The following is a 115343-nucleotide window of genomic DNA, read 5'->3' as shown; positions in this document are numbered from 1 at the left end:
GAGGCGATGAATAATCAGCGCCTCGCTTTTTTATGTCTGGTCAAGCGTAAATATTAACTGTTGGCTTTATGCTCAGCAGCTTCGCAAGCCGCTGCAGTGAACACCACATCAGTCGAGCTATTTAACGCGGTTTCGGCGGAGTCTTGGATAACGCCAATAATGAAGCCTACTGCCACTACTTGCATAGCGATATCATTGGAAATACCAAACAAGCTACACGCCAATGGGATAAGCAATAGTGAGCCACCAGCAACACCTGAGGCTCCACAAGCAGATACTGCCGATACTACGCTAAGTAATAAAGCAGTACCGAAATCAACCTGAATACCTAAAGTATGCGCCGCCGCTAAGGTTAATACGGTAATGGTAATTGCAGCGCCGCCCATGTTAATGGTCGCGCCTAATGGAATAGACACTGAGTAAGTATCTTCATCAAGCTTTAGCTTTTCACACAACGCCATGTTTACCGGAATATTTGCTGCGCTTGAGCGAGTGAAAAATGCGGTAACACCACTTTCACGAATACATTGTAGCACTAGCGGGTATGGGTTACGGCGAGTCTTGTAAAATACGATTGCCGGATTAACTACAAACGCGATAAACGCCATAGAGCCAACAAGCACAAACAATAACTGCGCATAACCAGCTAGTGCTTCAAAACCTGTTTCAGCAAAGGTTGAAGCAACCAGACCAAAAATACCGATTGGCGCAAAACGAATCACAAAACGCACTATGTTGGACACACCATGGCTCACATCAGCTAGCACAGTCTTTGTTGAGTCTGATGCACTACGCAACACAAAACCAAGACCTGCACCCCAGGCTAAAATACCGATGTAGTTACTGTTAGCAATGGCATTAATTGGGTTATCTACAATCTTAAACAATAAGGTGTTTAACACCTCTAAAATGCCTTGAGGCGGGTTACTTCCTTCAACTCCAGCAGCAAGCAGTAAGGTCGTTGGGAACATGAAGCTAAACACCACTGCGGTAAGTGAAGCAGCAAAGGTGCCAAATAAATATAAGCCGATAATTGGGCGCATATTCGATGGACTATTTGGGTTTTGGTTAGCAATCGATGCGGTAACTAACACCAATACCAATACAGGTGCAATCGCTTTTAAGGCATTGACAAATAACGAACCTAAAAACGCGACATTTTTGGCGTATTCAGCAGATACCGAAGCCAGTAGCACACCAAGAACGATACCACCGATAATTTGTAAGACGAGACTACCACTAGCAATACGAGCTAGTAGCGAGTTATTTTGATTCATTGATTGACCTTCGATTTATTATATTTTTTGGTGGAGCAAATTTTATTAAACAGACAAACACTAGTTTATCTAGACCTGATCTATATCAGGTTGCAACAACCTAAGTCTAGGTATTCACCACAATGACTATTGAAAATAACCTCAATGTTGCAACCAAGGTACATTACACCAACATTGTGGCAGCAGGGAATAATTTATAAGTGAGATCAGTCAGTAGATTGGAAACTCTGTGCGCCACGTAACATGGCATCGATCAGTTCACGGGCATCAAACTTAGTTAACGCCTCATTAGCACCGACCTGGGTTGCCTGACTTACACTAATTTCACTTGAAAGAGAGGTGTGCAAAATAATGTAAGCCTTAGCAATGGCAGCATCGTTTTTCACCTCAAAGGCTAACTCGTAACCATCAAGCCCAGGCATTTCAATATCGCTCACTAAAATATCAATGGCTTTATTGTCAGCGGCGCTTTGCTTCATCATTGCGAGCGCCTCATGGCCATCTGAGGTCACCTGATAGGGAATATTGAAGGAATCAAGCGCATCAGACAGTTGCTTACGCGCAACCATAGAATCATCAACCAGCAAAATATTCAGAGGTTTAAGCTGCTCTCGTTGCACATCAGTCAAAATAGGACGGTTAGCCGTAGGATCGTCAGGGAATATTTTCGACAGCAATAACTCAACATCAAGCAACTGCACAATACGCTCGTCCACACGAGTTACGCCAGTGAGGTATGCGTTTGATCCTAATGTGCTCGATGGCGGCATAATATCGCGCCAATTACATTCAATGATTTTTTCAATACTGCGCACAATAAAGCCAATTAGCATTCGCTGACAGTCAGTGATGATGATGTAACACTTGTCTAACTCGTTGTCATCTACGCCTTTAAAACCAATGGCCTGCGCCATATCGATAACAGGAATAGTGCTACCACGCACTGTCGCTGTACCTTTAATTGCACTGTGAGAATTAGGCAGTTTGGTTAGAGGAATAAATGGTACTAACTCGCGAATTTTAAGGGTGCCGAGTGCAAAGAGTTGAGTGTGATTTAGTTTAAATAGCAGCAAACCTTGAGACTGGCTCGCCTTATTAGCGGGTTTATTTGAAGCTCTGCTACCAGAAGCGGCACTCACATCGGCTAAACTTGTCATTCGCTGCCCTTTTGTTCATCGTACCGTTTAACTATAGCACTGCCTGCTGCCTAATTGCTGCGAGCTACAACGCAAGTTTGCTAGGTTACTTATATAAGGACTAATACAAGAACTAATGCAAAGACAAACTACAAATGAGATTCAATCGGCAGCCAGGATAAAAAGCTTGCCATAAAGCGCTGCCAAAGACTTGTATTGGGTTCCTTGTAATGACGCTCGCCTGATACAAGGTCAAGCCAAACCAACTTATTGTCTTCAACTTTTACCTGATAAACCTTTGACGGCAAATCATGATAGAACCCTGTCAAAAACTTCTTGCTAAATGGCTTGTCGTAAATAATTACGCCCATTTCCGTATTAAGCCATGCCGAGCGTGGATCGTAATTAAATGAGCCAATAAATATCGCCTCATCATCCACTACAAATGACTTGGCGTGTAAACTCGAGCGCGAGCTTCCCTGGAACATTTTGGCTTCAGCTTGCTTGTACTTACGGGTTAAATCTGCCTTTAACTCATAGAGCTTAATTCCGCCTTCAATCAGTTGCTGCCGATATTGCTGATAGCCTGAGTGCACCGCCAATACATCGGTTGCCGCTAAACTATTGGTCACCACGGTAATATCCACGCCCGATTTGGCCCAAGAGACGAGCTCATCAGCACCAGATTGAGTCGGCACAAAATAGGGCGAGATAATGAGTACCTGCTCCTCTGCCGCACTGAAAAAAGTCGCCAGATCGTCGACTAATATCCCCTGATTAAGATGAGTGTGAAGTTTATTTGGCGGGTCAAAAATAACCTCAGCATCTACTGCATACCAGTTAACTCTTTGATTTAATAATTTCTCCAGCATGGGCGTCGTCACTAAACGTCGTACATACAGATTTTCCGGCAAACTTTGCTGAAAGGCTTGCAGCGCAGCATGGGTCTCGAACAGTTCAACGGCATCAATAGACTTTTCTTCAAGTTGCTCGACGGGGCGAACTTGCGATGAGTTCCAATACAAATCAAATTGATCGCTCACTTCATCTACTGCAGCGCCCATCATAAACACATCAAGATCACCAAACTCCACAGCTTCATTAGCCGAGAAATATTCATCGCCAATATTACGTCCGCCAACAATGCTCAGCATATTGTCAACAGTAAGCGATTTGTTATGCATACGATGATTCATGCGCCCAAAGTCGGTCACAAATGACCAGGTTCGACGTTCACGATAGTGCGCAGGGTTAAATACTCGAATGGAAATATTGGGATGACGCACCAGGGCAGCTAAGCCATTGCCAAGTGCACCTGTAGTCATGTCATCAAGCAAAATCCGCACGCGAACGCCGCGCTCAGCAGCCTTGTACAAATACCAGGTTAATAATGTGCCAGTTTCGTCATTACGATAAATATAATACTGCACATCAATCGAAACCTGTGCCGCCTCAATGCTCACAAGACGAGCAGTAAACGCATCTAATCCATCAGACAAGGGGTAAATTGCAGTATTTGATTCAGTTAGCTCAGTGGTGGCTAACACGCGATTATAATAGTCAACTAGCCGCGAGCTTGTCGGTTTGGCTAGTTTATATTCTAAAGGCGCGGTGGGATAAACATGGTGTGTTTGGCAGGCAGATAACCAAGACAAAGCAACAACTGCGACCAACAAACGACTTGAGTGAATAAGGCACCTGCAAGTTTTTACTAAGCCGAGCATTCCTTTCCCTTGGTTGTAGATGTTTTAATATTACCTATTACTGTAGCGCGTAAAGCACGTCATAAACAAATTGATCCCAACCATCTGCGTCAAATGCCAGCCCACTAGCAACGCGAGTTTGGCTGACAGCATGCACGGGAGCGGCTCCGTTTCTCATCAAATAGTAAGCCATAACTAACTCAGTGCGGTTGATACCCGAACGGCAGTGTAACAGCACAGTTTTACCCTGCTGGCGTTGCTCATCGATAAATGCAATGACTTTCGGTAATAACTCAACGCAAACCGCTAAATCTTCAGGCTTAGGTGGGATATTATCAGGTAGATTAAAAATCTGATGGGCAATATCGAGCGTTTTTAGCTGCTGGCTATCACACGCCGCACCGTCATTGAGGGAAGCAATTGCTGCAAAACCTTCCTGCTTTAACTGCTGCAGATCCCATGGGTGTTTATTTGGTCCACTGCGACCAGCCAGTTGACCTTCTTCTAACCAAAATACATGTTCCATAACGACGACTTCTTTGGCAACTTGGTTAAACATCACAAGCAAGCGATTGCTTGCTCATATATGACTAAAACTTAACTAATCTGAACGACAGATAACTAGACTATCAACTAAGACTTAGGCTTAGCTTGAGACCAGATATTTTCATTGGCTTGAGGCACTTTCTTGCGCTTCTTTTTACCTGTACCAGCAGGTTTTGCCATAGGCTTATCTACTGGCTCAACTTCGAGGTTTTCATCGGCCTCAAAACCCGCGACTTGCTCTCGTTCTAAGCGAATTTTATTTTTCTTTTCAATCACTTTAAAGTGATGATATTCATCATGACTAATCAGTGACACCGCAAGCCCTACCTCCCCTGCACGGCCGCTGCGACCGATGCGGTGCATATAATCCGCTGGGCTACGGGGCAGCTCGAAGTTAATTACTACTGGCAGCTTTTCAATATCAATACCGCGAGCCGCAATATCGGTGGCGATAAGCACATCTATCTCACCTTGCTTAAAGCCATCAAGTACGCGAGTTCGTGCGCCCTGGGCCTGATCGCCATGAAAAACCTGCGCTGTAATACCGCGCTTAGCCAGCTTTTGTGCCAGGTTATTACAAGTCTTCTTAGCACTGGCAAAGATTAACACCTGACGCCAGCTATTTTCTTTGATCAAGTGCGCTAAAAGCGCGGTTTTTTTATCTTTGTTCACCGTCATTACACGTTGAACCAAAGTGCTTTGCTCAGCGCTTTGTAAAAACAGTGTGGTAGGCTCATTAAGTAAGCTATTGGCAAGAGCTATCACTTCATCAGGGAAGGTTGCTGAAAACAAACCAGTTTGCTTGGTTTTAGGTAGCAACTTAAGAATATTACCGAGCTCATCAGTAAAACCTAAGCTCAATAGCCGGTCAGCTTCATCAAGTATTAAGTGTTTCACCTTGTCGAGCTTTAGCGCATTAGATGAAACTAAATCGAGTAAACGCCCAGGTGTTGCCACCACTACATCTGCGCCGCCTCTTAATGCGAGCATTTGCGGATTGGCTGATACGCCGCCAAATACGCACACGACTTTAATTTTGCGTTCTAAGTTTTGGGCATAAGCGACAAAGTTATCCGCCACTTGTTTAGCAAGCTCACGCGTCGGCACTAACACTAAAGTTGAGACAAGATTGCCTTTGCCCTGAGGTTGACACGATTTGCCGTTAGTTAGCTCACCTGTGATATGACGGGTGATGATAGGTAATGCGAAAGCTGCAGTTTTGCCAGAGCCAGTGTTGGCGCCGACCAATAGGTCTTTACCTGACAGCATGGCTGGAATCGCCTGTTGCTGCACCGGTGTTGGCGTTTTATATTCAAGTTGAGCTAAACGCTCAACTAGTGAAGAAGGTAATTGAAAGTCGGCAAAACAGTTCGCTGGCGCTGAAGTCATATAAGATCACATTATCAAAAGATTAACGCGTCATTTTACCTTAGATGACTGAGCAATGACTATTTATTTGCAATTGATGTTAACTGCAATAGTCAGATGTAAGCAGCTATACTCCTTCAAGATCCAACAAGTATTGCTTCATCGCCAAACCGTGGGCATAACCGGTCAATTTACCACTTTTACCTATCACCCGATGGCAAGGCACAATAATCGCTATCGGATTGGCCCCATTAGCCGCACCAACAGCTCGCACCGCTTTTGGTCTTGCTATCTGCTTAGCAATGTCTGAGTAACTACAAAAGCTTCCATACGGCATGTCGACTAAGGCTTGCCAAACCTGATGCTGAAATTCAGTACCTTTTGCAGCAAGCGGCAAGTCAAAACTCACCCGCTGACCAGCAAAATATTCCTGTAGTTGCTTAATGGCTTTTATTAAGTGTAAGCGGGTTAAAAACATGGCTTCTGCGCTGCCGCTGGCAATCGCTTCAACTTCAATCAACACAGTTTCTATGTTTACATCAGGCTCAGCTAACACGGATGCCATAGTAAGATGAGTCAGCCCGCGCTCGCTGGCGCGCACGATAATTTCGCCAACAGGGCTGGCAACCTGAGCTTGCAATGACGGCGCTTGATACTGCGCAGGGTTTAAATTCACAATCGTGTCGCTAATTTGCTGTTTAGCTGCATCAACTTTGCTCTCAAGTTGAGCTTCAGCCGAAGTTGTATTTGTTGATGTGGTTTTATTCACTTTTGACTCACTTGTTCATTGGGCTTACTTGTTTGTTGGGCTCCGCGGCTCGTGGGCTGGGGCACTCGTTTTGTCGCTGTTTAGCGTGGATTGATGCCATATTTGCAAGGTAAGGTAACTTCCCCAAGGGCTTACCTTGGCTGCAAGTTCATCTGCAAATTTTTGATACCGCTTAGCGCTTATCTCTGATTGCTGCTTTTTTACGTAGCACTTTAGACCATTTTTAATCACCAAGTCTGAACTCAGCAACACATCAGGTTGCTGCTCACCACGTAGCTGAGTATAGGCAATTGTCCACGGGCCAATACCTTTTACTTGTAGCCAATCTTCAACCTTAGCATCAGGATGTTCAGCGACAAATTGCGCAAGAGCGATTAACGCTTGCTTGCGGCTGTTAGGCATTTTAAACATCTTCAAAGACGCATTAGCTAGACGTTTAGCTGTTGGGAACAGCAAGTAGCTTTGCCCTTGAATCATCACCCGCTCGCCATAGTGCTCAACTAAGGTATTTAGCAATTTACAGGCCTGTGTCACGCTAACTTGCTGCCCAAGTACAGCGCGGCAAGCCGCTTCAAACGCAGTTGGAACACCTGGAATGCGGATCCCCTGAGTTACCTCAGCGCCGAGCGCCTGATAACTACTCAGCCCTAGTTCTATCTGCGCCATGTCAGCATCAACATCGAGCATACGGCGAATTCGGCTGACCAACATCATCAATTGACTGATCTCTTTAGGGTCATTTAGCTCGATTGACAACAATAACCGATGTTTAGCTGCATCATGACGCACAGTCATCACCCCTATCACACCGCTAATATTGAAGCTGCGGCGGTAACAGTCATCTGTGACTCTCTCCATCCCAGCGACCTGACGAACCCGATAAAAACCAATTAAGTAGTCCCAAGCAAACGGTGGGCGATAACTAAGTTTTAGGGTTATTTGACCAGATGATTCCTCTGCAATTGCTTGCCTACGCACATCGCTTGGCGCAAGTGTCAGGATGTTCCTAAATGCATCGTTAAAACGGCGAATACTGTTAAAGCCGCTAGCAAAAGCTATATCAGTAATCGCCAATTGCGACTCAACCAACAACTGCTTAGCAAATAAAACCTGACGATAAAGCGCATATTGCTTGGCCGAAGTACCGATATGGGTATTGAACAGCTTATTTAAATAACGCGGCGTTATGGCAAGCTGCTCAGCGAGCTGAGCAATCGATATTCCGTCATCGCCAGACATAACACCTTGATCAATGAATTCAACCGCTTGGTTAAAGGTCGCCTGGGTTCCAAGCCAGGCGCGAGAATTAGGCGCACTATCCGGTCTGCAGCGAAGGCAAGGCCTAAGCCCAGCATTTGCAGCTTGTACTGGCGAGTCGAAATAGCGTACGTTTTTCTCTAGTGGTGCAGGCGCGGGGCAAATTGGGCGACAATAAATACCTGTGCTAAACACTCCTGTAAAAAAACGGCCATCAAAACGCGCATCGCGACTTAACCTCGCTCGCTGGCAAATATCTGCTGCGATATGACACTGATGCTCTATGGAAGAAGAGGCTTCAGACATACAAGCTCCTGAAATACAAGCTACTGGAATAGTAGCTACTGAAATACTAGCTCAAAACATATCTGAGGCTAGCCGCGTTAAATGAATCAACTAGCTTTCATTCTACGAGATTTGCCATAATCTACTAGCCATAATCGGAACTCAATTAAATTCAGCTCTTAGATTGGCAAGCATCACGCAATCAAAGAGACTTCCCTACCAACTCACTGGTAACACTTGTGAATTAATCGTCACAATTTATTGGCGAGTACGGTAAGGTATATAGCCATTACTGCACGCTATCAATTTGAGTTGTCTATGTTTAAGTTTTTTGAGTCATTGACTCACCCCCTGCCAAGTGAAGAGCCCAGCCAGCCACCAAAAACTTTAATTGCGTTTTGCCGTCATTACACCAAAGGCTTTGGCAAGCTGTTAATTGTTATGTCGATTCTCACTTCCACTTTGGCGATTTTAGAGGTATCGCTTTTTGGGTTTATGGGACAACTGGTTGACTGGTTAGTTACAAAAGATCCGCAAACCCTGTGGCAAGATGAGTCCACAACCCTGATCACTATGTCGGTTACTGTTCTAGTGGTTATCCCAACACTAGTGTGGCTGCATGCATCGGTTGTGTATCAAGGACTATTAGGTAACTACCCGATGGCGATTCGTTGGCAAGCACATCGTTATCTACTTAAACAGAGTATTAGCTTTTATCAGGATGATTTTGCAGGTCGCGTGGCAACCAAGGTCATGCAAACTTCGCTCGCGGTGCGTGAGAGTGTGATGAAATTACTGGATGTGCTGATGTATATCCTAGTTTATTTCACTTCAATGTTGGTGATGATTGCCGCGGCAGACATTCGTTTAATGCTGCCTATGCTGGTTTGGCTATTCGCCTATATTGGTATTCAATATTTACTGGTGCCGAAGCTTAAGAAAGTATCAGCCGAGCAAGCTGATGCGCGCTCAACCATGACCGGCCGTATTGTGGACAGCTATACCAACATTTCAACCGTGAAGCTGTTCTCCCATACCAAGCAAGAAGCGGATTACGCCCAAGACAGCATGATGCTGTTTTTAAAAACCGTATATAAGCAGATGCGCCTGGTCACTGTGATTAACGTGTCTGTACAGGTAATTAACTATTTGCTGGCATTTACCATAGCTGCGATTTCAATCTACCTATGGGCAGATAACGCCATTACGGTAGGTGCTATTGCTATCGCTGTGAGCCTAGCATTAAGACTTAATGGTATGTCGCAGTGGATCATGTGGGAAATTAGCTCACTGTTTGAAAATATTGGTACAGTTACCGATGGTATGAATACCTTGTCTAAACCCATCGCGATTCAAGATAAAGTCGATGCTCCAGAGCTTAATGTCCAACAAGGTGAAATAGATTTTCGTCAGGTGAGTTTTCACTATGGTGAAAAAGGCGGCGTGATTGATAACCTAAACCTTAATATCAAGCCTGGCGAGAAAGTCGGTCTGGTTGGCCGTTCTGGCGCTGGTAAATCTACCTTGGTAAATCTCTTGATGCGTTTTCATGATGTTGAAGATGGCGCTATTAGTATTGATGGTCAAGGTTTAACTGACGTGACTCAAGACTCGCTGCGCGCCAATATCGGCATGGTGACCCAAGACACCTCTTTGCTGCACCGCTCAATTAGAGAAAACATTCTCTACGGCGATCCAAAGGCAAGCGAAGCTCAGCTTATGCAAGCGATTAAGCAAGCACAAGCCGCAGACTTTATCGATGGTCTCACTGATCCCCATGGGAACGTCGGGCTAGATGCTCAGGTAGGTGAGCGCGGCGTTAAGCTGTCTGGCGGGCAACGTCAGCGTATTGCAATTGCTCGTGTACTGCTAAAAAATGCCCCCATCCTCATCTTAGATGAAGCCACATCAGCGCTCGATAGTGAAGTCGAAGCAGCGATTCAAGAGTCCTTGTATCAGCTAATGGAAGGCAAAACGGTAATCGCCATCGCCCACCGTTTATCAACCATTGCAGCAATGGATAGGTTAATCGTGTTAGATAAAGGCGAAATTGTTGAGCAAGGCACGCATCAACAACTCATCGAATCAGGTGGAATTTACGCTCAGCTGTGGTCACATCAAACTGGTGGCTTTTTAGGCATAGATTAGCGCTCGCGATTCAAGCCAAATTAATTGGTGAGCTAGCTGATACTCATATGTATTAACTCATAGCTAGCTCACTTATATCCATAAAAACGCGCAATGAATTTCGTTGGCTCGCCCTGCCCTTTTGTGCCTGTGCCAGTTTAATTTCAGTTAGCTTATCTCTCTATAAGCTAACTCCCCATACTAGCTTACTTCCAAATGAGGTTGATTTAACTCACCTGTTTCAATCGAGTCTTGTGAATTGCCATCCTGTATCAACTCATCTTGGGCAAGTTGACTGATACGTTGCGCCATGTATTTGCCCCACAAATGGTACGCCTCTTTACCTGGATGGAAACCGTCAGCGGCCATGAGTTTTGCTTCAAATGGGAATGGAATCGACTCAAAGTGAACTTTACTATGCAGCTTACAATTGCGCTCAAGCAAATGATTGAGCTTAAAAGCACGCTGACCTAACCACCACCTAAGCGGATTAGGTAAGGCTGGAAATTGATGAATAGGCGGAATGGCAGTAAATAATATGTGTTTGGCTGAAAACTTGGTCTGTAGCAGTGAAATAATAGCTTCTAGATTAGCGAGCCATTGCTGTGAGCTAGTACGTTTAGTGACATCATTAACACCAATCGAGATCACCACGTAGTCCGCCTTGAACTCCTCAACTTGTTCAAGCCGTGCGACTAACTGAGTCGATGTATCGCCATCTTGAGCATGCAGTTGCCATTGTACTTGATGATGTTGAGATAACGCTTGGCTTAACTGCCCCGATAGAGCATCTTGCTGCTCAGCCACCCCAACACCAGCGCCTGCGGAGTCACCAATAATCATGACGCTTAATGGCTTACCACTACCAACAAGCCCGTGTCTTACACCATCAGGCTCTGGCAATTTGTTGGTTTTAAAGCGCACCCATTTGCCTTGCAACAAATACACAGGCACTAACAAAAGGGTTGTTAACTCCGCCAGTTTGCCACTGTCCATTGGCTGTTCCTCATAGCGATTCCATCAGTTTAGTCATTAACAATATAAGCTACATAGGTTAGAGATTAGAGTAAATAGTCTGCATGATTAAGCTCATGTTACCGCGGCTTGTAACATGAGTGGGCGGTGTCGTTACCCCTTAACTCACTTGAATTCAGGCACAAAAAAACCACCTCGCGGTGGCTTTAAGTTCTTTTTAAAAGAAAAGAGTTGGTATCCCATAGGGGATTCTCCCCTGTTACCGCGGCTTGTAAAATGAGTGGGCGATGTCTTTACCCCTGACCCAGAATTCAGGCACAAAAAAACCACCTCGCGGTGGTTTTAAGTTCTTCTCAAAAGAAAAGAATTGGTATCCCATAGGGATTCGTCCCCTGTTACAGCGGCTTGTAAAATGAGTGGGCGGTGTCCTTATCCCTGCCCCCCACAGAATTCAGGCACAAAAAAACCACCTCGCGGTGGCTTTAAGTTCTTTTCAAAAGAAAAGAATTGGTATCCCATAGGGGATTCGAACCCCTGTTACCGCCGTGAAAGGGCGGTGTCCTAGGCCTCTAGACGAATGGGACATACCGTTCTGTGTTTATACTCCACAGAGAGTGAATACTCATTGATACCTGTAGGCTAAATATCAACGCTATCGAATCGTTAACTTTGCAGTCAACCACTCAAGAATAAGTGGTATCCCATAGGGGATTCGAACCCCTGTTACCGCCGTGAAAGGGCGGTGTCCTAGGCCTCTAGACGAATGGGACATACCGTTCTGTGTTTATACTCCACAGAGAGTGAATACTCATTGATACCTGTAGGCTAAATATCAACGCTATCGAATCGTTAACTTTACAGTCAACCACTCAAGAATAAGTGGTATCCCATAGGGGATTCGAACCCCTGTTACCGCCGTGAAAGGGCGGTGTCCTAGGCCTCTAGACGAATGGGACATACCGTTCTGTGTTTATACTCCACAGAGAGTGAATACTCATTGATACCTGTAGGCTAAATATCAACGCTATCGAATCGTTAACTTTGCAGTCAACCACTCAAGAATAAGTGGTATCCCATAGGGGATTCGAACCCCTGTTACCGCCGTGAAAGGGCGGTGTCCTAGGCCTCTAGACGAATGGGACACTAATCTTCGTTTTAGACTCTTGAAGAGAGTGAATACTCATTGATACCTGTAGGCTAAATATCAACGCTATCGAATCGTTAACTTTGCAGTCAACCACTCAAGAATAAGTGGTATCCCATAGGGGATTCGAACCCCTGTTACCGCCGTGAAAGGGCGGTGTCCTAGGCCTCTAGACGAATGGGACATACCGTTCTGTGTTTATACTCCACAGAGAGTGAATACTCATTGATACCTGTAGGCTAAATATCAACGCTATCGAATCGTTAACTTTGCAGTCAACCACTCAAAAATAAGTGGTATCCCATAGGGGATTCGAACCCCTGTTACCGCCGTGAAAGGGCGGTGTCCTAGGCCTCTAGACGAATGGGACACTAATCTTCGTTTTAGACTCTTGAAGAGAGTGAATACTCATTGATACCTGTAGGCTAAATATCAACGCTATCGAATCGTTAACTTTGCAGTCAACCACTCAAAAATAAGTGGTATCCCATAGGGGATTCGAACCCCTGTTACCGCCGTGAAAGGGCGGTGTCCTAGGCCTCTAGACGAATGGGACATACCGTTCTGTGCTTATACTCCACAGAGAGTGAATACTCGAAAAATCCTGTAGGCTAAGATTTGACGCTACCTCGGAGAGGATTTAGTGGTGGAGCCTAGCGGGATCGAACCGCTGACCTCAACACTGCCAGTGTTGCGCTCTCCCAGCTGAGCTAAGGCCCCACATTTACTAAATCAGTTTGGATACGCTGCGAGATGTTTCTCACGATGTGTCTCAACTGCGAGGCGCATTCTATGCAGCCTACCCAAAACTGTCAATACGTTTTTTAAGAATTTATTCTGTCTGCTACAAATTCAATCGCTTTGGAGATTCTTTGTTCAGAACGGGCCTTTCCAACCAAGAATATGGTCAAATCTACCGCTGGAGACATACCTGCGCCTGTTACAGCGACACGTAGCGGCATACCCACTTTACCCATACCCACTTCTAATTCAGCAGCAGTATCTTGAATCGCCTGATGAATAGCTTCAACAGTCCACTCTGGTAACTCAGCTAATTTCTTCTGCATCACTTGTAGCGGCTCAAGTGCGACACCACGTAAATGCTTCTTAGCGGCAGTTGCATCGAACTCAGCAAAGTCTTCATAGAAGTAACGGCTAGAAGCGGCTAACTCTTTTAGTGTTTTCGCACGCTCTGAAAGTGCGGTCACAATCTCAGTTAATGCAGGACCATTTGCTGTATCGATGTTTTGATCTTGCATGTGCCATTCTAGGTACTTAGCAACATGAGCTGGGTCAGACTCTTTAATATAGTGCTGATTTAACCAGTTTAACTTTTCAGTATTAAAAGCTGATGCTGCCTTATTAATATCTTCAAGCTTAAATAAGTTAGTCATTTCTTCAACAGAGAAGACTTCCTGATCGCCATGCGACCAACCTAAACGTACTAAATAGTTTAGTAGCGCTTCTGGCAGATAACCGTCATCACGGTATTGCATTACACCAACAGCGCCATGACGCTTAGAAAGCTTGGCACCATCGTCACCTAAAATCATAGATACATGGGCATACTCAGGTACTGGCGCACCTAGTGCTTTAAGAATGTTAATTTGGCGCGGGGTGTTGTTGATGTGGTCTTCACCACGAACAACACAAGTAATGCCCATATCCCAATCATCAACAACAACACAGAAGTTATAAGTAGGCGTACCGTCACTACGAGCAATGATTAAGTCATCTAAGGTGTCGTTAGCAAATTCAATACGACCACGTACATGGTCATCAAATACTACGCTACCTTCGGTTGGGTTTTTAAAACGGATAACATAAGGCTCGTCAGTATCGCGAGGTTCGAGATCGCGACAGTGACCGTCATACTTTTGCGCTTCACCATTAGCAGCTTGCTCTTCACGCATAGCTTCAATACGCTCTCGAGAACAGTAACACTTATATGCCGTGCCCTCTTCTAGCATTTGCGCGATGATCTCGTTGTAACGATCAAAACGTTTAGTTTGGTAGTATGGACCTTCATCCCAATTAAGGCCTAACCACTCCATCCCCTCAAGAATTGCAGCAACAGCTTCAGGAGTTGAACGCTCAATGTCGGTATCTTCTACACGTAAAACAAACTCACCTTGGTTTGCTTTTGCATATAGCCATGAATAAAGTGCAGTACGTGCACCACCTACGTGTAAAAAGCCGGTTGGGCTAGGAGCGAAACGCGTCTTGGTTGTCATAATTGAAAACTGACCCTAGTAGATAGCCTGTTTATCATGACTATTGTCATCAATAGTGATAAACAAGTTGATATGTGTAAAAAAGTAGCCGCTATTCTAGCAGCCTATAAAGGTGATGGAAAACGTAAAAGTACAAACTGCGTGCTCAAGCCAGGCAAAACTTGACTCAGTAAATTAATTTTCACTATCAATTGTTAGTTGATGCTAGCGCGCGCCATATCCACTGTCCGCGTTCACGCTTTACATCGCTCGAATATCCCCTTTCCACTCTCTAAGCATTTAACTTGAACATCACCAACGTAGTTGATGAGAGTAATGGTGACTTTCTATAATTACAGGCCAAATTTACAGCCAAACGTAAAATGAGTAAGCAAAGCGGCAGCTGAATAGATTTCAACTACCTCTATTACACTCTATTTCGAGACAGAACTAGGCTAGAACGAGCGAATAGCAACCGCCATTAAGGTGTTCGCCATCAACTCAAGATGTTGTTGTGACCATGTTTGCGCATTTTACCAACAGCAATGCCCAAGGATGCAGCAAGCTGCGCATTTTTAATTCGACTACACGCTTTTTTTAGAAAAGTCGTTGACAGCTTTTGCTTCATCCCTATAATACCGTCCCACACAGCGAGGTCGATTAGCTCAGCTGGGAGAGCACCTCCCTTACAAGGAGGGGGTCACTGGTTCGAGCCCAGTATCGACCACCATGATTTTTCATGGTAATTATTTCATCTTACGAGATGAGTAATATAGTATCGTTGTTGTATCCCAGGTCGCTTAGCTCAGCTGGGAGAGCACCTCCCTTACAAGGAGGGGGTCACTGGTTCGAGCCCAGTAGCGACCACCATCATTTCACTGATGAAATGATTTGCAGGATATCCCAGGTCGCTTAGCTCAGCTGGGAGAGCACCTCCCTTACAAGGAGGGGGTCACTGGTTCGAGCCCAGTAGCGACCACCATGTTCTGCACTATAAAAAGGTCCCAGGTCGATTAGCTCAGCTGGGAGAGCACCTCCCTTACAAGGAGGGGGTCACTGGTTCGAGCCCAGTATCGACCACCATTCTTTGATAAAAGATGGCATTAAAACCTTTTTGATAGATTAATATCCCAGGTCGCTTAGCTCAGCTGGGAGAGCACCTCCCTTACAAGGAGGGGGTCACTGGTTCGAGCCCAGTAGCGACCACCATATTAACTATCAGTGGACTAAACTTTTTAGTCGAATTTATCCCAGGTCGCTTAGCTCAGCTGGGAGAGCACCTCCCTTACAAGGAGGGGGTCACTGGTTCGAGCCCAGTAGCGACCACCATATCTTCTTGGTATGTTGCAGCGATGAATTTAAAAAATCTTACTATCACCCTTTGATAGATAAGTATCCCAGGTCGCTTAGCTCAGCTGGGAGAGCACCTCCCTTACAAGGAGGGGGTCACTGGTTCGAGCCCAGTAGCGACCACCATATTTCCCTTATCTCGTTATAGAATCTAATAAATGTCTTAGTACATTTATATCTATCGCTTTACTTCTCTTACGCTTAAATCCTTGCTCCAGTTGTACCTCTCACCTTACTAAGCGCTTGCTTGACTCATAGCCGCATTCTTACAATAGGATTTGATAAAGATTTTAATTAGGAGTTCGGCTAAGCCAGCAACCCCGAGCTATCATCTCCAACTTAATACCTCGCTGCAAAAACAAAAAAGCCAAGCCTAACTGCATAGGCCTGGCTTTACATAAGCGCTTAATTATCTCTTTTTTATCAGGGCACTCGCCCATATTTTCGATGTATTTAGCCAATAGTGAAATTTAGCTAGACTGAGCTTTAACTAGACGCTCTAAATAAGTTATTCGCGCAATGGCCACCAGCATCAAAGCTATCAGCACCATTGAACCTAGCACTACCCCATCCCATTTATTTTGTTGCCAAAAAACCATTAAATATGGACCGCCGAGCGCCGCACCTAAGTAATAGCTACATAAATATAATGATGTCGCTTTAGCTCGATGAGCCGTTGCCCTTACAGCAACAAAGCTATTGCAACAACTGTGAGCTAAAAAGAAACCACTGGCGGTCACTAAAAAGCCAACCACAATCCACAGCAAGGTGTCATGCAGCGTAATTAAACTACCGATGAGCATCAAGGCTAATGCAAGCTTAAACAGCTTGGTAGTACCGTACTTCATGATCAGTCGCGCCGACGAATAAGACGAAACTGAACCACTTAAATAGCACAGAAAAATCAAGGTTGCGGCGAAACGGCTAAGGGAATATGGCGACTCCATCAAATGCAGCTGAATAAAGCTAAATTGATTAACCATCATCATAAATGCGAGGCCACCAATCAGGTACACCAAGCGCATTTGTGAGTCAGACAAATGCAATACAAAGCCTTTTAAGTCGTAGCGCATTTTTTCAATAATGGGCAATTGCTGCTTTTCTGGTTTAACCTCACATCGCGGCAATAGATACGTCACGACAGCCACGCCAATCAAGGTAACAGTGAACATCAGTATCATTGACTGCTGCCAATCTAGGTGCTGCGCCATCAAGCCACCAAAAATCCGCCCAGAAATACCGCCAAAGCTATTAGCCATAATGTAAACTGCAGCGGCTTTTAGCATAAACTCAGCTGGCAATTGCTCTTTAAAATAAGCCATCGCGATCGCAGGCACGGCCGCTAAAAGCACACCTTGAACCAGTCGCACTAGCATCAAGGTTTCAAACTCATTGGCGCAGATCAATAACAAGTTTGACAGCACCAAAGCCCACAAGCTAACAACCATAGGTAATAGCCGCCCTACTCTGTCAGATAACACCGCATACATCAGCAGAGAAAATGCCAAACTAAAGCTGGTCACCGAAAGAATAAGTGTGGCATTGGCGCCTGTTACATCAAAATGCTCGGCGATCAAAGGCAACATGCCTTGCAAGGTATAAAGGTTGATATAAATAACGACAGAGGCTAAACAGAGTGCCCAAGTGAGACGTTTAGGATTAATTGATTGCGAAGGTGTGGTTGCGCCAGCCAAGGGGATGACCTAACAGATTAAAACAAGGGGCACACATTATCGTTCGCCAGCAAATATAATCAATGGCTAAACGATGAATGTGTGAACTAGCTCGAAGTGACTGTAAGGCGTTACTTTACAGGTTTCATCAATACTTCAGTGGTGAGCTTACCGTTGTTGATGACTTCAAATTTGTCGTAGGTTTGAAACAGTACGCGGCCGTTATAACTGATCATCGCCACCACGCCATAATTGACGCTTGAGTCAATCATCTCTTTCTTAAAGATAAACTTAAACGGCACTGGCGCCCGCACAATATCAAAATTCTTTTGCGCAATAATCGCGCCCGGAGTGTCGAAGTCGATTACCGCTATATTAATGGTGCTCCCCTGTGGCAAGGTGACATCTTCCAAATACCCAGCAAAACCATTCACCACCACAGGCTCTTCCGGCTTCACCGTGACGCAAGCAGTTAACCCTAATACTAACGCTAATAGTAAAATCGGCTTAAATAACTTCATTACAGTTCTCACGCTATTTTCCCCTGTTTGTCATTCGCATTAAACCTTCCTGGGTTGCCGAAGCTACCAGGTTACCTTGCTGGTCAAAGAACTGACCTTTTACAAAACCTCTACCGCCAGTCGCATTGGTACTCTCAATACTATAAAGCAACCAATCATCAAGATTAAATGGACGGTGGAACCACATAGCGTGATCGATTGTTGCCATCTTCATGCCTGGCGTTAAGAAGGATACACCATGAGGCTGAGCTGCAGTCACTAAGAAGTTAAAGTCAGACACATAGGACAATAATGACTCTTGAATTGAGTGATCACTAGGAATATTGCCATTGGCTCGCACCCACACATGACGCTCAGGTTTGGTTTGCTTTGGCATCACAATATCGGCAGGCTCAACTAAACGCATCTCAAACGGGCTATCTGCCACAAACTTTTCTAACACATGCGGCGGTATTTTATCTCGCAGCGTCATAGCAAGCTCTTGTTGATTTAACAAACCATCAGGCCCCGCCACTTGCGGCATCTCGCTTTGATGATCAAATCCTGCTTCTTCAGATTGAAACGAGCAAGACATAAAGAAAATCGGCACGCCTTTTTGAATAGCCTTTACTCGTCTTGCGCTAAAACTTCCACCATCACGCATGTTTTCAACTTCATAAACGATTGGTTGAGTCTCGTCACCTGCACGCAAAAAGTAAGAATGGAAAGAATGAATATTACGACTGGGATCGACAGTATTTTTAGCCGCGATCATCGCCTGCGCCATGATGTGCCCGCCAAACAAATGACCAAAACCTATATCCTCGGTTTGCCCGCGAAACAACCCAACTTCAATTTGCTCCAAATCAAGCATGGTTAATAAGTTATTGAGTACTTGGCTCATTTTTGATCCTATTAATATAGACTTATCCGCTAAGATTACCTTAATCATAGGGATATTCCCATTCTGATGCGGATATACCAATTAGGATAAATGTGTGAGCAGAGGTTACGCGGGAAAAATCGCTTAGAACAAGGCAGAAATTGCAGCTAGTTGCTCTACCTATAAAATTTTTAACGAAGTTATAAGCCTTCTTAATCAATAAGAAGTAACTAGTAAGAATGATCACATACTTGTACTGATTGGTATAGGATAAACCTCAATTAACAATTGGTGATAAAGCGCACTATTTCATCAAAGCAAACAAGACAATATTTTGTTATTATAACGACTAATATTCACTCATCTTTCTTATGCGTAAATGATTCAACCTTGGCTTCTTGCTATTCGCCCGCGCACTTTGCCTGCGGCGATTGGCCCTTTATTAATCGGTAACATGCTCGCAATTGAGCTTGAGCAATTTAGTTGGTTTATTGCCACCATATCTATGCTTTGTGGTGTGCTACTGCAAATATCAGTCAACCTCGCCAATGACTATTTTGACTTTAAAAACGGCATCGACACCGATGAGCGTCTTGGCCCAACCCGGGTAACTCAAAGCGGCATGTTGTCTCCAACAGCGGTGCGCAACGGTATGATTATTACCCTATTGCTCGCATTTGCTGTGGGTTTTTATCTTATTATTCATGGCGGCTGGCCGATTGCGATTTTGGCAGCAGCGTCCATGCTTGGTGCACTTTGCTACAGTGGCGGCCCTTACCCATTGGCATCACATGGCTTAGGCGAAGTCGCAGCATTTGTGTTTTTCGGTTTGGTTGCCGTGGTAGGCAGCTATTACTTGCAAGTAGGCACCACCAGCCTCAGCGCCTGGTTACTGGGTAGCGCTATTGGCTTTTTTAATGCCGCGATCATGCTGGTGAACAACACTCGCGACATTAATACTGATACTAAAGCAGGTAAAAACACGCTGGCCGTGAGAATTGGTGAAGCGCAAGCGAAAGTACTTTACCAAAGCCTAGTGTACCTGCCATTTGCCATTATCATTGGCGGCTTCTTTTTAGGTTATTTAAAAGGCTTACCCGTGCTGCTAGCCGGGGTTTCACTGATTATTGCCCGCAACCTAAGTCAGGCATTTCAAGATAATACTGGCGAAGCACTTAACCCAATACTTGGGCAAACAGCCAAACTCACTATGACGTTCAGCGCCTTATTTAGTGTAGGGTTAGCCTTCACTATTGGTCATTAACCGAAATTAGAATACCTATAAAAAACGCCTCGATTTTCGAGGCGTTTTTTATTTAAATATCATCTAATCGATTACAGCTTAGATAAGGTTCGTTGCGGCGCGCTCCAGTCTAGATGATACTTCTCACCCGCTGGCTTATCGGTACGCTCAAATGTATGAGCACCAAAGAAGTCACGTTGACCTTGAAGCAAGTTTGCAGGCAATGTTTCACAGCGGTAGCTGTCGTAATAAGCCAGCGCTGAACTAATACACGGCGCAGGAATACCTGCCATTACAGCTTGCGCAACGGTTTTACGCCAACCTAGGTGTTTTTCAGCAATGGTTTGATTGAACGAGTCAGCCATTAGCAAGTTAGCTAGTTGCGGGTCTTGTTGATAAGCCTTGGTAATAGACTGTAAGAAGGTTGCGCGGATAATACAGCCTGCACGCCAGATTTTTGCAATCTCAGCGAAGTTTAGCGTCCAGCCTTGCTCTTTGGCATTCATTGCCATTAGCTGGAACCCTTGTGCATAACAACTTACTTTGGCGCAATACAGTGCAGCTTCAAGGTTGTCGATAAACTCTGCTTTTTCACTATCTGTTAGCGATAGCTCTTGCGGGCCAGCAAGCTTATGTTGCAGTTGTACGCGTAAGTCTTTTTGAGTGCTCACAGCGCGCGCATATACAGCTTCAGCAATAGTTGGTGCAGGGCAGCCAATTTGTAAGCTGCTTACTGCAGTCCACAAGCCGGTGCCCTTTTGCCCTGCTTTATCAAGGATCATTTCCACCAGCGGCTTACCCGTTAGCGGGTCTTGCTGCTGCAATACTTCAGCACTAATTCCCATTAAGTAGCTATTTAAACTACCTTGGTTCCAACGCTTGAAGATATCACCTACCTGCTGGGCCGATAAGCCTATAGCTTCACTTAATAGCTGGTATGCTTCGCAGATAAGCTGCATGTCGGCGTACTCAATGCCATTGTGCACCATTTTCACATAATGGCCTGAACCTGCAGGTCCAATGTAGGCAGTACATGGCTCACCTTGAGTCACAGGGTTACCTGGCTCAAAACGCTCTATCGGTAAACCTGTTTCAGCATCGACCTTAGCTGCAATTGCACTCCAAACGGGTGCGACATATTTCCATGCTGATTCATCGCCACTTGGCATTAACGATGGACCAAAGCGTGCACCGACTTCCCCGCCCGATACCGCAGAGCTAAAGAACTTGAATTGGCTGCGATAGTTTTTCTCACGCTCAACCGTATCGGTCCATAAGCTGTTACCTGTATCAACCACAATATCTTGTGGCTCGATGCCTGCCTCAATTAAGCTTTGGCACACGCCATCAACCGGAGCACCAGCTGGTACAGACAGCACAATTACTCTCGGAGTAGCCAAATTATTGAGCATTTCTGAAATATTATTACAAGCTAACATGCGCGGCGCTTTGTCTGCCAAACGTTCGGCTTGTTCTTGCTCAACTGTGGCGATAACCTTTTGATGATCAAGGTCAAAAACTGCAACGTGGTAGCCGTTATCAGCGATATTAAGCGCGAGATTTTTTCCCATTACACCGAGGCCGATAACCCCGATATTTGACATTTGGGCGTGGGTATTCATTCGATTATTTTCCGCAGGTCAGAGGGTGATGCCTCTAGGGCACTCTATAATGGGGCGCAATTATAGCGATTTTGGTAACTAAATTACCAGCGATAATGCATCTCACTAACAATTGTAATCTGTAGCGATATATCTGTTTTACAAATGATGATAATAGCGTCAAATCGACTTGAGAAAGGTGTTTGAAATCGGTGTAAAAATCTCACACCAAATTAATACGATAGCGCATAGATAGAGCACCATCGCCTCTTGTACCCACTTAAAACTTTTTAAAAAGCCGTTGCAACAGTTAATGCAGCAACGGCTTTATATGCGCTACGCTTTGATTAACTTACCGCTTGAGTCAGCGCCTTGCTATACCCCATTCGCGTTAAGGTGTTTTGCACTATATCTAAGGTTTGCGGGTCTTCAATCGTCGCTGGCATTTTGTAGTCCTGATTGTCAGCTATCTTACGCATGGTGGCGCGTAAGATTTTGCCTGAGCGCGTTTTAGGCAGTTTAGGCACCGCGCTTACTAGTTTAAATGCAGCCACAGGGCCGATTTCAGAGCGAACCAAAGTTAATAGCTCTTTATATAAAACATCGTGATCGGCTCTTGCGCCTGCTTTTAACACCACTAAACCTAACGGCAGCTGCCCTTTCAATTTATCGCTTACGCCAATAACCGCAGCTTCAGCGACTGAATCATGCTGACACAAGACCTCTTCAAAGCGACCAGTAGACAGCCTATGCCCGGCGACATTAATGATGTCATCAATACGGCTCATAATATAAAGATAGCCATCTTCATCTATGTAGCCCGCATCACCAGTTAAGTAATAGCCGTCATACATGCTTAAATAGCTATCTTGATAACGTTGATCGTTTTGCCACAATGTTGGCAAAGTGCCCGGCGGCAATGGCAGTTTTATCACCACATTGCCAGTCTCATTTGCGCCAACTTGTTCACCCATAGCATCAAGTACCTCGACTTGATAACCCGGTACAGCTCGCGCCGGCGAGCCTGGCTTAACCGGCAAAGGCGCAACACCCATCAGATTTGCAGCAACAGGCCAACCGGTTTCGGTTTGCCACCAATGATCAATCACAGGTTTATCAAGCTTGCTTTGACACCACTCAAGCGTATCTGGATCGCAACGTTCTCCAGCTAAGAACACTTGCCCAAGGCAAGATAGGTCATACGGTTTAATCAACTCACCATCTGGATCTTCACGCTTAATTGCACGTATAGCCGTAGGCGCAGTAAAGAAGCTTTTGACCTTATACTTGGCAATGGTTTGCCAGAACGCACCTGCATCAGGCGTACCTACAGGTTTACCCTCATACAACAACGTGGTCGCCCCCACCAATAACGGCCCGTATACGATGTAAGAGTGACCCACAACCCAGCCAACATCAGACGCTGCCCAAAATACATCACCCGCTTCAATGTTATAGATATGGCTCATTGACCAGGCAAGCGCTACAGCGTGACCGCCATTATCGCGCACCACGCCTTTGGGTGTGCCAGTAGTACCTGAGGTATAAAGAATATATAACGGGTCTGTAGCGGCAATGACTTCACACTCTGCTTCGGGTGCGTCAGCAACAGCGCTATACCAATCAAGGTCACGCCCATCAGTTAACTCACACTGATATTGCGGCCGCGCCAAAATCACGCAGTTATCAACCTTGTGACTAGCTTGCGCTAGCGCATCATCCAATAATGGCTTGTAAGCCACTACGCCAGAAGGCTCAATGCCGCAAGAGGCACTTAACACAACTTTAGGTTTAGCATCATTTATCCGCGTAGCCAGCTCATTGGCAGCAAAACCGCCAAACACTACAGAGTGAATCGCACCGATACGAGCACAAGCCAACATAGCAAAGGCTGTTTCTGGCACCATAGGCATATAGATGACAACTCGGTCCCCCTTCTCCACACCCAATGATTTAAGCAATCCGGCCAGACGCGCCACTTGTTTTTGCAAGCTCAAGTAATTAATAGAGCGATTATGTCCAGTAACAGGACTCACATACTCAATTGCAATCTGTTCACCACGCCCTGCTTCTACGTGACGATCAACGGCGTTATAGCAAGTGTTTAAGGCTCCGCCGCTAAACCAGCGATATAACGGCGCAGCGGATGAATTCAGCACCTGCTCGGCATTGCGTTGCCAATCTATTAATTTGGCAGCTTCACCCCAAAACGCTTCTGGTTGCTCAATTGAGCGGGTATGTAACTCTAATCCTTGATCCATGCTCACCACCTAATCTACTGCAGAATTAATAAACTCATGACTTAACACTTTGAATTTTGACTTCGCTTAGTAACTGATTATGAGCAAATTTCAACCATTAACCCTATTAGACTTAGGGATAAGACAGTACACTATTGCCTGAATTCATACATCAGCAAGTACTAAATACCACTTAACTTCAATTTGAAATTAGCCGCAATATATTAATTAATAAGAGCTTTATCTTAGAGCACTGTTTAACTGGCAACTTGAATTAACACTTGCACAACACAAACTCCTGTGCAAACTTTACCTTTACGTAAACTTCATATATCTTGCATCAAAAGAAACATTTTTGGTGCCCTGATGAGTACAAGCATTTCCCAGCAATCGACCTATTCCATAAGTGACTTATCAAAAGAGTTTGATATCACCACTCGTAGTATTCGTTTCTACGAAGACCAAGGCTTGATCAAGCCAAAACGTCGCGGGCAAACGCGAATTTACAGTCTGAAAGATAGAGTACGTCTAAAACTCATTCTACGTGGTAAACGTCTTGGCTTCTCACTGGCTGAAACGCGCCGCTTGTTTGAACTTTACGATGCCGACAAGACCAGTACGACTCAGCTAAACACCATGCTCGAACTAGTACATGAAAAGAAAGCCGCGCTGCAGCAGCAAATGGACGACATTAAAGTGGTATTGATGGAGCTGAACTCAGCAGAGCAGCAATGTCGTGATGCCTTAGAGACTGCGAGTAAATAGACAGCAACAGCAAAAAGATAAAAACGGGTAGAAAAGTAACCAATAAAAGTGCTCATTAAAGACACCTTAGTAAGACCCTTAACACCAAATATTTAGACAACAAATAGCGTTAAAAGATAACAATAAAAAACAATGACAAAATAGGGCTAAACGCCACCAAAGAGCGAAGCCCTCAACTAAAACTACAAATAAATTAAGTACTAACAAAAGCAGTACACTTTCAACAGGACACAAGCAATGACATCACTATACTCAAGCCTAAACTTCGGTTTAGGTGAAGATATCGACATGCTGCGCGACGCCGTAGCCAGCTTTGCTAGCAACGAAATCGCGCCAATTGCAGAGCAAGTTGACCAGCAAAATGCCTTTCCGAATCACATGTGGCCAAAGCTAGGTGAAATGGGCTTGCTTGGTGTGACTGTCCCAGAAGAGTTTGGCGGAGCAGGCATGGGCTACTTAGCGCATGTTGTCGCTATGGAAGAAGTTTCACGGGCTTCTGCTTCTATCGGCCTAAGCTATGGCGCCCACTCAAATCTATGTGTAAACCAAATTAACCGCAACGGCAACGACGAGCAAAGAGCCAAGTACCTACCAAAACTTATTAGCGGTGAGCATATTGGCGCACTTGCGATGAGCGAGCCTAATGCGGGTTCTGATGTGGTATCAATGAAGTTATTTGCCCGCAAACAAGGCGACAAATACATTCTAAATGGCAACAAAATGTGGATCACTAACGGTCCTGATGCCGATACCCTGGTTGTTTACGCCAAAACCGACCTCGACAAAGGCCCACACGGCATAACCGCATTCATTATTGAGAAAACCTTTAAAGGCTTTAGCACAGCGCAAAAGCTAGACAAGCTCGGCATGCGCGGCTCAAACACCTGTGAGCTGGTATTTGAAGATTGTGAAGTACCAGAAGAGAACATTCTAGGCGGCCTAAACAATGGCGTTAAAGTGCTGATGAGCGGCTTAGATTATGAGCGCGTTGTGCTGTCTGGTGGTCCGCTAGGCATTATGAATGCTTGTATGGACATAGTCGTGCCATACATTCATGAGCGTGAGCAGTTCGGTAAATCTATTGGTCAATTCCAACTGGTACAAGGCAAACTCGCTGACATGTACACGGGTATGAATGCAGCTAAAGCCTATGTTTACAACGTAGCTCAAGCATGTGACCGCGGTGAAACCACCCGTAAAGACGCTGCTGGCGCCATTTTATACAGCGCAGAGCTAGCCACCAAAATGGCGCTCGATGCTATTCAGCTATTAGGCGGTAATGGCTACATCAATGAGTACGCTACAGGGCGCCTATTGCGTGATGCCAAGCTTTATGAAATTGGCGCAGGCACATCAGAAATTCGCCGTATGCTGATTGGCCGAGAGCTATTTAACGAATCTAAGTAAGCGCATAGAACCAGGCACTCGTTCACATGCACTTGTTAGGATGCACGTGAAATGAGTGCCCCAATTAGTACAAATAGAAGTACCAATACAAGTACTAATTCAAAACCAATAAATAGAAGCAGCGGTAACCGCTGCCACATACTGCATTAGCCACATATAAGTGCAATGCGGCGCGTGACTAGGACTTCCCCTTTCCACTTGGTCACGTGCTCGCAGCACTTGCTTCATAAAGGATATGAGTTGTGACGCAATTAACTAGCCGTATTAATGCCCGCAGTGATGAGTTTAAAGCCAAGTCTGATGGCATGGTTGCACTTGTCGATGACCTAAAACTAAAACTCAGCCAAATCGAACAAGGTGGTGGCCCCGTTGCCTGCGAGCGCCATTTGTCTCGTGGCAAGCTGCTACCACGCCAGCGCGTAGAAAAGCTGCTTGATGCTGGCTCGCCATTTTTAGAAATCTCACAATTCGCTGCATTTGAAGTGTACGACGAGGCAGTCCCAGCAGCAGGTGTAATTGCGGGTATCGGCCGTGTTAGCGGCGTTGAGTGCATGATTATCGCAAACGATGCGACCGTAAAAGGCGGCACCTACTATCCACTGACTGTGAAAAAACACCTGCGCGCGCAAGATATTGCGCATCGCTGTCATCTTCCTTGTATTTATCTGGTGGACTCAGGCGGCGCTAACTTGCCACGCCAAGATGAAGTATTCCCAGATAGAGATCATTTTGGTCGTATCTTCTTTAATCAGGCGCAAATGTCGGCTAAAGGTATTCCGCAGGTGGCTGTGGTTATGGGACTTTGCACCGCAGGTGGCGCATACGTACCAGCGATGGCAGACGAGTCAATTATTGTGAAAGAGCAAGGCACCATCTTCTTAGCTGGGCCGCCACTTGTTAAGGCTGCAACTGGTGAAGAAGTATCAGCAGAAGAGCTTGGCGGCGCAGAGGTACATACCAAGATTTCAGGTGTTGCCGATCACATGGCGCAAAATGACGAGCACGCACTTGAGCTTGCGCGTAAATCGATTGCCCGCCTAAATCATCAAAAACAAATTGCGGCGCAGCTTAGTGCAGTAAAACCACCAAAGTATGACATCAACGAGCTATACGGCATTGTTGGCACTGACTTAAAGAAACCGTTTGATGTTAAAGAAGTCATTGCCCGCCTAGTTGACGACTCAGACTTTGATGAGTTTAAAGCCAACTATGGCAACACTCTGGTTTGTGGGTTTGCACGTATTCATGGCTATCCAGTGGGTATTGTCGCTAACAATGGCATCTTGTTCTCAGAGTCGGCACAAAAAGGCGCTCACTTTATCGAGCTATGTTGTCAGCGCAAAGTGCCGCTATTGTTCTTGCAAAATATCACCGGTTTTATGGTGGGTAAAAAATACGAGCATGAAGGCATTGCCAAGCACGGCGCTAAGATGGTGACCGCAGTTTCTTGTGCCAGCGTGCCTAAATTTACCGTCATTATTGGTGGCAGTTATGGCGCAGGTAACTATGGTATGTGTGGCCGCGCATTCGACCCTACCATGATGTGGATGTGGCCAAATGCTCGAATCTCAGTCATGGGCGGCGAGCAAGCCGCTGGCGTACTTGCAACCGTACGCCGTGACGGTTTAGCACGCAAAGGTCAGGACTGGTCAAGCGAAGATGAAGCCAAATTCCGCGCGCCAATTGTTGAGCAATACGACAAAGAAGGCCACCCATATCATGCCAGCGCACGTTTGTGGGACGATGGCATCATCGACCCAGCACAAACCCGTGACGTTGTAGGTTTGGCTTTATCTGCCGCACTTAATGCCCCAATTGAAGACACCAAGTTTGGTGTGTTCCGCATGTAAGCTGAGGATGACAACTATGACAAAAATAAATCCAAGCTTTGAGCATATTGAGTGTCAGCTAAATCAAGGGGTTGGTGAGTTAATTCTCGACCGCGCTGAAAAGCACAACGCCTTTGATGAAGTCATGATCGCTGAGATGATTACAGCCATTGAAGCATTCGCCGCTGATGATGCCTGCCAAATGCTAATGCTAAAAGCTAATGGCAAAAACTTTAGCGCCGGGGCCGATCTCAACTGGATGCGCAAACAAGCGCAAATGGACTTTGAGCAAAATCTTAGCGATGCCAATCAGCTTGCTAAACTCATGCATGTACTAGATAAATTTCCCAAGCCAACAATTGCACTGGTTAACGGCGCCGCATTTGGCGGTGCACTAGGGCTTATTTGCTGCTGCGATATCGCTATTGCTAATAGCCGCGCCAGCTTTTGTTTAAGCGAAGTTAAACTCGGACTTATTCCCGCTGTGATCAGCCCTTACGTGGTGCGCGCCATGGGTAATCGTCAAGCTCGCCGCTATATGCTCACAGCTGAGCGCTTTGACGCACAAACCGCACTAAGCCATCAAGTTATCCATGAGATTAATGATGACCTAGAAGCGGCAGCTAAACCCTTTATCGACGCCTTTAAAGCAAATAGTCCACAAGGCATGGCGTGGGTGAAAACCCTGGTTGCCAAACTTGAAGATGGCGTTATCGACCAAAACACACTTAATTACACCAGTGAGCAAATCGCCAAAATCCGCGTCTCAGATGAAGGCCAGGAAGGTCTCAATGCATTCTTTGAAAAGCGTATGCCAAACTGGCAGCTATCAGGCAATAAGCCGCAAGGAGCCAAATAATGTTTACCAAAATCCTTATTGCTAACCGCGGTGAAATTGCCTGCCGTATTATTCAAACTGCCAACAAAATGGGCATTCGCACCGTTGCCCTATATTCAGATGCAGACCGAGATGCCCGCCATGTTGCCATGGCCGATGAATCATTTTATCTAGGTGGCAGTGCCCCAGCTGAGTCTTACCTCAAAGGCGACGTCATTATTGAAATCGCCAAACAGTCAGGCGCGCAAGCCATCCACCCGGGTTATGGTTTCTTGTCTGAAAATGCTGAGTTTGCCTCTCTGTGTGAGCAAAATGGCATCGAGTTTATTGGCCCAAGTAGCGATGCTATCGATGCAATGGGTAGCAAAAGTGCTGCTAAAGAAATCATGGGCAACGCCAATGTACCGCTAGTGCCTGGTTATCACGGTGATGACCAAAGCGATGCAGTATTACTCGCAGAGGCTGAAAAAGTTGGCTTCCCAATGCTGATTAAAGCGGCCTTTGGTGGCGGCGGTAAAGGCATGCGTATTGTCGAAAGCCAAGGTGAAGTGCTAGATGCAATTAACTCGGCTCGCCGTGAAGCTGCATCATCATTTGGTAACGATAAACTATTGATGGAGCGCTACCTGCGCCAGCCTCGCCATGTTGAAGTTCAAGTGTTTGCCGACAAAGCTGGCAATACCATTTATCTGTCTGATCGCGACTGCTCTATTCAGCGCCGTCACCAAAAGGTAGTTGAGGAAGCGCCTGCGCCAGGTTTAAGCGACGCACTGCGCAAGCAAATGGGTGAAGCTGCAGTCGCAGCTGCTAAAGCGATTAACTATGAAGGTGCAGGCACAGTCGAGTTCTTGTTAGATACTGACGATAGCTTCTACTTCATGGAAATGAACACCCGCCTGCAGGTAGAGCACCCGGTTACAGAGCTGGTCACAGGTCAAGATCTGGTTAAGTGGCAACTGGTTGTGGCTAGTGGCGGTGAGCTACCGCTAAAGCAAGATGAAGTCACCATTCATGGTCACTCATTTGAAGCTCGTATTTACGCTGAAGACCCTCATAACGAGTTCTTACCAGCTTCAGGTAAGCTCAACTATTTGCGCGAGCCTGATCAAAACCGCTATGTGCGCATCGACAGCGGCATTCGTGAAAACGATGTCATCAGTAACTTTTACGACCCGATGATCGCTAAATTGATCGTTTGGGATGAGTCGCGCCCGCGCGCATTACAGCGCCTAAGCCACTCACTAAGCGAATATCAAATCAGCGGCCTTAAACATAACATCGAGTTTCTGACTAACATCGCTGAGCATCAAGCATTTGTTGATGCAGACTTTAGCACCGACTTTATTGACCGTTACGGCGACACCTTGATTGGTCAAGTTCATAACGAAGCTGACAACGCGATTGCCCTAGCCGCCTTGTACCAGGTGTTAAAGCGCCAGCAAGTTGCCAAACTAAATGCGATAAATAGCCACGACCCATACTCACCTTGGAATCAAGTCAGTGGGTTTAGACTCAACAGCGCTGCAGTGCATTATGTGTCGTTACTTGATGCACAAGATAACCATAATCAGCACGATTTAGTGTTAACCGATCTCGGCCATGCCCTTCACCTTGGCTTAAATGGTCAAGCGTTGAAACTAAGCGGCGAGATTGTTGATGGCATGCTCCACGGCGAAATAAACGGTCACAAGATGAAAGTGGCAGTCTCTACTCAACAAAACGAGCAGATTGACGAGCTAACTCTGTTTTTAGCATCTGGCAGCTATCAGTTTAAATCTGTAGTAGCTGAGCTCACTCAAGATACCGTCGACAGCGCAGAAAAGCTCAAAGCGCCAATGAATGGCACTGTCGTCACCCATTTAGTTCAAGTGGGAGATAGCGTTACCGAAGGCCAAGGTCTGCTGGTAATGGAAGCCATGAAGATGGAATACACCATCGAAGCGCCCTACGACGGCACGGTAAGCGAGTTTTACTTTCAAAGTGGCGAGTTAGTCTCTGATGGTGCGCAGCTACTGGATGTGACACCAAACGCCGAGGAAAGCTAAATGTTGCCAAATAAAGTCAGTATCTTTGAAGTTGGCGCCCGTGACGGTCTGCAAAATGAAGTGCCCGTATCGAGTAACGCCAAAGTACAGCTGATTGAAAATCTAGCCGATGCTGGTATTAACCGCATCGAAGCCGGCAGCTTTGTGTCACCTAAATGGGTGCCACAAATGGCTGACTCTAGCGAGGTCATCAAGTCAATTACACGCAAACAAGGCGTGAAATACAGCGCCCTAACACCAAATTTAAAAGGTTTCGAGCTTGCCCTCGATGCAGGCGTTGATGAGGTGGCAATATTTGGTGCCGCTTCACAAAGCTTTAGCCAGAAGAATATTAACTGCTCGATTGAAGAATCAATCGAGCGCTTTATCCCTTTGATGGAAAAAGCAAAATCGCTAAATATTCCAGTGCGAGGTTATGTGTCTTGTGTGCTTGGCTGCCCGTACGAGGGCGACATAGATGTAGCTGAAGTGGCTCGCGTGTCTGCCATCCTTTACAACATGGGCTGTTACGAAATATCACTCGGCGACACCATAGGCGTTGGCACGCCAGTAAAGGCCCGTAGAATGGTGGAAACTGTGGCAAAACAGGTACCTGTAGATAAGCTTGCGCTGCACTTTCACGACACCTATGGTCAAGCGCTTGCCAATATTCTTGCTTGTTTAGAAACCGGTGTCAGCGTCATTGACGCATCGGTAGCAGGACTGGGTGGCTGCCCTTACGCTAAAGGGGCCTCAGGCAATCTTGCCACCGAAGATGTGGTTTATATGCTTAATGGCATGGGCATAGAAACAGGTATCGACCTGACAAAACTCGCTAAAGCAGGTCACGCTATTAGTCAGGTTCTTGGTAGAGCAAACGGCTCGAAAGTCGCTAACGCCCTACTCTAGATCTGAAAGCACAAACAATTTGCCGTTACTTGCCGTTTTTGCGAGTAATGAAAACAAAAGAAAAGGATAAACACATGGCTGGATTCAACAAGGTAGTCCACTCCTATGAGGAAGCCTTAGCAGGCTTAAGTAACGACATGACCATCATGGTAGGTGGATTTGGTTTATGCGGTATCCCAGAAGGCTTAATCAACCACATGGTGACCATGGGCGTAAGTGGACTAACCGCTATCTCAAACAATGCTGGTGTTGATGATTTTGGCTTAGGTTTGCTGCTACAACAGCGTCAGATCTCAACCATGATCGCCTCGTATGTAGGTGAGAACGCCACCTTTGAACAGCAAATGCTATCGGGTGAGCTCAACGTGATTTTAACGCCTCAAGGTACACTCGCTGAGAAAATCCGTGCTGGCGGCGCTGGTATTCCCGCCTTCTTCACCGCTACAGGCTACGGTACACCGGTCGCTGAAGGTAAAGAAACTCGCGAAATCAAAGGCCGTAACTATGTTCTTGAAGAGTCACTAACCGCTGATTTTGCGCTAGTCAGAGCCTGGAAAGCCGATACCATGGGTAATCTGGTATTTCGTAAAACCGCCGCCAACTTTAACCCTATGATGGCCACCGCCGGTAAAATCACAGTAGTTGAAGTGGAAGAAATTGTTCAGCCGGGTGAGTTAGACCCTAATCATATCCACACACCGGGCATTTACGTTGACCGTTTAATCAAAGCCAACTTTGAAAAACGCATCGAACAACGCACCGTAAAAGCAGCAGAATAAGGAGAGCAAGCACATGGCACTTACAAGAGAACAACTTGCTCAACGTGTAGCAAAAGAGCTGCAAGACGGTTACTACGTTAACCTAGGTATTGGTATTCCAACGCTTGTGGCTAACTATGTACCAGAGGGCATGAACGTTATGCTGCAATCAGAAAATGGTTTACTGGGTATGGGCGAATTCCCAACCGAAGACACCATTGATGCAGACCTCATTAATGCAGGTAAGCAAACCGTAACAGCGGTAGATGGCGCATCATTTTTCTCATCGGCAGAGAGCTTTGCCATGATCCGCGGCGGTCATGTTGATCTAACCGTGCTGGGCGCATTTGAAGTCGACGTAAATGGCTCAATCGCCTCATGGATGATCCCAGGCAAGCTAATTAAAGGCATGGGCGGTGCAATGGATTTGGTTGCGGGCGCAGACAACATCATTGTCACCATGATGCATGCCGACAAGAAAGGTAACTCTAAGCTACTGCCACAGTGTGAGTTACCACTCACAGGTTTCGGCTGTATCAAACGTGTGATGACAGACCTGGCGTTTTTAGAAATTAAAGACGGTGCATTCCATCTACTTGAGCGCGCACCAGGTGTGAGCGTTGAAGAAATCAAAGCCAAAACAGCAGGCAAGCTAGTAGTACCAGACAACGTACCTGAGATGGTGTTCTAGTCGAGTTTTGACAGCACGCCACTGTCAATTCAAACAAAAAATGCGAGCACTGCTCGCATTTTCTATATTCAGTCTCGTATATTTTTAGGTTATCTCACCTAACGCATCTTCACCAAATTACAGGCACAAATGTTAGTGCTCGGCAGAAAGTACAACAGTGCAAGATCTTGCTTATCCATGGTTTTTAATATTCTGATCGTTAGATTGTGCACGCCTTGTTTATCAATATTACGATTAGCAAAAGCCTGCAGATGATTAGCATGTTGCGGCAGCTCGATACTTGGATGATGACGCACTAGCTCACTATGAACCAGGTTAAGAACATACACATCTTTTGCCTTATGAGCGCTGAGTATGTCACCTTGTAAATGCAGGGTAGCAATCGGAAGTCCAGCATGAGTAAAGTAGCGATAGCTAATGCTTGCTGAGCGATTCTGCAGGGTAAAATCAGCGATTAAACCATGCTTTTGCAATAGCCCCGAATCTGGGTCACTTGCCACCAGCTCATTGCGACAAGACAGCACGATATAGACTTCGGTCGCTTTAAGGTGCTGGTATACTATCACGCCAATAACACACGCCAACGTAAGGACAATTGCTATCCACTGATTCTTACTAACCACAGAGCGATACCTCCTCTAGCCATAAGGATGATATGTAGGTCGGGGCAAGAGAGAAGTCGCTGGTTTTAATATTCCTTACGTGGGAATGTCCATCATCGTCGACACCTTCCATCGAAATATTGAGCACTTGCATATCATTAGAAATCGCTAGGTATACGTACCGCCATTGAACTTCAGCGCATTTATTCAATGCACTAAGAATACTGCGCTCCATATGGTCAATTTGATCGGAAGAAGCTTTTGGAGATGTTAACCAAACCAAATGTAGCAGCTCCTGACTCTCCAAGGTGACGTTACGACTTTGTTTTACCGGAGATTTTGCCTGCTCAAACCAGATGTACTTATGCATACCAGCAATACTCATCATCAGCACGATGAGTGATACGAGTATACCAACGCCGAGTACTAACAGGTGCTTCTTACGCTTTTGCAGCCACTCTGGAGACTGCTCACGCAGGTTTAAACGATACCCTTGCTTAGGTACGGTTTCGATGATGTTTTCATAATGCTCACCAAGGTGCTTTCGCAACGTAAAAACCGCCTTGGCCACGGCAGACTCACTCATTACAGGCTCGCCTGAGCCTGCACACGCTAACTGACCTTTAGTCATCACTTGATTGGCATGCAAAGCTAACTGCTCAAGCACTTGCAACTCGGTTCTTGTGAGGTGATATTGCTGCTGAGTTTGGCTATTGATCAGTAAGCTGTTACTCAGGTCTAATTCAAAATCATCTAACCTCATATTGCTCCAACCTACCTCAAGCTATTTACTACTTAGTCACTTCGCGGTTACAGATTAACACCTGCCAACTCAAGGGTTTGTGAGTTCAATCACACTAAAAATCATGTAAATTTTGCTGTAAAACCCAGTAATTGAGATTACATATCGCACAACAATAAATTATTGGAATTAAAAGCTAAAACCTAACAATTAAGTAGCACATTAATTCAACAGAAAAATCTAATAGAGCAGCTTTTTCAAGTGCAAAATTACTATGACCAAGATCCCATTTTGGTTTTCACAACCTGCCATCATCTAATTAACCCAGTAACAAAGCTGATTTATCAACCACTAGCCACACGCTGTAACGACAGCCAGTTAGTAGTGAAATCAGCTTAATAAAAATGATGACAAAAACAGTGGAGAGCGTACTTATGGACACCTTAAATAGAAGACAAGCACTTGGTCGTATTATTGGTATTTCGTCAGCGGCAGCAGGTGGCGCAATACTCGCCAATCCTGTTTTGGCCGCAGTAACTAACAACACAGGTGAGTGGAAACTCGAAGTAGGTACTCGCTTAGCCTACGCAAAACTTGATCCAATGGCAGTAGCAAAACGTGCTTACGAGACAGGTAATGGCTGTATGTTCCAGGTGTTCGACAGCATTATCGCAAGCCTTGCAGAGTCAAGCTCTGCTGATGCCGACAAATTTGCTCAAGTGCCTACCGCAATGGCGCACTATGGCTATGCAGGCATGCTAGGCGAAGGCACGGTTTGCGGTAATATTAACGCCACCGCTATGTTGATGAATTTGCTGTCAGTTAATGGCGAACCTGCTAATGTCTTGCTCGGACAAACCATGCGCTACTACGAAAATACAGCCTTGCCAATTCAAACTGATGAATTCCTAGCTGGTATTGGTGAAGATAAAGCAACAACGCTTGAACAAGTTGGTACGCCAACCAAAGCAAACAGTATTTTGTGTCACTCATCTATCAGCTTATGGGCGCGTGAGAATGGCAAATCATTCAGCGAGAAAGGCATGCGCTGTAAACAACTATCTGCTTCTGTAGTTTATGAAGTGGTTTCTATGCTCAACGATGCCTTTGACGGTCAAGCGGTTGATGCTCACCCAATCTCAAGCACTGTTGAAAGCTGTCAGAGCTGTCACACTTCAAGCTCGACCTTTGCACCTAGTGTGAAAACCAATATGGCATGTGACACCTGCCATGGCGGCCACTAACAAGGAGAAGACAAATGAAAAAGTTAATTTATTTGTTGCTGATCGGTGCATGCGTTAGCGGGATAACGGCCTGTAACAGTGATGATGATGTTATCGAAGAGCCAGAGGTGCCAACACCTGAGCCTGTCACCACAATTGCGATTGATGAAACCAACACTATCAAGGTTGGCCTGGTCACAAGCTTACCTAAACAAGGCGAAATTACGGTTAAGCTCACGGGCGATGACGACCTTGCGATAACCGGTGCAACTGAGTTCAACTTATTGTTAATGGGTTACCCAAATGACTCAGCGCATTCGGTTAAATATGAACTTGCCTGGCACCAAACCTATGAGGGTAAATGTATTGAGCAACAAGATTGCGAACTAAGCGTAAAAGAGCTGCAATCGGGGACTTACCTGCTAACACTGGATGATGTTGATTGGCAATCAGATGTAGAGAACTTTAAAGTCGCCATTGAGGTTCAAGGCGCTAAAGCTAACTTGGACTATGGATTTTTATAATAAGTACGTCCTGAAAAACCTGGTCTAGGGTCCATTCATCACCCATTGCCTCCAGGTATTAAAAAGCCGGTTTCACAGTTGAAACCGGCTTCTTTTTATTTGCTTAACGAATTCTCAATGAGAACCCAGCAGCGCAACCATTAACCCATAGCTTCAGTGCGAGCTAAACGGTTGATTTGATTCATTGACGTTAGGTGACCATAGATAGGTGCTAGTAGACCGCGCTTACGTAGCTCTAGGAAATCTTCGTCAGAAAGATCGTTTAGTTTAGCTTCATCAATGATGTATAAACCGTTGATATTGCGCTTTTCACCGTTTACTTCAACAGTGATAGCTTGGCTCTTCAGTAGCTCTTTTTCGCCTAGGAAACCAAGAATATTGCGAGTAGCTTGATCTTGCTCGAAGTGCTCAATTAGCGCTTTTTTACGTGCTTCTAAGAACGGCGTTTCTTTCTCGCCTTCAAATAGTGGCTGACCCTCGTCTTTGCTCACTTCTTTAGCTTCTTCACGAATACCAATCCAAACTTTGTCTTTCACTTCTGGGTTAAGTACTAGACCTAGTGGATAGTCACGAATAACAGCAGGTACGTAAAGGCCTTGCCACTTACCGTCTTTAACACTCAGGTTTTGACCTGGTTTTAGACCTAGCATAACCACAGACTGGAACTCACCAGACTCTGCATTTTTAACAAATACCACAGGATACTCAATGGCTGCACGAGAAATTTCATGTAGTGAAATAGGCACAATGTGTTGATCAGCTACGTGGGCGAAATCAGTGTTAGTAATTTTTAGTTCGCCATGTTTAGCATGGTCTAATAATGTAATTTGGTTAGCCATTTTTACTCCTGTAATAGCACTTAATCATCAAATGTAGGACATGTGCTTTTTGTAATGAATTTGAACATCCTTGAAACTACCAACTTACCTGCGAATTACAAGTGAATTTATCATTAACTGCTGACTAGAATGGGGTTCGGTCAAAAAAGCGCCAAACTAAACCGTTTGCAGCCCAAATTGGTGGATTTTGTTGATTAAATCTCGATGTTCGGGCAACTCAGCTAATAACTGATTAGCCATTGACTCGATAGCCAGGTTGCCTTTGCCTGCGCTTTTGTTTGATTGTGAAGAGGCAGCCACAAAGTCGCCCTTAAACTTCATTCCATTAAGGACGTATAAATAGTTGTCTAAATTGAACACTTCAAAGCGCGAGAAAAAATCATCCGTAATCGGCATAGCTGTTTGCCATAATGCTAACCTTTGCTTTAATCCATCAGGGATCGATTCAGCAGCGCGGTTATCAATCCAAAACTGACTATCAATTCTGTCTGACAGGCAATAATGCAGTTTGGCAAATTCCACTACCCGCTCCCATGCGTAAGTCATCGTATGATTGAAGCGCTCGCGCAATAAACTTATTTGTTCGGTTGAGCTTGGGAAACGCTTAGCGAGGTAATCTGCGCTAAAGTCGGTGAGCAAAATTGAGGTTGCTTCAATTGGTTCAAGAAACCCCTGCGTTAAGCCAAGTGCCACACAGTTTTGCTGCCAAAACTGCTTTCGATAACCTACCTTCATGGGTATTTGTCTAATGCTAGCTTGTGCAGCTGCCTCGCCTAAATATTTGGCAAACTTATCTTGTGCCTGCTCGCTTGAGATATGATTGTCTGAAAATACTAAACCGCAACCTCTGCGGCTCGGCAGTGCGATATCCCAAATCCACCCTGCTTGATGAGCTGTTGCTAGCGTATAAGGCGGCAAAGCTTGTGACTCATCGGTTGGCACCTGAGCAACCAGCGCTTGGTTAACAAACAACTGCGAGGATTTATCCACAAAATCACTTTTTAACACCTTGGCATGCAAAATCGACTCAAAACCACTGCAGTCAATATAAAAGTCGAACTCACGCTCAGGCTGCGCGCTATGCTTATCCAATATAAGCGATTTAATCGCGCCGTTGGCGTGCAGCTTGGCATCAAGTACATTCGCTTTAACATGCTCGACATTAAATTTGCCCTTGGCATTGTCACCTAGGAGCTGAGCAAACTTAGCTGCATTTAAGTGATAGGCATAGCCACAAACAGATTCATATTCTGGCGTTGTAATTTGCTTAGGGGCTAAATTGGCTTCACAGGCGGCAAACTGAGGTGAAACGGTTTGAGCATAAGCGCTATCTGTTTGACTACTTTGCCAATCTTGATACCACGCCTTTGAGTGTTGGTCGCCAAACCGAAATGGGTTGTCGAACAAGTGATGATAAAAGTTACCCTCGCCATGAAGCTGTTTATTAAGCCAATTTTGAAATTTAATCGATTGCTTGAACGACACATCGCAACTACGAATAAACTCGGTTTCACGGATCCCAAAGCGCTTTAAGGTCTGTCTAATAGACGGCACTGTACCCTCACCGACACCAATTGTTGGAATGTCGGGCGACTCTATAAGCGTTAGCTGAATAGCACGCCCAGCAAGGGCTAGCCCTAAGTGATTCGCAGCAAGCCAACCTGCTGTGCCGCCGCCAATAATAGCAACTTTAGATATTTGCACTTATCCATCCTCTAAAAAACAAAGCCAGCTACTGGGGTAACTGGCTTTGATGCTTTGCTTAGTTAAAGACTTTCAAATCAGAGATTAGAATCTTAACGTCATACCTAACTTGTAACGAGCCTCACCTTCAAAGCTCCATGCCGGGTAACCATCTTTAAGCTCAGGCTTCACCTCAGCACCAGATGGCGCGATACCTTTTTGAATGCTGTCTTCTTCAAGTAGGTTAACTACTTCAAAGGTCACACCTAGGTAGTCAGTGATTGCATAGCTAGCACTTAAATCAAGTGTACCGTATGCCTCATGCTCACGGTTGCCGTAGAAGTATGGCAGCTCGCGGATCATATACTCACTACGCCAGTTATAAGCTACGCGCGCTGCAAAATCATCCATCTCATAGAAACCAACTAGGTTAACAGTGTGCTTAGATGAATCTGAGAACACGCTGATTTCATCAGGGTAGTTCGATGCTGGGGCATCAGATTCTGCAAATGTATAGTTAGCCGAATAACCTAGGCCATTATCAAACGCATCTTGAAGTTGTAACTCGATACCTTTAATTGTGCCGCCGGTACCATTTGTTTTGGTTGATACAGTCCAGTTATCTACACCAGAATCTGGGTCAACAATACCCACTTGCTGATCAAGCAGCTGCTCTGTCGTAATGAATGAGCTAATGTCCTTGATAAAGTATGTAGCACTTACAAGTCCATCAGGGCTGAAGTACCACTCAACGCCTAAATCGGCTTGGGTAGCTTTGTAAGGGTTAAGGCCAACGTTACCCGTGTTAACCACTTCATTACCAGCAGTACCATCCGCATAACCCACTAACGCTGAAGATGCGAACATATCTGCATAGTTAGCACGCGAAATAACCTGCGCAGCCGATGCACGAATAATCACATCTTGGGTCACGTCAAACGCAACGTTGATGCTTGGTAACACGTCGCTGTAGCTAGCTTTGTCTTTGCTGAGGTTATCCGCATAAGTACCATCAGCTTGCAGGGCATAGTAGTCAGATTCAGCATCAGTCGAGATGTAACGTAAACCAAAGTTACCGCGGATACCTTCAGCTTCAAAATCAGCCATTAAGTAAAGCGCTAGGTTCTTCTCATTAATGGTACCGTAACCCGATTTGTATACTGCACCTTCACTTGAGAAACCTTCGATAGCTGCGTATGCATCGTTAATCATCGCATCAAGGTTTGGCTTAGGTAGTGTAAAACCGGCGCCTGAAGAAACTTGACCATTGTAATATGCTGAAGCGTCTTTAGCGGCAACATCAGCAGCGACAATTGCAGGTAGCGTTAGCTGCTTTACATCATGGTCTGCATAACGCACACCTGATTTAAACGAAGTAATCGCACCCAGCTCTACTGGGACTGTGACATCAAACTGAGCATAGGTTTCTTCATCTGAGTTTGGTTGCTTCTTAAGCGACCAACCTGCTGGTGATAATTGGCCACCAAAATCTTCTGCAGTGAAGTTCTTGTTTGCAATATCAATGTTGATCACATCGCCTGTTGCATCATAAGTACCAGCAAAGTCTGCAGGTGTACCTAACCAGAAACCATAGTTTGCAGTTAAGTCAGTACCACCTTCAGATTTGGTGTTACCCACACGACCTTCTAGGGTAAAGTTGTCAGCCTCATAAGCGAAGTCGAAGTCGACCGTTTTTGAGTCCATGCTCGCTTTACGTGCCCAGGTTTGTGCCCAGCCAGGGTTAGTATCGTTAGCGTCACGGCGATAGAAAGTACAAGTACCTGATGCGTTGCGCTGTTCACAAGCAGCATCTTTATCATCAGGGAACATAACGAACAACGAGGTATTAGCATTGTTTGCTTTCATGTCTAAAGACATTAAGTTCAAACCAAGAGAAAGCTGCTCAGTTGGTCGATATTGGAAAGCGGCATTCAGTGCAGTGCGCTCACGCTCTTGCTCAAATGTTGATGGAACAATATCACCCCAGCCAACAAGTGACTCAATACCATTGCGTTGATAGTTTGTCTCAGAACCTGCTGCAGATACTAAGAAACCAAATGTTTCGTCTTCATTCTTCCAGCTGTAAAGGCCTGATAATTCAGGGTCTGTCTCTTCAGAGATTGAGCCATAATCGCCTTTTGCGCTTAAGAACACGGTATTTGAATCTAAGTCTAGTGGCTTGCGAGTTTCAACAATCACAGTACCACCCACGCCACCTTCTGGCATATCGGCGCGAGAAGACTTATGAACCACAATCGAGCCAACCATTTCTGGTGGAAGTAGGCTGTAGTTGAAGCTGCGGTCAATATCTTGCTGATCATACCAACCAGTAGAAGCAACACTGTGGCCATTAAGTAGCGTACGAGTTAGGCGACTTGAAGCACCACGAATCGATACTTGCGAGCCTTGACCGAACTGACGGTTCACTGAAACGCCAGGAATTCGACCTAATGACTCACCGATATCACTATCGGGGAACTTACCAATGTCTTCTGCGGTAACCGCATCGACAACAGAGTTAGAAAAGCGCTTCTCGTTCACCGAAGCTTTCAAAGATGCGCGCATACCACGCACTTCAATCTTTTCAATATTCTCATCATTTACTGGCTCTGCTGCAGTCACTCCTGTTGAGATCATGCCGCCCATAAGCAGAGCAATAGTAGTTGCTAGTGGTGTTTTCTTTAAGGTAGATGGTCGCATCTTTGTTTCCCTTTCCATAACTTATTATCGTTTTATGTTCATAACCATTTCCGAAGAAATGACAACGCTGTCATGTCTAGGCTAAACATTACACAATAATTAACAGTTGCGCCACAACAAAATAAACAATTCGATCACAAAACCATAATTCAGCGTGACAAGCATCAAACTAGATTTAAACTATTCGTGATTTAAATCAATAGATTAGTAAGCATGGATTTATTGATGAAATTTACTCAGATTTTTTCGTTTATAAAACAACCAAGTTTGGCATAAGTAAATAAATTGCACTTTTTTCATCGAAAGTAGGCTTATTTGTAATACATTATTAAAAGACAAATTCGCCACTATATTCAGGTCAAATTAAGCGGAGAATCAACCTAGAGAGGTTTAATAGAAAGCAAATGATCATTGCCAAATCATCAAAAACTGCGCACTATGGATTTTTAACAATTACGCAAACTTGTGTAGAATAGCCACTTTAGAGCAAATACACTTAACTTGCCCTATTTTACCCGCGATTAACTAGGCGTGGTTCGATAAGAGCGCTTTGAGCATCAATATGAAAGTTACTATTAATGACGTTGCTAAACATGCTGGCGTGTCCATAAAAACCGTCTCGCGTGTGACCAACAAAGAGCCTTCGGTAAGACAGGCAACAATCGATAAGGTTAACAAAGCTATTGCAGAGTTGAACTATCAACCTAATGTTGCTGCGCGTAACCTTGCCAGCACCAGCTCTTACGTTATTGGTTTTATTTATGACAATTCAAATGCTTATTACGTAATTGATATGCAAAATGGTATTTTGTCGTCTTGCCGTGATAAAGGCTTTGAACTGCTGATTCATCCGTGTAACTCCCGCTCAGAAAATATCTGTCAAGAGCTCACCTCTATGGTCAAGCAGTCTAGACTAGCTGGATTAGTGCTCACGCCGCCTATGTCGGAAGACCCAAATATTCTAGCAGCGCTCGACTCAATAAACGCTAACTATGTGCGTATTATTGCTGGAGAAAACTCAGACAGCGAAGATGCGCTAACTGTGCTGGTTAACGACCAACATGGTGCGACAGCAATTACTGAACACCTCATTGAACTTGGCCACCAGCATATTGGATTTATTAGCGGTGATCAGCAGCATGAATCAACCATTGAGCGTTTTAATGGCTTTAAGCTAGCGCTAGAGAAGCATCAACTGGAAGTAAAACCCGAATGGATCCTACAAGGACAATATTCGTTTGAGTCAGGTGTCAACTGCGCCAATCAAATGCTAGAGCTAGCATATAAACCAACCGCAATCGTAGCCTGTAACGATGAAATAGCGGCTGGTGCATTGTTTGCAGCAAGGCTAGCTGGGCTCGATATTCCAAAGCAACTATCTATTGTGGGTTTTGAGGATAGCCCGTTTTCGCGTCAAACTCTGCCAAAACTAACAACGGTGCATCAACCGAATATTGAAATTGCTAAGGTCGCAACCGATTTACTCATTGATAAACACCGCAAAACACTTAAACACAATACTAAAGTGTTTACCCCAGAGCCGGTGATAAGGGATTCGACTCAGGCTCCTTGCTAGTGGTTCATTAAAACCAGAGTATTCGCGACAAGCTATAACCAATAGTCACCTATAAAAATAGCCTCATTAAGAGGCTATTTTTGATTGCAATGGCAAGATAAAAGCTTAAACCGCGTCTTCGTTCTCTTCGCCAGTACGGATACGAATAACGCGCTCTACATCAGTCACAAAGATTTTACCATCGCCAATCTTACCAGTGCGTGCAGTGTCAACAATCACATCAAGTGCTTGGTCTAGTACATCATCTTGAATAACAAGCTCAATTTTTACCTTAGGTAAAAAATCAACCATGTACTCAGCACCACGGTAAAGCTCAGTATGACCTTTTTGACGACCAAAACCTTTTACCTCAGAAACTGTCATTCCCGTAATTCCGATATCAGCCAAAGACTCTCGAACATCATCTAATTTAAACGGTTTAATGATCGCTTCGACCTTTTTCATTTACTCACTCCTTAAATTACGCGAATGCTCCTTTTGAATACCGTTAGCTTGGATTCAAAGGACGAATATTGCAATAGTCTACTGCATAAGCGCCAATTTACTCAATCATTTCAAATAGCAAGGCACAAACAAAAAAACTCGACTATACTCTCACTCCTGCCACAGGATTTGGCGGGCGCTTTTATTAAGCACAACATTCAAGGATGAAACATATGCATACGCGCACTCAGGGCTTTAGCCTAATTGAGCTAATGACGACTTTAGTTATTGCTAGCTCACTTACCCTCACAGCACTACCAAGCTTTTTGGCTTTAAAGCAAAAAATCCGCAGCCAAACCCATGTAAGTAAAGTTCAGAGCTTTATTCAATTAGGCCGTAATCATGCCCTCACTTATGGCAAACCCGTGACGATTTGCCATCTAGAAAATAATCGCTGTGACAATAACTGGCAATTAGGCATGACCGCTTTTTTTGACTCAGGAACGAGAAATCAGTTAGATGGGGATGACAAAATTATCAAGGTTTTCGAGGCTTTTCCCACGCAAGATATTGCCTATTACAACCGCAAAGCCATCCGTTTTAAAATCGACGGCTTTGCATCTGGCACCAATGGCACTTTTAGATATTGCCCAGATACTAACACTAGTCCCCACTCTAGGGCTGTGATCGTCAATCAAGCTGGCAGAGTGAGATTTTCTACAGCTAAGAAAATTGAATGTAAGAGTTAATTCTCAGCTCTGGCAAGTTCATCGCAATACTGTATTGACGCTGATTTTCCTTTATACTTATTCATATATAAGAAAAAGGAAAATCACATGAAACGGCAAAATGGATTCACTGTTGTAGAGTTGATGGTAACACTTATCGTCGCTGGTATCTTAATAGCAGTGGCAGTGCCTTCTCTGACTAATTTGTACTATGGCACACGCGCCAAATCAGCAATTAGTGGTATCGAGTCTGCGATTATGTTTGGCCGCAGCCAGGCGGTTAGTTTCAGCCGCAATGTGAGTATTTGCCCAGGTACGGGTGGTGGTTGCACTGGCGATTGGATTGATGGCTATAACGTTATTTTAGACTCTGCCTCAAACGGGACTAAAGATGCAAATACAGATGCTCTTCGCGTGCTAGATGGATTTAACGATAAAGACTTCATTAAAGTATCGACTAGCTCACCAATCTCATTTAATGCTGATGGCATGCTTAATGGTACATCGCAAATTACCATTAACTATTGTCCAGAGAGTAAAACCAGCGAATATTCTAAAGGTATCGTTGTTAGTGTTTCAGGTAAGATTAGCTCGGCAACGACTACGGTTAATTGCAGTTAAAGGCGTTACAACCAGCTAAGTGGATAACGATAGAAACTTGAAACCGCAATTTACAATTTTAAAACCAACACTAAAATGGGCCTTGCTAGGTAATTAGCAAGGCCCATTTTATATTGGTGTTAATACGTCTAACTTTTAGTATTTAATCTAGTTTGCCCAACAAGCCGCTGGTGATTTAACACCGTCAGAATCAAGTTGTATCTCTTTACATGCATCATCTCTAGTCTTTTGCACACCGATAGCTGCAGCAACCAGTACAAAGCGGCTGCTATTTGCGGTTGTTGCCTTTACCTCATACAAACCGTTTTCAACCTCATGGGTCTTATTGTTAGTAGGAGCATTCAAACCTAAACGTCGCATATTATTAGTGTACGTTTTGTGGTCTAAATAATACTGTTCCTGCCTGTTGGATGCATTCATCAGAGCAGCAAGTGCATCAGAACGAGCCCCTTTAGCAACAAACTGAGTATACGAAGGGTAAGCAATTGAGGCCAAAATACCAATAATAACTACAGTTATCATGGCCTCAATAAGAGTAAAACCGTGTTGATTATGTGACTTAATTGTCATTTCTAGTTCTCGTTCAAGTGGTAGTAAATTTGGTTAACCCCAAGGCCGCCACCAACACAAGCGTCGTCACCGGGAGGACAACCATCATCAAGTAACGCATCTTCCTTATCCATTTGGTTGGCGGCATCACCAATACCAATAAGGTACATATAGCTGTCGCTGGAACCATTCTTTGGAATAATCAATGTTGGCGTATCCGGCACTTGTTCACCTATATCAAAGTAGTCCTTAGAATGGCTGTATGCTCGAACACCTTTATGCAAGTCAAAGCCATATAGTCTACCCTGCCCTGGAACTAAACAAGAGTTGTCAGTTGCGCCTGTTTCTGGCACATAAGATGTAAAGAACACCCGCCCTTGAACAATAGTCGCAGCGGATAGCGACTTCTCACCCGCATCGGCAAAACTATAATACCAACCTCGTTTAGTGCCAAAAGTAATTAATTCACTCTCACTCGCTGGAGGCGTAGCTGTTACGTCATATAAATCGCTGATTGTAAGAGTATCAGGCGTATCATTACCCGCAGCGCTACTAAAAGACTTAGACACAATGTTCCGGTCCTGGAACAAGAAGAACTTGTCTTGACGAGTCTTATTCAATGGATGAGGTCGATGACCGGTACCAATAGCTATAGCGTCATACGGAATACTCTGATGTTGAGTCGTCACATGCTCTACGCCCTGAGTATCTGTATACGTATGCTCAGCAACATTACTAAATGCTGTTTGCGCGATAACAGGTTCCGCAAAGAAACGTCTATCTGACGATGTGGTATTCCCGCCCATACTTGCAAATTTGAAAGCGGACCAAGGGTTACTAGTATCAGTCGGTAACCCAGGTAAATCCAAACGCCAAACATTTGCACCAGTATCGGTCACATAGATTCTGTCTGTCAGTTGGTTGTTATCACTGTCTAATACAGCAACCTTATTTGGAACACTGTCAACTAGACCGGGCATTACAGTATCAGCACCAGTGGATGACTGGCCAAACATGTGTACCTTAGATCCAGAATTAGCATCTAGGATATAAACCCCGGCTCCCGTGGTATCATTTGAGCCTACTGAAGCACCGTCTTTTGTGGTCGGGTTATATCCTGAACCAACAATTAGCACAGGCTTTGCATCACCAGCCGTTGTAGCACCAGCAGGCCACCCAGCCACTTTAGTGATGACAGGCTCGGACCAACTTTCACCCATAGTAGAGTAATTGCTTACGCTTTTGACCCATTTGAGCTTAGGAGCGTCAGGATCTGTAACATTCAGTGCATAGTATGAGGTACCACCACGGCGCATACCAAAGAAGACCCAAGCTTTTTTCACTGTACCGCTGTTATTACGCTCAATATAAGCAACTGGGGAACTGTCTAGTCCATAAATAGAATGCACACCAGTTTGTGGGTTATCACGCAAACCTTTTACATTTGGCAGTAACTCGAGAGGCATGAATGCCCATGACTCCTCAACACTGCCATTACCATCTTTCTCGGTATCTTTAAACATGTGCATAAAGCCATGATTGGTACCCATGAGAATACGAATATTAGGCGACGCTTCGGTGCCATAGTTAATCACCAGTGGGCGTGAATGGAGAGGGTCACCAATAATATCTTGGCGTAGATACGGCGCTGAAGCACCAGCTTCATCGCTGTATACTTCATCGTCAACGTTAACACCGCGAGCCCAATCCAGAGTCGAATCAATATCGTCTTTCGTTACGCCCATATAATCTGCAAGCTTAGTGTCAGTGTTCAGCGCTGAATTTAACTTAATATTGGTCTTATTAAAGGTAACAAGATCACCCGAATTACCCTTATTGATAAGAACTTTACGACTAGATACGCTGGTTCTGTAAGTACTGCGCATTACAGCAGCAACACCGCCATCTTCTACGTTATAACCAGCGTAATCGCTGCCGCTACAGTCCGTTGTCCAAAGCGGACACGCATCTTTTGCGATGCTGCCAGTAGAGTCGATAGCATCGTTGTCATTTTTGTCGACCACATTGCCGTCAGATTGCACTTTAAATTTCTTCAAGTTACCCGACCAACGAGGTCCTTTATCTGGAAGGAACATAGCGAAATAAGCGGCATCACCTGTTTGAGTTTTATCAAGCACTACAGATGGTGAAGTGAAGCTAGCATCCTGGCTATTAATCTCAGCAAGCACATTGAGTAGAGATGCTTTAAGCTCTTGTGCAGAATTAGCTGGGTAATACTTACCACCGGCATTTTCAGCTGTTGCTTTAAGTATTGGCGCGGCGTTCGCGGCACCAGAACTAAAACCAATGGTATGGGTAGTTACTGATTGAACACCAGGAATATTACTATTGACGTCATTGGTGTACATCCATTTCGCAACTGAAGGCATTAAATTAGTAGTTGTCTTGCCACTCCAAACAACATCTACACCGATAGATAAATCAACACCTGGAAGTTTTTTAATATCAGCATCAGCATTGTGATCATTATTAGGAATACCATCAGTTACGTAAATGATGGACGCTTTTGACTGACAGAGCTTATTTTCGAAAGGGTTTTTATACACGCCATTTGACTCAATCGAAGAATCATAAGTTGGGTTTGAAGTCGAACCACTAGTTTCATGGGCAAACTTAACTGGCTTACCAAACAAGTAACTATAGGCTTCATATAAGGTTTCACAAAGGGGCGTGTAGTTGCCATTGATCGAATAAGAGTTTTTAATGATATCAATGGTGGCATTTTTGTTGGCAATACTGTCAGGACGGAAACCTTGAATGATGCGACCACCATCCTGACTATTGTTAGAGTTTTTATTGAAAATTGCTAAGCCAAAGTCAACACCAGGGGTGTTAACTACGATTTCTTCCAATACCCGCTTTGCAACATCCATACGAGTATAAGAACTACCATTAGGCCAACCATTTGGCTTGTTATCTTTATGATACCAATCAATATACTCTTTAGTATAAAGGTATACAGGATCACCTAAACCAAACTCGGTAAGTTTAGCTTTCTCGATATCGTTGTTATAAGGTGAACTAAGGTCATCAACTGGGTAACCAGTAGGCTGCCCAGAACCGTTACGGGTCTCTTGTTCGGCAATGTCTTCATAACAATCTAACACTGAGATATGTGAACCGTCATAAAGCGGCAACTTGGACCATTTAGAATTAAAGTAGTGTCGGAAGTAACCAGTATAAGTACCGTAGTCTTTTAGAAATTCTTTGGATACATGGCAACCATTTTTTGCATAGGTAAAGAACTGAGTACTAGTCGCTTCAGGAACTTCTTTCGCATCGTGAGAAAAGTAGATTTTGGTCGATGAGCTAATGCTCGGCTGGTCATGGAATGTGGGTGCTGTAAACTTGTTATCGCCCATACTTCCTGAGGTATCGAGGACAATAAGTACTTGCGGGTTATCGTTACTACGAATTGAAGACTCCAATACGTACAACTCAGTATCATCAGCTAGAGCTGGTGCCATAGAGGTTGCAGCGCTACCAATAGCCAAAAAGGTCGCGGCAAAAAACGAATGTTTAAATAACATATCCTAACTCCCTTTGAGCACTTCTTGCTCAATACCTGATGTTACGGTGAGCTCACCATAACCACCTCGGCCAAATTCGACCGTGCTGCTGACCTCGATCCTTCGACAGCCAATTAAGTTTGCAGCGCTTGCCTTCTCACTGCGTTGACAACTCACCTCAATACCTGGGTCGTTTAAAGGCATTAATGAAATTGTCTGCGAGCCGTCCATCTCGCTCACGTTCTGCACTGCTGTATTTGTGGTACTGAACTGATAAAAGTCACTTTTATCAATCACAGTACTCAAGCCACCCTGCGCTTGCATTGTTGCCGCCACCCTGTCACCGCCGGGCACCAGCCATTCGCAGCGACTGAGAAGAGTTGACAGCAAGTGCAACCCCTATAATCGTCATTAAAATCAGCACAATAAGCGAGAAAAACAACACTAATCCTTGCTGATGCCTTATTGAACTCAAATTCTTCATTTGCAGACCCTTATTTTGTTTAGGTTCTTATTAATACGGGGTTTTCTAGTACCACCGTGGTCGACATCACACGTCGACGATAGTGCTCATAATTTGGGTCTGAGCTATTAGCACTTGAAGCACCACTGATCTCTTTGTCACCTAAAGTATAAGTAACATCATTACTATATGTGCGGTCTGGTTGAACTGATCTCACTAACACGAATATTTTTACGGCGACTAAGCGTTGAAAACCCTGGTTGTCCCACATAAACGTGGATACATCTTCAGCAGGTAAAAACACATCCGGTGTTGAATCACCATCATTATCAAAACCATACATAAAGCGTAAATTTTCGATACCCTCAACTAACTGTTCTTCATTGCTCATACCATTCGAGATGTTTAAGCTGCGGCGTTTAAGCACAGGGATATTATTGTCAGTTTCAACAAAATAAACATGATGCTGATACTCCCACAAACGGCTATTTAGTTTGGTAGGAGGCGTGGCGCTACCATTAAAAAATTCAATTTCGTTGGAAGTCACCGAAGCGTAATATCGGTTTGATTCTAAATCAGCAGCAGCGAGTGATGGTCCCATCAAGCGCTTAACTTGAATAATGTCTGTGCCTTTATCCGGCGTTAACGCAGAGTTACAGTTTATCTCGACCGTAGTTTTATACTCAAAGCCCCAAAGTCTGCGAAAGTGAGCAGGAACATTTTCAGGAAAGGTCTCATTGTTGACGCCGCCACCTACACAATCAGAAGTTACCGCAGTGGCACTGTTGGTAGTATTGGTATTGAGGATCATCTCTGTGCCAGTTAGATCGCCGAAAAAGCCCAATTGGTTGATATCACGTTCCATCAATGTCAGCGCGATACGGCCATTTTCTTGAAGTTGATTAAACTGACTTGTCGTAGTCACATTAGACGATGACATGTTAAACATGGTAAATAGGCCGGCAGACAAAAATAAGCTGATGACCATCGCGACCATTAACTCTACTAATGACATGCCTCGTTGATGTATTAACTTTGTCATAGTCATTGCCTAAAAGATTGCCGTTTGAATTTCATAGGTTCGTTTCTTGTTATTCGAACCACCACAGTTTTTCACGTAGTCAGTTTGCCCCTGCTGACTTGAGTTAAATTTACGTACGCTTGCCCAGGTCATCACTACGGTTACATTATTACCCTCTACGTATACGCAAGCGGTTGGGTCAGGTAAACCACCAACTCCTGAGCCGCCCGACATTTCTGCATCACCAATAAATAGTTTTTGCCAGTCAAATAGATCCCATTCGCGCATTTCAATCGCAGTACACACTGCACCTTCGTCGCACATTTTTCCCGGAGTCACTAATGACTGCCCTGTGTAGCTAGTACCTGAAGCACTACCGTAGTTCGCCAATTCAGCCACGTTTAAGCGCATGCGGTTAATAATGTCATTGGCATAATAAGACGCCTGAGTCTGTTGGAACGACTCAAAACTACCTTGCTTGGAGACAATATGAAGATTAAAAATACCAATTAACCCAATCACCAGAATGACCAGGGAAACCATTACTTCAATCAACGAGAAACCTTTTTGCTTAACTGACCTCAACGTCAATCCTCCATAATTTGTCAGTTTTTTGACCTTGCTAATCGACGTTTACCTTTATAAATCTTAAACTTAGCTAATTACGATTAATTAACCATCATAACCGAACTGGCTAATCTCATCTAGTATCAAAATTGTATATTAAACATATTTGATATATTCAATCGAAAGACTGACTACACAAGTGTTATTACACCTATATCTATTAAGTTTATATCGTCAGATAAACAAAAACCTAAAGCTAGGCTTTAGGTTTTCAGGGATACAGCACAGCGTTTTCTCTCGCTCACAACATCGATGAAAAGGTGGGAGCTATATAAGCTGTTGTTTATCTTAGCTCTGCAGGTACGGCGAATACTGTATCCTCTTTACGACCCTCAACTTCAGTGACTGCACTTGGGGCGAGTTTAGCAATGGCTTCCACTACCTGTTGAACCAACACTTCAGGAGCAGAGGCACCAGCGGTAACGGCAACGCGCTTAACATCATTAAACCAATTCACATCAACATCATCAGCGTTATCGACTAGATAAGCTTGTACATTTTGCTTTTCAGCGAGTTCACGTAAACGGTTTGAGTTCGAACTGTTCTTTGAGCCAACTACGACCATTAAGTCAACATCGCTCGACATGTTACGTACCGCATCTTGACGGTTTTGCGTCGCGTAGCAAATATCATCTTTGCGCGGGCCTTCAATACTTGGGAACTTCTGTTGCAGTGCAGCAATGATATCAAGGGTGTCATCCACTGACAGTGTAGTTTGAGTCACAAAGCATAGGTTATCAGGGTCGTTAACTTTTAATGCAGCCACATCTTCAGGAGACTCTACTAAGTACACGCCACCATTTTTATTGTCATATTGACCCATGGTACCTTCGACTTCTGGGTGACCTTCGTGACCAATCAAAATGCACTCAATGCCCTTACGGCTGGCTCGAGTGACTTGTAAATGTACTTTAGTCACTAATGGGCAGGTTGCATCAAATACCTTTAAGCCGCGATCTTTTGCTTCCTTACGTACGGCTTGAGACACACCATGGGCACTGAAAATAACAATGCAGTCATCTGGTACCTGGTGCAGTTCATCAACGAAAATTGCACCACGTTGCTTTAAGTTTTCAACCACATAACGGTTGTGCACCACCTCGTGACGTACATAGATTGGCGGTTCAAATAACTCGAGTGCACGCTCAACGATGCTAATGGCGCGATCAACACCAGCGCAAAAACCACGTGGGTTAGCCAATAAGATATTTAACTCTGGAGAAGTTGGATCTACTTTTAACATATGGTTAGTCCTACTAGCTTACCGCTAGTCGTCTTGGTTCAATTCCTATTGGGTTAATACTTCAACCACGTCAAGCTCAAAAGTTACCTTGTGACCCGCTAGCGGATGATTTAAGTCAACTGTCACCGAGTCACCAGCAAGGTTTCTAACGATACCCGGAATTTCGCTGCCGCCAGGCCCTGCGAAACTGACAATCACGCCCTCTTCCAGTTTCATATCGGCAGGGAAACGGCTACGGTCTAAGTGATGAATAGCATCCGGGTTCGACTCACCAAAGGCATCAATAGGCTCAAGCGTAAAGGTATGCTTGTCTCCTGCTTTTAGCGCTTTAATCTGGGCTTCAAAAGCTGGGCTCAAACTCTGATCGCCTAAGTTTAACTTAGCTGGCTTACCTGAAGCCTGAGTGCTATCAGCGGTCGAGCCGTCTTCTAGCTTGATATTCATATGACAAACAATGGCAGAGACTTCAGACATACTATCACTCACTTGTTATTCTTGTTGTTTAGCTATTTTACTCGGCTAGCTTTTTTTGGCTTTTTCGTTACCGGAGTCTTGATTTTCAGCGCTGAATGATTCCCAGATGATGAGTACTGCACCAACGAAAATAGCAGAGTCCGCAATATTAAATGCAGGGAAATGACTGGTATTCCAGTAAAAATCTAAGAAGTCGACCACAAAACCATGCATCAAGCGATCAACTAAATTACCTAAGGCGCCACCAATAATAAGGGTGTATGCCAAATTAGCGCGCCACATACTGGCTGGTTGCTTACGCAGCCAGTAAGTCAATACCACGCTAAAACCAATCGCGATAATGGCAAAAAACCAACGCTGCCAGCCACCCGCTTCACTTAAAAAGCTAAATGCTGCACCTGGATTTTGTACGTAGGTAAAGTTAAAAAAAGGTAGAAGCTGTACACGCTCGTACAGCTCGAAATTTGCTAACACCCATTGCTTTGATAGCTGATCAGCCACAAAGGCTAATACAGCTACCCAGTACCAACGAATGCCACTTTCCATTAACTTAAGAGGCATTGTTAGTCCTTATGCAAAGTCACGCTTCTCGCCGTCACCTTCGATATTGGTTACACAGCGTTGACATAGTGTTGGATGCGCTTCGATTGAACCGACTTCATCGCGGTAATGCCAGCAGCGTTCACATTTGTGTGCTTCGCTCTTGGCCACAGCAAGCTTAAGGTTTGCTAACTCAGTTTCAACTGCGTCTGCACCAGCTTGGTCTAAGTCAACCACCGTCACGCCTGAAGTTAGCAATACAAAACGCAACTCGTCGCCCACTTTAGCTAACGCTTGTTTTAACTCAGCATCAGCGTAAAGCGTTACGTTAGCTTCGAGTGAACCACCAATGCGCTTATCACGACGAGCTTGCTCAATCACCTTGTTTACTTCAGTACGTACAGTCAGTAGTTGCTGCCAATATTCGTCACTTAAATCGTTTTCAACAGTGACCGACTCTAAACCTTGGTACCATTCTTCAGTAAACACATACTCACCGCGCTCACCTGGAAGTAACTGCCACACTTCATCAGCTGTGAAGCTCAAGATTGGCGTCATCCAGCGCACCATAGCCTCGGCAATGTGGTACAGCGCAGATTGACAACTACGACGAGCATGACCTTCTGCTTTAGCTGTGTACTGACGGTCTTTAATGATGTCTAGGTAGAATGAACCTAGCTCAACCGAGCAGAACTGCATTAACTTTTGCGTCACTTGATGGAAATTGTACTGATCGTAGGCAGCAATAATTTCTTCTTGCAGCGCAGCAGCGCGGCGCACAACCCAGCGATCCAGTGCCACCATATCTTGCGGCGCAACCATATCAGTTTCAGGGTTAAAGCCATTCAAGTTAGCCAATAAGAAACGTGCCGTGTTACGAATACGACGATAAGCATCAGCACTACGGTTTAGAATTTCATCAGATACCGTCATTTCACCGCTGTAATCAGTCGCAGCAACCCATAGACGTAGGATGTCGGCACCTAATTTATTAGTCACTTGTAACGGCGTGATCACGTTACCAATAGACTTAGACATCTTTCTGCCCTTACCGTCTACAGTAAAGCCGTGAGTTAGCACTTGCTTGTATGGTGCTTTGCCATTCATTGCAGTTGAGATCATCAATGATGACATAAACCAACCGCGATGTTGGTCGCTACCTTCAAGATATAAATCAACGCCGTGACCATTAAATTCAGGACGCGAATCAACTACTGATGAGAACGTCGAACCAGAGTCGTACCATACATCTAATGTGTCAGTCACTTTACGGTACTGCTCAGCTTCATCACCTAATAATTCCGAGGCGTCTAAATCCCACCAAGCTTGAATGCCTTGCTGCTCAATACGGTGCGCAACACGTTCCATTAGCGAGACGCTATCAGGATGTAACTCTTCGGTTTCGCGATGAACAAACAAGGTGATCGGTACACCCCAAGTACGCTGACGTGAGATACACCAGTCCGGGCGATTCTCAACCATCTTCTCAATACGGCTTTGACCCCAATCTGGTAACCATTGCGTTTTTTCGATTTCAGATAAGGCATTGCTACGCAAACCATTGTTGTCCATAGAAATGAACCATTGCGGTGTTGCGCGGAAGATAATCGGTGTTTTATGGCGCCAGCAATGTGGGTAGCTGTGGCGATAGTTTTCATGGTGCAGCAATACGCCTTTTTCAGCTAACAGCTCTACAATCGCTTTGTTAGCTTTAAATACGTGCTGACCTGCGAAGATCTCCGTGTCAGGCTTATACACACCGTTGTCACCAACTGGGTTTGCCACTTCAAGGTTGTACTTTTGGCCAACCACAAAGTCATCTTGACCGTGACCAGGCGCTGTGTGAACCACACCAGTACCTGCATCTGTTGTTACGTGATCGCCCAAAATAGCTGGCACGTCAAAGCTATAAAACGGATGGTTAAAGCGCATTAGCTCAAGCTCAGCGCCTTTCACTTCACCCAGCACTTTATGCGACTCAGCGCCAAAACGCTCTAGACAAGACTCAACTAGTACTTGCGCTAGAATAAGCGTTTTAGTTTCATCTTCTTTAGTAAACTCAACCAGGGTGTAATCTAAATCAGGGCTGATTGATAGTGCGCGGTTAGCAGGCAAAGTCCACGGAGTTGTGGTCCAGATAACCATAGCGATATCGCCAGTCACCTCAGCGCCAAACTTAGCTGCAACAGCTTGTGGCTCTACGGCATTAAAGGCAACATCAATCGCTGGAGAGGTTTTATCTTCATATTCAACTTCAGCTTCAGCAAGCGCAGAGCCACAGTCAGTACACCAGTGAACTGGTTTTACACCTTTATGTAGGTGACCACTATCAATTACCTTAGCAAGTGAGCGTACAATGTTGGCTTCAGTTGCATAATCCATGGTGAGGTAAGGCTTGTTCCAGTCGGCTAACACACCTAAACGCACGAAGTCATCGCGTTGACCTTCAACTTGCGTCTTAGCGTACTTACGACACTCTTCTCTAAACTCAGCAGCAGAGATTTTGTGACCTGGCTTACCAACCTTTTGCTCAACTTTAAGCTCAATTGGTAGACCATGGCAGTCCCAGCCTGGAATATAAGGCGCATCAAAGCCAGACATCGTCTTAGCTTTAACAATAATGTCTTTAAGGATCTTATTAACAGAGTGACCAATATGAATGCTACCGTTAGCATAAGGTGGGCCGTCGTGAAGAATAAACGGGTCACGACCACTGCGGCTGTCACGGATCTTTTGATAAAGACCATCTTCAGTCCAGCGATTTAGCATTTTTGGCTCACGATTAGCCAAATTACCACGCATCGGAAACTCTGTTTCCGGCAAGTTTAGAGTAGGTTTATAGTCGCTCATTGATCCTATACCGTTAATTTAAAGCTGAATTTATCAACTTGCATCATTGCCAAACAAAGCGCGCGCTTCATTTGCATCATTCAAAATCTGTTTTTTTAGCGCATCAAGCGAGCTAAATGGTTGCTCGTCGCGAATTTTCGCCACCAACTCAACTTCAACTCGCTTGCCATAAAGGTCACCTTCAAAGTCAAAAAGATGAACCTCTAATTGGCATTTCTGCCCTTGCACTGTCGGGCGGTAGCCAACATTCGCTACACCTTCATATTCATCGCTATCTTGCCAGCGTAGCTTTACCGCATACACGCCGCGAACAGGCACAACTTGCCTTTTTAACGCAACGTTAGCAGTCGGAAAACCTATGGTGCGGCCAATCTTTTGCCCGTGGGCCACGCGACCACTTAACATATAAGGATGACCTAGCAAACGCCTTGCTTGCTCAAGGTTTCCTAATGCTAATTGCTCTCGCACCGCCGTTGAACTAACACGCTGCGAACCAACTAAAAAGCTTTGTGTACTCACCACGGTAAAACCGAACTTGGCCCCGGCATGTACTAACATTTCAAAGTTGCCTTCGCGGCCTTTGCCAAAACAAAAGTCATCGCCGACGACTAGGTATTTCACTCCAAGCTTTTTTACCAATAAATCTTCGATAAATTGATCGGCAGGCTGCTGGGCAAACGATGGCGTGAAATTCACACAAATTAGGCGCTCAATACCTAATTCATCAAGCAAACTAATTTTGTCGCGCAACAAGCTTAATCGAGCAGGCGCTTTGTCACCTAAGAACAACTCTCGAGGCTGTGGCTCGAATGTCATTAGCATCGCGGGCAATTGAAAATGTTGGGCTTTTTCCACCAAATTTTTAATCACTTGGGCGTGGCCACGGTGCACTCCGTCGAAGTTACCTATGGTAAGCACACAACCATGATGTGATGGTGAAATATTGTGTATGCCGCGAATTAATTCCATTACACCTAGATTCTAATTATTTCAAATCGGCAGATTATATACCCAAACCGAGCCATACATAAAGGCACAAGCACATTAAACCGCCTGCTTAAGGTGCCTAATTCTTACCCCAAAAGCGACTAAGCTTAATAAGTATACAGTCGCACCACCAATAATAAGTGCGCCAAGAGTCAACGCCCGTTGGGAAAATGCCCAATCAAGCCACTGTAGCTCGCTAGGTAAATAGTAAACAATAACTGCAACCATTACTGCTGTTGCACTCATAACCTGAAGCGCAAACTTTAATGTAGAGGCGTTAATTTGGTACACACCGAGTTTATGTAAACCTCGATAAAGCATGGCAGCATTTAGTAACGCTGATAACGATGTCGCGATCGCCAAGCCAACATAGCCAAACGGAATGGCAAAAATAAGGTTAAAGCCCATATTACTAATCATGGCGATAATGCCATAGCGCACCGGCGTTTTGGTGTCTTGACGCGAATAGTAACCAGGAGCCAATACCTTGATCATCATAAAGCTCAATAAGCCGGTGCCATAAGCCATTAGGCTGTAAGACGCCATTTGAGTGTCTTCAACGGTAAACGCGCCGCGCATAAATAGCACCATTAGCATGGGCTGAGCTAACACAATGAGTCCCATCATCGCAGGAGCACCCAACAATAGAATAGCTTTAATGCCCCAATCCATCGTTTGCTTAAACGCTTCCCCTTCCGCATTTACGTGTTTTTTAGACAACGCAGGCAAGATAACCGTGGCAATTGCAATACCAAATAATCCCAGCGGAAACTCAAGTAAACGGTCTGAATAATACAACCAACTGATCGAACTAGACATTAAAAAGCTGGCGATGAAAGTATCGAGTAATAAGTTTATTTGCGACACCGACACGCCAAATAGCGCGGGGATCATTAAGGTCTTAATTTTTACAACACCAGGATGATTCCAGCCCCAACTTGGCTTTACTAGTGCTTTTTCACGCGCCAGGAAAGGAATCTGAAACAAAAACTGCACTAAACCACCCACAAAAACACCCCAGGCGAGGCCAATTTCAGGGCTCTGCAGCGTAGGGGCGTACGATATGGCAAATGCAATAATTGAAATATTCAAGAAGACAGGAGTAAAAGCACTAACAGCAAAACGACCACGGGTATTTAAGATACTGCCAGCCAGCGCGGTAAACGTAATAAACCAGAGGTAGGGAAAAGTGATTTTTAGCATCAACTGCGCTTGCAGGTACTTGTCGGCTTCAGGCCCATCATTAAGCCACTCCATAAACCAACCACCGCCAAATAATGCGGCCAAAATTGGCGATCCAATAACACCAAATAAAGTCACAATAGAAACAAGTAGCCCTAATGTCCCCGCCACTTTACTGAGCAACTCACGGGTTTCTTCTGCCGTGTGTTTCTCTTGATACTCGGTTAAAACTGGCACAAATGCTTGCGCAAATGCGCCCTCAGCAAACAATCTGCGCAGAAAATTAGGGATTTTATTGGCAAAAATAAATACGTCAGCTTGACTGCCCGCTCCCATTAAGTTGGCAATAACAACATCTCGGATCAAGCCAAGAACCCGAGAAATCAGCGTCATCGAACTGACTATCATCCCTGATTTAAACAATTTTTTGCTCAATTGGCCTCCACCATGATGCGAATGCTTCAAAAAATAATCGAATTTATGACAAATATTGCTTTCCAACCCTGTCCCGCGAGCGCAAGAGCTGGTAGAATTGCGCCACATTTTACACGAGTTGGGTTGAAGATAAGCATGCTCGAGTGAATAATTTGTTGATATGACGATTATTCCAACATAACCATTGACAAAATGGTTAAAAGCAGGCATATTCCTCGGCCTTTAAAAGTATCAAATCCAGTTTTTAGGAGTTGCACCTTGGCTAATAGCAAGTCTGCAAAGAAGCGCGCGCTTCAATCTGAAAAGCGTCGTCAGCATAACGCAAGCCGTCGCTCTATGTTACGTACTTACGTTAAAAAAGTTATCGCTGCTATCCAAAGCGGTGACCACAAAGCGGCTACCGAAGCGTTCGCAGTTGCACAACCAATTGTTGACCGTATGGCGACTAAAGGCCTTATTCACAAGAATAAAGCTGCTCGTCAAAAAGCGCGTCTAAATGCAAAAATCAAAGCTCTTGCTTAATTTTTGTTGATAAATGCAAAAAACCGACTTTATAGTCGGTTTTTTTTTGCCTGTTTTTTGCCCTATACCTTGCTCAACAGCAGTTTTAAGCAATAATACGAATAGGGCTAATATCCCAACCATAAAAAAACGCCTCAATATGCTGTGGCTGATCCACAGGTATCAAGGCGCTAATAGCGGGTTAATTAGCTTAAAAAAACGATTCCTTTATAATACTAATGGCAGTACATGTTATCCAAAACTTGGATTAACTCGCGAACCTCGGAACTTTTCAGGGAATAAAAAACCGTTTGCGCTTCTTTACGAGTACAAACGAGATCGTCTTTTCTTAACCACGCTAAATGTTGAGACAAAGCTGACTGGCTTAAACCCAGTTTCTTGTTCATCTCACCTACACACATTTCCCCTTCGTTCAATAAATGACACAAAATAAACAGTCTGCGCTCGTTGGCTAATGCTTTTAACAACACGACGGCAGAATCTGCTTGCTGCTGCATTTTTTCTATGTTCATGACTTTCTTCTATCTCCTCAACTAACCCAAGCCTAATATAGCGTTACCTTAAAAATAGAGTCGGGACATGAAGCACACTTTTTGTTAGATTGTAAAAAAAAGTGAGACTTAGATAATAAAATGAAAGGAAAATCATGAAACACAATGCTTTTGTAGTCCTATCAGTGCTCTTTTTAGGCCTTACGGTTGGCTGCCAACACCCTAGTAACACTTCTGACAATACATCTAGCAGCCAAATAACAAACCAAACATCGCAAAATGCGCTTGTTAATCAAGAATTGGCTCAAAAAGCACTAAATTCTAATTTAGCGTATGATCTTGTTGAATCACTTACCGTAGAGGTAGGCCCGCGTTTAGCTGGCACAGACAAAGACCTTATTGCAGTAGAATGGGCGATGAATAAACTTAATAGCCTAGGTTTTGACAAAGTCTATAAAGAAGCGGTGCAAGTCCCTGTTTGGGAGCGCGGCTATGCTAACGCCAGTATTACAGCCCCATTTGCTCAACCTTTAGTTATTACTGCTTTAGGTGGTAGTGTTGCCACACCAAAAGGTGGTATTGAAGCTCAAATCGTTCGTTTTGATAGCCTAGCTGCACTTGAGGCTGCCGACCCTAGTTTAGTTAAAGATAAAATCGTCTTCATCGACCACAAGACAGAGCGCCACCGCAATGGTAAGGGCTATGGCATGACAGTGGGTGGACGTTCAAAAGGCGCAGTGGCGGCTGCTAAAAAAGGCGCTGTTGCCATTGTGATCCGCTCAATCGGTACCGACAGTGACCGTATGGCACATACAGGTGTGATGCGCTACCAACAAGGCGTTGCAAAGATTCCTGCTGCCGCCATGTCTAACCCTGATGCTGACCTAATCAATGCCATGTTAAAGCGCGATAGCAAGATTACGTTAGCGTTGGATATGTCGTCTAAAAACTTGGGCACAGCGACTTCATACAATGTGATTGCCGAAGTCACTGGTAGCAGTAAACCTGATGAGATTGTACTCATTGGTGCTCATCTAGATTCATGGGATGAAGGTACAGGTGCAATTGATGATGGAGCGGGTGTCGCTATTGTGACTGCCGCAGGCAAACTAATCCAAGATTTACCAAAAAAACCAGCTCGAACCGTACGCGTAGTGTTATACGCTGCAGAAGAGATTGGGTTGATTGGTGGCAAAGCTTACGCAAAAGCTCATGAGCAAGAGTTAGCTAAACACTATATCGCTGCTGAATCCGATTTTGGTGCCGGCAAGATTTACCAGCTCGATGTCAAAGTTAACCCTCAGGTCTTTGAGCAAGTGTTGGCAGAACATCATGGAATGAAAACCGTCGGTGTAGAAATGGGTAACAATAAAGCCTATGGCGGCCCTGATGTGTCTATGCTACCTAACTATGGCGTGCCAGTGGCATCATTACGTCAGGACGGTACCGATTACTTTGACTACCACCACACTCCTAACGACACGTTAGACAAAATCGTGCCAAGCGCACTTGCACAAAATGTTGCCGTATACGCTCAGTTTGCTTACACCATGGCACAATCTGAAATAGATCTGCGCCCTATTCTGGCCAAGGATAAATAATTTTCGGGCAGCTAAGGGGTAAAGCTGGTTAGTTAACTTCAATTACCTTGTCTCGACCTAAAACAAAAACGCCTTGTGTCTTCACAAGGCGTTTTTAATTCACTCAGAGTTAAAAGTTTGAAACTAACGCTCTTCACGCAGAAAAACAGGCTCTAACTCAGTTGATTGCTCGCTTGAGTAATAGTATCCGTCGACATCAAATTGCTTTAACTGCTCAATATCGGTTAGCTGATTATCCACAATATAGCGCGCCATTAACCCGCGGGCTTTTTTAGCGAAAAAGCTAATAACCTTGTACTGACCTTTCTTACAATCTTTAAATACAGGCGTGACAATCTGCCCTTTCACCAGCTTTGGTTTAACTGCTTTAAAATACTCATTTGAAGCAAGATTAACCAATATGTCATCGCCTTGCTCAGCCAATGCCTGATTCACTTCATCGGTAATAACCTCACCCCAAAACGCATATAAATTCTTACCGCGTGGGTTTTCCAGTTTTGTCCCCATTTCTAAACGGTATGGCATCATCAAATCCAGCGGTTTCAACAGTCCGTATAAGCCAGAAAGAATACGCAAGTGCTTTTGCGCTGATTGCTGCTGCTCATCGCTCAGGCTATCAGCGTCAAAGCCTGTGTATACGTCACCACGAAAAGCAAACACGGCTTGCTTAGCGTTAGTAAGATTAAACTCAGGTTGCCAGTCACCAAAGCGCGCCACGTTAAGGGCTGCAATTTTATCGCTGACCTTCATCAATGATGCGATATCAGCAGGAGATAACTGTTTACACACATTAATCAACGCCTGACTGTGCTCCAATAACTTAGGCTCAGTGTAGGCCTCAGTAATAGCTGGATTGTCGTAATCCAAGGTTTTAGCTGGTGAAACCAATACCAACATGGCGGGAAACTCCGTTTATGAATAATGGTTAGATGATACTGAAATTCCATAAAAAAACCATGCAATCAATGCATGGTTTTTTAGATTAGCTTAACTAGTATTTTAAATAACTAACGCCGGGCTCAAGGTTTTGACTGCGCGTTAATCTTAGACCAAACGTTGTCTTGACCTTCTTCTTGAAGCTCAGGGAACTTAGTCACGTCAAACTTAGGCTCTAAGCCTTGAGAGACTTGTTCGCGGTAATCTTTAATCACGCGGATAGCAAGACCAGAAAGTAGGATCAGCGCAACGATATTCACCACAGCCATCAGTCCCATCGATACGTCAGCTAAATCCCACACTAAACCAATCTTAGCGACTGCACCAAACATCACCATACCAAGCACTAGCAATCTAAATACTGGCAGTGCCTTTTTACTATTACCAGACAGGAACATAACGTTGGTTTCTGCATACGAATAGTTAGCAATAATTGAAGTAAAGCAGAACAATAGAATTGCGAATGCAATGAATGCGCCGCCCCAATCACCAACATGACTAGTTAGCGCGGTAATGGTTTTAGCAATGCCATCGTCGCTGCCCGCTACATCACCAGACAGTAAAATAATTGCAGCAGTAGCCGTACAAATAACGATAGTGTCAAAGAACACGCCCATCATTTGCACATAACCTTGTGACGCTGGGTGATTTGGGTTTGGCGAAGCACTTGCCGCTACGTTTGCTGCGCTACCCATACCCGCTTCATTGGAGAATAAGCCACGTGCAATACCTGACTGCATAGCTTGTGCGATAGTATAAGCAACACCACCAGCAGCCGCTTCTTGCCAGCCAAATGCACTGTTTATGATGAGCATAAATACATCAGGTAGTTTCTCAATGTTCATCAGCACCACAACCAGTGCAATACCAATGTAAATCATTGCCATGAACGGCACGATAAGCTCAGAGACTTTAGCTACTTTACGCAGACCACCAGTAATGACAAAAGCACTGGCAATGACAATCACAATACCCACATAAAGTGGCTCAAACTCAAATACTTGGGTCATTGCTCCTGTAATGGTGTTTGCTTGAACAGCATTAAAAACTAGACCGAAAGCAATAATCAAGAAGACAGAGAATAATGACCCCATCCAACGTTGACCAAGGCCCTTCTCCATATAATAAGCTGGACCACCACGATACTGGCCTTCGCCATCTTTAACCTTGTATACCTGAGCCAACGTTGACTCGATCATTGCCGTTGCCATACCAAGCACGGCAATAGCCCACATCCAAAATACTGCACCAGGACCACCAGCTCCAATCGCTACCGCTACACCGGCCATGTTACCCGCACCCACACGAGCAGCCATACTTGTACAAAAAACCTGGAATGAAGATAAACCGTGTTTACCAGGACGGCGACTAATAGAAAGGACTTTTAAGCCGTGTCCAAAATGAAGGAGCTGAATAAAGCCAAGACGAATAGTGAAATATAAACCACCACCAACTAGGCCATAAACCAATAACTCACCCCAAAGCAAGCTGTTCAAAAAATTTACTGCTGTTTCTAACATCAACATAATGATTAACGTATTCCTTCGAATAGTTTACTCACACCCATAAAGCACAGGCTGTGACAAGCTATCTTTATTATTTTTGAATTTATTACGTATGCGCTGCACTAAATTATTTGGGCTTTAGTCGGTGTGAATTTACTCACCAAGCGCAATTAACCAACATACATTGGTATGATCCAACGCTTAAACCAAAATAGTTTAGTGCTTATTAAATTAGTCACAATCGTTAAGACTAACATTTTCTTGCTAGGGTCTGCTTATCTTTCAAGATTATTTTTGCAGCTGCTTGTTGGAAGTTAATACAAGGCAACGACTTTGATGTTTGGTTGTTCCACATGATAAGTCGTTAACGCTGCAGAAATGACAACAAGCGCTGCCTGAAGAGTTCGTTTAAAGCACATACGACATAGCAAAGAAAACTTTGTTGCGAGCCCTGTGGTTACAAGCCAGAGGTGTAGATAACTAGACGTCATCGCTCGCTCAGCGATTAAAGTGCTTTAATTCGAACAAATTCTAATCAGCAAAGATGAACAGACCCTAATAAAAATTCTGCTTAACAAATGCGCGTATGTCCTAATCGGCGCCAGAAACTATCACAATTACAAATTTGTGCAGAGTGATCTTGATCACATCCGGCAATTTCTTAACCAAGCACCAACTGAACCGTACCAAGTAACTTGCAATGTTATTCAACAAGTTAACTAATGTTTAACTCAAATAACGAACTAGGTAAAAAAAATGTAACCGCAGAATATTGACTCTGATCACTTTATTAACAGACAAATAAGAATACAGTGTTCTCAATACAGAATTAATACATCTACTCGCATTGAGGCTACTATGGCAACTGCTCAAGAAATCACTTCATTGAAGAAACTAGTTAGAGCAACTAACTTCCTCGCAACGTCACAAATCTACCTAAAGCAAAACGTACTGTTTAAGCGTCCACTTAAACACAGCGATATCAAGCCTAGACTATTAGGTCACTGGGGAACCTGCCCAGGGATCAACTTTGTCTACGCCAACGTAAACCGTCTGATTGTTAAACATCAACGCGACTTCCTCTATCTAGTAGGTCCTGGTCATGGCTTCCCCGCAGTTCAAGCGAACCTGTTTATCGAAGGTTCGCTTAGCCACTTTTATCCAGAAACAATTCCTTATGATGAATCGGGAATTGAAGATATTTGTAAGAAGTTCTCAGCGGCATATGGCTACCCGTCACACGCCAACCCTGAAGCACCAGGGCAAATTCTTGAGGGTGGTGAACTCGGTTACTCGCTATCTGTAGCCTGGGGCGCGGTACTTGATAACCCAAATCTAATCGCCGCATGTTTAGTTGGTGACGGTGAGTCTGAAACCGGCCCATTGGCGGCGTCATGGTATGCCAACCGATTAGTTGACCCAGCAACAAGCGGCGCCGTATTGCCAATCGTGCACATCAACGGATATAAGATTTCAGGCCCAACTCGAATGGGGCGCATGAGCCACGAGGAACTTGACCTTGAATTTAGAGGTTTAGGTTACCACCCAATCATCGTCGATGATGAACTAGAGCAAGATGTCTATGAGCAAATGGCACAAGCGATGGATCTTTCATACCAAATGATCGATGACATTCAAACACGTGCTCGCAATGGCGAAGATATTGTTAAACCACGCTGGCCTGTCATTCTTATGCGCACCGCTAAGGGCTGGACCGGTACATCCGAATTTAACGGTGAAAAGCTTGAGGGTAACTGCGACTCGCATCAGGTTATCGTCAATAAATGTGCTAAAGACCCAGCGCACTTACAAGCACTCAACGATTGGCTAGCAAGCTACAAGTTTGATGAGCTCTACAATATAGATGACAACGGCAACCTGCAGTTCGACGCTGATATCGAATCATTAATTCCACCAAAACAGCTTTGTTGTGGTCGTCAGCACTTAAGCTATGGCGGTGAAGTGGTGCGCGCATTAGCTCAGCCTGATTTGAAAGCACTGAGCTATGGGCCAGAAACACCACGCGGAACACGTGGCTTATCTATGTATAAGATGGGTGAGTGGATGCGAGATGCATTCAAACTAAACCGTGACCAACGTAATTTACGTATTTTCAGCCCAGACGAGACCTATTCAAACCAGCTACAAGCAGTGTTTGAAGAAACCTCGCGCGCTTGGCAATGGCCAATTGAAAGCTGGGATAAAGACATGTCACGCGATGGTCGTGTTGTTGAGCTGTTATCTGAAAACTTACTTTTTGGCATGCTGCATGGCTACACGGTAACAGGGCGTCATGCCATGTTCCCAACCTACGAGGCATTCTCACAAGTGGTTTCGTCAATGGCTGACCAGTACTGTAAGTATGTCTATGCCAGCCAAGGCGTGCACTTCCGCAAACCGGTTCCATCTTGCAACGTGGTGCTATCATCTTTGCTAGAGCGTCAAGATCATAATGGCTACTCACATCAGAACCCTTCTTTCTTGGGCGCGATGTTAGAGAAACACCCGGATATTATCTCAGCGTACCTGCCGGCAGATGGTAACTCGACACTAACTTACACCGAGCGCGCATTTGCCGACAGAGATAAACTCAACATTATTGTCGCGGGTAAGAAAGATCTACCACAATGGCTGACACTCGACGAAGCACGTAAGCAAACTAAAGACGGCATCATGGTTTGGGATTTCGCATCAGATGACAACCCAGACGTGGTACTTGCTGGCTGTGGTGACTATGTCACTCAGGAATGTTTAGCGTCGCTAGTATTAATCCGCGAATTACTGCCTCGCGTTAAGGTGCGTTTTGTTAGCGTGACTGAGCTTAACAGTAACGGCTTAGGTAGCCGCAAGTTCCAGGAAAAACCTTGGCGCATGGATGACATCTTTACAGAAGATAAAGGTGTGGTATTCAATTACCACGGCTATCCAAACACGATTAAGAAACTCGTGTTCGATTATAAAGGTAGCCACAGATTCCGTATCAAGGGTTATGAAGAAGAAGGCTCTACCACTACACCATTTGATATGGGCGTGCGTAACGGTACATCTCGCTACCACTTAGTTATCGACATGGCCTACAAACTGTTCCAGCAAGGTGTGATTGACGAAACCCAACATGTATCAATTACCACCGACATGCTGCAGCGCCTAGTTGAACACAGAAACTACATCAAAGAGCATGGTGTAGACCCTAAAGAAATTGAAAACTGGGTGTGGACGCGCTAATCGCTAAACTGCGGATTTAAGCAAAACCGCTACCCAAAGAATGAGTCAAACCCAATAAGCCACCTCTCCCTTTTATATGGGTCAGGTGGCTTATTTTTAATGCATGTTTCTTTTACACTCTCCAACAAGCAAAGACACTCACCACATTCAAATCACAATAAGTTATCTGGCTTCCCATAAAACCTAGGAAACAAACCTAAACTTATGATTTCTCTGCCTACTAAATCGAAGCTAAGAATCCGCCTAAACCATCAAGCAAACTGACAAATATATGTCAAAAACATTAAATTTGACGTCTTTTTGTTACTTTTAAGTTTAAAACTCTGGAAAAACACCTGTTTAGCGACCATAATTGCGCCGTCAGCTAGAATCATAAAAGGATCACCACACTAAGCGCTGGCAATGCATTCTGAACACCTTGTTTTATATGCATATTGGTGAAGTAAAATCACAATGGACTTAAATATGATGAAGAACACATTAAAAGTAGTATTACTCACCTCGATCTTACCTTTTGCAGCTAGCGCAGAAACTGAGCTATCACCTTGGTATGTAGGTGCTGGTTTAGGGGTAAACAATTACGAACCTAACTGTGACCAAAAAACCATGAAAATCTGTGGTGAAGACTCTCCATATGCGTGGGATGTTTTCGGTGGTTACATGTTTTCAGATAACTTTGGTGTAGAGCTAGGTTACCGCGACCTTGGCATGGCTGAATGGACCGACTACAACAACAAGCGTAACGATGCTGGTGCACGCGGTATGACTGCAGGCTTAGTTGCAGTAGTGCCATTTGCTGATGGTTGGAGCGTGTCAGCTGAAGCAGGTGCAATGAACTACCTGTTACGCAACAAGAAAAACTACAATACTGAATACTACAGTGACAGTGGTATTGCTCCTTATATTGGTGCAGGTATCGGCTATATGGTAACTGAAAACATGAAGTTACAAGCAAAATACCGCCGCTATGAAAACCTAGATGACGATGCATTTAAAACACTTGAAATGCAAAGTAACTACTGGGGTTTAGAACTAAGTTACCGCTTTGGTGCTAAAGCAAAACCAGCTCCAGTAGCTGCAGCCCCAGTAGTAGCGGCGGCAGCAGCACCGGCTGATTCAGACAATGACGGTGTAATGGATGATGCAGATCGCTGCCCTAACACACCTGCAAATCATAAGGTTGATGCTAACGGCTGCAGTATCTATGAAAACGTGACAGAACAGCACGACTTAGGTGGCATTCTGTTTGATAACAACTCATCTGTTATCAAACAAGCGTCATACGCTGAAATCGAAAAACTCGCTAACTACCTAAATCGTAACCCAGAGCACACAGTGTCTATTGAGGGTCACGCTTCTAACGTAGGTAGCCCAGCTTACAATATGACACTTTCTGAAAAACGCGCTAAAGCAGTAGCAAACGCGCTTTCTGAAAAATACGGTATCGACGCTAGCCGCGTGCAATCAGTTGGCTATGGCGTTACTCGCCCAATCATGGAAGGCAGCTCAGCAGAAGCAAACCGCCAAAACCGTCGTATTGAAGCGATTGTAACCAGCACTGAGAAACGTCCAGTACTAAAATAAGCATAAGCTTAGCCTTAATATTGGTCTAAGAAATAGCTAAAAAGTTGAGCCGCCCACCAATGGGCGGCTTTTTTATTTAGCAAACAAAACTATTACGGCTAATATGCTGTTTTGTTTACGGTTTATTATCGACAAACTTTCAAAACTTGGTCAATGACGACATATTTTTGATAATTTAGCTACAATATTATTAATTTTTAGCGCAAAACCGCGTTATTTTTCGTAATTTTTTTACAAATTTAGTTGGATTCACTACCAAAATGGCTTCTAATAAGACATTGCAAATTTGTCACTCTTTTTGAGGAAATTGTTCATGGAAAACTCACTCAATCAATTAAAAGCACTGACCACTATTGTGGCAGACACAGGTGATATTGAAGCGATTAAACGCTACCAGCCTGAAGATGCAACCACCAACCCTTCTCTTATCTTAAAAGCCGCCCAGATCCCTGAATATGCACCACTAATTGACGATGCAATTGCATGGGCAAAATCGCAAAGTGATGATTCCGCTAAACAGGTAGAAGATGCAGGTGACAAACTTGCAGTAAACATTGGTGTTGAAATTTTAAAGATCGTGCCGGGTCGTATTTCAACAGAAGTGGATGCACGTCTATCTTTCGATAAACAAGGTTCTATCGACAAAGCCCATAAACTAATCAAGCTATATCAAGATGCGGGCATCGATAAATCTCGCATTCTAATTAAGTTAGCGTCAACATGGGAAGGTATTTGCGCAGCTAAAGAATTAGAGCAACAAGGTATTAATTGTAACCTAACCCTACTATTTAGCTTTGCACAAGCTCGCGCATGTGCGGAAGCGGGTGTGTACCTCATCTCACCTTTCGTTGGCCGTATTCTAGATTGGTACAAAAAGAACACTGGCGAAAGCTACACAGCGCAGACCGACCCAGGGGTTGTTTCTGTTACCGACATTTACAACTACTACAAGCTCCACGGTTATAACACAGTTGTTATGGGCGCAAGTTTTAGAAACACAGGTGAAATTATTGAGCTTGCGGGCTGCGATCGCTTAACCATAGGCCCTGCCTTACTTGAAGAACTTGCTAACTCAGATGCACAGGTTGTGCAAAAGCTAAGTGCTACAAGCGAAACCAAAACTGCGCCATCACCATTAACTGAGGCAGAGTTCCGCTGGGCATTCAACGAAGATGCAATGGCAGTTGATAAACTGGCAGAAGGTATTCGTAACTTTGCTATCGATCAAAACAAGCTAGAAGAGATGCTAAAACAGAAGTTAAGTTAAACAAGGAATGTGCTAATGACACAACTTACGACCAGTCAAATTTGGCAACAAATAAAAAATAATACTCAGTCATTGCCACATATGCGTGAACTGTTCGCGCAAAACCCGCAGCGCTTTGAGCAAATGAGCCTGTCAGAGTGCGGTCTGATGCTTGATTACTCTAAAAACCGCGTAGACGCTGATACGTTGTCGCTACTATTTAAGCTTGCCGAGCAAGCAAACCTTAGCGATAAAATTAGCGCCATGTTTAATGGCAACAAAATAAACAATACCGAGCAGCGCGCCGTGCTACACACAGCGCTGCGAGCGCCAGCAACCACAAGCATCAATCTTGACGGCAACAACATCGTTGATGAAGTTCAACAAACGCTTAGCAAAATGGCTGAGTTTGTTGAGCAAGTACAATCAGGAGCTTGGTTAGGTTACACAGGTAAATCAATAACTGACATCGTCAGCATTGGTATTGGCGGCTCATTTTTAGGGCCAAAGATTGTCACCCAGGCGCTACGCCCATATTGGAGCAAGCAGCTTAACTGCCATTTTGTTGCCAACGTAGATGCCACGTCCATTTGTGAAAAACTAAAGGGCCTAAACGCAGAGACAACCTTGTTTGTTATGTCGTCTAAATCCTTTGGTACTCAAGAAACTCTGACCAACACGCTTAGCGCTAAAGACTGGTTTATTAACCAAGGCGGTAGTCAGCAAGATATTGCCAAGCACTTTGTCGCAGTTACCTCTAACGTCGCTAAAGCCACTGAATTTGGAATGGACGCTAACAACATTTTCCCTATGTGGGACTGGGTTGGTGGTCGTTACTCACTGTGGTCAGCAATTGGTTTACCTATTGCGCTGCTTATTGGTATGGACAACTTTAAAGCCTTACTGGCTGGCGCTTATGATATGGACAAGCACTTCGCAAGTGCGCCATTAGCGCAAAACATGCCAGTAATTATGGGGATGTTGTCGGTACTTTATGGCAACTTCCACAACGCCCAGTCACATGTAATCCTCACCTATGATCACTACCTTCGTGGTTTACCTGCATATTTTCAGCAGCTAGATATGGAAAGCAATGGTAAGTCAGTGACCCTAAATGGCACTGACGTTGACTACTCAACAGGCCCAGTAATTTGGGGTGGTGAAGGCACTAACGGTCAACATGCTTACCACCAACTCTTGCACCAAGGTACGGCGTTAATCCCGGCTGACTTTATTATGCCAATTCAAAGTCACAACCCATTGGGAGAGCACCATAATCAACTTGCATCTAACTGTTTTGGTCAAACCCAGGCATTGATGCAAGGGCGCACTTATGAAGAAGCATTAAGCGAACTTGCTAATACCAGCCTGCCTGATGAACAAAAGCAGTTAATCGCTAAGCACAAGGTGATGGAAGGTAATAAGCCGAGCAATACCTTGTTAATGGATAAGCTGACTCCAACAACGCTTGGTGCACTGATTGCACTATATGAACACAGAACTTTTGTTCAGGGTGCAATTTGGGATATTAACTCATTTGATCAATGGGGCGTTGAGCTAGGGAAAGTGCTCGGTAACGATGTGCTTGAGCGAATTGGCGCAGCGTCAGATGCTAACGAGCTAGATGCTTCAAGCAATGCGTTAATCAACCTATTCCGCAGTGGTAAAATCTAACCAATCTTCCAATCACTTTGCTCTGCGTAAATGGGACAAAAATAAGTGATTAATTCTAAAGAGTCAGCAAATGCTGGCTCTTTTTGTATAAATACCCATCAGCTTTAGCGCTTTGTGCCAAATTGCTGTGTAAAATCTTCATCAAAACGCCTTCAACTGTTAACAAAAGTGAAACATTGATATTGCAGACTATTGGTGAAATATGATACTTATTTGCATAGAGACATCATAATAACAAGGGAGGTTACCATGGATCGTTTAGATTATGGTGGTGCGCTAGAAGAAGTTGTTGAGAAACCAACCCGTACAAGAAGTTCGAGTAAAAAGCGTAAATGGCGTGAGATTGAGGCCATTAAAGACAAACAACGCCTACTCAAGGAATTACAAGATATTGATAATTCTTTTGATTTGGATATTAATACCATCATATAGAAAGTATTAACTTCAGTGTGTGATCCGTGAATAACTATTCATTCATCACAACCTCTAAAAGAGCGCTTTAAGCGCTCTTTTTTATTTACATTAAATTAACAACAGGTTACTTAATATCGGTAGCTGCTATGTATTGTTTTAGCTCTTCAAATACCGCTTTGTCATTGTCGCTAAACAAAGGGTCATCAACTAAACGCTGCTGGCACTGCTTTTCAATGGCATTCCAATCATCATCAGTAAGCGCTTTAACAAACAAAGGGAAAATCTCGCGCTCTTCATACTGCATGTGTAACTGTTGTAGCTCAATATAAGCTTTAAGATCATTCACCAGCTTTTCTCTGGAAATGACCACATCACTTAAAATCATATTTAAACTGTACATCAGTGCCCCAGAAGACTCAGCAAGACGGCTATGCTCATCATGAAGCTGCGACTGATTACTCTCGCCCATTTTTTTCAGGTATAAATCAAACGTAATATCTTCTAGCGGGTGATGACTATGCTCAGCGTAACTTTGCATGTACTCGACGATGTCACGTACTAAGTTAAAGTTAATCGCTTCGCCTTCGGCCAACTTAGCTTGCTTAGTCGCCAAAATATCCAGCAAAATGGCAATATGCTTATGGTCACGCAATAAACGTTTCAGCATGGCTTTGTCGTTCATCTCGCCTCTCCTGTAAAATGATACAGGGAAATATACTTACAAAATTTGCTCAAAATGTGTTTGACCAAGATCATAAATCATACATTTCACCAACACTGAGCGAAATGTTGCACCAATTAACGTAAAAAAGCGCCTTTGTAGGCGCTTTTTTACGTTTGCGATTGCAACTATTAAGTTAAGCCAGTTTGGCAAATAAGTACTGTTTCAGCTGCTCAAAATCTGCAGCGAGCGAATCGGATAGAATAGGCTTACCCGCTACAGCATCTAGCTCTGGTGGCAAAGGTAAATCAAGCTCTAATACCTCATCAACCACGTCTTTAAACTTTGCTGGATGCGCGGTACCAAGGAACACACCAAACTCATCTGCAGCTAATCCATTGAGTGCATTTGCGGCAATGGCGGCATGAGGTTCAGACTGATAACCAGCTTGCTTTAATTGCACCAAGGTCTCTTGGGTTTGCGCTTCAGTTACCGCAACACCAGAGATTAAAGACAGTGGCCAGCCCATAGCTTCACAGATAGCTTCTGAACGCGGCCAATTACTTGGTTCAGACACGTCCATTGCATTTGACATGGTTGCAACCGTGGCATTAGGTTGCCACTCTCCATCTGCCAAGTAGCGCGGCACTGTGTCATTAGCATTGGTCGCCGCAATAAAGCGCTTAATATTGAGTCCCATGGCTTTAGCAAACAAACCTGCAGTTAAATTACCAAAGTTGCCACTTGGCACTGATACAACTAATTCATGGTGTCCAAGGCGCTTAGCTTGGGCGGCAGCTTCAAAATAATAGCAAACCTGCGCAAGCAACCGACTAATGTTAATAGAGTTAGCTGAATTAAGTGCTAACCCCTCTCTGACGTCTTGATCATCAAACGACTGCTTAACCAATGCCTGACAAGCATCAAAGTCTGACTCAACCGCAAGTGTAATGATGTTACCACCCAACGTGGTGAACATTTTCTCTTGTAACTCGCTGATTTTACCTTGTGGATACATCACCACCACTTTGACTTTATCAAGGCCATAAAATGCATCGGCTACAGCCGCGCCAGTATCGCCTGATGTTGCAGTTAAAATCGTTAGGCCCTTCTCTGGCGCCAGTAAGTTAACGCACTGCGCCATAAAGCGTGCACCAAAGTCTTTAAACGCGAGCGTTGGACCGTGAAATAATTCAAGGCAAGCACGTTTATCATCGACCTGCACTAGCGGTACATCAAAGGTGAATGCGGCATCAACGAGCTTATCAACTGTATCTTGACCCAGCTCTACTGCAAGCCAGGCACCAAGTACTTTCTTGCTGCGCGCTACAAAATCTAATTCTAGCAAGGCATCAGTATTATCGAGCTGAGGAATTTGACTTGGGAAAAACAGCCCGCGGTCTTTACCTAAACCAAGCTGCACAGCCTCACTGAAGCTGACTTTTTGAGATGGGTGTTTAAGGTTATATAGTTCCATTGGTTACGACCTAATTTAATAATTGGAAAAAGTTACAGCGCTCTCGCACCCTGCTCATCAATTTTGCACACATGACTAAAACCACCAGCTTGGCACAAATAATGGTCATCTAACCAAAGTTTGGCCTGCTCAGCTTTAGCTAAAGAATCGGTAATGGTAAATAACGTAGGGCCACTGCCTGATATACCTGTGGTTAGCATACCTAGCTCATTAAGCGCTTGCCTTGCCTCAACAAAACCAGGGATCGCTGCAGCGCGATATGGCTCAGCTATTACATCTTTAAGTACATCAATAGCCATTTGCGGATCACCTTTATAGCTTGCATGCACAAATGCGCTTAAGCGGCGGCCATAATCAAGTGTAGTAGCCATGTCTTGTTGCTCGGGCAGTAATGCGCGCATTTTGGCGGTCGACAGTGATACGCCTGAATATGACACCACCCAATACCAATCTTTAAAATGTGGAATCGCCTCGCATACCGAGCTTGGCGTGTCTGTCATCAGCTGCATGCCGCCTAAATAACTCGGCGCAACATTGTCATAGTGCACGCTGCCAGATATCTTGCCTTCAAACTCACCCATCAATTGCAATAAGGCATTTTGATCATAAGGAGAGTTAAAAAAACAATTTAATGCGTACAGCGCCGCAACTACTGAGCTTGCTGACGAGCCAAGGCCGCTCCCTACTGGCAAGTTTTTCTCAAGCTCTAGCTTAACTCCTTGCTCGATACCTTGTTTAGAAAGGAAAAACGTCGCACATTGGCTGACAATGTTATCAGCAGCACTTGAAGGCAGTTTATGAGCCCAAGCGCCTGTTTGGGTGAACTCGATTCCCTGCTCTGCTGCAGAAATAGTGACTTTGTCACCTAGTAGTTCACCATTTACCGGCGCAAGTGCTGCGCCAAGTAAATCGAATCCCACGCCAACATTGCCCATAGATGCAGGCGCATAAACCGTTAATGCATTTCGACTCATTTACTTACACCTCACGAGACCAGTTGAGTGTGCGCAGCACATCGGCAAACACACCAGCAGCAGTAACATCAGTACCCGCACCATAGCCTCTTAAGACAAATGGAATAGGCTGATAATAGCGGCTATAAAATGCCAGCGCATTCTCGCCACCTTTTACGCTATAAAGCGGGTCATCACTGCCCACTTCTGCAATGCGCACATAGCACTTACCATCATCAATTTGACCAACATATCGAAGCACCTTACCTTGGGCTTTGGCTTGCTCTACACGTTGTTTTACCTGGCTATCGACTTGCGGCAAATTAGCCATAAAGGCATCGACATCGCCGCTGGCATCGAAACTAGCTGGCAGCACTGAGTCAACCTGAATGTCTGCTAACTCCAAATCCAGCCCTACTTCGCGAGCAAGGATCAGCACCTTGCGAGCCACATCCATGCCAGACAGATCATCCCGAGGATCGGGCTCAGTAAAGCACTTGTCACGGGCAATACTGGTTGCTTGTGACAAAGTCATGCCCTCATCCAGCATACCGAAAATATAAGACAGTGAACCAGACAAAATGCCATTGAATTTATGCAATTTGTCACCAGCGCAAAGTAATTTTTTAAGGTTATCGATCACAGGTAAACCAGCACCGACGGTGGTTTCATATAGAAATTGTCGACGGTTAACTAATGCTGTTTGACGCAGCGCTTGGTAATATTCACCATCACGGGTGTTGGCCTTTTTGTTTGGCGTCACGACATGAAAACCAGCTTGCATCATATCAAGATAAGCATTGGAGATAGCCTCTGATGAGGTACAGTCCACCAGCACAGGATTAAGAATTTGCTGCGTTTTACCCCACTCTAGCATCTTGGCTAAGTTAAATGCATCGCTGCTTTGGGCGACTTGCTGCTGCCAATTATCTAACTCAATACCATCAGCATTGAGTAGCATCGCTTTCGAGTTGGCTATGCCGCAGACACGCACACTAATATGCTGGCGTTTAAGCATGTTATCTTGCTGCTTAAACTGCTCTAGTAACCCTGCACCAACGTTGCCACAGCCAACCAAAAATACATCGAGATACTGCTGCACATCAAAGAACGCTTGATGACACGCTCGAATAGCATGTTTGGTTTTCTCTTGCTTAATCACAGTTGAAATAGAGCGCTCTGAAGAGCCCTGGGCAATCGCCACTATGTTGACACTAGCCTGAGCCAGCGCGCCAAAGAATTTAGCCGATACGCCTTTGTGGGTCTTCATGCCATCACCAATTAGCGAGACAATGGCTAAATCTTTTCTCAGCTCAATTGGCTCAAGCAACTCAGATTGAATTTCTAGCTCAAACTCTTGCTCTAACGCCCATTTAGCTTTGTTTGCCTGACTGGTCGCTACACAAAAACTGATACTGTATTCAGATGAACTTTGGGTGATAAGCGACACCGATATCCCACTGCGAGAAATAGCCTCAAGTACGCGACTTGCCATACCCACCATGCCTTTCATGCCAGGGCCTGATACGTTAAACATGGTTTGATCATCAAGATTAGATATGGCTTTCACCTGTAAACCAGTTTCATCTTGCTGGTTAGACACTAACGTACCCGGTGCACTTGGATTAAAGCTGTTACGGATATAACAAGGAATGTGGTACTGAGCGATAGGCGCGATTGTTTTAGGGTGTAGCACCTTAGCACCGAAGTAAGATAGCTCCATCGCCTCTTGATAGCTAAGCTGCGCGAGTAGTTTAGCGTCACTCACCACACGAGGATCAGTGTTATATACCCCATCAACGTCGGTCCATATTTCACAGCATTGCGCATCTACACAAGCTGCCAATACCGCCGCAGAATAATCAGACCCATTGCGCCCTAAGGTCACGGTTTTGCCATGCACATCTGCAGCAGTAAAGCCCGGCATTACCCATACTTGATTGGCTTTAAGGTCAAGCTTGCCAAACCTTGGCTTACTCACACTAATATCCACGCTCGACTCAAGCGGCTGCCCGTGAGCGAGAAACAAGGCTTGTGGATCGAGTTTATCTGCGCTTAGCCCTTTAGCGCGCATCAACTCAACCATCAAGGCTGTTGAGAGCTTCTCACCAGAAGTGACTATCTCTGCACGCACATAATCTGGGCACTCGCCAAGCAGGCTAATTCCAGATAGTTTGCTCTGCCAATTGTGCATTTGCTCGTTTAGCTGAGATTCTAGCGACAGTTTCTGTTCCGCGTTTAAGAGCACTTCTGCTTCGCTAAATAGCGAGGAAAATACCGACTCAACTTTACTCAATACAGCCGAATAGTTTTGCTTAACAACCGCCAAATCGGCCATTTCTAATAGTGCATTGGTCACTGTCGCTGGTGCTGACAGCACGGTAGCGACCTGGGTGGTTTGGGTAGAAGTCGCAATAATGTCCGCCGCCATAGAAAAACGTTGCCAGTTGGCAAGTGAGGTACCGCCAAACTTCATTACTTTCATACTTCTCTCCCTACTCCTAAAACTATTGAGATTATTAAACTGCCTAAAATGAAAAAGCCCGCTTATCTTTCGATTGAGCGGGCTTCAGAAAACTAATTTTTTGGGGTGTGATCAGCCCGCCCCATTGTAATAATGGTGGTTGTGGTAATCGTGGTTGTAATCATCTTAGTTACAGTCACTGGCTGATATCCGTTAAAGTTAAAAATAAACCCAAATTGGCTAACATAGCTCACTAGCGTTTTGTGCAGTTGTGATACAAGCGCTTTAAAGCGAAACTAGTTGTTCATTTAAACTATGTTGCTTAATTACAGAATTGCGTGTTTCACCCTCCAATGTCAACCCTTAATTACGCTTTTGCTACCATTTTTTTAATATCTTCCAATTGACAAAACTAAAACAATACAAAAACAACTAAGCAACATGCTGCAAACTCGGTTTTCGAGCCCAAATTCAAGTAGATAGATTACCGCAAAAATACGTGCAAACCACTGAATATAAACAGTTAAAAAACAAGGCAACTAGCTTCTGTTTTTTCAATATTGACTCAACCCTACGTAAATTACGTCAACATCCTCTACAGTGCTGAGAAATACTCAAGTTAATCACTTGTAAATCCAGTAAACCCTAGATGTGATTGAATGAGCAAAAACTGATGTTATTGCATGCACCCAAGACTAATTAGCGTTAGTATGCGTGCAAATCAAAAGTTGGAGTCGACATGAATATCGCAAAACATACTGCTGTAACCATCCATTACACACTTTCAAACTCTCAAGGTGAGCAAATTGAAAGCTCGTTTGGCGCAGAACCAATGCTTTACCTGCACGGTGCTGAAAATATTATTCCAGGCTTAGAAGCTGCGCTTGAGGGTAAAGCGGTAGGAGACAAACTTGAAGTCAATGTTGAAGCAGATCAAGCCTATGGCGAATATCACGAAGGTCTACGACAAGAAGTCCCACTAGAAGCATTTGGCGAGATCCAAGATATCGTTCCTGGCATGCGCTTTATCGCTGAAACCGAAATGGGTCAACGTCCTGTACAAGTGACAGAAGTTAAAGATGAGTCTGTGGTTGTTGATGGTAACCACCCATTAGCTGGTGAAAACTTACGCTTCAGCGTTGAAGTAATGGAAGTACGTCAAGCTAGCGAAGATGAAATCGCTCACGGTCACATCCATGCTGCTGGTCAAAGCTGTGGTCACGATCATGGTGACGATCATGAATGTTGCGGCGGTAGTAACCCAAATTGTGATAGCAAAGGCGGTTGTGGTTGTAGCCACTAATACTTTTTCACTAATATCTGAAAAAGTATCGTGCTAAATATTATGCTAATGAGTTTAATCACTTAGCTAATAACGGCATTTTTAAGCTCAATAATAAGTACGAAATCATCACATGCCACTGGCTAGTTTATAGTCGGTGGCATTTTTTATTTGCTATAATTTAGCCGTTGTTGATATGCACTAAAGTCAGCCTAATAGGGATATATAGGCATTATGCTTAGTCTTTTTGCATGTCATTTTCCACTCACTGCTCACAATAGCCAATGCGAAGGAGTGCATTATGATTGCTAAACCTATCTATGAAAGCCTACCACTAACTTATTTAATTATTGGTGGGGCAGGTATTGTCACAGCTCAGCCGATTTACGCACTTGCCGCGGCGGTGGTAGTCTATTTGTTCGGTGGTTATATCTATAATCAGCGCTCTGCAAATCGCCGTACTGACCCTAAGCGAAAACGTAAACAAGGTTTTATTCCTGAATTTCTGTATGGACAGCTTCCCTTTCTATACATTTTAGCAGCAGGTCTACTTACACGATTTTACCCAAGAGACTCCAGCACCTTATTTTCCATTTGCTTGGTCACCTTTGGATTTTACTTAATCATGCGCCGTGCAAGCTTCAGGCATCACAAGATCCCAGCATCATCATTTCGATAGTCGTTACTTTCATAAAAACAAAGAGCCGCTTTATAGCGGCTCTTTTTTGTCAATCGAGGATGAGTTTTCTAACACTGTCTCTTTGCTCTACAGACATATTTTTTAAGTAATTTGAACAACGCGTAATGGTTGCGATGCTCACTTGATACTCAGCGGCAATTTGTCTTTGGCTGAGCTCACCTTCAAGTAATGTTTGGAATACTTTTAATCGACCAGAGATAGCACTTCGCTCTTCTTCGGTCATTAATAAATGGAACAGAACAGTTAAGTCTGCTTCATTGCTGTGGGACAACACTTTGTCCAACACTAAACTCCAATCAGCGCGCATAGGCCCCTTCTAATTACTGTAATGCTAAAACAGTACAAGTGTAACAAATCTCCTTGCCTATTCAAAATGCGTGTACTTAATACAATGCGAATATAACGTCATAAATTCTTTGCAAAACTTTGCAACAATGAAATCTACACAAGGCCCATTATTCATGTAAACTGTGAGCCGTGTCACTCGCACCGTTATGCGTTCAAACACGAGTTTCAGCCTCGGTAACAACGCAACCGGTAAGTGTTTTGTCGTGTAAACATGAGAAATAAAAATGAAAAAAATCATTCTTGCATTAACTACTGCAGCAATCCTAGTTCCAAGCGCTATGGCCGATAACTTTAGAAAGCCAGAGCATGCAATTAAATACCGTCAATCAGCATTCAGCCTAATCGCTTACAATTTTGGTGATATGGGCGCAATGATGAAAGGTAAGAAAGCCTTTGATCAAAAAGTATTTGCTGAGCGCGCAGTAAATGTAGCCGCGTTATCAAAAATCCCTCACGAAGGCTTCATCGATGGTACTGACTCAGGTAACACTGATGCGCTAGCAAAAATTTGGTCAAACAAGGCTGATTTTGACGAGCGCATGATGACTTTCCAAACCAATGCTGCCAAGCTAGCTGAAATTGCCGCTACGGGCAGCAAGAAAGAGTTAAAACAAGCATTTGGTGAAGTGGGCAAAACTTGTAAGGGTTGTCACGACAACTACAAGAAAGACTAAAGCTTCAAAGGCCGCTAAACCTGATCGTTAGACGCTTAAGTGCAAGTTCAAGTCATTAAAGAAAAAGTCCGCACCTGCGGACTTTTTGTTTGTATCGCTATCGATTTACAAGAGCGATTTACAAGAACGACTAACCCAAGCTACATAAACTGATAAATAGGCCATATCAAAAAGTACCCCAATAAACCCAGTGCGATTAACAGCACTACCCAGGCTGTGATAGCAGATTTCATTTTTGGGCTATCAAGTGCCGAGTCATGAAGCTTTTTACCTGAGAACATCGCTTGAATAAGCTTATCACCTTTAAACTGATGAAGGATGACAGCAAGGATATGTGCAGCAATAAAGATCTGCAGCGCGGTAAAATTTGTTTTATGTAGCCAAGTAAGCCAGCTAGCTTGCTCACTTGATACATAAGCATATAGTGGACCTTCAGTAAAAATATCATCGGTTGCAAAAAGGCCAGTTACTAGCTGCACCGTTAGCATCAACATCAAAGCGAGCACCATATAACCGCCTAATGGATTATGGCCTAATGTTGGAGACGGGCTTCTGTTTAATGCATAACTGATGACGGCTTTAGGCGAGCGGATAAAATCACTAAATTTTGCTGTTTGGCTGCCCGCAGCGGCCCAAAACCATCGCATCACTAATAGCGCGGCCAAGACATAAGCCAAGATTTGATGCCACTCCATCTCCCCTTGCTCCGCTGTCCACCAAAGACCACCCATTAACACGACAATTCCCCAATGGAAAACCCGTACTGGTAAGTCCCATACAATTGACTTTGTTTTTTGTTCCATAATGACTTCTTGATGTTTGTTATCCATTTTTATCTGGCAAACATACCATTTCCGGCAGACTTGATGAATCGTTTTACACAAATTTGCACAGCGCTATTTGCTTTGAGCTAATAGTGACGCCAAAACGAGCTTTTACATCGTACTTGCGTGACAAAGATAAACGCGAGAATGACTCAGTTTCGCGAATCGAATATTTTCGATGATGAAGCTAAGAGAAAGTAAGGTGCAATAAAAAATGGGGGGTGACGAGAATTTTGCTGCTTGTTATCCATTCCAATATGCGCCTTAAAATAGCCAATTACAAGCGATTCTAAACGGAAATTTACCGAATTTGCGCAAGCGTTCAAATTAAAAGCAAACAGTATCTTTAGCCCCAAAAATCGTGATAAAAATCACAAAATCCAGCCCAATTATTGGTAGTCTGAAGTTAAGCAAGCAACAAGAGGGTTTGAAATATGCTAAAAATCACCAGCAAACAACTTGAAGTCACTGCACCAATCCGTGAACGTATTGAGGGTCGTTTTGAAAAGTTAACTCGTCATGACGTTCAACTTATTAATCCTCACGTAATCATCACACAAGAGAAGCAACAGTTTAAAATTGAAGCCTCAGTAGGCTTACCAAGTGGTGAACTTTTTGCCCAAGCTAAAGGCGAAAACCTATACTCAGCCATTACTGCCATGGGGCAAAAACTTGAGAAGCAGTTAAATCGCATCACGCACAAGCCACAGTCTCAACGCCATCAACAACCTGTGGTCGAAGCTGAAGACGATTTTGAATATGACTATAGCGAGGAGTCTGCTGCGTAAAGCACATTTCACATTCATACTTCAAAAGCGCACTGAGTAAGTGCGCTTTTTTATCTAAAAATTTAAGTTCAATACCTATTTCAATTCCAGTACGGCTGCCTCGCACTCTCAAACCCAAGCGATAAAGTCTCACTAAGTACAATATGTCACGCTAAATGAGTAAAATTGCATTGACAGCGAGCCAGCACAGCTTTAATTTTAATTAGGCAGCGTGATCACCGAGTCGTTTTTAACGTCCTGAGTTCGCTGACTGTGCCATTAGTGATAACAAACAAAATGACGAACGATAGATGACAGCAAATTTGTTTTTTACTTTCTTTTTTACGCACACCCAAGTTGGGAGTCGATTTTCTGTGTAAAAACGAAAGTGAAAATTGAGCCTCCCAACCGGGAGGCTTTTTTGTTTCACTCTTTTCTATCTCGTTAATCGTTAAATTTTTAAACATGCACAAGCATGAGAAGTTGGGCCAACAATATGCAAAAACCACCAGCGTTAAATGACACCCGAGAGCAAATTACTCATCTTGATAAAGAACTACTAGGCCTATTAGCAAAAAGACGAGCTTTGAGCCTAGACGTTGCTCGCTCAAAAGAAGTCGATGTGCGCCCAATTCGTGATACCCAAAGAGAGAAAGAACTGCTTGAGCGCTTAGTTCATCAAGGGCGTGAGCAAGGCTTAGACGCTCACTATGTGATTTCACTGTACCAGAGCATCATTGAAGACTCAGTGCTCAATCAACAAGCCTACCTGCACACCAAAGCAAACCCTGAAACCCAAAAGACGCGATACACTGTGGCGTATTTGGGCGCGCGTGGCTCTTATTCATATTTGGCAGCGAATCGATACTGTGAGCGCCGTCAGGTTGAGATGCAAGACTTAGGTTGTCCAAACTTTGATGACATCATCACAGCAGTAGAATCAGGCCATGCCGATTACGGCTTTTTGCCGATTGAGAACACATCTTCCGGCTCAATCAATGAAGTGTATGACGTGCTGCAGCACACGTCGTTATCAATTGTAGGTGAAACCACCATCGAAGTCGGTCATTGTATGCTCGCGAGCAGCGGCAGCAGTGTTGATAACATCACCACTTTGTACGCCCATCCACAGCCGATTAGCCAATGCAGTCGTTACCTAAGCCAATACCCGCACATCAAATTGGAGTATTGCTCAAGCAGTGCTGAAGCCATGCAAAAAGTCATAGATAGTGGAAGTCTCAATGTTGCAGCGATAGGCAGCGCTGAAGGCGGCGCCCTTTACGGCTTAAGCGCAATTGACAAAGATCTCGCTAATCAAAAAATTAACCAGAGCCGCTTTATCGTGGTAGCTCGCAAGGCGGTTGATGTACCATCACAGCTGCCAGCAAAGACCACGCTGATTATGGCAACAGGTCATAAGCCTGGCGCACTGGTTGAGGCCTTGCTTGTGCTCAAAGAGCATAACCTCAATATGAGTAAGCTTGAGTCGCGCCCTATTCCAGGTACACCTTGGGAAGAAATGTTCTATCTTGATATCGACGGAAATTTAGCAACAGATAATGTCCAGCAAGCTATCAACGAGCTAGAACGCCAAACGCGTTTTATTAAGGTCTTAGGCTGCTACCCGTGTGAAACGGTAAAACCGACGCAATTGTCACAATCACAACTACTAATTGAGCCAGATAGCTCTAAAGTGGCATCTAACCAACTCGGCCATAACCCTAAGCACGCCAAATCATTTAAAGATAAAGATACTGTTGTGCAACTTGGAATGATGCAAATTGGCGGCGCTGCGCTAAATACCATTAAGCATTTAGACTACACAGATAACAACACTGAAGTCGCAACCCAAGCACGAGAAGCAAAAGAAGCAGGCTTCGAAGCGATTGTACTTAATAATGCCGATTTGATATCAAACGAGCAGCAAGTTAGCGATTGTGTCAAACAAATCAACCTTGCTGGCCTTGCCTGCATCTTACCTGTTGAGCACAGTGTTGAGCTGCCTGTTGCAGCGAAACTTAGCGACGGTTTGCTATTGCAAGGTAAGTCGATGTTCGATGCTGAGCTATTAAATGCCGCGGGAGCGCTTAGCACACCAGTGCTGATTGACAGACACAACAACGCTAGCCTTGAGCAGTGGCTAAACAGTGCCGATGTTATTTTGAATCAAGGCAATCAACAAATAGGTCTTGTTGACTCAGGTATTCGCGGTCTCAATGAAGCGCAAAAACTCAGCCTAGACCTAAGCAGTCTGATTGAAGTTAAGCAACTGACTCACTTGCCAGTGCTAGTTAACCTGACTCAAACTGCTACAGTTGAAACGGTTGAACAGCAGGCGCGCGCCATCAAGCAACTTGGTTTAAATGGTGTCATGCTAGATCGTCAGCAAGACCAGCCTCAGCTATTGCAACGCGTGTTAGCTAGCTAATCAAGCCAGTCACCCACAAAAAAGCCGAGGATCAACCCTCGGCTTTTTACTGCTCAATACCCACTACAACCTAATGCCATCATTTAAGCTGAGCCATCCTTTAAATACCCGGTAGCAAAACCAAACAATACCCGTTAACAAGATAGGCAGGCTAAACCACATTCCTGCAGACAGGTAACCCATTAATACTGCGAGCGCCAATCCAATAATACTGAACTTTTGCCAGCGCAAATGACTGCCGAGCAAAGAGTTGGGCTGAACATTCTTTTGAATAAGATTAAGCCAAAGGCTAACTAATACAGGAATAAAAAACAGCGGAAATGCGCTCATCAAGCCATAAAGCATATAGCCTAATGACTTATCTTCAACAAGTGCTTGCGAGCAAGCTGGCGGCGTAGCTATCGACATAGGATATTCTCCATCAGGCAGTGAATTGCTTACTGACCTTAGGTTTAAGTCAAAGAATGCAACACATACTCAATAACGGCGGGTTGCTTGATACCAATTGGGATAAATAAGTGTTCAGATATTACGCAGGAAAAATCGTTTAGAACAAGGCGGAAATTGCTGCTAGCTAGTTGCTATACCTACAAAATTTCTAACGAAGTTATAGGCGATTTTTACCAGTAAGAATGATCACAATCTTATGCAAATTGGTATGACATCCTTTTCATCGACATTAAACGGTTAATTCAGGTTTCATCGCCAAAACAGCGTTACTAAACCTCATATAAACATAATCCTAATAAACAGATTTAGCAACGCGGGTTTAGGTTAAATCAAATTAACCTGCTTTCATGTCGTTGACCGATTGCAACATTGCGCGGCTCTCGTTTTGGAACTGCGGCGCAAAATCACCAAACCACTGAGAAACCTGTTTAAATTGCTCAACAAATGCCTGACGATTGCCTGACTTTAACAGCTCTAACGCAGATTGATAATTTTCTAGGTAATCTCCAATTGCAGTTAAACTGCCTTGCTGTGCAAAGATAATATCGGCGTAAAGCTCAGGATCTTGAGCAAACAAGCGCCCGACCATTGCCAACTCTAAACGATAAATCGGCGAGCTAAACTGCAACAACTTGTCAATATCCGCTTGCTCGCGACACAGATTAAGACCGTAGACAAAGCTTGAGAAGTGGCGCATAGCCTGAACCAGTTGCATGGCGTTATCATGTTCTTTAGCATCGGCAACTACTAATCTCGCTCCCCAAATTTGGATTTGCTCCATTAGCCACTCATACGCATCGGCGTTGCGCCCATGACATACCACTACTACCTGTTTTGCCAAACTGCCTACATCAGGGCCAAACATAGGGTGGAGACCGACTACAGGGCCTTTGTGGGCATCAAGCATCGCATTGAGCGGCTCATCTTTAATCGAGGTTAAATCGGCGAGAATACAAGTTTCAGGTAGCTGACCTAATTGGTTGCGAATAACGTCGCAAGTGACCTTAATCGGTACAGTAACTAGCACCATACCAGCGCCATCGAATAGTTCAGGTGCGCGCTGCCAATCGTCTTTATCCAAGGTTTTAACTTGATAGCCGGATAAGGTCAGCATTTGGGTAAATAATTGCCCAAGTTGCCCTTGACCGCCGACCACCACGATGTGCCCCAAATCAGTCTTAACCTGCTTAAAGCCAACGTCTTTTTCATTGAGGTATGACTCGCGCATCAAACGACGCAGAATATCTTCAATCAGCTGCGGGGAAATATCCATGTTAGCCGCCTCTTCTCGACGCTTAGCTAACATTGCCGCCTCACGCTGAGGTGCGTAAATAGGTACACCAGCGCCATGTTTAACGGCGCCGACTTGCGCCACTAAATCAAGGCGTTTGCGCAATAGGTGCAAGAGTTGCTGATCGACGCCATCAATCAAGCCGCGTAGCTTTTCTAAATCTGCAGTTGTTTTCTCATTCATTGAATATTAACCATTTACGACTTGTTTATTGTCAAAACGCGTTGGTAGCACTGGAGCTAATTGCTTAGCACCTGAGCGCAGCAGCGCTTCTGTTGTCTGCCAGTTAATGCACGCATCAGTAACAGACACACCATACTTTAACTCAGATGGCGTATCAGCGCTTTGATTACCTTCGTTTAAATGACTTTCAAGCATGACGCCAATAATAGAGGTATTGCCAGCAACAATTTGCGCGAAAATATCTTCACACACTAATGTCTGCCGCGTGTGATCTTTAGATGAGTTGCCATGACTGCAATCAATCACCAAACGTGCATTCAAGCCGGCATTATGCAACTGCTCAGCACAGTCATGCACACTCGCCGCGTCGTAATTAGGCTGCTTACCACCGCGGAGGATCACATGGCCATCTGGGTTACCTTGAGTTTGCAGCAAACAAACCTGGCCTTGCTGGTTTATTCCCATAAAACGATGACTACTGGCTGCTGATTTAAGCGCATTAATTGCCACATCGAGCTTACCGTCTGTGCCATTTTTAAAACCAACAGGCATAGATAAACCCGATGCCATTTCACGGTGAGTTTGCGACTCAGTGGTTCTTGCACCAATTGCTGACCAGGTCACTAGCTCAGAAATGTACTGCGGGCTGATCGGATCAAGCGCTTCAGTGGCGACAGGGAGTTCTAGCTCAGCCAGCCAAATCATCAGCTCACGGGCGATACGTAAGCCCTTTTCAACGTCAAATGACTCATCCATGTCTGGGTCATTAATCATGCCTTTCCAACCCACGGTCGTGCGCGGCTTTTCAAAGTAGACTCGCATTAAAATGTAGAAGTCATCACTTAACTCATCGTGCAATTTCTTGAGCTTTAGGGCGTATTCTTTGGCAGCGTCAATATCATGAATTGAGCATGGGCCTGTCACAACAAGCACGCGATTATCACGCTTATGCACAATATCCGCCACAGTTTTACGGGCATCCAAAATATACTGCTGAGCGTGGGCGCTTAAAGGTAATTCTTGCTTTAACTGCGCTGGTGTTGATAACACCTTCTCGCCAGTGATGTGGATATTGTTGATGGTATCTTGCTGCATACTTGCCTCGACTGACTACACTAAATCTAATTAACCCGACATTCTCGGTTTGAGCTGGGGTGATCACTATTTTTAAGTAACGCTATTTTTAAGTAGCGCCATGTTTCAAACAATAATGTATTTCTGTAACGCTACACCATTACATGATTGAGCTAACTATGCCTTTAGATAAAAGTGATTGCAAGCGCTAATTTTTACTTTGGGCTAAAAACACAAAAACCCGCCATTTGGCGGGTTATTGTGCGAACACTGCATCTTATTTTGTTTTGGTAACTATTACTTAGTTGCCAGTTTCTCACGGATACGTGCAGACTTACCTGAACGCTCACGTAAGTAGTAAAGCTTAGCACGACGAACACGACCGCGACGCTTAACTTCGATGCTTGAGATTAGTGGGCTGTGCGTTTGGAATGCACGCTCAACGCCTTCACCATTAGAGATTTTGCGTACAGTGAATGCAGAGTGCAGACCACGGTTACGCTTAGCGATAACTACGCCTTCAAAAGCCTGTAGACGCTCTTTGTTACCTTCTTTTACACGAACCTTAACTACTACTGTATCACCAGCACCAAATTCAGGTACGTCAGTTTTCATTTGCTCATCGTTGAGCATTTTAATGATGTTGTTCATAACTTCTCCGTTCTAGAAATAACTGAAGCGATGACTATGCGGACTTGTCCGTATCTTGTACGAACTGCGCTAATAAAGTCGATTGTTCGTCAGTCAGAGCTAGATTTTCAAATAATTCCGGCCGTCTTAACAAAGTTCTACCGAGACTTTGTCCTAAACGCCAGCGTCGAATTTTTTCGTGGTCACCGCTAAGTAGCACTGCCGGTACATCCAACCCATCTAAGTTTTCAGGACGCGTGTAGTGAGGACAATCTAACAATCCATCAGAGAAAGAGTCTTGCTCTGCCGAGGCTTGTTTACCAAGCACGCCTGGTACCAATCTCGAAACTGAATCAATTAGGGTCATTGCCGGTAACTCGCCACCCGAAAGCACGTAATCACCAATTGACCATTCTTCATCTACTTCAGTTTGAATAATGCGCTCGTCGATACCCTCGTATCGGCCACACACTAAGATCAAACTGTCTGATTTAGCTAACTCACCAACGCCTTGCTGATCCAGCTTGCGTCCTTGTGGTGATAGATAAATCACTTTTGCGCCTTCAGGAGCGGCAGCTTTCGCTGCATGTATCGCATCCCTTAAAGGTTGCACCATCATCAACATACCTGGGCCACCGCCGTAAGGTCGGTCATCTACCGTGTTATGTCGATCATGTGTGAAATCACGAGGATTCCATGTATGTACTTCTAACAGGCCGTTTTTAACGGCTCGACCCGTAACTCCAAAGTCTGTAACAGCACGAAACATCTCAGGAAACAGGGTGATTACCCCTAACCACATAATGTTGTACCTCGACTTAAAAGTCTGGATCCCAATCCACTGTTATCTGTTTACTTTGCAAGTCCACCGCTGTGATGAACTGCTCAGTGACAAAGGGGATCATACGTTCCGCTTTGCCGAAAGCATCTTTAGCGTTAGCTTTAACAAGGAGTACGTCGTTCGATCCTGTTTCCACGATCTGATCAACCTTACCCATGTTGTAGCCTTTAGTGTTAACCACTTCGCAGCCGATTAAGTCACGCCAATAAAATTCATCATCAGCTAACTCTTGCATCTGCTCAGGCATAATGCCGATCTCACTGTTAGTGAGCATCTGCGCCTGTTCGCGGTCAGTAACACCATCAAGTTGAGCGATAATCGCTTTACCTTGAGGCTTCCACTGTAAGACTTTAACTTCTCGCCATTCGCCTTGGTCTTTAATTAGCCAAGGTGAATAATCAAAAATACCTTCAACAGAATCGGTATAGGCAGTGATTTTTAGCCAACCTTTAATGCCATGACTAGCGCCTAACTTACCTAGTACAATTGGCTGTTGGTTATCGCTCATCTATCTATACCTTCACACGATTAAGCAGCAGCTTTACGTGCGTCTTTGATTAACTTAGCAACACGCTCAGATGTTGCAGCACCAGTAGCTACCCAGTGCTCAACGCGATCTAGGTCGATGCGTAGAGTTTCTTCTTGGCCTTTAGCCATTGGGTTGAAGAAACCTACACGCTCGATGAAACGACCGTCACGAGCATTGCGGCTATCAGCCACTACGATGTTGTAAAAAGGACGCTTTTTAGCGCCGCCACGAGCTAAACGAATGGTAACCATGCGTTTTATTCCTCTAATGATTTGCACAAGGCAAAAATAAAAACTGGAACCCGTGTTCGCAAAGGTCCCAGAAAGAAAGCCGGAAGAGTTTACCTGAATGGCCAGCGAATGCAATATTTTTTGGTCATAAAGCATGCTGAAGAAATGATTATAGGGGTACTACAGCGCTATACATGAAACTTACCTCTCACCCTTAAGGTTGTTGAGCATCAAGGTTAACATCATAGTCAGCTATCATTTGCGAGATTTGCTGTTGATTCATCACGCCGCCACCAAGTGAACGATATAGCTTTATTGTAGCTAATAACTTATCTCGCCTTACCTCACTTAAGGATAGCTCTGCGTTAAATAAGCTTCTTTGTGCATCCATCAAATCGAGTGAACTTGCTACACCATTGCGGTAGCGCAATGTAGCAAGGTGTGCATAATCACGTGAAGCATCAACAAGCTCTTTTTGGGCCTCAATGGCCAGCTCTGATCGTCTAAAGCTATTCATTGCGTCATTGACTTCAAAAAAAGCTGACAACACAGTGCTTCGATATGCTAGCAATGCTTGTTTGGAAGACTCTTGAGCAATGTCATACTGCGCAGAAATACTGCCAGCGTTGAATATGGGAGCAGTAAGCCCCCTAACAAAGACCAAGTCACGCCTTTACTATCAAAGATACTATCCAAGTCATCACTCTCAGTGCCATAGCTGCCCGAAATAGTAAACTTGGGGAAGAAAGCCGTTTTAGCGACACCTACATTCGCATTAGCAGCAATCACAGCTTGTTCAGCGGCTTTGACATCTGGGCGTTGTGATAGCATTTGTGACGGGATCCCCACTTTGAACTGAGTTGGAAATAAGTCAGCGGAAATCAATGATTGAATATCATCTGGAAATGCGAGTGGATAGTCATACTCCCCAAGTAACACCTTTAACTGATTTGCTTTTTGTTGTCGCTCAAAGTCCAGATCTGGCAAGGTCACTTTTGCACTCTGATATTCTACTTCTGCTTGTTTCACTTCTAAACCAGAAATCACGCCATTTTGTTTTCTTAATCTCGCTAAATCACGCTCTTTGCGACGCAGTTCGACTGTATTTGTGGATATACGATAACGTTGCTCAATGTCTAACCATTCGTAATAGCGACTCGCTACATCACTGATCAAGCTGATGACTGTTAGATTTAATGAATCCTGTGCAGATAAATAATTGGCATACTCTGCTTCACTTCGGCGACGGTTAGCCCCCCAGATATCAAGCTCCCAAGATACCGTACCCGCTATATCAAACTCATTACCATGGGTTGGATTGGTACTGGTGATACCACTATCAATCGAGCGCTCAGCGTTGGCTGCTATTCCAACAGCGGGGTATAACGCAGCATCTGTTACTGTCATTTGCGATCTCGCGGCAATTAGGCGAGAGCGTACAGATTCTAAATCGAGGTTTTGCGCCAGAGCATGGCTAATCAGCTGTTGCACGTTAGGGTCAAGGTAAAAGTCTTGCCATTTAACTAGCCCCACATTATCAGTATGGTCTTGAGCTAGCTCCTGTTGAAATTGTGCAGGTAACGCCAAATCAGCACGCTGATAATCTGGCCCCATCGCACAGCCAGTGTAAAACAAGGCACTACTCAAAAGCACAGCAAGCTTTATTTGTTCAACATTAAGTTTCATATTCACGGCGAGTAAACGTGAGGGTAATTTATCCATGAGAACCCTCCTGTGAAACTTGACTCTGTGGTTCTTCAGAATGAGCCAATTTGGACTTTAACCATCCCGCTGTCGTCACAAAAAATAGCGGAACAAACACAATACCCACTGTGGTGGCAAAAACCATTCCGCATAGAATTGGGATTGAAATACTTTGTCGACTCACAGCACCTGGCCCCACTGACAATACCAGTGGAAGCACCCCTAAAATAAATGCCATAGATGTCATTAAAATTGGGCGAAAGCGCATATTAGCAGCTTCCAAAGCCGCCTCAAGGCGTGTCTTGCCTTGTTTATGTAACTGGTTGGCAAACTCAACAATTAAAATGGAGTTCTTTGCTGCCATACCTATAAGTGCAATAAACGCCACTTGGAAAAATAAGTTACTTTCCATTCCACTTGCCCAAGTACCTAGTGCTGCGCCTAACATCGCTATTGGCGCTATCAGCAATACAGCGATAGGAATCGTCCAGCTCTCATAGAGCGCAGCTAGGAAAAGAAAAACAAACACCATAGCTAAGGCAACGGCAATGCTCGTTTGATTAGCCGACTGCACTTCTTGATAAGTTATGCCCGTCCATTCATAACTAAATTCATTAGGTAAAATGGGTTTAGCAACACGCTCAATCGCTTTAATCACATCACCAGACGCGTACCCTCTTGCTGGGGTCACATTGACAGATGCACTGCTAAATAAATTGTAATGTGTTACTGCTGCTGGTCCCACCGAATAGTCATATTTCGCCAAAACACCAATAGGAACCATAGCGCCTGTCGATGAGCGTACATAGTAATCTTTTATCTGCTCAGGAAACTGCCTGTATTCCTCTTCTGCTTGTACTTTTACTCGGTATACTCGACCAAATAAGTTGAAATCATTCACAGTGGATGAGTCTGTAAAGGTACGAATAGTGCTGTAGATATCGGCAACACTCACCCCGATAGCCATGGCTTTAGCTTCATCAACAGTTAGGTGCAGCTGTGGAATCGCACTCTGCAATGATAAGCTAGCTGTGGCAATTTCCGGTTGTAACTTTAGTCGTTCTACAAGCTCATCAGCCGTTTCCATTAAGCCTTTAAAATTGGTGCCGGATGTATCTTGTAGCTCCATCTCCACACCCGATCCGTTTCCGAGCCCAGGAACAGCCGAGGGCAAATATAAATTGAACTCAGCTTCTAAAACATCTAACAACGAAGTATTGATGTCTCGCATGACGCTTTGAACTGTCGCATCTGTCTCTACCCTTTCAGCCCAAGGTTTGAGGATGACTTCAAATTGACCATTAGCCTGATTCGAACCAGAACGTCGATTCTCCCCGGCCAAGGTAAATGAATAAGCCACTGCTGGATGAGCAAGCACTTTCTCTTCTGCTTTTTTCAAAATAGCTTGTGATCGATTAACCGTTGCCCCATCAGGTAGGGTCATATCAATAAAGAATCTCCCTTGGTCTTCATCAGGCATGAAGCTTGAAGGTAAGTTAGACATAATCAAATACACGCCGCCGACCATTACAATGAATAGCAGATAACTGCGTTTAGCATGACGTGTGGTTAATGACACCAGTGCTACATATTTATTGGTGCAGATGTCCAGCTTGTCATTCATCCACTTAAAAAAGCCGCGAGTAGGCGTATCACCTGGTTTTAATAACAACGCACATAGCGCCGGCGACAACGTCAACGCAACCACAGTGGAAATCAATACAGCTACAGTAATCGCAATGGCAAATTCGCGATACATGATGCCAGTTATCCCAGCCAAAAAGGATACTGGCACAAACACTGCAGCCAACACTAAGCTCGTTGCGATCAATGCGCCTGAAAGTTCCTTCATCGCAACTTGAGTGGCTTTAACCGAGCTTAACCCTTTCTCATTCATTAACCGCTCAACGTTTTCAACCACCACAATCGCATCGTCAACCACAATACCAATGGCCAGTACTAGAGCCAGTAAACTCACGGTGTTAATGGTAAAACCGAACGCTAACATGGCCGCTAACGTACCAATTAAAGATACTGGTACTGCAATCGCAGGAATGAGTGTTGCCCTAACGTTTTGCAAAAATAAATAAACGACTAGAATAACCAGTACGAGTGCTTCGATAAGTGTTTTTACAACTTCATCAATCGAGTTTTCAATAAAAATGGATGCATCAAAAAACACCTCCCAATTCATACCTTGAGGGAATTTCTCTGCCAACTTGGCCATCTCAACTTTGACATTTTTAGTGACTTCAAGCGCATTAGCTCCTGGTAACAAATACACCTGAAGAATGGTCGCATTGGCACCATTTAATTGAGATTGTAAGGTATATGCAGACGAGCCTAGCTCTATTCGAGCTATATCACGTAGGCGCACAATTGAGCCATCACTGTTCGCGCGGACGATGATTTCGTTAAACTGTGGCACGCTGCTCATTCGCCCGGCAGCAGTGATAGGGAGTGTCATGCTTAATGATTCAGAATTTGGTTGAGAACCAATAGAGCCGGCAGGGGATTCTTTATTTTGTGCTTTAATTGCATTAATAACATCGGTGGTAGTTAGCCCATAACCCGCCATCACATCTGGCTGTAACCAAACTCGCATAGAGTAACTTCGCGCACCGGTATTACGTACCCGTCCAACGCCGGGAATACGCTTCAGTGCAGCCTCAATATTGATCGTGCCGTAGTTACTTAAATAAATTTCGTCATAACGATCGTCTTCAGAGGTTAATGCCAGTTTTAATAATTCTACAGACGCCTCTTTTGAAACTGATACGCCGTCATTTTGTACATCAATCGGTAAACTGCCTGTTGCCTGCTGAGTCGAGTTTTGTACATCTACAGCCGCTAAATCAGGGTTAGTACCAACATCAAAGGTAATGGTGACATTTGCACTTCCTGAATTAGTACTTTTAGAACTCATGTAAATCATATTGGGCAAGCCATTGAGCTCTTGCTCCAATGGTGTCGCTACAGATTCGGCTGCGGTAGTTGAGGTTGCCCCAGGGTAAGAAGCAGAGACTTTAACTTGCGGCGGAGTAATATAGGGGTATTGATCAATTGGCAGCTTAAACATAGAAATTAAGCCGACCAGTACAATCACAATTGATATAACACAAGCATAGACCGGCCGAGTCACAAAGAATTGCGCCATGGTTATTGCTCCTGTTCTTGTTCTAATGCCTGTTGCTTAAGTGCCTGCTCCTTCAAAATTTTATCTTCTCGCTGTTCATACTCTTCACGAGAAAGTGGCTCAGCTAACTGACCATGACGCACTCTGTGCATGCCTTCTACTATGACTGCCTCGCCTGCTCGTAGGCCACTTTTAACCACCACCCCCATTTTGCCTTGATGCTCTATTACGATAAAACGGCGCTCAACTTTATTATCTGGCAACACCACCATGACATACACACCACCTTGTTCAACTTGGGTTGCTTGTTGTGGAATGACGACAGCATTGTTGATCTCAGTGAGCTTGATACGAACATTGGTATATTGCCCAGGTAGCAATTCTTTGTTGGGATTAGGAAGTTCAGCACGAACTTGAAACGTACCGGTTTCTGGATTGACCGATGGGTCCGTAAAACGCACATCTCCTAAATAAGGATACTCAGTATTATCAGGTAAGGTTATTGTCACAAACCCTTCTACAGCCTTACCTTCTTCCTCGGCTTCCTTCTGTTTTGAATAACTCGTCATTCTGCGCCGCGCATTTAAATAATCTAGCGCAGACATATTGAAAGTGACATAAATAGGGTCAACTTGCTTTACTCGGGTCAATAAAGATTGTCCATTGCTGCCGACTAGTGCGCCGATATCAACTTCAGAACGACTCACCAAACCGGAAATAGGTGACTTAATTTCGGTATAACTGAGCTCAAGTTGCGCTTCTTCTAGCTCAGCTTTACTGGCAGCTAAGCTTGATTTGGCCTGAGATAACACAGATAAAGCATTGTCAAAGTCCAACTGGCTGGTTGCGTCTTGTTCATAAAGAGGTTTTAAGCGCTCTACATCACGCCTAGCTTTATCTAATGCAGATTGCTGGGATTCAACGTTGGCTTTAAGACGGTTAACCACCGCAAGGTAAGGACGATTATCAATTTGATAAAGTAGTGTCCCCTCTTGAACGGCACTACCTTCAATAAAGCTCTTGTCTTCAACGAAACCATTAATTCTAGCTCTAACTTCCACATCAAGTGACGCTTGCGTCACACCGATATAGTTGCCATAAAGTGGCACGGTTGCAGAGGCAGCTTTTTCAACCACGACAAGTTTTGGGGTAATTTTCGGTTCTGGTTTTTCACAACCAAGGAGAGCAATGAGCGATACAAAAACGAACAAACGTTTTCTTAGGATTTTAACCATGAATACACCCCAAAAAATCCATTATTCTAAAGGCGAGAGATGAGACAAAACCGTCTGATAAAAAACAATTAGTTATCTTTAATTATGCTCAAAGTGTAAGTGTTAATTTAACATAGCAGCAAACAAAAAATACATACTCATCACAACAACGTTTTTTCAGCCAATAAAAAAGCCCAAGTTAGTGCTTGGGCTTTCTAGATATCTCATTGATGACGACTTTTAACGACCAGGGAATTTCATGCCTGGTGGTAACATGCCACCCATACCGCGCATCATCTTCTTCATGCCGCCTTTACCCGACATCTTTTTCATCATTTTCTGCATTTGGGTAAATTGCTTAAGCAAGCGGTTTACATCTTGAATCTGCGTACCTGAACCATTCGCAATACGACGCTTACGCGAGCCTTTAATGATATCAGGGCGTTGACGCTCAGCAGGCGTCATTGAGTTGATGATAGCTTCCATTTGCTTGGTCATCTTACCGTCTTGCACTTGAGCAAGTGCTTCAGGTGGCAATTGACCTACCCCTGGCAGCTTTTCAATCATGTTCATCATGCCGCCCATGTTTTTCATTTGCTGCAGCTGCTCACGAAAGTCTTCTAAATCAAATGAACCGCCTTTTTTAACCTTAGAAGCAAGCTTCATGGCTTTGTCTTTATCGACGCCGCGTTCTACTTCTTCGATTAATGACAGCACATCACCCATACCTAGGATGCGTGATGCAATACGATCAGGATGGAACGGCTCAAGCGCGTCGGTTTTCTCACCTACACCCAAGAACTTAATTGGTTTACCTGTAATGTTACGGATAGATAACGCGGCACCACCACGAGCATCACCATCAACCTTGGTTAGCACCACACCAGTAAGCGGCAGTGCTTCGTTAAAGGCTTTAGCGGTGTTAGCAGCATCTTGACCTGTCATCGCATCAACGACAAATAAGGTCTCAACTGGGTTAACTGCGCTATGAAGGTCTTTAATCTCATCCATCATGGCATCGTCAACGTGCAGGCGACCTGCGGTATCGACAATCACTACATCGATGAATTTAAGCTTAGCGTGAGCAATTGCTGCATTGGCAATATCAACTGGCTTTTGGCTTACATCTGATGGGAAGAACTCAACTTCGACTTCAGTAGCCAGGGTTTCTAGCTGCTTAATCGCCGCTGGGCGGTATACGTCGGCGCTGACAACCAATACAGACTTCTTGTGACGCTCACGTAGCAGTTTACTTAGCTTAGCGACAGAGGTTGTTTTACCCGCACCTTGCAGACCCGCCATCATAATCACTGCTGGTGGCGTTGCAGCTAAATCTAATGCTTCGTTAGACTCACCCATTGCGCGCTCAAGCTCGGCTTGAACGATTTTGATAAATGCTTGACCCGGGCTTAGGCTTTTAGCGACTTCTTGACCAACAGCGCGTTCTTTTACACTGTTAACAAACTCACGCACCACTGGTAAGGCAACGTCAGCCTCAAGTAGCGCCATGCGCACTTCGCGTAGGGTCTCTTTAATATTGTCTTCGGTGAGACGACCACGACCACTGATATTTTTCAGGGTACGGGATAATCTGTCAGATAAATTCTCAAACATGGTTAGCGCTATACCTTTAGCCACTCATAATGGCGGCTATTATACCCAAAGTATGCCTAGATGCGAGTATTGCCCTTGGCAATCGTTTCCTATTTGCTGCTTTAACGATTTAAATTAAAAAAATGCGACCACTACAGTTAAATTATGCGTCTTAGGTCACTGCCAACCAAGGGGGAATCATGTTACTCTATGGAATAATTCTCGTTTAGTTTATTCTCTATCAGAGACAAACTTAGACTTCGTTAAAAGGTTGAAGCAAATGGTTATTTTTTCAACTGCAGCCATGTTGTTATATTGCGTTGCACTGCTGCTTGTTACCAGTCGTCTGTTCCATGTAGACGGCCCAAATCGCACCTTGGTGACTGGCGTATCTGCAATAGCGGTTGGATTGCACGGATTTGCACTTTACTACGCGATTTTCACGCAAGAAGGACAAAACTACAGCCTGACTAACGTGATATCTCTGGTTAACTGGATTATTGCGCTGTCATTTACGCTAACGCTGTCACGCCTGAAAGTAATTATCGTGCTACCGGTAGTGTATGCCTGCTCAATTATTTCAGTGCCGATTTTATGGCTGCTGCCTTCGCACATTATCGCGCCGCTTGCAGACAAGCCTGAGATACTAGGCCATATCATCTTATCGCTAATGGCCTACAGTGCTTTGATGATTGCCGCCCTGTACGCTATTCAGCTTTATTTGATCCAAAAGAAATTAAAAGACAAAAAAGCCATGATGAGCCCAGCAATGCCGCCACTGATGACGGTTGAAAAGCAGCTTTATCATTTGATTTTAATTGGCTTTGTGCTGCTTAGTTTGTCACTTGCAACTGGCTTTATATTCCTAGAAGACATGTTTGCCGACGGCAAGGGCCACAAAGCAATATTATCAATAGCCGCGTGGTTTGTTTATGGCGCCATGTTATGGCAGCAATACACGGTTGGCTGCCGTATTCGCACCGCGGTAATTTACAGCTTATCAGGGTCATTTTTACTTTCTCTTGGCTACTTTGGCGCCCGCGTCGTTAAAGAGTTGATCATCAGCTAATCTTTCTTGGGGTCGGTTTTCCGTTCATGAAAATCGCCCCATTCACTTGACACCAAGTCGTGTTACTTAATAATGGGCGTTTACGAACGACATTTTGTTAACTAAAGCACTTTGTTAACCCAATTAGCACAAAAACCTGGAGCCCCTTTTTGGACGAAATATCGACCAGTGCACTGCTGATATTCCTGTTTATTTTAATCGTTATTTCAGCGTACTTTTCGGGCTCTGAAACCGCAATGATGTCGCTAAACCGTTACCGCTTACGTCATCTTGCATCTGCAGGTAACAAGGCTGCTAAACGCAGCGCCAAAATGCTAGAGCGTCCAGACAGGCTGATTGGGCTTATTTTGATTGGCAACAACCTGGTTAATATTCTCGCATCAGCAATCGCTACCATTGTTGGCATGCGCATTTTGAGTGGTTTTAATATTGATGAAGCAGCAAGTGTCGCGATTATCACTGCGGTGCTCACCGTAGTTATCCTCATTTTTGCTGAAGTTACCCCTAAAACCTATGCTGCGGTGCATCCAGAGCGTATAGCGTTTCCATCAAGCTTCGTCCTCAAATGGTTGTCACTCCTGCTCGCCCCATTAGTTAAACTGCTCAATCACATTACTGGCGTGTTGTTAAAGTTACTTGGTATTCATAACGTTAAAAGCGATGATGCCCTTAGCCAAGAAGAACTGCGCACCGTCGTACATGAAGCTGGCGCACTCATACCACAGCGTCACCAGGACATGCTGTTATCTATTCTGGATTTAGAAAAAGTCACGGTAGAAGATGTGATGATTGCTCGCAGTGACATCTACGCCATCAACATCAATGACGACTTTAAGCAAATCAACAAGCAAGTCATTCAAAGCCCACACACTCGGGTGCTGGTTTATCGCGACAATATTGATGATGCAGTAGGCTTTATTCATCTGCGTGATGCCTTAAGGCTGCAATCTAAAGAAGACTTTAGTAAAGCCACCCTAGTACGCGCGCTCAAGGAGCTGTACTTTATCCCTGAAGGGACGCCGCTTAACACTCAACTGGCTAACTTCCAGCTCAACAAAACCCGTATTGGCTTGGTGGTTGACGAGTATGGTGACATTCAAGGTCTAGTGACCTTAGAGGATATTCTTGAAGAGATTGTCGGAGACTTCACTACTTCAATGCTACCTGCACCGAGTGATGAGATTAATGCGCAAAAAGACGGTAGCTATCTTATAGATGCCACGATTAATATTCGCGAGCTTAACAAAGAGATGGATTGGGATTTCCCAACTGATGGTCCGAAAACGCTTAACGGGCTGATCATTGAGCACCTTGAAGACATCCCTAGCGCCCATACCAGTCTGATGATCGCAGGCTATCCGTTAGAAGTTGTTGATGTGGCGGATAACATGGTTAAGACAGTTAAGGTTGTAAATAAGCTGACATAAAAGCAGACAACTCATTGCAACTCAAATGTATCCTTAACCATTGCTAAAGCTGCTCATAAAAAATGTCGCTACGGCTTAACCGAAGCGACATTTTTTGTGAGCAGTGAAACGCCTAATTGTTTGTCAATTTACCCAAATAATCTTAAGCGTTTGCTTGCTCACGGCGCTTAGCTTCTAAGGCGCGACGCTTATCTCGCGCTATCGGTGTAATATCGTGCTCTAACTGCTTTAACCAACCCAGCATAAAGTACACTTCTGCCATTAAGAAAAATGGCCCAATTAATAACTGATTTAAATCATCGATAAACGCAGGCTTGGCTTTCTCATATTTGTGACCGAGAAACTGAATAGCCCAACCCACAACAAATACGCTAACGGCAATCAATATTGGAGACTCGGTGCTGGTTGCCACCCAGTCAGATGTATATAACACAGGCAGAATAAATAAGGTAAGCCCAATAGCCAACTTAGCGTGCAAAGCAAAATAGTACACCAGTACTATCATCATGAACACGCTCGCCACACTGACTTCAACATCGGCAAACGCAAAACGTACGCAGCCAAGCAACACGAAAATAGACCAGATGATCATCGGTACACCAAAAAAGTGGGTACGGATATTTTTAGGGTTTAAATGGACGCTTTTGTAGGTCGAAAGCTGCTCGATAGCTGATTTCATAATGGGCTCACTTTTGTCGTTATTATATTTTTATGATGTCGGTATTTTTTGTAATTTGGCCAAAACCTAGTCTTTAATTTGTGCCACGCAATTTGCGCTACTGGCTTGTGTTATCGACTTGTTAATCTACCGCAAGCGCTATTTAATTTAAAGCCCATAAAAAATGGTGCCACCAGGCACCATTTTTAATTACATGTTTTGATAGCAGCACTTGCACCGCAAGTTTATGACTCCAAAATCACAGTGGCCGTTGCATACCTTTGCTCATCAGCGATCGAAATGTGCGCGCTTTTGCCACCAAGCAAGCTAAGCCTTTCAAGAGCGCCGTCGGTAAACTTAAGCACAGGCGCACCATCTTCATTATTGCTGATATGAATATGTTGAAACGACACGCCGCGGCCAATGCCTGTACCTAGGGCTTTTGCTGCGGCCTCTTTTGCCGCAAAACGCTTGGCTAAATAGCGCTCAGGCATCGCCGAGCCGCTAAAAATTTCAAACTCGGCTTCAGTTAACACCCGCTTGGCAAGACGCTCAGGATGGCGCTCAAGTTGAGTTTTGATCCGCTCGATTTCTACAATATCGGTGCCGAGTCCAACAATGGCCATTATTCGCCTCGACGACCTTCAAGCATCAGCTGCTTCATATCGCGCACGGCTTTCTCAAGTCCATCAATTGATGCGCGGGCAATAACAGCATGACCAATGTTCAACTCATATAGCTCAGGGATAGCCGCAATCGCTTTGACGTTATGATAATGCAAACCGTGACCCGCATTAACAATCAAGCCTTTGCTATGAGCGTAAGTTGCCATTTCACGAATACGGTTTAACTCTTCTAGCTGCTCAGCATCGGTTTCAGCGTCGGCATAACAGCCAGTGTGGATTTCGATGTAAGGCGCACCAGAGGCAACCGCTGCATCAATCTGGGTTTTGTCAGCATCAATAAACAAAGAAACTTTAATGCCCTCTGCAGCAAGTCGTTTAACTGCATCAGTGATCTTGCCTAACTGCCCGGCGACATCTAAACCGCCTTCAGTAGTGAGTTCTTCACGCTTTTCAGGCACTAAACACGCGTAAGCAGGCTTAACTTCACAGGCAATGTTAATCATCTCTTCAGTCACAGCAAACTCAAAGTTCATGCGTGTTTTTAAGGTTTTGGCTAGCAGGTATACATCGCGGTCTTGAATATGACGACGGTCTTCACGTAGGTGAATAGTGATACCGTCAGCGCCGGCGTGTTCAGCAACAGCTGCAGCGTGGATAGGATCAGGATAGTTAGTTCCGCGAGCCTGACGTAGGGTCGCAATGTGGTCGATATTAATACCTAATAGAATGCCGCTCACACACAGCTCCTTATGATTATTTTTGGTACTGACAAATTGAGAATGCTCAGCATTGTACTTGTAATACTATGCAGTATAAAGCGCGCTAAAGCTTGGTTTAGCTGCTAATGAAAACTACGACCTGACAAATAGCTTGCGACTCAGCAGTGGTTTATCACCAAGCAAGGGCGCAAGTAATCCGCGCATTAAGCCTTTAGCGCTGTTTTGCTGTTCATTATTAAGCTCATCTGCAGCTAAAGCCAAAAGCATGTTTCCCTTAAAGCTTTGCTTACTTTTCGCTGCGATAGGCATAAAGCCTGTTTCATCCAAATAGCGATAAAAGCACTCGGGTGAGATATTGTCACCTTGGCTGTCATATTCAAGCTGCGGCATTGCGCCAAGCTCATTTAATAGCTGCTTTTCAAAATAGCGCAGTAAATTGGCATCAAACTCACTGGCAAGCTTCATCAAGGTTTGATGATACGCCACAAACAAGGTATCAGCCTGATGCTCTACCTGAATAAGCCTAACCAGCAGCTCATTGAGGTACATGCCAGAATAAAGTGCATTGCCAGCTAACGGCAGCGGCAGTGAGGCAGACTCAATTTGGGTGATGGTTCTAAGGCTGGATTGAGAAGATTTAGGCTGATATAAGAATTGAACTAACAGAGGTTGGAATGGCTGCAAGATGCTTTTAATCGAGCGTTTTTTACTGCCAATGCGGGTAATGGCATCGACACGGCCGACACCATCAACCAATAGATTAACGATAACGCTCGACTCACGAAACGGTCGATGATGTAGCACATAAGCGCGTTGCATCATCGACTTATTTACTCAATAAAGCCTGGCTAGTCTTCACCATAGCCAAGACTTCTTAGGGCGCGCTCATCATCTGCCCAGCCAGATTTAACTTTAACCCACACCTCTAAGAAGACCTTGTTGTCAAACAGCTCTTCCATATCAAGGCGGGCTTGTGTGGCAATAGTGCGAATACGCTCGCCCTTGTTACCAATCACCATGCGCTTTTGGCCTTTACGCTCTACCAACACGAGTGCATTGATTTGATAAACGCCATTTTCCATCATCTTAAATTGCTCGATTTCAACCGTGGCATCGTATGGCAGCTCGTCACCTAAAAAGCGCATTAGCTTTTCGCGAACGATCTCAGAGGCCATAAAACGCTGCGAGCGATCAGTAACGTAATCTTCTGGGAAGTAAAACGGCCCTTCAGGCAATGAGGCTTGCGCCAAATCTAAAATGCGCTGCACATTGGTACCTTTGCTTGCTGAAATTGGCAAGATTTCATCAAAATCAAACTTATTACCAAGCTTTTCTAGGTGCGGGAATAAGGCTTCTTTATCCTTAATTTCATCTACCTTGTTGATTGCCAACACAATTTTACGGTCATCATTACGGTGAGATAGCTTCTTTAGCACCATCTCATCATCTTCAGTCCAGTTCATGCCATCAACAACAAAAATGACCATAGACACATCAGCGAGCGAGCTAGCAGCGGCGCGGTTCATCAAGCGGTTAATGGCGCGCTTTTCTTCAATATGCAGGCCTGGTGTATCCACAAACACAATTTGCTTAGGGCCATCACTATGAATACCCATAATACGATGGCGAGTCGTTTGTGGCTTTTTCGAAGTGATACTGATTTTTTGCCCAAGCAGTTTGTTAAGCAAAGTTGATTTACCCACATTTGGGCGACCAACAATGGCAACCATACCGCAATGGGTAGTTTCATAGTCAGCGCCAGCTGCTGGACGAGCACTGTTCATTTGCGCCAACAGCTCATCAAGGCTAGGCTCTTGGCCTACATGCTCAGCTTCAGCCGACATGTCTTGTTGATGCTGTTCATGCCCAAAAGTGTCGTCTTGATTCTGATGTTCTAGATGCTTGCTATCTTGCTTGCTCATGACTTGATTTTCTCCAATACTTGCGCAGCAGCTAACTGCTCTGCTTTACGACGCGAACTGGCAATCCCTGTCACAGCACCATCTAACTCTTGTACTCGACACTCTACGGTAAAGGTTTGGTTATGGGCCTCACCTTGTACGTTCACTACCTGATACTCAGGCAGCGGCTTTTTAAATCCTTGCAAATGCTCTTGCAGCAAAGTCTTAGGGTCTTTTTGATTTACCCCAGGCTTGATCTCTTGCAAGCGCTTTTTGTACCAATTCAGTAATAACTTGCGGCAGGTATCAATATCAGCATCTAGGTACATGGCACCAATCACAGCTTCAACTGCATCAGCTAGAATTGATTCTCGGCGGAAGCCACCACTTTTAAGCTCACCAGGCCCTAAAAATAGGTAATCACCCAAGTTAAACTCTTTAGCGATTTCAGTGAGGGTTTCGCCTTTCACTAAGGTTGAGCGCATGCGGCTCAAGTCGCCTTCTGTGACTTTAGGGAACTGATGATAAAGCGCATCTGAAATAACTACCTGCAATATAGCATCGCCTAAAAACTCTAGGCGCTCATTGTGCTTGTTCGAAGCACTGCGATGGGTTAACGCTTGCTTTAATAAATCGATATTAGAAAACCCATACCCAAGGGTACGACTTAATCTCGATAAATTCTTAATTGGTTCCATTAAACAATGCCACCTACACGTTCAAAGCGCACACCTGTTGGTACCCAAGTTGGTAACCAATCATCTTCTGTACGTTCAAACTCAAAACTAATCCAAATTGCCACGGCTTTACCTACTAGGTTAGCCTCTGGCACAAAGCCCCAAAAACGGCTATCAGTACTGTTATCGCGGTTATCGCCCACAGCAAAGTAGTGACCTTCTGGCACGTAAAACTCGGTATTGCTAAGCCCTGGCTGCTGGTAGAAATGCTGGCGATAATCAGGCTTTGCAGGGTTAATTAAAATGTCATGCTCAACGTCGCCTAACTGCTCAGTTAAGCGCACCAGTGGGCGACCTTGTTGAGTAAACTCACCTTCATTTACTTTGGTCAGCTCAACGCGCTGCATTTCAGGGCAGTTGCCGCTGTCATCACATGCAGGCTTAATCCACAGCTGCTTGTTACGATAAACCACTTTGTCGCCCGGAAGGCCAACAACACGTTTAATATAGTCAATGCTTGGATTTTCTGGGTACTTGAACACGAATGTGTCACCACGTTCAGGCTCACCCGTTTCAACCAGCTTAGTGCGCCAAATTGGGTCGCGCAGGCCATAGCTAAACTTTTCTACCAGAATAAAATCACCAACAAGTAAGGTTGGTTTCATCGACCCTGATGGGATTTGAAACGGTTCATAAATGAATGAGCGCAAAATCATTACAAAGGCGATAACGGGGAAAATCGCGTGTGCGGTTTCAACAACTACAGGTTCACGAGTGATTTTGTCAATTTCTTCTTCTGACAGGGTTGCACCACTTGCCTGAGCGATTTCTAGATTTTCACGACGTTTTGGTGCAAAAAAGATAACATCAACAAGCCAAATCAGGCCGCTGATCACAGTAACCAAAACAAGAATTAACGAAAAATGGGCTGCCATTGCTGGTTTAACTCCAAGGTGTAATTAAATACAAGGTATGTATGGGCACACGCCCCTGCTTAGTTGCTTTAGTATGCAGCAGCTTGTCTGATACCCCAGCAATTGAGTGTTACATTATATTGCTATCAATACCTTAATAACGACAACGCCGCAATATGCGGCGTTATCACATTGAATACTCAACAATTAATTTCTCTTAATCATTCAGTTTCAATACCGCAAGGAAGGCTTCTTGAGGTACTTCAACATTACCTACAGACTTCATGCGTTTTTTACCTTCTTTCTGCTTAGCTAGCAGTTTCTTCTTACGCGATACGTCACCACCGTAACACTTAGCAGTTACGTCTTTACGTAGTGCTTTAATGGTAGAACGCGCAATAATTTGGCTGCCAACAGCTGCTTGAACCGCAATATCAAACATCTGTCTTGGAATAAGCTCTTTCATCTTTTCAACTAGTGCTAGACCTCGGTGACGAATGTTACTGCGGTGAATAATCATCGCCAATGCATCAACACGGTCGCCATTAATTAAGATATCTAAACGCACCATGTCAGCTTCTTCAAAGCGGATGAAGTTATACTCAAGTGAAGCATAACCACGACTGGTTGATTTCAAGCGATCGAAGAAGTCCATTACCACTTCAGCCATTGGCAGGTGATATGTAATTGCCACTTGGTTGCCGTGATAAACCATGTTGGTTTGTACACCACGTTTCTCAACACACAAGGTAATAACATTACCTAGGTACTCTTTAGGCACCAAGATATTAGCTTCTACAATCGGCTCACGAAGCTCTTCAATATTGTTCAGTGGCGGCAAGTCTGATGGGTTATCGACATACACCACTTCACCATTGGTCATCATTACTTCATACACTACCGTTGGTGCAGTGGTGATCAAATCAAGGTTGTACTCACGCTCTAGACGCTCTTGAATGATCTCCATGTGCAACAGACCAAGGTAACCAACGCGGAAACCAAAGCCTAGTGCGCCAGAGGTTTCTGGCTCGAAGAATAATGATGCATCGTTAAGGCTTAATTTGTTAAGCGCTTCACGGAAACTTTCGTAATCATCAGTCGAAATAGGGAATACGCCCGCGTATACCTGTGGCGTTACCTTTTGGAAGCCCGGCAGCGGCTCTTCAGCGCCATTTTTCGCGTGGGTTAAGGTATCACCTACAGGTGCGCCGTGAATTTCTTTAATACCAGAAATCACAAAACCTACTTCGCCAGCGCGTAGTTCAGGTGTATCGGTTTGTTTAGGGGTAAAAATACCCACACGGTCAGCACTGTAGCTTTGACCTGTAGACATAACCTTAAATTTCTCGCCTTTTTTCAGCACGCCGTGCTTAATACGCACAAGTGAGACAACACCTAGATATGAGTCAAACCAAGAGTCAATAATCAAAGCTTGTAGCGGCGCGTCCTCATCACCTTCTGGGGCAGGGATTTTAGCTACAATTTCTTCCAACACATCGTCAACACCGATACCGGTTTTGGCAGAGCAGCGCACCGCGTCCATTGCATCAATACCAACAATGTCTTCAATTTCAGCAGCAACACGTTCAGGCTCAGCTTGTGGCAGGTCGATTTTGTTTAAAACCGGTACCACATCTAAGTCCATCTCTAATGCTGTATAACAGTTAGCTAGCGTTTGCGCTTCTACGCCTTGACCAGCATCAACAACAAGTAATGCACCTTCACAGGCAGCCAGTGAGCGAGAAACCTCATAAGAAAAGTCAACGTGACCTGGAGTATCAATAAAGTTTAACTGGTAGGTATTACCGTCTTTCGCATGGTAATCAAGTGTCACACTTTGCGCTTTAATGGTAATACCACGCTCACGTTCAAGATCCATTGAATCAAGAACTTGCGCAGCCATTTCACGGTCTGATAAACCGCCACATACCTGAATAAGACGATCGGATAAGGTAGATTTACCATGGTCGATATGGGCGATAATTGAAAAGTTTCTAATGTGTTTCATTCTGCTGCTGTGAATAACTACTTATTGTGATTAATAGACAAGGTTGCAAATTGTACCTGATCACTAAACGAATACCAATCAGATTCACACTTTGCGAGCATTGAGTGCCCGTGAATAAACGAGATTAGGCTGTGGGTGTGCTGAGTCTTTGCCCTAAATACTGCACGATAACGGGTTGAGCATGAGCTTCAACACGCTTAGCAATACGTTTAGCCCCTAGCCAACTAATAAAGCCACCAGCAAAACCAAACAACATGGCGGCTACATCAGGGTTAAACTGAGCTAATTGCGCCAAAAATTGACCAAGCAAACCAAAGCCGAGTAAACCAAATAATGGCAGCAAGTAGACCAGCGCTGCCGACTTAATCACTACGCTCTCTGGTAAGGCAATTTTTAGCATGTCACCGGGCTGACATGGCTGCTTAGATGCGATAGAAAACTGCTGGGTTTTAACCGAAAATGCTTTAGCTATGGTTGATGTGCCGCAGTTGTCTTGGTTTGAGCAGTGGTTACATGCACTTTTAATTTGCACTTCAACTTGAGCCCAGCCATTTTGATAAGCCAGCACATGGGCAAGCTCCTCCATCACAGCAACATCATCACAGCCCGGCTGTGACGGCTGAGTGGGTTGCTTTAATTTATCAAGGTGTGGCTGGTTATCGCTCATATAAACTGGTAGACAGTGGCAAGGTTAAGAGTGATTTTACATTAGATATGCTGCATAGATAAACAAAAACCGCATCAGAGTTGGATGCGGTTTTGATTGTAGTGACTATATTTTAGAGCAAGTTTTTATAATAACTTTCTATTGCAACACAAGACTACGAGCGATTTTTTGCAGTGATTCAGCAGGCATTTTACCTACCACAACTACTTCAGCATTCCCGACAACCTCTGTCACCATAGATAAGCCGTTGCGGGTCACTAGCTCTTCAGGCATGGGACTTTCCTTTGCTAGCGTAACGTACACTGACACATTAGTAAGCCCGTCACTCAATGCAATATATTCAACCTGCTCTTGCGAACCAATTAAGCGATGATTGTCTTTAACCAACATTTCAAAGCCTTGTGGCAGCCAGTTAAATTGCCAATTTTGCGCTTGATTACGCTCAGCCAAATTCATTACTGGCGGCCATTCTTGCTTATAGGCTTCAACTAGAATACTTGCAGGCTCATCAAGCTCAATAAGCTCAATTACCATCATTTGCTCTAGCAATTGCTTATCACGATTAACAATATCAAAACGCAGTGGTAAGTAGGTCGCCATATCGACCCAAACCTGAGCATCATAACGATAGTCATCTTTAGCAATTAAACGGATCATTTGCCCTGGTCGCCCTGCAATACGACTGCGACCCCCAAGGACAAACTCGTAGCCTTGAGCAAGCCGCTCAGGACTTGCCGCCAACGCCATTGGCCAAACCCCTTGGATACGCGGTGAGCGCACACTATAAGGCGGCTGGTCGTGTTCAATAAAGGTTACTTGATCTTCTACTCGTACGGCATTTTTAGGCGGACCATTAAGGTATTCAAGAAATGCCACAGGTTTATCTTCAACTATGCCGTGGATATACACCAAAGGGCGAATATGGTTGGATTGCAGCTGAATAATTGATGCTTTGAATTGTTGCTCTTGCAGGGCATGGCTCATTTTGTCGAGCCATGCTTTTGCGGGAATATCTTCATTTGCCAATGAAGAACAAGAGATGAATAGCAGTGCTAGCAGGAAAACGCGCAAGCTAACTCCTTGATGATGCGATAAACGAATTTATCTAATTATTGCTTATCCTGCGCTGAGTTAACAACACTTGGGTTTAAACGTTGCTGTAGCATATGATCTTGAATGTAAGCATTAACGCGGCGACGCTGCTCCATCATATTCTCATTTTGCTGCTCAGCTACACTTTGTACTGGACCAGTTTGTAAGCTTACTGGCGATACACTACCCACTAGCGGGCGAGTGTTTAATACAGGCAGAGGTGACTCAGCATCTGCTGGTGTTTGATAGTTTTGCACACCAATGATGGCAACTAATGCAACACTTGCAGCAATGGCATATTGACCAAACTGCTTAAAAAGTGACACTACATTGTTTGGTTTAGTCGCTACTTGCTCAACACTTGGTTGCTCAGGTGCACTAGCTTGAGGTGCAACGATTGTTGGCTCTTGCTCAATAGCTGCAAAGATATTTGCAGTTAAGTCTAAATCAATTTTTTCAGGTAACTCACCGCGCATTGCATCGCCAATCATGTGATAACGTTGCCATTGCTCATGTGTGTCAGGATCTGAAGCGAGCGCCGCAATTGCTTGCTCATCGGCTTCGCCGTCTACAACTTCAGAAATCCACTCTTGATTCGTCTTAAGCATTATTTACCCTATGGTTATTTCAGGCTAATTTACGTTGTTAACTACAACTACTATCTTTCAAGTAAAGGTTGCAGCTGTTTATCAATGGCTTCACGTGCTCTAAAAATTCGCGAACGTACAGTGCCTACAGGGCACTCCATTACGTTAGCAATATCTTCATAACTCATACCATCAAGTTCACGTAACGTAATGGCCATTTTCAATTCTTCAGGTAGTGTTTCTAAGGTCGAAAAAATCACGCTGCTCATTTCGTCCTTTAGTAACACTCGCTCTGGTGATGCGAACTCTTTAAGTGCGTCATTACCATCGTAAAATTCTGCGTCTTCTACATCGACATCGTTTGCAGGTGCTTTACGCCCTTGCGATGTTAGATGGTTCTTAGCAGTGTTCACTGCTATTCGGTATAGCCAGGTATAAAAAGCACTATCACCTCTAAAATTAGCTAAAGCACGATACGCCTTGATGAATGCTTCCTGCGTCACATCTGACACATCCGCTTGGTTTCTCACATACCGAGAAATCAAACTCATCACCTTGTTTTGGTACTTTAGAACTAACAGGTTGAACGCGTTTTTATCGCCTTGCTGTACTTTCTCAACTAATTGTTGGTCACTATATTGTCCACTCATCCGAGCCGACTACTCCTAAATCTGATCACTGATCTTTATGTCGCTCGAATCACGTTCACTATTAGCGTTCACATAAATAGACTCAGCTGTGTGAAAAAAGTTCGAAAAAATATTAAAAATTTTTTATTTTGTGCTAACCAAGCATGATAAATGAGACCTGCAGCATTTTATGATGGTATCTCTAAGGCCTCTTTTTCTTTTAAGTCTGCTTCTTTAGCACTGCTTGCTCGTTTAATACCTTTTTATAAAAAGGCTAAAAACAACAACCAGAAAAAACCTGAAATTAAAGCGAATGAAAGAGTCAATGGGAAATACATTGAGCAAGAGAAATGCCCTTTTCTAGTAACTGATTCATGGGCTAACGCTTACATCAAAAATGCTACACCCTTTTCAGCGCCGGGATTATCTGCGATTGTGTCTCACAATATCACCTGATTGTATACCTTTAAAAGTCGTTTTGTTTTACCATTAACGGACGATTAATACTTCTATGATACCTGATGAAACAAGCAGTTGAACATCAAGCTGACATTTTAGTCATTGGTAGCGGCGCAGCCGGACTAACTTTAGCCCTGCATCTAGCTGAAAAACACCAAGTCATTCTTCTTTCCAAAGGCCCGCTTGCCGAAGGATCTACATTCTACGCTCAAGGCGGCATAGCCTCAGTGTTTGATGAAGATGACACCATTGAATCCCACGTAAATGACACCCTAATCGCTGGAGCGGGTTTATGTGATAAACAAGTGGTCACATATACGGCTGAAAACGCAAAAGCTTCTATGCAATGGTTAATTAATTGCGGTGTTGATTTTGACCGAGTTGAAGCGACAGACGGTGACGAATCGCCTGCGCCGTATCACCTTACTCGCGAGGGTGGTCACAGCCATAGACGTATTTTCCATTCAGCCGATGCCACAGGCAAAGCGGTGCAGATGACACTGCAACAACAAGCGCTAAATCACCCAAATATTAAAGTGCTTGAGCGCTACAATGCTATTGATTTAATCACCACACGTAAACTAAACCGCCCTGGTAACCGCGTACTTGGCGCTTATGTGTGGAACCGTAATGAAGAACACGTTGAAACCGTTGCAGCTAAATTCGTCGCGTTAGCAACTGGCGGCAGCTCAAAGGTTTATCAATATACCTCTAATCCTGATATCGCTAGCGGTGATGGCATCGCAATGGCGTGGCGCGCAGGATGCCGTGTCGCCAACATGGAGTTTAATCAATTCCACCCAACCTGCTTATATCATGCTGATGCCAAAAACTTCTTGCTTACCGAAGCACTAAGAGGTGAAGGTGCGTATCTTCGCCGCCCTGATGGCACCCGCTTTATGCCTGAATTTGACGAGCGCGCTGAGCTTGCCCCACGTGATGTCGTAGCACGAGCAATCGACTTTGAAATGAAGCGCTTGGGTGCAGATTGCCTATATCTTGATATTAGCCATAAAGATCCTGAATTTATCATCAAACACTTCCCAACCATCCATGAACGTTGTTTGAAACTGGGTATTGATATCACCACAGACCCTATTCCTGTCGTGCCTGCTGCTCACTATACCTGTGGCGGCGTAATGACAGATCTGCACGGTCAAACTGACATTAATGGTCTCTATGCCATTGGTGAAGTCGCCTATACAGGTTTGCATGGCGCTAACCGACTCGCCAGCAATTCATTGCTTGAGTGCTTAGTGTTTGCTCGCGCGGCATCACAAGATATTGAGAGTCAGCTTCATAAAATTACTGCCTACCCAGAGTTACCTAGTTGGGATGAAAGTCAGGTAAGTGACTCTGATGAAGAAGTGGTTATCGCCCATAACTGGCATGAGCTTAGATTATTCATGTGGGATTACGTAGGGATTGTTAGAACCGATAAACGCCTAGAACGAGCACTGCGCCGCTGTATGATGCTTCAACAGGAAATTCAGGAGTATTATTCTAACTTCCGCGTCAGCAACAACCTGCTTGAGCTGCGTAACCTGGTGCAAGTTGCTGAGTTGATTATTCGCAGTGCTATGCAGCGTAAAGAAAGTCGCGGATTGCACTACAATCTAGATTACCCAGAGCAAGAGTCTAGCCCTCAGCCAACAGTGCTAAACCCAGAGCGTTGATCAAAACAACTAAATTAACCATATCGATTCAACCAGCGACACAGATGCCGATAATTTGTGTCGCTGAGCATATCCTGCCAAACCACAACTTGCCTAATCGCTTCTTCGTTTGCCAATCTAACAGCAAACACTACTAACATAGGCGATAACCAACGTTTACCTATTAACTGATAATCATCACCGTCAAGTTTTACTGAGCCATTAGCGTACAAACTAAGTCTAAGTCGCCAAAACCACAAGCTGCGTATCACAACGCCTCCAAAACATGTAACCAAGGTTATAATCACCAGGCTCAAACCCAAATAAAGGTAGCTAAAATTGACTAAATGGAAATGAGAGAAGTGTTGCTGAATTGGTGAATGTAGCATCCAAAGTGTGAGGGATAGACAAACAACCAGAAAGGTAAACAAGCTAATGGCACAAAAGCGCATTAAAAATGAGGCACTTAATTGAAAATGCCCCACTTGAGAATTAGGCGCAAATTGACTGCTCCGACTATGGTTTGGGTTATGACGCGTGTCGCTTTGGTTATGGCGTGTTACGTCCACGAACCTTCACAACCATTTCAGCAAGCGCTGCATCAGGGCACTGCTCATGGCCCATAAACCAGGCGAACAGCTCGGGATCTTCACACTCTAATAAACGAATAAAAGTCTGCTTATCTTCATCAGAAAGCTCAGGATAAACGTTTTCTACAAATGGCTGGAATAGAACATCTAGCTCTAACATACCACGACGGCAAGCCCATCGAACTCTGGCAATATTCATTAATTCCAACGGGAACTCCTTTTTTGTTATTGTTAACTTTACGCTTGCTATAGGCTTGCAGTCTTTAATTACTCACCTAATAGTGACCCTCTGTGCCAAACTGCCTGTACTTGTTTGTCGCAACCAGCAAATAAGTCGCTAAAATCAGTCTCAAGCAATCTTTTTACCGCAGGGTGCTGGATCATACGCTCTGCGAACATCACATGATATTCCTCACGCACATCAAGCGTTTCCCCCACAAGGTGCATTCCTTGGGCAAGTATATCATGGCGATAAATCGACGGCGCCACAAAAATTCCCTTACGAAAAAAGCCAAACGCTTTCATCATAGCCGCGTCATCAAATTCACCTAAAACGCTCACATTAAGGTTTTTATCTGCAAACCATCTATGTAGCTGCTGTCCAAGCGAGGTCGTCTTACCTGGAATAAGCAATTTTTCTTGCTCTAAGCACGCAGGGAAAGGAGCTTCAATAGGGGTTGATGAAAAGAAACTAATGCCACACTCTCCCAGTTTTTTCGACAAAATATCTGTGTATTTAAGTGAGGCGCCAGCACAATCGGATAAAATCATGTCTAACTTATGTTCACGCAGTCGCCCCAATAAACTCTCGTGGGTCGCTTCATAGCAAGCTAAATGCATTGAGCCATCATTAGGGATCACGCTCAACAACACTCGGCTTGCTAATGCCTTTGACAGCGCATCAGCAATGCCCACTTCAAACAAGATTGAGGCATCTTTTTGATAATTAAGCACATCAAGCATTTCATAACTTAAGTTAAACATCTTGTCGGCGTAGCGAAAAACCAGTTCTCCTAAGTCAGTAGCTTCAAGGCTGCGACCAACCCGCTTAAATAAACTGCCCTTAAGACGCTCTTCTAAGGCGCGAATTTGCCCTGTAATTGTTTGTGGTGTTAAACACAAAGCTTCAGCGGCTTTAACCACAGAGCCTTTGCGTTTGACCATCCAAAAATAATAAAGATGGTTGTAATTTAAATGCTGCATATCCGTCTCAACTACTCAAACCTGCCTAACCATATCATAAAGTTAAACGAGCTCTAGACTAAGTGGTGCGTGCACCAAATGAAAAAGCGCACCTAAGTGCGCTTTTATAAATTTTTAACAAGCTTTTAGTTTCCTAGACGACAATCCATCAAACTGGTGATTACAATCTCTAGATCTTCGACATTGTTAACATTGTTCATTGCTACTTGTTCAGTCAACGCAGATACCATCTCACCTTTATCCGCCTTTTTACTTTCACAATAGTGCTGACTCGCTATCTTATGACGTTTACCTGCGCGGTACTTTAATGCTCGTGACTCATAGTCATTAGCGTTAATCTTTTGCGCGGCAGATGCATCAACTTTAAACATCAAAGCACCATCAACAACCCCTTTCAAATATTGTTGGCACAAAGCGCTCTTCGCATCTTGCTTACATTGTGCTATTTCCTGGGCACAAACTTGGCTCGATACAGCCACTAAAGCCAAGCTTATAAGTGTCAGATTAATCGTCTTCATAACACACTCCTTTTGTTATTTTCTTGCTTGCTTAGGTAACACCTTATCTAACCAGAAATAACCAATCAGTGCAGCAACTAATGAGCCAGTTAAAATACCCAGCCTCGCATAGTCGCCAAATGCAGCAGGAGCCGTCTCAAACGCTAGTGATGAAATAAACACTGACATAGTAAAACCGATACCACACATAACCGCTACCGGTGCAATTTGCCCCCACGTA

Annotated in this window: 97 protein-coding genes, 15 tRNA genes, 2 pseudogenes and 1 other annotated feature (1 of these 115 running past the window's edge); of the genes and pseudogenes, 38 read left to right on the top strand and 76 right to left on the bottom strand. The window is 44.4% G+C overall.

The annotated features are described in order from the left end of the window. Nucleotides 1–53: 53 nt before the first annotated feature. The 7 genes from sstT to EXU30_RS15910 all read right to left on the bottom strand — a co-directional run bounded on the left by sstT (nucleotide 54) and on the right by EXU30_RS15910 (nucleotide 8362). Nucleotides 54–1277 (bottom strand): serine/threonine transporter SstT, encoded by a 1224-nt coding sequence (gene sstT / locus EXU30_RS15940; RefSeq protein WP_130601661.1) that lies wholly within the window; start codon nucleotides 1275–1277, stop codon nucleotides 54–56. A 206-nt stretch (nucleotides 1278–1483) separates the two neighbouring features. Beyond that, nucleotides 1484–2434 carry a chemotaxis protein gene (locus EXU30_RS15935; protein ID WP_130601659.1) on the bottom strand — a complete coding sequence of 317 codons (951 nt, stop codon included), beginning with the start codon at nucleotides 2432–2434 and terminating at the stop codon, nucleotides 1484–1486. A 128-nt stretch (nucleotides 2435–2562) separates the two neighbouring features. Continuing rightward, nucleotides 2563–3960: a phospholipase D family protein gene (locus tag EXU30_RS15930; protein ID WP_165399032.1), complete on the bottom strand. Its 1398-nt coding sequence runs from the start codon at nucleotides 3958–3960 to the stop codon at nucleotides 2563–2565. A 214-nt stretch (nucleotides 3961–4174) separates the two neighbouring features. After that, nucleotides 4175–4642 carry a protein-tyrosine phosphatase family protein gene (locus EXU30_RS15925; RefSeq protein WP_130603551.1) on the bottom strand — a complete coding sequence of 156 codons (468 nt, stop codon included), beginning with the start codon at nucleotides 4640–4642 and terminating at the stop codon, nucleotides 4175–4177. Nucleotides 4643–4749: 107 nt separating this feature from the next. After that, on the bottom strand, nucleotides 4750–6051 hold the full coding sequence (locus EXU30_RS15920) for a DEAD/DEAH box helicase (RefSeq protein WP_130601655.1): 1302 nt from the start codon (nucleotides 6049–6051) through the stop codon (nucleotides 4750–4752). A 106-nt stretch (nucleotides 6052–6157) separates the two neighbouring features. Then, on the bottom strand, nucleotides 6158–6721 hold the full coding sequence (locus EXU30_RS15915; RefSeq protein WP_423213386.1) for a methylated-DNA--[protein]-cysteine S-methyltransferase: 564 nt from the start codon (nucleotides 6719–6721) through the stop codon (nucleotides 6158–6160). Nucleotides 6722–6823: 102 nt separating this feature from the next. Then, nucleotides 6824–8362 carry a DNA-3-methyladenine glycosylase 2 family protein gene (locus tag EXU30_RS15910; RefSeq protein ID WP_130601653.1) on the bottom strand — a complete coding sequence of 513 codons (1539 nt, stop codon included), beginning with the start codon at nucleotides 8360–8362 and terminating at the stop codon, nucleotides 6824–6826. Nucleotides 8363–8659: 297 nt separating this feature from the next. Between EXU30_RS15910 and EXU30_RS15905 the strand changes: the two genes are divergently transcribed. Then, nucleotides 8660–10489: an ABC transporter ATP-binding protein gene (locus EXU30_RS15905; RefSeq protein WP_130601651.1), complete on the top strand. Its 1830-nt coding sequence runs from the start codon at nucleotides 8660–8662 to the stop codon at nucleotides 10487–10489. 180 nt (nucleotides 10490–10669) lie between these two features. Here EXU30_RS15905 and EXU30_RS15900 read toward each other — a convergent pair whose 3' ends face one another. From EXU30_RS15900 to gltX, 10 genes are all read right to left on the bottom strand, one after another. After that, the gene (locus EXU30_RS15900) at nucleotides 10670–11464 is read right to left on the bottom strand and encodes an SGNH/GDSL hydrolase family protein (RefSeq protein ID WP_130601649.1); all 795 of its coding nucleotides are present in this window, start codon (nucleotides 11462–11464) and stop codon (nucleotides 10670–10672) included. A 487-nt stretch (nucleotides 11465–11951) separates the two neighbouring features. Next, a tRNA-Glu gene (locus EXU30_RS15895) sits at nucleotides 11952–12027 on the bottom strand. Between the two features lie 110 nt (nucleotides 12028–12137). After that, nucleotides 12138–12213, bottom strand: a tRNA-Glu gene (locus EXU30_RS15890). 110 nt (nucleotides 12214–12323) lie between these two features. Further along, nucleotides 12324–12399, bottom strand: a tRNA-Glu gene (locus tag EXU30_RS15885). 110 nt (nucleotides 12400–12509) lie between these two features. Beyond that, a tRNA-Glu gene (locus EXU30_RS15880) sits at nucleotides 12510–12585 on the bottom strand. Nucleotides 12586–12695: 110 nt separating this feature from the next. Then, a tRNA-Glu gene (locus EXU30_RS15875) sits at nucleotides 12696–12771 on the bottom strand. 110 nt (nucleotides 12772–12881) lie between these two features. Beyond that, nucleotides 12882–12957 (bottom strand) — tRNA-Glu (locus EXU30_RS15870). Between the two features lie 110 nt (nucleotides 12958–13067). Further along, a tRNA-Glu gene (locus EXU30_RS15865) sits at nucleotides 13068–13143 on the bottom strand. An 88-nt stretch (nucleotides 13144–13231) separates the two neighbouring features. Next, a tRNA-Ala gene (locus EXU30_RS15860) sits at nucleotides 13232–13307 on the bottom strand. A 104-nt stretch (nucleotides 13308–13411) separates the two neighbouring features. After that, on the bottom strand, nucleotides 13412–14821 hold the full coding sequence (gltX, locus tag EXU30_RS15855) for a glutamate--tRNA ligase (RefSeq protein WP_130601647.1): 1410 nt from the start codon (nucleotides 14819–14821) through the stop codon (nucleotides 13412–13414). 633 nt (nucleotides 14822–15454) lie between these two features. Here gltX and EXU30_RS15850 point away from each other — a divergent pair. From EXU30_RS15850 to EXU30_RS15820, 7 genes are all read left to right on the top strand, one after another. Continuing rightward, a tRNA-Val gene (locus EXU30_RS15850) sits at nucleotides 15455–15530 on the top strand. A 64-nt stretch (nucleotides 15531–15594) separates the two neighbouring features. Continuing rightward, a tRNA-Val gene (locus EXU30_RS15845) sits at nucleotides 15595–15670 on the top strand. A gap of 36 nt (nucleotides 15671–15706) precedes the next feature. Further along, nucleotides 15707–15782 (top strand) — tRNA-Val (locus EXU30_RS15840). A gap of 25 nt (nucleotides 15783–15807) precedes the next feature. Further along, a tRNA-Val gene (locus EXU30_RS15835) sits at nucleotides 15808–15883 on the top strand. Nucleotides 15884–15933: 50 nt separating this feature from the next. Next, nucleotides 15934–16009, top strand: a tRNA-Val gene (locus EXU30_RS15830). A 44-nt stretch (nucleotides 16010–16053) separates the two neighbouring features. Beyond that, nucleotides 16054–16129: transfer RNA gene (locus EXU30_RS15825), tRNA-Val, on the top strand. A gap of 71 nt (nucleotides 16130–16200) precedes the next feature. Next, nucleotides 16201–16276, top strand: a tRNA-Val gene (locus EXU30_RS15820). A 344-nt stretch (nucleotides 16277–16620) separates the two neighbouring features. On the opposite strand, the gene EXU30_RS15815 is transcribed toward EXU30_RS15820, so the two are convergent. The 3 genes from EXU30_RS15815 to tesB form a co-directional block, all read right to left on the bottom strand. Next, a complete protein-coding gene (locus EXU30_RS15815) occupies nucleotides 16621–17844 on the bottom strand; it encodes an MFS transporter (RefSeq protein ID WP_130601645.1) in 1224 nt (407 codons plus the stop codon). Nucleotides 17845–17954: 110 nt separating this feature from the next. After that, nucleotides 17955–18344, bottom strand: coding sequence for a YbaY family lipoprotein (locus tag EXU30_RS15810; RefSeq protein ID WP_130601643.1), 390 nt, complete (start codon nucleotides 18342–18344; stop codon nucleotides 17955–17957). Between the two features lie 13 nt (nucleotides 18345–18357). Then, nucleotides 18358–19227 (bottom strand): acyl-CoA thioesterase II, encoded by an 870-nt coding sequence (tesB, locus tag EXU30_RS15805; RefSeq protein WP_130601641.1) that lies wholly within the window; start codon nucleotides 19225–19227, stop codon nucleotides 18358–18360. A gap of 361 nt (nucleotides 19228–19588) precedes the next feature. On the opposite strand from tesB, the gene EXU30_RS15800 reads away from it, so the two are divergent. Next, nucleotides 19589–20470 (top strand): 1,4-dihydroxy-2-naphthoate polyprenyltransferase, encoded by an 882-nt coding sequence (locus tag EXU30_RS15800; RefSeq protein ID WP_130603548.1) that lies wholly within the window; start codon nucleotides 19589–19591, stop codon nucleotides 20468–20470. Between the two features lie 71 nt (nucleotides 20471–20541). Here EXU30_RS15800 and gndA read toward each other — a convergent pair whose 3' ends face one another. Both gndA and EXU30_RS15790 read right to left on the bottom strand, forming a co-directional pair. Beyond that, nucleotides 20542–22071 (bottom strand): NADP-dependent phosphogluconate dehydrogenase, encoded by a 1530-nt coding sequence (gndA, locus tag EXU30_RS15795; protein WP_130601639.1) that lies wholly within the window; start codon nucleotides 22069–22071, stop codon nucleotides 20542–20544. Nucleotides 22072–22397: 326 nt separating this feature from the next. Then, nucleotides 22398–24311, bottom strand: coding sequence for a propionyl-CoA synthetase (locus EXU30_RS15790; RefSeq protein WP_130601637.1), 1914 nt, complete (start codon nucleotides 24309–24311; stop codon nucleotides 22398–22400). A 345-nt stretch (nucleotides 24312–24656) separates the two neighbouring features. On the opposite strand from EXU30_RS15790, the gene EXU30_RS15785 reads away from it, so the two are divergent. From EXU30_RS15785 to EXU30_RS15750, 8 genes are all read left to right on the top strand, one after another. Then, nucleotides 24657–25055 carry a MerR family transcriptional regulator gene (locus EXU30_RS15785; RefSeq protein WP_130601635.1) on the top strand — a complete coding sequence of 133 codons (399 nt, stop codon included), beginning with the start codon at nucleotides 24657–24659 and terminating at the stop codon, nucleotides 25053–25055. 237 nt (nucleotides 25056–25292) lie between these two features. Further along, nucleotides 25293–26462 carry an isovaleryl-CoA dehydrogenase gene (locus tag EXU30_RS15780; RefSeq protein WP_130601633.1) on the top strand — a complete coding sequence of 390 codons (1170 nt, stop codon included), beginning with the start codon at nucleotides 25293–25295 and terminating at the stop codon, nucleotides 26460–26462. 242 nt (nucleotides 26463–26704) lie between these two features. After that, nucleotides 26705–28312 (top strand): carboxyl transferase domain-containing protein, encoded by a 1608-nt coding sequence (locus tag EXU30_RS15775; protein ID WP_130601631.1) that lies wholly within the window; start codon nucleotides 26705–26707, stop codon nucleotides 28310–28312. Between the two features lie 7 nt (nucleotides 28313–28319). After that, a complete protein-coding gene (locus EXU30_RS15770; RefSeq protein WP_130601629.1) occupies nucleotides 28320–29150 on the top strand; it encodes an enoyl-CoA hydratase-related protein in 831 nt (276 codons plus the stop codon). Next, nucleotides 29150–31174, top strand: a complete 2025-nt coding sequence (locus EXU30_RS15765) for an acetyl/propionyl/methylcrotonyl-CoA carboxylase subunit alpha (protein ID WP_130601627.1) — start codon at nucleotides 29150–29152, stop codon at nucleotides 31172–31174. The genes EXU30_RS15770 and EXU30_RS15765 overlap by 1 nt, the downstream gene beginning before the upstream one ends. Further along, the gene (locus EXU30_RS15760) at nucleotides 31175–32062 is read left to right on the top strand and encodes a hydroxymethylglutaryl-CoA lyase (RefSeq protein ID WP_130601625.1); all 888 of its coding nucleotides are present in this window, start codon (nucleotides 31175–31177) and stop codon (nucleotides 32060–32062) included. It begins immediately after the preceding gene. Nucleotides 32063–32136: 74 nt separating this feature from the next. Next, nucleotides 32137–32841, top strand: a complete 705-nt coding sequence (locus EXU30_RS15755; protein WP_130601623.1) for a CoA transferase subunit A — start codon at nucleotides 32137–32139, stop codon at nucleotides 32839–32841. Between the two features lie 13 nt (nucleotides 32842–32854). Next, nucleotides 32855–33511, top strand: a complete 657-nt coding sequence (locus tag EXU30_RS15750) for a CoA transferase subunit B (RefSeq protein ID WP_130601621.1) — start codon at nucleotides 32855–32857, stop codon at nucleotides 33509–33511. Between the two features lie 98 nt (nucleotides 33512–33609). Here EXU30_RS15750 and EXU30_RS15745 read toward each other — a convergent pair whose 3' ends face one another. Together EXU30_RS15745 and EXU30_RS15740 are read right to left on the bottom strand one after the other, a co-directional pair. Continuing rightward, nucleotides 33610–34134: a hypothetical protein gene (locus EXU30_RS15745; RefSeq protein WP_130601619.1), complete on the bottom strand. Its 525-nt coding sequence runs from the start codon at nucleotides 34132–34134 to the stop codon at nucleotides 33610–33612. Next, a complete protein-coding gene (locus EXU30_RS15740) occupies nucleotides 34127–34876 on the bottom strand; it encodes a winged helix-turn-helix domain-containing protein (protein ID WP_130601617.1) in 750 nt (249 codons plus the stop codon). The genes EXU30_RS15745 and EXU30_RS15740 overlap by 8 nt, the downstream gene beginning before the upstream one ends. 413 nt (nucleotides 34877–35289) lie before the next feature. Here EXU30_RS15740 and EXU30_RS15735 point away from each other — a divergent pair, with 413 nt between their 5' ends. Both EXU30_RS15735 and EXU30_RS15730 read left to right on the top strand, forming a co-directional pair. Next, the gene (locus tag EXU30_RS15735) at nucleotides 35290–36099 is read left to right on the top strand and encodes a cytochrome c3 family protein (protein ID WP_130601615.1); all 810 of its coding nucleotides are present in this window, start codon (nucleotides 35290–35292) and stop codon (nucleotides 36097–36099) included. Between the two features lie 14 nt (nucleotides 36100–36113). After that, nucleotides 36114–36602, top strand: a complete 489-nt coding sequence (locus EXU30_RS15730) for a hypothetical protein (protein WP_130601613.1) — start codon at nucleotides 36114–36116, stop codon at nucleotides 36600–36602. A 140-nt stretch (nucleotides 36603–36742) separates the two neighbouring features. Here EXU30_RS15730 and EXU30_RS15725 read toward each other — a convergent pair whose 3' ends face one another. The 3 genes from EXU30_RS15725 to EXU30_RS15715 form a co-directional block, all read right to left on the bottom strand. Then, entirely contained in the window at nucleotides 36743–37441 is a 699-nt protein-coding gene (locus EXU30_RS15725) for a SapC family protein (RefSeq protein ID WP_130601611.1), read from the bottom strand. Between the two features lie 156 nt (nucleotides 37442–37597). Then, the gene (locus EXU30_RS15720) at nucleotides 37598–39145 is read right to left on the bottom strand and encodes a tryptophan halogenase family protein (protein WP_130601609.1); all 1548 of its coding nucleotides are present in this window, start codon (nucleotides 39143–39145) and stop codon (nucleotides 37598–37600) included. 84 nt (nucleotides 39146–39229) lie between these two features. Further along, complete coding sequence (locus EXU30_RS15715) at nucleotides 39230–41824, bottom strand: TonB-dependent receptor (RefSeq protein ID WP_130601607.1); 2595 nt, start codon at nucleotides 41822–41824, stop codon at nucleotides 39230–39232. Nucleotides 41825–42386: 562 nt separating this feature from the next. Here EXU30_RS15715 and EXU30_RS15710 point away from each other — a divergent pair. Continuing rightward, on the top strand, nucleotides 42387–43400 hold the full coding sequence (locus EXU30_RS15710; RefSeq protein ID WP_130601605.1) for a LacI family DNA-binding transcriptional regulator: 1014 nt from the start codon (nucleotides 42387–42389) through the stop codon (nucleotides 43398–43400). A gap of 105 nt (nucleotides 43401–43505) precedes the next feature. Here EXU30_RS15710 and glnB read toward each other — a convergent pair whose 3' ends face one another. Continuing rightward, nucleotides 43506–43844, bottom strand: a complete 339-nt coding sequence (gene glnB / locus EXU30_RS15705) for a nitrogen regulatory protein P-II (RefSeq protein ID WP_130601603.1) — start codon at nucleotides 43842–43844, stop codon at nucleotides 43506–43508. A gap of 212 nt (nucleotides 43845–44056) precedes the next feature. Here glnB and EXU30_RS15700 point away from each other — a divergent pair, with 212 nt between their 5' ends. Continuing rightward, complete coding sequence (locus EXU30_RS15700; protein WP_130601601.1) at nucleotides 44057–44572, top strand: GspH/FimT family pseudopilin; 516 nt, start codon at nucleotides 44057–44059, stop codon at nucleotides 44570–44572. 87 nt (nucleotides 44573–44659) lie between these two features. After that, the gene (locus EXU30_RS15695; RefSeq protein WP_130601599.1) at nucleotides 44660–45172 is read left to right on the top strand and encodes a GspH/FimT family pseudopilin; all 513 of its coding nucleotides are present in this window, start codon (nucleotides 44660–44662) and stop codon (nucleotides 45170–45172) included. Nucleotides 45173–45319: 147 nt separating this feature from the next. Here EXU30_RS15695 and EXU30_RS15690 read toward each other — a convergent pair whose 3' ends face one another. The 11 genes and pseudogenes from EXU30_RS15690 to murJ form a co-directional block, all read right to left on the bottom strand. Continuing rightward, nucleotides 45320–45742, bottom strand: coding sequence for a type IV pilin protein (locus EXU30_RS15690; protein ID WP_130601597.1), 423 nt, complete (start codon nucleotides 45740–45742; stop codon nucleotides 45320–45322). A 2-nt stretch (nucleotides 45743–45744) separates the two neighbouring features. Continuing rightward, nucleotides 45745–49272, bottom strand: a complete 3528-nt coding sequence (locus tag EXU30_RS15685) for a pilus assembly protein (RefSeq protein WP_242620241.1) — start codon at nucleotides 49270–49272, stop codon at nucleotides 45745–45747. 3 nt (nucleotides 49273–49275) lie between these two features. Continuing rightward, nucleotides 49276–49717: pseudogene (locus tag EXU30_RS15680) on the bottom strand (pilus assembly PilX family protein). Nucleotides 49718–49754: 37 nt separating this feature from the next. Beyond that, a complete protein-coding gene (locus tag EXU30_RS15675) occupies nucleotides 49755–50756 on the bottom strand; it encodes a PilW family protein (protein WP_242620240.1) in 1002 nt (333 codons plus the stop codon). Between the two features lie 9 nt (nucleotides 50757–50765). Beyond that, nucleotides 50766–51320 (bottom strand): type IV pilus modification protein PilV, encoded by a 555-nt coding sequence (pilV, locus tag EXU30_RS15670; protein ID WP_341274634.1) that lies wholly within the window; start codon nucleotides 51318–51320, stop codon nucleotides 50766–50768. A 325-nt stretch (nucleotides 51321–51645) separates the two neighbouring features. Then, complete coding sequence (ispH, locus tag EXU30_RS15665) at nucleotides 51646–52605, bottom strand: 4-hydroxy-3-methylbut-2-enyl diphosphate reductase (protein ID WP_130601591.1); 960 nt, start codon at nucleotides 52603–52605, stop codon at nucleotides 51646–51648. A 45-nt stretch (nucleotides 52606–52650) separates the two neighbouring features. Continuing rightward, nucleotides 52651–53079, bottom strand: a complete 429-nt coding sequence (gene fkpB / locus EXU30_RS15660; protein ID WP_130601589.1) for an FKBP-type peptidyl-prolyl cis-trans isomerase — start codon at nucleotides 53077–53079, stop codon at nucleotides 52651–52653. Between the two features lie 45 nt (nucleotides 53080–53124). Beyond that, a complete protein-coding gene (lspA, locus tag EXU30_RS15655; protein WP_130601587.1) occupies nucleotides 53125–53640 on the bottom strand; it encodes a signal peptidase II in 516 nt (171 codons plus the stop codon). A 9-nt stretch (nucleotides 53641–53649) separates the two neighbouring features. Beyond that, nucleotides 53650–56469 (bottom strand): isoleucine--tRNA ligase, encoded by a 2820-nt coding sequence (gene ileS, locus EXU30_RS15650; protein ID WP_130601585.1) that lies wholly within the window; start codon nucleotides 56467–56469, stop codon nucleotides 53650–53652. 33 nt (nucleotides 56470–56502) lie between these two features. Then, nucleotides 56503–57438: a bifunctional riboflavin kinase/FAD synthetase gene (gene ribF, locus EXU30_RS15645; protein WP_130601583.1), complete on the bottom strand. Its 936-nt coding sequence runs from the start codon at nucleotides 57436–57438 to the stop codon at nucleotides 56503–56505. A 75-nt stretch (nucleotides 57439–57513) separates the two neighbouring features. After that, on the bottom strand, nucleotides 57514–59073 hold the full coding sequence (gene murJ, locus EXU30_RS15640; protein WP_130601581.1) for a murein biosynthesis integral membrane protein MurJ: 1560 nt from the start codon (nucleotides 59071–59073) through the stop codon (nucleotides 57514–57516). A 258-nt stretch (nucleotides 59074–59331) separates the two neighbouring features. Here murJ and rpsT point away from each other — a divergent pair, with 258 nt between their 5' ends. Further along, on the top strand, nucleotides 59332–59595 hold the full coding sequence (gene rpsT / locus EXU30_RS15635) for a 30S ribosomal protein S20 (RefSeq protein WP_130601579.1): 264 nt from the start codon (nucleotides 59332–59334) through the stop codon (nucleotides 59593–59595). A 215-nt stretch (nucleotides 59596–59810) separates the two neighbouring features. Here the strand turns inward: rpsT and EXU30_RS15630 are convergent, their stop codons facing one another. Beyond that, complete coding sequence (locus tag EXU30_RS15630) at nucleotides 59811–60107, bottom strand: ArsR/SmtB family transcription factor (protein ID WP_130601577.1); 297 nt, start codon at nucleotides 60105–60107, stop codon at nucleotides 59811–59813. Between the two features lie 134 nt (nucleotides 60108–60241). On the opposite strand from EXU30_RS15630, the gene EXU30_RS15625 reads away from it, so the two are divergent. Beyond that, a complete protein-coding gene (locus EXU30_RS15625) occupies nucleotides 60242–61687 on the top strand; it encodes a M20/M25/M40 family metallo-hydrolase (protein ID WP_130601575.1) in 1446 nt (481 codons plus the stop codon). A 123-nt stretch (nucleotides 61688–61810) separates the two neighbouring features. On the opposite strand, the gene yaaA is transcribed toward EXU30_RS15625, so the two are convergent. After that, on the bottom strand, nucleotides 61811–62584 hold the full coding sequence (gene yaaA, locus EXU30_RS15620) for a peroxide stress protein YaaA (protein ID WP_130601573.1): 774 nt from the start codon (nucleotides 62582–62584) through the stop codon (nucleotides 61811–61813). A gap of 122 nt (nucleotides 62585–62706) precedes the next feature. Continuing rightward, the gene (locus EXU30_RS15615) at nucleotides 62707–64143 is read right to left on the bottom strand and encodes an alanine/glycine:cation symporter family protein (RefSeq protein ID WP_130603544.1); all 1437 of its coding nucleotides are present in this window, start codon (nucleotides 64141–64143) and stop codon (nucleotides 62707–62709) included. A gap of 843 nt (nucleotides 64144–64986) precedes the next feature. On the opposite strand from EXU30_RS15615, the gene EXU30_RS15610 reads away from it, so the two are divergent. The 5 genes from EXU30_RS15610 to EXU30_RS15590 all read left to right on the top strand — a co-directional run bounded on the left by EXU30_RS15610 (nucleotide 64987) and on the right by EXU30_RS15590 (nucleotide 72289). After that, nucleotides 64987–67353 carry a phosphoketolase family protein gene (locus EXU30_RS15610; protein ID WP_130601571.1) on the top strand — a complete coding sequence of 789 codons (2367 nt, stop codon included), beginning with the start codon at nucleotides 64987–64989 and terminating at the stop codon, nucleotides 67351–67353. A gap of 465 nt (nucleotides 67354–67818) precedes the next feature. Beyond that, nucleotides 67819–68937: an OmpA family protein gene (locus tag EXU30_RS15605; protein WP_130601569.1), complete on the top strand. Its 1119-nt coding sequence runs from the start codon at nucleotides 67819–67821 to the stop codon at nucleotides 68935–68937. Between the two features lie 313 nt (nucleotides 68938–69250). Beyond that, entirely contained in the window at nucleotides 69251–70204 is a 954-nt protein-coding gene (gene tal, locus EXU30_RS15600) for a transaldolase (protein ID WP_130601567.1), read from the top strand. Nucleotides 70205–70219: 15 nt separating this feature from the next. Continuing rightward, the gene (gene pgi / locus EXU30_RS15595) at nucleotides 70220–71857 is read left to right on the top strand and encodes a glucose-6-phosphate isomerase (protein WP_130601565.1); all 1638 of its coding nucleotides are present in this window, start codon (nucleotides 70220–70222) and stop codon (nucleotides 71855–71857) included. Nucleotides 71858–72106: 249 nt separating this feature from the next. Further along, the gene (locus EXU30_RS15590) at nucleotides 72107–72289 is read left to right on the top strand and encodes a DUF3545 family protein (protein ID WP_130601563.1); all 183 of its coding nucleotides are present in this window, start codon (nucleotides 72107–72109) and stop codon (nucleotides 72287–72289) included. Nucleotides 72290–72395: 106 nt separating this feature from the next. On the opposite strand, the gene EXU30_RS15585 is transcribed toward EXU30_RS15590, so the two are convergent. From EXU30_RS15585 to thrA, 4 genes are all read right to left on the bottom strand, one after another. Next, nucleotides 72396–72938 carry a hemerythrin domain-containing protein gene (locus EXU30_RS15585; protein WP_130603542.1) on the bottom strand — a complete coding sequence of 181 codons (543 nt, stop codon included), beginning with the start codon at nucleotides 72936–72938 and terminating at the stop codon, nucleotides 72396–72398. Between the two features lie 190 nt (nucleotides 72939–73128). Further along, on the bottom strand, nucleotides 73129–74409 hold the full coding sequence (gene thrC / locus EXU30_RS15580) for a threonine synthase (protein WP_130601561.1): 1281 nt from the start codon (nucleotides 74407–74409) through the stop codon (nucleotides 73129–73131). A gap of 32 nt (nucleotides 74410–74441) precedes the next feature. Then, nucleotides 74442–75383, bottom strand: coding sequence for a homoserine kinase (thrB, locus tag EXU30_RS15575; RefSeq protein ID WP_130601559.1), 942 nt, complete (start codon nucleotides 75381–75383; stop codon nucleotides 74442–74444). 4 nt (nucleotides 75384–75387) lie between these two features. Beyond that, nucleotides 75388–77847, bottom strand: coding sequence for a bifunctional aspartate kinase/homoserine dehydrogenase I (gene thrA / locus EXU30_RS15570; RefSeq protein WP_130601557.1), 2460 nt, complete (start codon nucleotides 77845–77847; stop codon nucleotides 75388–75390). A gap of 718 nt (nucleotides 77848–78565) precedes the next feature. Here thrA and slyD point away from each other — a divergent pair. Further along, entirely contained in the window at nucleotides 78566–79129 is a 564-nt protein-coding gene (slyD, locus tag EXU30_RS15565; RefSeq protein WP_130601555.1) for a peptidylprolyl isomerase, read from the top strand. 280 nt (nucleotides 79130–79409) lie between these two features. Beyond that, complete coding sequence (locus EXU30_RS15560; RefSeq protein ID WP_130601553.1) at nucleotides 79410–79787, top strand: hypothetical protein; 378 nt, start codon at nucleotides 79410–79412, stop codon at nucleotides 79785–79787. Nucleotides 79788–79836: 49 nt separating this feature from the next. Here the strand turns inward: EXU30_RS15560 and trpR are convergent, their stop codons facing one another. Further along, nucleotides 79837–80115 carry a trp operon repressor gene (gene trpR, locus EXU30_RS15555; protein ID WP_130601551.1) on the bottom strand — a complete coding sequence of 93 codons (279 nt, stop codon included), beginning with the start codon at nucleotides 80113–80115 and terminating at the stop codon, nucleotides 79837–79839. Between the two features lie 265 nt (nucleotides 80116–80380). On the opposite strand from trpR, the gene EXU30_RS15550 reads away from it, so the two are divergent. Next, a complete protein-coding gene (locus EXU30_RS15550; RefSeq protein WP_130601549.1) occupies nucleotides 80381–80830 on the top strand; it encodes a c-type cytochrome in 450 nt (149 codons plus the stop codon). Between the two features lie 140 nt (nucleotides 80831–80970). Here the strand turns inward: EXU30_RS15550 and EXU30_RS15545 are convergent, their stop codons facing one another. Continuing rightward, nucleotides 80971–81633: a cytochrome b/b6 domain-containing protein gene (locus EXU30_RS15545; RefSeq protein ID WP_130601547.1), complete on the bottom strand. Its 663-nt coding sequence runs from the start codon at nucleotides 81631–81633 to the stop codon at nucleotides 80971–80973. 455 nt (nucleotides 81634–82088) lie between these two features. On the opposite strand from EXU30_RS15545, the gene hpf reads away from it, so the two are divergent. Next, nucleotides 82089–82442: a ribosome hibernation-promoting factor, HPF/YfiA family gene (hpf, locus tag EXU30_RS15540; RefSeq protein ID WP_130601545.1), complete on the top strand. Its 354-nt coding sequence runs from the start codon at nucleotides 82089–82091 to the stop codon at nucleotides 82440–82442. Between the two features lie 289 nt (nucleotides 82443–82731). Then, nucleotides 82732–82847 (top strand) — a sequence feature (Phe leader region). A gap of 70 nt (nucleotides 82848–82917) precedes the next feature. Then, entirely contained in the window at nucleotides 82918–84849 is a 1932-nt protein-coding gene (locus tag EXU30_RS15535) for a chorismate mutase (RefSeq protein ID WP_130601543.1), read from the top strand. A gap of 63 nt (nucleotides 84850–84912) precedes the next feature. Here EXU30_RS15535 and EXU30_RS15530 read toward each other — a convergent pair whose 3' ends face one another. From EXU30_RS15530 to ffh, 11 genes and pseudogenes are all read right to left on the bottom strand, one after another. Continuing rightward, nucleotides 84913–85257: a hypothetical protein gene (locus EXU30_RS15530; protein ID WP_130601541.1), complete on the bottom strand. Its 345-nt coding sequence runs from the start codon at nucleotides 85255–85257 to the stop codon at nucleotides 84913–84915. A 376-nt stretch (nucleotides 85258–85633) separates the two neighbouring features. After that, on the bottom strand, nucleotides 85634–86773 hold the full coding sequence (gene tyrA, locus EXU30_RS15525) for a bifunctional chorismate mutase/prephenate dehydrogenase (protein ID WP_130601539.1): 1140 nt from the start codon (nucleotides 86771–86773) through the stop codon (nucleotides 85634–85636). 6 nt (nucleotides 86774–86779) lie between these two features. After that, nucleotides 86780–87868 (bottom strand): 3-deoxy-7-phosphoheptulonate synthase, encoded by a 1089-nt coding sequence (locus EXU30_RS15520; RefSeq protein ID WP_130601537.1) that lies wholly within the window; start codon nucleotides 87866–87868, stop codon nucleotides 86780–86782. Nucleotides 87869–88144: 276 nt separating this feature from the next. Next, nucleotides 88145–88498 (bottom strand): 50S ribosomal protein L19, encoded by a 354-nt coding sequence (rplS, locus tag EXU30_RS15515; RefSeq protein WP_130601535.1) that lies wholly within the window; start codon nucleotides 88496–88498, stop codon nucleotides 88145–88147. Nucleotides 88499–88532: 34 nt separating this feature from the next. Continuing rightward, nucleotides 88533–89279: a tRNA (guanosine(37)-N1)-methyltransferase TrmD gene (gene trmD, locus EXU30_RS15510; protein WP_130601533.1), complete on the bottom strand. Its 747-nt coding sequence runs from the start codon at nucleotides 89277–89279 to the stop codon at nucleotides 88533–88535. A gap of 16 nt (nucleotides 89280–89295) precedes the next feature. Then, on the bottom strand, nucleotides 89296–89826 hold the full coding sequence (gene rimM, locus EXU30_RS15505; RefSeq protein WP_130601531.1) for a ribosome maturation factor RimM: 531 nt from the start codon (nucleotides 89824–89826) through the stop codon (nucleotides 89296–89298). A gap of 20 nt (nucleotides 89827–89846) precedes the next feature. After that, nucleotides 89847–90098 (bottom strand): 30S ribosomal protein S16, encoded by a 252-nt coding sequence (gene rpsP / locus EXU30_RS15500; protein ID WP_130601529.1) that lies wholly within the window; start codon nucleotides 90096–90098, stop codon nucleotides 89847–89849. Nucleotides 90099–90291: 193 nt separating this feature from the next. Next, nucleotides 90292–91691, bottom strand: a pseudogene (locus tag EXU30_RS15495) (efflux transporter outer membrane subunit). Between the two features lie 100 nt (nucleotides 91692–91791). Beyond that, entirely contained in the window at nucleotides 91792–94938 is a 3147-nt protein-coding gene (locus EXU30_RS15490) for an efflux RND transporter permease subunit (RefSeq protein WP_130601527.1), read from the bottom strand. Between the two features lie 2 nt (nucleotides 94939–94940). Next, nucleotides 94941–96152: an efflux RND transporter periplasmic adaptor subunit gene (locus EXU30_RS15485; RefSeq protein WP_130601525.1), complete on the bottom strand. Its 1212-nt coding sequence runs from the start codon at nucleotides 96150–96152 to the stop codon at nucleotides 94941–94943. 219 nt (nucleotides 96153–96371) lie between these two features. Then, a complete protein-coding gene (gene ffh / locus EXU30_RS15480) occupies nucleotides 96372–97745 on the bottom strand; it encodes a signal recognition particle protein (protein ID WP_130601523.1) in 1374 nt (457 codons plus the stop codon). Between the two features lie 259 nt (nucleotides 97746–98004). Here ffh and EXU30_RS15475 point away from each other — a divergent pair, with 259 nt between their 5' ends. Both EXU30_RS15475 and EXU30_RS15470 read left to right on the top strand, forming a co-directional pair. Beyond that, complete coding sequence (locus EXU30_RS15475; RefSeq protein WP_130601521.1) at nucleotides 98005–98793, top strand: cytochrome C assembly family protein; 789 nt, start codon at nucleotides 98005–98007, stop codon at nucleotides 98791–98793. Between the two features lie 149 nt (nucleotides 98794–98942). Then, the gene (locus EXU30_RS15470) at nucleotides 98943–100220 is read left to right on the top strand and encodes an HlyC/CorC family transporter (protein ID WP_130601519.1); all 1278 of its coding nucleotides are present in this window, start codon (nucleotides 98943–98945) and stop codon (nucleotides 100218–100220) included. 142 nt (nucleotides 100221–100362) lie between these two features. Here EXU30_RS15470 and EXU30_RS15465 read toward each other — a convergent pair whose 3' ends face one another. From EXU30_RS15465 to rpoE, 12 genes are all read right to left on the bottom strand, one after another. After that, nucleotides 100363–100899, bottom strand: a complete 537-nt coding sequence (locus EXU30_RS15465) for an Mpo1 family 2-hydroxy fatty acid dioxygenase (protein ID WP_130601517.1) — start codon at nucleotides 100897–100899, stop codon at nucleotides 100363–100365. A 224-nt stretch (nucleotides 100900–101123) separates the two neighbouring features. Next, nucleotides 101124–101504, bottom strand: coding sequence for a holo-ACP synthase (gene acpS, locus EXU30_RS15460; RefSeq protein WP_130601515.1), 381 nt, complete (start codon nucleotides 101502–101504; stop codon nucleotides 101124–101126). Next, nucleotides 101504–102241 (bottom strand): pyridoxine 5'-phosphate synthase, encoded by a 738-nt coding sequence (gene pdxJ / locus EXU30_RS15455; RefSeq protein ID WP_130601513.1) that lies wholly within the window; start codon nucleotides 102239–102241, stop codon nucleotides 101504–101506. Before pdxJ ends, acpS begins: the two co-directional genes overlap by 1 nt. A gap of 114 nt (nucleotides 102242–102355) precedes the next feature. Further along, nucleotides 102356–103042, bottom strand: a complete 687-nt coding sequence (recO, locus tag EXU30_RS15450) for a DNA repair protein RecO (RefSeq protein ID WP_130603540.1) — start codon at nucleotides 103040–103042, stop codon at nucleotides 102356–102358. A 29-nt stretch (nucleotides 103043–103071) separates the two neighbouring features. After that, complete coding sequence (era, locus tag EXU30_RS15445) at nucleotides 103072–104067, bottom strand: GTPase Era (RefSeq protein WP_165399079.1); 996 nt, start codon at nucleotides 104065–104067, stop codon at nucleotides 103072–103074. A gap of 74 nt (nucleotides 104068–104141) precedes the next feature. Continuing rightward, a complete protein-coding gene (gene rnc, locus EXU30_RS15440) occupies nucleotides 104142–104822 on the bottom strand; it encodes a ribonuclease III (RefSeq protein ID WP_130601509.1) in 681 nt (226 codons plus the stop codon). After that, a complete protein-coding gene (gene lepB / locus EXU30_RS15435) occupies nucleotides 104822–105736 on the bottom strand; it encodes a signal peptidase I (RefSeq protein WP_130601507.1) in 915 nt (304 codons plus the stop codon). The genes rnc and lepB overlap by 1 nt, the downstream gene beginning before the upstream one ends. Before the next feature lie 196 nt (nucleotides 105737–105932). Continuing rightward, nucleotides 105933–107723, bottom strand: a complete 1791-nt coding sequence (lepA, locus tag EXU30_RS15430) for a translation elongation factor 4 (RefSeq protein WP_130601505.1) — start codon at nucleotides 107721–107723, stop codon at nucleotides 105933–105935. A gap of 124 nt (nucleotides 107724–107847) precedes the next feature. Beyond that, nucleotides 107848–108390, bottom strand: a complete 543-nt coding sequence (locus tag EXU30_RS15425) for a SoxR reducing system RseC family protein (protein WP_210147184.1) — start codon at nucleotides 108388–108390, stop codon at nucleotides 107848–107850. A 138-nt stretch (nucleotides 108391–108528) separates the two neighbouring features. Next, nucleotides 108529–109461 (bottom strand): MucB/RseB C-terminal domain-containing protein, encoded by a 933-nt coding sequence (locus tag EXU30_RS15420; protein WP_130601503.1) that lies wholly within the window; start codon nucleotides 109459–109461, stop codon nucleotides 108529–108531. A 38-nt stretch (nucleotides 109462–109499) separates the two neighbouring features. Beyond that, entirely contained in the window at nucleotides 109500–110090 is a 591-nt protein-coding gene (locus EXU30_RS15415) for a sigma-E factor negative regulatory protein (protein ID WP_130601501.1), read from the bottom strand. Between the two features lie 50 nt (nucleotides 110091–110140). After that, entirely contained in the window at nucleotides 110141–110719 is a 579-nt protein-coding gene (gene rpoE / locus EXU30_RS15410) for an RNA polymerase sigma factor RpoE (RefSeq protein ID WP_130601499.1), read from the bottom strand. Nucleotides 110720–110869: 150 nt separating this feature from the next. Here rpoE and EXU30_RS15405 point away from each other — a divergent pair, with 150 nt between their 5' ends. Continuing rightward, nucleotides 110870–111154 carry a hypothetical protein gene (locus EXU30_RS15405; protein ID WP_130601497.1) on the top strand — a complete coding sequence of 95 codons (285 nt, stop codon included), beginning with the start codon at nucleotides 110870–110872 and terminating at the stop codon, nucleotides 111152–111154. A 65-nt stretch (nucleotides 111155–111219) separates the two neighbouring features. Then, on the top strand, nucleotides 111220–112833 hold the full coding sequence (gene nadB / locus EXU30_RS15400; RefSeq protein ID WP_130601495.1) for an L-aspartate oxidase: 1614 nt from the start codon (nucleotides 111220–111222) through the stop codon (nucleotides 112831–112833). 14 nt (nucleotides 112834–112847) lie between these two features. On the opposite strand, the gene EXU30_RS20925 is transcribed toward nadB, so the two are convergent. From EXU30_RS20925 to nhaA, 5 genes are all read right to left on the bottom strand, one after another. Continuing rightward, nucleotides 112848–113264 carry a protein YgfX gene (locus EXU30_RS20925; RefSeq protein WP_423213385.1) on the bottom strand — a complete coding sequence of 139 codons (417 nt, stop codon included), beginning with the start codon at nucleotides 113262–113264 and terminating at the stop codon, nucleotides 112848–112850. Nucleotides 113265–113361: 97 nt separating this feature from the next. Continuing rightward, nucleotides 113362–113610, bottom strand: a complete 249-nt coding sequence (locus EXU30_RS15395) for an FAD assembly factor SdhE (RefSeq protein WP_130601493.1) — start codon at nucleotides 113608–113610, stop codon at nucleotides 113362–113364. A gap of 59 nt (nucleotides 113611–113669) precedes the next feature. Then, on the bottom strand, nucleotides 113670–114605 hold the full coding sequence (gene nhaR / locus EXU30_RS15390) for a transcriptional activator NhaR (RefSeq protein ID WP_130601491.1): 936 nt from the start codon (nucleotides 114603–114605) through the stop codon (nucleotides 113670–113672). A 125-nt stretch (nucleotides 114606–114730) separates the two neighbouring features. Next, a complete protein-coding gene (locus EXU30_RS15385) occupies nucleotides 114731–115123 on the bottom strand; it encodes a hypothetical protein (protein ID WP_130601489.1) in 393 nt (130 codons plus the stop codon). Between the two features lie 15 nt (nucleotides 115124–115138). Next, nucleotides 115139–115343: the end of a Na+/H+ antiporter NhaA gene (gene nhaA / locus EXU30_RS15380; RefSeq protein ID WP_130601487.1), read on the bottom strand. The gene runs 968 nt beyond the window's last position; only the last 205 of its 1173 coding nucleotides appear in the window; the start codon falls outside the window, past its right edge; its stop codon occupies nucleotides 115139–115141.

Origin of the sequence: Shewanella maritima, from assembly GCF_004295345.1 — a bacterium.
Taxonomy (GTDB): domain Bacteria; phylum Pseudomonadota; class Gammaproteobacteria; order Enterobacterales; family Shewanellaceae; genus Shewanella; species Shewanella maritima.
This window is presented reverse-complemented; position numbering and strand designations above follow the sequence as displayed.

Coding starts and splice junctions, on each gene's coding strand:
- sstT (WP_130601661.1), bottom strand. CDS start 1,277: ATGAATCAAAATAACTCGCTACTAGCTCGTATTGCTAGTGGTAGTCTC.
- EXU30_RS15935 (WP_130601659.1), bottom strand. CDS start 2,434: ATGACAAGTTTAGCCGATGTGAGTGCCGCTTCTGGTAGCAGAGCTTCA.
- EXU30_RS15925 (WP_130603551.1), bottom strand. CDS start 4,642: ATGGAACATGTATTTTGGTTAGAAGAAGGTCAACTGGCTGGTCGCAGT.
- EXU30_RS15920 (WP_130601655.1), bottom strand. CDS start 6,051: ATGACTTCAGCGCCAGCGAACTGTTTTGCCGACTTTCAATTACCTTCT.
- EXU30_RS15910 (WP_130601653.1), bottom strand. CDS start 8,362: ATGTCTGAAGCCTCTTCTTCCATAGAGCATCAGTGTCATATCGCAGCA.
- EXU30_RS15905 (WP_130601651.1), top strand. CDS start 8,660: ATGTTTAAGTTTTTTGAGTCATTGACTCACCCCCTGCCAAGTGAAGAG.
- EXU30_RS15900 (WP_130601649.1), bottom strand. CDS start 11,464: ATGGACAGTGGCAAACTGGCGGAGTTAACAACCCTTTTGTTAGTGCCT.
- gltX (WP_130601647.1), bottom strand. CDS start 14,821: ATGACAACCAAGACGCGTTTCGCTCCTAGCCCAACCGGCTTTTTACAC.
- EXU30_RS15810 (WP_130601643.1), bottom strand. CDS start 18,344: ATGAAGTTATTTAAGCCGATTTTACTATTAGCGTTAGTATTAGGGTTA.
- tesB (WP_130601641.1), bottom strand. CDS start 19,227: ATGAGCCAAGTACTCAATAACTTATTAACCATGCTTGATTTGGAGCAA.
- gndA (WP_130601639.1), bottom strand. CDS start 22,071: ATGAATACCCACGCCCAAATGTCAAATATCGGGGTTATCGGCCTCGGT.
- EXU30_RS15790 (WP_130601637.1), bottom strand. CDS start 24,311: ATGGATCAAGGATTAGAGTTACATACCCGCTCAATTGAGCAACCAGAA.
- EXU30_RS15785 (WP_130601635.1), top strand. CDS start 24,657: ATGAGTACAAGCATTTCCCAGCAATCGACCTATTCCATAAGTGACTTA.
- EXU30_RS15780 (WP_130601633.1), top strand. CDS start 25,293: ATGACATCACTATACTCAAGCCTAAACTTCGGTTTAGGTGAAGATATC.
- EXU30_RS15770 (WP_130601629.1), top strand. CDS start 28,320: ATGACAACTATGACAAAAATAAATCCAAGCTTTGAGCATATTGAGTGT.
- EXU30_RS15765 (WP_130601627.1), top strand. CDS start 29,150: ATGTTTACCAAAATCCTTATTGCTAACCGCGGTGAAATTGCCTGCCGT.
- EXU30_RS15760 (WP_130601625.1), top strand. CDS start 31,175: ATGTTGCCAAATAAAGTCAGTATCTTTGAAGTTGGCGCCCGTGACGGT.
- EXU30_RS15755 (WP_130601623.1), top strand. CDS start 32,137: ATGGCTGGATTCAACAAGGTAGTCCACTCCTATGAGGAAGCCTTAGCA.
- EXU30_RS15750 (WP_130601621.1), top strand. CDS start 32,855: ATGGCACTTACAAGAGAACAACTTGCTCAACGTGTAGCAAAAGAGCTG.
- EXU30_RS15740 (WP_130601617.1), bottom strand. CDS start 34,876: ATGAGGTTAGATGATTTTGAATTAGACCTGAGTAACAGCTTACTGATC.
- EXU30_RS15735 (WP_130601615.1), top strand. CDS start 35,290: ATGGACACCTTAAATAGAAGACAAGCACTTGGTCGTATTATTGGTATT.
- EXU30_RS15730 (WP_130601613.1), top strand. CDS start 36,114: ATGAAAAAGTTAATTTATTTGTTGCTGATCGGTGCATGCGTTAGCGGG.
- EXU30_RS15725 (WP_130601611.1), bottom strand. CDS start 37,441: ATGGCTAACCAAATTACATTATTAGACCATGCTAAACATGGCGAACTA.
- EXU30_RS15715 (WP_130601607.1), bottom strand. CDS start 41,824: ATGCGACCATCTACCTTAAAGAAAACACCACTAGCAACTACTATTGCT.
- EXU30_RS15710 (WP_130601605.1), top strand. CDS start 42,387: ATGAAAGTTACTATTAATGACGTTGCTAAACATGCTGGCGTGTCCATA.
- glnB (WP_130601603.1), bottom strand. CDS start 43,844: ATGAAAAAGGTCGAAGCGATCATTAAACCGTTTAAATTAGATGATGTT.
- EXU30_RS15700 (WP_130601601.1), top strand. CDS start 44,057: ATGCATACGCGCACTCAGGGCTTTAGCCTAATTGAGCTAATGACGACT.
- EXU30_RS15695 (WP_130601599.1), top strand. CDS start 44,660: ATGAAACGGCAAAATGGATTCACTGTTGTAGAGTTGATGGTAACACTT.
- EXU30_RS15690 (WP_130601597.1), bottom strand. CDS start 45,742: ATGACAATTAAGTCACATAATCAACACGGTTTTACTCTTATTGAGGCC.
- EXU30_RS15685 (WP_242620241.1), bottom strand. CDS start 49,272: ATGTTATTTAAACATTCGTTTTTTGCCGCGACCTTTTTGGCTATTGGT.
- EXU30_RS15675 (WP_242620240.1), bottom strand. CDS start 50,756: ATGACAAAGTTAATACATCAACGAGGCATGTCATTAGTAGAGTTAATG.
- ispH (WP_130601591.1), bottom strand. CDS start 52,605: ATGTTAAAAGTAGATCCAACTTCTCCAGAGTTAAATATCTTATTGGCT.
- fkpB (WP_130601589.1), bottom strand. CDS start 53,079: ATGTCTGAAGTCTCTGCCATTGTTTGTCATATGAATATCAAGCTAGAA.
- lspA (WP_130601587.1), bottom strand. CDS start 53,640: ATGCCTCTTAAGTTAATGGAAAGTGGCATTCGTTGGTACTGGGTAGCT.
- ileS (WP_130601585.1), bottom strand. CDS start 56,469: ATGAGCGACTATAAACCTACTCTAAACTTGCCGGAAACAGAGTTTCCG.
- ribF (WP_130601583.1), bottom strand. CDS start 57,438: ATGGAATTAATTCGCGGCATACACAATATTTCACCATCACATCATGGT.
- EXU30_RS15630 (WP_130601577.1), bottom strand. CDS start 60,107: ATGAACATAGAAAAAATGCAGCAGCAAGCAGATTCTGCCGTCGTGTTG.
- EXU30_RS15625 (WP_130601575.1), top strand. CDS start 60,242: ATGAAACACAATGCTTTTGTAGTCCTATCAGTGCTCTTTTTAGGCCTT.
- yaaA (WP_130601573.1), bottom strand. CDS start 62,584: ATGTTGGTATTGGTTTCACCAGCTAAAACCTTGGATTACGACAATCCA.
- EXU30_RS15615 (WP_130603544.1), bottom strand. CDS start 64,143: ATGTTAGAAACAGCAGTAAATTTTTTGAACAGCTTGCTTTGGGGTGAG.
- EXU30_RS15610 (WP_130601571.1), top strand. CDS start 64,987: ATGGCAACTGCTCAAGAAATCACTTCATTGAAGAAACTAGTTAGAGCA.
- EXU30_RS15605 (WP_130601569.1), top strand. CDS start 67,819: ATGATGAAGAACACATTAAAAGTAGTATTACTCACCTCGATCTTACCT.
- tal (WP_130601567.1), top strand. CDS start 69,251: ATGGAAAACTCACTCAATCAATTAAAAGCACTGACCACTATTGTGGCA.
- pgi (WP_130601565.1), top strand. CDS start 70,220: ATGACACAACTTACGACCAGTCAAATTTGGCAACAAATAAAAAATAAT.
- EXU30_RS15590 (WP_130601563.1), top strand. CDS start 72,107: ATGGATCGTTTAGATTATGGTGGTGCGCTAGAAGAAGTTGTTGAGAAA.
- EXU30_RS15585 (WP_130603542.1), bottom strand. CDS start 72,938: ATGCTGAAACGTTTATTGCGTGACCATAAGCATATTGCCATTTTGCTG.
- thrC (WP_130601561.1), bottom strand. CDS start 74,409: ATGGAACTATATAACCTTAAACACCCATCTCAAAAAGTCAGCTTCAGT.
- thrB (WP_130601559.1), bottom strand. CDS start 75,383: ATGAGTCGAAATGCATTAACGGTTTATGCGCCTGCATCTATGGGCAAT.
- thrA (WP_130601557.1), bottom strand. CDS start 77,847: ATGAAAGTAATGAAGTTTGGCGGTACCTCACTTGCCAACTGGCAACGT.
- slyD (WP_130601555.1), top strand. CDS start 78,566: ATGAATATCGCAAAACATACTGCTGTAACCATCCATTACACACTTTCA.
- EXU30_RS15560 (WP_130601553.1), top strand. CDS start 79,410: ATGATTGCTAAACCTATCTATGAAAGCCTACCACTAACTTATTTAATT.
- trpR (WP_130601551.1), bottom strand. CDS start 80,115: ATGCGCGCTGATTGGAGTTTAGTGTTGGACAAAGTGTTGTCCCACAGC.
- EXU30_RS15550 (WP_130601549.1), top strand. CDS start 80,381: ATGAAAAAAATCATTCTTGCATTAACTACTGCAGCAATCCTAGTTCCA.
- EXU30_RS15545 (WP_130601547.1), bottom strand. CDS start 81,633: ATGGAACAAAAAACAAAGTCAATTGTATGGGACTTACCAGTACGGGTT.
- hpf (WP_130601545.1), top strand. CDS start 82,089: ATGCTAAAAATCACCAGCAAACAACTTGAAGTCACTGCACCAATCCGT.
- EXU30_RS15535 (WP_130601543.1), top strand. CDS start 82,918: ATGCAAAAACCACCAGCGTTAAATGACACCCGAGAGCAAATTACTCAT.
- EXU30_RS15530 (WP_130601541.1), bottom strand. CDS start 85,257: ATGTCGATAGCTACGCCGCCAGCTTGCTCGCAAGCACTTGTTGAAGAT.
- tyrA (WP_130601539.1), bottom strand. CDS start 86,773: ATGAATGAGAAAACAACTGCAGATTTAGAAAAGCTACGCGGCTTGATT.
- EXU30_RS15520 (WP_130601537.1), bottom strand. CDS start 87,868: ATGCAGCAAGATACCATCAACAATATCCACATCACTGGCGAGAAGGTG.
- rplS (WP_130601535.1), bottom strand. CDS start 88,498: ATGAACAACATCATTAAAATGCTCAACGATGAGCAAATGAAAACTGAC.
- trmD (WP_130601533.1), bottom strand. CDS start 89,279: ATGTGGTTAGGGGTAATCACCCTGTTTCCTGAGATGTTTCGTGCTGTT.
- rimM (WP_130601531.1), bottom strand. CDS start 89,826: ATGAGCGATAACCAACAGCCAATTGTACTAGGTAAGTTAGGCGCTAGT.
- rpsP (WP_130601529.1), bottom strand. CDS start 90,098: ATGGTTACCATTCGTTTAGCTCGTGGCGGCGCTAAAAAGCGTCCTTTT.
- EXU30_RS15490 (WP_130601527.1), bottom strand. CDS start 94,938: ATGGCGCAATTCTTTGTGACTCGGCCGGTCTATGCTTGTGTTATATCA.
- EXU30_RS15485 (WP_130601525.1), bottom strand. CDS start 96,152: ATGGTTAAAATCCTAAGAAAACGTTTGTTCGTTTTTGTATCGCTCATT.
- ffh (WP_130601523.1), bottom strand. CDS start 97,745: ATGTTTGAGAATTTATCTGACAGATTATCCCGTACCCTGAAAAATATC.
- EXU30_RS15475 (WP_130601521.1), top strand. CDS start 98,005: ATGGTTATTTTTTCAACTGCAGCCATGTTGTTATATTGCGTTGCACTG.
- EXU30_RS15465 (WP_130601517.1), bottom strand. CDS start 100,899: ATGAAATCAGCTATCGAGCAGCTTTCGACCTACAAAAGCGTCCATTTA.
- acpS (WP_130601515.1), bottom strand. CDS start 101,504: ATGGCCATTGTTGGACTCGGCACCGATATTGTAGAAATCGAGCGGATC.
- recO (WP_130603540.1), bottom strand. CDS start 103,042: ATGCAACGCGCTTATGTGCTACATCATCGACCGTTTCGTGAGTCGAGC.
- era (WP_165399079.1), bottom strand. CDS start 104,067: ATGTCGGCTGAAGCTGAGCATGTAGGCCAAGAGCCTAGCCTTGATGAG.
- rnc (WP_130601509.1), bottom strand. CDS start 104,822: ATGGAACCAATTAAGAATTTATCGAGATTAAGTCGTACCCTTGGGTAT.
- lepB (WP_130601507.1), bottom strand. CDS start 105,736: ATGGCAGCCCATTTTTCGTTAATTCTTGTTTTGGTTACTGTGATCAGC.
- lepA (WP_130601505.1), bottom strand. CDS start 107,723: ATGAAACACATTAGAAACTTTTCAATTATCGCCCATATCGACCATGGT.
- EXU30_RS15425 (WP_210147184.1), bottom strand. CDS start 108,390: ATGAGCGATAACCAGCCACACCTTGATAAATTAAAGCAACCCACTCAG.
- EXU30_RS15415 (WP_130601501.1), bottom strand. CDS start 110,090: ATGCTTAAGACGAATCAAGAGTGGATTTCTGAAGTTGTAGACGGCGAA.
- rpoE (WP_130601499.1), bottom strand. CDS start 110,719: ATGAGTGGACAATATAGTGACCAACAATTAGTTGAGAAAGTACAGCAA.
- EXU30_RS15405 (WP_130601497.1), top strand. CDS start 110,870: ATGAGACCTGCAGCATTTTATGATGGTATCTCTAAGGCCTCTTTTTCT.
- nadB (WP_130601495.1), top strand. CDS start 111,220: ATGAAACAAGCAGTTGAACATCAAGCTGACATTTTAGTCATTGGTAGC.
- EXU30_RS20925 (WP_423213385.1), bottom strand. CDS start 113,264: ATGCGCTTTTGTGCCATTAGCTTGTTTACCTTTCTGGTTGTTTGTCTA.
- nhaR (WP_130601491.1), bottom strand. CDS start 114,605: ATGCAGCATTTAAATTACAACCATCTTTATTATTTTTGGATGGTCAAA.
- EXU30_RS15385 (WP_130601489.1), bottom strand. CDS start 115,123: ATGAAGACGATTAATCTGACACTTATAAGCTTGGCTTTAGTGGCTGTA.